The following is a 112859-nucleotide window of genomic DNA, read 5'->3' as shown; positions in this document are numbered from 1 at the left end:
CGCAGGGCAAGCGTCGTCACCGTCCCGATCACCGCGCACACCACGGCGATCAGCACCACGGACGCGACGACGAGCCGCGTCCGCAGCGTGCGCGGCCTGCCTGGCCGCTGCCCGCCTGCCGTGCGCTGCGCACGCGGTCGTCGTCGTCCGCTCATGACGCCGCGGGCTTGATCAGATAACCGGCGCCGCGCCGCGTGTGGATCATCGGCTCGCGCCCGGCGTCGATCTTCCGCCGCAGATAGGAGATGTAGAGCTCGACGACGTTGGCCTGCCCACCGAAGTCGTACGACCACACCCGATCCAGGATCTGCGCCTTGCTGAGCACGCGCCGCGGATTGCGCATCAGGAACCGCAGCAGCTCGAACTCGGTCGCGGTCAGGTGGATGTTCTCGCCGCCCCGGCTGACCTCGTGGCTGTCCTCGTCGAGGGTGAGGTCGCCGACGACCAGCACGGAGTCGGAGCGCCGGTCGGCCGCGCCGGACCGCCGTATCAGCCCCCGCAGCCGCGCGACGACCTCCTCCAGGCTGAACGGCTTGGTGACGTAGTCGTCCCCGCCCGCCGTGAGCCCGGCGATCCGGTCCTCGACGGCGTCCTTGGCGGTCAGGAACAGCACGGGCACGTCCGGCAGCTCGCGGCGCAGCCGCCCGAGCACGGTCAGCCCGTCCATGTCCGGCAGCATCATGTCGAGGACGACGGCGTCGGGCCGGAAGTCACGCGCGGTCTGGATCGCGCCCGTGCCGTCGCCGGCACTCCGGATCTGCCATCCCTCGTAGCGCAGGGCCATGGACAGCAGCTCGGTGATCGACATCTCGTCGTCCACCACAAGCACTCGGACGGGGCTCCCGTCCGGCCTCAGCAGTTCGGTGCGCCCCTGGGGCGAGGTCGTGGTCATGTGAACACGATGTCGAGGCCCTCTGAGAGCGCCCTTTCGGCAACCTGTGATTTGCCTGAGAACCGCACAGGCACTTCTCAGGAACCGCCTGGGCGAGCCGCAGGGGCCGGGCGAGACCGCGCGGCTTCAGAACAAGCCGTCCTGCACACCCGCCGCCTCCCGGAACGCCCGGACCGGAACCGTCGGTTCAGCGCTCGTGGCGGGTACCAGACCCCACCCGGTCATCAGCCGGGTGTCCAGCACGACCACACCGCCCCCGGTCGCCAGATGCAGATCGGGCCCGGCGGCAGCGATCAGCTCCCCACTGACCACGCCCCCGGCGACCAGCCCGCTCACCTCCCCGACGGCGGCAGGCACCCCCGCGAGTCCGAACGCCTCGACGTGATCGACTATCTGCAGCGGCGCCCGCGCGAGCGACTCCGGCCAGGCGGGGAGCGCCACGGTCCGCGTGTGCAACGCGGTGATCTCGCTGGCCCGGTCGACGGCCGCCTCCGGCAGCCCGGCCCGCACGGCCCGCTTCTCGGCGTACGGAATCCGGTCGGGCACGCGCAGGGCGGCCCGCAGCAGCTCCTCGGTACGCCGAGCCGCCATGAGAGGACCGACACCCAGCCAGCTGAAGCAGACGGCCCCCTGCTCGAGCAGCCGCGCGGAGCCCCGCTCCACTGCCGTGATCCCGACCTTGACCATGCCGGGACCGAACCAGGCCAGATATACGTGGTACGGCCGCGGATCGTCCGCGAGGGTGTCCGCCGCCACGGAGTGCGCCCGGTCCAGCCGCGCACACTCCTCGCACCGCGCCCCCGTACTCCGCGCCGGCACGGCCGCCCCCGCCGGACACGCATGCCCCCGAGCCCCCACACATGTCCGCACGCCCCCTTCCGCGACCGCGAAGGCCACGCGTTTCCCCCAGGTCAGCGCGGTGCGCCGCCCGCCGTCCCAGAGCAGCACGGGACCGTCCGCCGACCACCGCAGCCCCGAGCACTTCCATGCCTGTGCCATCCCTGTCGAGCGTAGGGGGCACCACTGACAACGGCGGCACCACTGACAACGGGGGCGAGCCTGGGACGTATCTCAGCAGCCGACGAGGACAGACCTCACCGCGCGGAGTCGGCCCCCACGGCAGCGGCGGTCTCCCGCTCCCCGTCCCGCTGGGCAGGCATGGCCAGGTCCGCCGAGCGCCCGGGACCCCGCCGCCCTCGCCCGGCCAGCCGGCACCCCAGGCAGTCCTCGTGCCCACCCGGCGCCGCCGAATCCCGCACGCGCCACCCCCACTCGTCCCGGGGCCGCAGGCCGGGACCCTTCCCCCACCCGGCGAGATGCAACGCCCAGGTGACCAGGAGACTCACGGCCCCGATCGCGATCCCGCCGGCGATCAACAGGCCCGAGACCGTGACGACGCCCAGCCCGGCCACACCGGCGCCCACGCTGGCGATCCCGAATCCGACCCACCCCGCGACCGTGTGCCCGTGGTCATACTGATGTGCGCTCACGTGCTGTCCCCTCGCCCATGAGGCCCCGGGAGGACCAGAGCACCCCCGACCCCTCACCACTAAGCCATTGACGGCCCAAACTTCTCACGAACTAAGGGAATTGGGAATGCAAGCCAAGCCGCGTCCGGCCGCCACACCGGAGCAGGCGCTCTCGGCGATGGACCACCTCATCGCGACCCACCTGGTCGGACAGCACGAGATCGCCCAGCAGGTGGGGCTGAGTGTGACCGACCTCACCTGCTTCGCCTACGTGCTCGAGGCCGGGGAGAACCTCCCCACGGCCGGCGACCTGGCGGCCCGGGTCCACGTCACCACAGGCGCAGTCACCGGCATCCTCGACCGCCTGGAGCGCGCCGGCTACATCACCCGCCGCCCCGACCCGACCGACCGCCGCCGCGTCCGCGTGGCCGCCCGGCCGGAGGCGGTCGCCCGTATCCGCGAGGTCTACGAGCCGTACTACGCCCGCCTGACGCGGCTCTTCGCGGACTACTCCCCCGAGGAGATCGCGGTCCTCAACGACTGGTTCACCCGCGCGAGCGCCCTGGCGGCGGACTACCTGGAGGAACACTGCCGCACCGACTGAACGGCCCCGGTCGCCTGACGGGGGGGAAGACGCGAAGGCGGGAAGGCGGAACATGCCAGAGGCTCTGAGGATCATCGACCCTCAGAGCCTCTGGCCCGAGCGCACTCGTGAAACTAAGCCGCCTTGGATCGCGCCGAACGCCGCGCCGGGGCGGGCTCCCCGGGGTCCTCGGTCAGGAAGGTGTCGTCCTCCCCGAAGTCCGGGGCCTGGAAGGGGTTCATCGCCGGCGGCGGCGATGCTGCGGCGGAACGGCGGGGTTGCCCTTCCGGAGCGGAGAACAGCGAAGTCGGTTCGATGAGAGTCTCTCTTTCGTTGCAGGCCCCTGGAGGGGCCTTGCGTGCCGTGACCGGGCACAGCGGTCCTACAGCTTGGTCATCTTGGCGTACGGGCTCAAGATCCGCATCGGCGCCGACCCGAAGTCGACGAGCGCCGCGATCCCGTCCTCGATGCCGATGACCCTCCCGAGGCCGTACATGTCGTGGGTGACCTGGTCACCCACGGCGAAGTGCTTGGGAGCCGGTGCGACCGGAGCCTTGAAAGGGCTGGTGGGCAAGTGACGCTTCTGTGCAGCAGGCTTTGTCATTGCCCCCAGTATGCGCCTACATGCATCCGATGCGCCCGTGGTCGCCCACGATCAGCTCGCTCAGCACTAGCGCACACCGTACGCACATTGCGTACAGCGCTTCCGCATGCGTACAGTGTTCGCATCGCGGGAACGCCGTACGCATCACAGTCGGGAGCAGGCATGTCGAACAACGTGAGCTGGGACGAGCAGGGCAACTGGGACGCCAGGGGCGAGTGGGGGACCCTGGACTCGGCGGGTCGGAAGCTGGACCTCGCCCACTGGCAGTCCCGGCTCGACGAGCTGCGCGCCAAGCACCACGTCCCGGCCGCCTCGCTGGCGTTACTCGTCGACGGGGTCGTACACGAGCTGGCCAGCGGCGTGCTGCACCGCGGAACGGGCGTGGAGGCGACGACCGACTCGGTCTTCCAGATGGGCTCGATCGCCAAGGTGTACACCGCCACCCTGATCATGCAGCTCGCCGATGCGGGCCGACTGGACCTGGACGCACCGGTCGTGGACGTACTGCCGGAGTTCTCGGTCGCCGACCCCGAGTCGACCAGGGCGATCACCACACGCCGGCTGCTCAGCCACACGAGCGGCCTCACCTGTGACTTCACCTATGACAGCGGGCGCGGCGACGACTGCCTCGCCAAGTACGTCGAGGCCGCGAAGGGCGTGGCGCTCGACTGCCCGCCCGGCGAGGCGCTCTCGTACAGCAGCATCGGGTACAACGTGCTCGGCCGCATCATCGAGGTGCTGACCGGCAAGGTCTGGGACGAGGCACTGAAGGACCTGCTCCTCACCCCGCTGGGCCTCGACCACACGGTGACGCTGCCCGAGGAGGCGCTGCGGTTCCGGGCGGCGATGAGCCACCTGGGCGAGCCGGGCCAGGACCCGGACCCGGCACCGTCCTGGGACCTGATGCCGCGCTCGGCGGGCCCGTACGGCCGGGTCATCGCCACGGCCGGGGACCTCGCGCGGCTCGCGCGGATGCACCTCGCGGGCGGAGTGGCGCAGGACGGCACCCGGCTGCTCTCCCAGGAGACCGTCGCGCTGATGCAGCGCCGGGTCGTGGACTCCCCCGACAAGTGGTCGGTCAGCGCGGACGGCTGGGGCCTGGGCTGGACCCTCTACGACTGGAACGGCGTCCAGGGCTACGGCCACGACGGCGCCTCCATCGGACAGTACGGCTATCTGCGCGTCGTCCCGTCGGCGGGTGTCGCGGTCGCGCTGCTCACCAACGGCGGCGGTGCGCGTGAGCTGTACGCCGCGCTCTACCGGGAACTCCTCGCCGAACTGGCCGGGGTGACGATGCCGGACGCGTTCGCCCCGCCGGCCGAGCCTCCCGTGGTCGACTTCGCGCCGCTCGTCGGCACGTACCGGCGCGAGGGCGTGGTCATCACCGTGACCGAGCGGGACGGTGCGGGGCACATGGCGTACGAGTTCGTCGACGGCATGAAGGACTTCTCCGAAGCCCTAAAGATCGATCTGGTACCCGTGACGGAGACGGTTTTCGCCGGTACGGGGGTGGGCGCGGCGTTCAGCGAGGACTACATGCCCGTCATCTTCTCCACGCTGACGGACGGCACCGGATGCGTGTACATCGGAATGCGCTGCGGCCCCAAGGTCGCGTAGCCCTCCGTTTCGCCGTCAATAATTGAATTCACCGTCGGGATGCAGGGCCGATCGGGTGAGCGTAGCGTTATACGGGGGAATTCGAGGGTGGATTTAATTCTTTTCGCGTCGCGATGATACGCGGAAACAGGCCAGAGAGGCGCGACGATGTCAGAGCGCATTCTTTTCTACAGCGCGTCCAAAGGGCGCGGTGTCATCTCTTCCATCGATGACGACAACAACATGGGAGACGTCCGCGTCTTCCCCGAGGGCAGCTTCGCCAAGGACTGGACGGCGGTCACCGGGCTCAGCGGCGACCGCATGCTGTTCTACAGCGCCTCCAAGGGCCGCGGCGTCGTCACGTCCGTCGATGACGACAACAACATGGCGGACCTCCATGTCATCCCCGAGGGCAGCTTCGCCAGAGACTGGACGGCAGTCACCGCTCTGAGCGGCGATCGCATTCTGTTCTACGGCGCGTCCAAGGGCCGCGGTGTCGTCGCCTCTATCGACGACAACAACAGCATGGGAGACGTCCGCGTCTTCCCCGAAGGCAGCTTCGCCAGAGACTGGACGGCAGTCACGGCCCTGAGCGGCGACCGCATTCTGTTCTACGGCGCGTCCAAGGGCCGCGGTGTCGTCTGCTCCGTCGACGACAACAACACCATCGCGGACGTCCGCGTCTTCCCCGAGGGCAGCTTCGCCAAGGACTGGACATCGGTCACCGGCCTCAGCGACGACCGCATCCTCTTCTACGGCAGGGCGAAAGGCCGCGGCGTCGTCTGCTCCGTCGACGACGGCAACACCATCGCCGATGTCCGCGTCATCCCCGAAGGCAGCTTCGCCAAGGACTGGACCGAGGTCAGCTTCGTGCATCCGCTGGAGAGCCACCTGAGAGTGGGCCGCTCCGCGGAAACCCAGCTCGCGTAGATATGCACACACCAGAGGCCCTGTGGACTGATCCACAGGGCCTCTGGTCTGCTGTGCACTCGGCAGGATTCGAACCTGCAACCTTCTGATCCGTAGTCAGATGCTCTATCCGTTAAGCTACGAGTGCTTGTTCTGTTTTTTCGCCGCTCTCGGGCCTTCCGGCTCGCTCGCGGCGACAGGAAGAACATTACATGACTGCCGCCGCCATGTGAAATCCGTTTGCCACACCCCTTGTGACCTGCGGAAACGGCCGTACGGGGGGTGCTGGAGGCAACGACAGCGAAGCCCCGGTCGGTGGGACCGGGGCTTCGTGATCGGGTGCGGAGGCGGAGGGATTTGAACCCTCGATGGGCTTTAAAACCCAAACCGCATTAGCAGTGCGGCGCCATAGACCGGACTAGGCGACGCCTCCCAGCACATCCCCACGCGCGAGCGCGAGTCGGTGCGTGCCGATGATGACACAGTCGAGCGTGGTGTCACCAATCGACCCCCACGGTACTAGGCGGGAAGGGCGCAGGGCAAAGGCCTTGTCGCGGGCGTGCGCCGTCCCAGGGGACCGGCGCGCGGGACCGGCGCATGGGCGTCCCCGCGCAACGTCCGGGACCCTGTCGCGTTAGGCAGGGCATGTTGCGTGCCACCCCCCGGGCCACTGCCCGCCCCACCCTGCGGCGCCTCCTCGTCGGCGCCGCCGCCTCCGTCGCCGCCGCCGGTTCCCTGACCTCGGTGTCCCCGGCCGCGTATGCCCAGGCCGACGCGCCCGGCCCGCTGTCCCCGAGCCGGCTCGGCGCCGGCCCGGACCGTGATCACCTCACCGTCACCGTGCGGAACGCCGGCGGCGGGGTCGACGGGACGTTCGAGCTGTACTGCGCGCCCGAGGGCGGCAGCCACCCCGACCCGCGCGGAGCCTGCGCCGCCCTCGAGCGGGACACCCGCTGGGGGCAGGACCTCTTCGCGCCCGCGCCGGAAGGCGGCTTCTGCACCATGCAGTACGGCGGTCCCGCCACCGCGCACGTCACCGGCACCTGGGCCGGACGCCGAGTCGACGCCACGTACGACCGTCGCGACGGCTGCCAGATCGCCCGTTGGGACCGGCTCGTGCCGCTCCTGCCGGACATGGGCGGCGACGCGGGGGCCTGAAGACGCGGGCCCCTGAGATCCGACGCGGGGGCCTGAGAACCACCTGAGAGTCAGAGGCGCGTGCATCCGGGGGGGGGCTGTCAGCCAAGGACGGCCCCCCTCCCTGCACCCCCCGGGCCATCCCCCACGCACACCCCGTTTGCGCCACACTCCGCCCCGATCACGCCAGCCCGGCCGAAAGGTACAGAAACACCTCCGTCGTAAAGGTCCCGCGAAGGTCCCGCGACGTCGTCGCAGGAGGGCGGGCGTTTCCTCTTACTCGGTCGTCAGTTCGGGGTCACTTCCTCGTGCGACCTCGCTCTCATCCGGCGTCGCGAGCGCAACCGCAGCCCTTAGACTCCCTCGCGTGACACGGCCCGGGACGGTTGGCAAGATGGCCCGAGCGGTCGGCAAGGTGCGGTAACAGGGAGGAAGCGTCGCGTGAGCAGCAGGCCATCCCGAGGCGCTGCTCGCCTCGCAGCCATACTGGACGCTCTTCCCGACGCGTTGGTGCTGGTCAATGCCAACGGGACGGTCGTCAACGCCAACACCATCGCCCTGGAGGCCTTCGAGACCCCGGGGACCGCACTGGTCGGGCGCGGGCTGCTCGATCTGCTGCCGCACTTCGACTCCAAGCTGATCCCGGGCTCGATGCGACGGCCGGAGCACCTCGACCCGCGGGCCCGGACCAAGCCGACCCGGATGGTCGCGCGCCGGACCGACGGGACCGAGTTCCCCGTCGAGGTCACCAGTGCGAATCTGGAGAACGGGCAGCAGGCCTACGACAGTTACGGCTACAGCGGTGACGAGCTGCTCATGCTCGTCGTGCGGGACCTCACGGGAACCGTCGACACCGAGGCCGAGCTGGCGCGCTCGCAGCGGCAGACCGAGATGATCCTGCGGGCCGCGGCCGAGGGCGTCGTCGGCACCGACACCGACGGGCGGATCGTCCTCGTCAATCCGGCCGCCGCCCAGATACTGGGTTACCGGGCCAGCGATCTCGGCGGGCGGGAGCTGCACACGCTCGTGCTGCACTCGCGCGGCGACGGGTCGCCCTTCCCGTACGACGAGTCGCCGCTCGCCGACACCCTGCGCTCCGGGCGCAAGCACCGGGTGCGCGGGCAGGTGCTGTACGCCAAGGACGGCGGGAAGGTGCCGGTCGACCTGACGACCGCGCCCGTGCGCGACGGCGACCAGCTCGTCGGCGCCGTCATGACCTTCACCGACCGGCGGCCCTACGACGCCGTCGTCGAGGAGAAGGAGGCGGCGGAGAAGCGCCACGCCGAGGAGCTGGAGCGGGTCGCCGAGGAACACGCCTCCGAGCTGACCGCGCTGCGCCAGCAGCACGTCACCGAGCTGGAGGAGCTGCGCGAGCGGCACGCCGAGGAACTCGCCGCCGGCGAGGAGCGGTACGCCGCGCTCGGGGAGCGGGAGAAGGACCGGTACGAGGCGCTCGCCGCCCGGCACGAGCAGCTGCTGACCCTGCTCGGGCGGTCCCTGCGCGGGCCGCTGGAGGAGCTGCGGCGTGAGCTGGCCGCACTCGCCGCGGACGACGCCGGGCAGCTGTGGCCCGAGGCCAACCAGGTGCTCCACCATCTGTCGGCCGGCTACTCGCGCATCACGACACTGATCGACAACGTCCTCGGCTACCAGCGGCTCGACGCGGGCAGCGAGGACATCTCCCGTACGAAGGTGATGCTGGACGCCGTCGTCGCCGCCGGTGTCGACGGGGCCGTCGAGCTCATCGGGCCCGGGCGGGTGCAGTTCGCCGTGCACGCGCCGCCCATCGAGGCCGAGGTCGATCCCCGGCTGCTCGCGACCGCCCTCGCGCACCTCGTCGCCGACGTGGCGGGGGTCGACGCGACCGGCAACACGCCCGTGTCGGCGGGCGGTTACCTGGACAACACCGTCGTCGTGGCGGCGGCGCAGCGCGGCGAGGTCGTCCGCATCGAGGTGCGCGGGCCGTACGCCGGCGGCGACACGGTGCACGAGCCGATCGTCCGCGGGATCGTCCGGGCGCACGGCGGTGTGCTGCAGACGCATGAGGTGCCGGGGATGAGCGGGAGCGCGTACGTCCTCGAAGTGCCGATCGGGGGCGGGGCCGGGGCGGTCACCGCGGAGGCGGTCGACGAGGCCGTTCCCGATGCCTCCGATGCCCCGGATGTCACCGCTGCCACCGCTGCCACCGTTGCCACCGCTGTTCCCGATGAGCAGTCCTCCGGTGGAGGGCGGCGTCGGGCGCGGCGGTCGTCCACCGATGCCTTCCTGGACGCGGATGCTGCGGGTGCCGAGGGTGACGTGGCCGGTGGTGCGGGGGCCGGTGATTCCGGCTCCGGTGCCGGTGCTGGTTCCGGTGCCGATGGGGTCGTGCCCACCGGGCGGCGGCGGAGGCGGGCCGCCGGGGAACCGGCCGCCCTTCCGGCGCAGGCCTCCGGCGAGGGCGGGGCCGTGTCGGGCGGTACCGGGCGGCGGCGCGGTCGGCCCGCCGAGGACGCCGGTGCGGCTGCCCTCGGGAGTGCCGTCCAGGGTGTCGCCGAGGGGGCCGTCGTCACGGCCGCCGAGCACGCGGCCGGGACCGCCGCCTCGGGTACGGGGCTGGGCGGGACCGTTCCGCCGCAGGGCGTGCCCGCGCCGTCCGGACGGCGGGCCCGGCGCGAACCGGGTGAGCAACACGCGTTGCCGCCGGCGCTGCCCGCGTCGCCGTCCGGTGAGGCCGCTGGTGCCGCCGGCGCGGCTCAGGGGCAGGCCCCGCAGCCGACGGGGCGTCGACGGCGTGCGCTGGCCGCCGCCAACGAGCGGGCGGCACAGCAGGAGGCAGCCGGGCCGCGTCAGGTGTTCGCGCTGCCGCCGGCCGAAGCCGACCAGGCGGTGCCGGGGCACCAGGAGGTTCCGGTCGGGCAGGCCGGCCAGGTGCCGGGTCAGGGCCAAGACCAGGGCCAGGGGCAGGGTCAGGGGGCCGTCGCGGTTCCCGGGCCGGGGGGCTCCGGGGGCGGGGGCGTCGAGGAGGGGCGGCACGACGCCGTCCCGCACGACCAGTCCGCCGATCACACCCCGCCGCAGCCGCATCCCACCAGCGCGCCGACGGGTCGTCGGCGACGGGCCGTGGCGCCACAGCCGGCCGCCGAGGGGGCCGGAGCGGCCCAGGCCCAGGCACCGGGCAGCGTCCCCGTCCCCGGTTCGCCCGGGCAGGGGGCCGGACATCCGGTTCCTGCGGCGGGGGCTGGACATCCGCTTCCCGCGGCGGGGGGTGCCGACCAGGCCGGACCGGCAGCGGCGGGTTCCGTGCCCGGCGGTTCCGTGCCCGCCGGTGCTGCGGCTGCCGGTGTTGTGCCTGCCGGCGCTGCGCCCGCCGGGGCCGAGCAGATGGTTCCCGCGCAGCAGGACGCCGACGGCCGGGTTCCGCAGGGGCAGGGCGTTCCCGGGCAGGCCGTCCCCGCGCAGGGCGCTCCCGCGCAGGTCGGGGTGGCCGCCGGTCAGGTCGCGCCGGGTACGGCCGTGCCGCCGCAGGGCGTGCCCGTTCCGGCGCAGGGCAACGCCGTCCAGCCGCAAGGCGGCGCCCCGGGAGGTGCCCCTGGCGGGAATGCTCCGCAGGGGAACGTCCCCCACGTCCCCCACGTCCCCCACGTCCCCCAACCGCAGGGGGCCGTGGCCGGACCGCAGGGCGCTGCCGTCCCGCCCCAGGGCGTCGCGGCCCCTCCCCAGGGCGGCTCCGTACCCCCCCAGGGCGTCGTACCCCCGCAGGGCGTCGCGGCCCCTCCCCAGGGCGGCTCCGTACCCCCCCAGGGCGTCGTGCCCCCGCAGGGCGTCGCCGTGCCCGCGTCGCAGGGCGTCGTACCCCCGCAAGGCGTCGCCGTACCGCCGCCCGGTGGGCTCGGGCACAGTGTGCAGGCGGCGCTGCCGGGGCAGGCGGTTCAGGCTCCGGCCCAGATGCAGCCCCAGGTCGCGCAGCCCCTGCCGCAGCAGGGTGTCGCCGCGCCGGGGCAGCAGACCTCCGCCGGTCAGCCGCTGCCCGCCGAGGCCGCCCCGGGCCAGGGGACTCCGCCCCGCGGCACCCCCGCCGCCCAGACCTGGCCCGCCGCCGACGACACCTCGGGAGCCGGTGTCGCCGTACCGCCGAACGGCGCCCGGCAGGCCCCGCAGCCGCACACCCCGGGCCCGGGCACCCCGCTGCCCGCGGAGGGCGCTCCGCGGTCGGCCCAGCCGTTGCCCGCCGAGGCCGCCGCGGGTGTCGATCCGAACTCCACGCAGGGGCGGGCCATCAGCGTGCGGACGCTGGGGCAGGGCGTGCCCTTCAACCGGCAGGCGGCACAGGTCCAGCAGCCGGCCGCGCCCCCGGCTCCGGGCGGGACGCCTCCCCCGCACCAGCCCGGTGGGTCCGGACGGCGCCGCAAGCTCGGCACGCCGCCCGACCCGGCCACGCGTACGGAGCCGGGGGCGCGTCCGGAGCAGGCCGCGCGGCCGCATCCGGCGGGCGAGGCGACGCCCGCGCCGGGCCCCGGCCAGGTGCAGGCCCCGGCTCAGGCACAGGTTCAGGCGCCGGTGTCCGCGCCGGTTCCCGCGCAGCCCTCCCTCGCCGGGCAGTCCCGGCTCGCGCAGCTGACCGAGGGCGGCGGGCGGTCGTACGCCATAGGCGCTCCGGACGAGAACGCCGCCGAGGGGCCGGAGCCGCTGGACGGGCCGGGCGGTGCCGTCGAGGTGGCCGATCCGCCGCGGCCGCAGCCGATGGACGACGAGCTGCCGCCGGAGCCGCTGGACAACCCGCGGCGGCTGCTGGTGTGGCCGGCGCCGGACGTCAGCACGCAGCAGGCGCTGAGCGACCGCGGCTACCGGCCGGTGATCGTGCACTCGCGCGAGGAGGTCGACGCGCAGATCGCGGCCTTCCCCGCCGCGCTGTTCGTCGACCCGCTGACCGGGCCGATCACCCGGACGGCACTGCAGTCGCTGCGGCAGGCCGCCGTGGCCGCCGAGGTGCCGGTGCTGGTCACGGCCGGGCTCGGGCAGGCCTCGCGGGACGCGGCGTACGGCGCCGACCCGGCGGTGCTGCTGAAGGCGCTGGCGCCGCGCGACAGTGAGCAGCATCCGCCGCGCGTCCTGCTCATCGAGGAGCACGCGGAGATCGCGCTGGCGCTGACGGCGACGCTGGAGCGGCGCGGGATGCAGGTCGCGCGGGCCGCGAGCGAAGCGGACGCGGTGGCGCTGGCGGGGCAGTTCCGGCCGAACCTGGTCGTGATGGACCTGCTCCAGGTGCATCGGCGGCAGGCCGGGATCGTGGACTGGCTGCGGGCGAACGGGCAGCTCAACCGCACCCCGCTCGTCGTCTACACGGCCGCCGTCGACCAGGCCGACCTGCCGCGGCTGGCCTCCGGAGAAACGGTGCTCTTCCTCGCGGAGCGGTCCACCAGCGGCGAGGTGCAGACGCGGATCGTCGAGCTGCTGGCCCGGATCGGGACCAACTAGGGGCCTCTGCGGCAGTTCGCCGGGGAGGCTGGGAACCTACGGCCGGTGTACGGAGACGACCTCGTACGGTACGAGGTCGAGCGTCGCGATCTTCAGTACCTGCTCCATGCACGCCCGTACCTCGGGGTCTTCGCGCGCGGCCGCAAGATCCGCTTGCGAGCGCCACTGGTTGTAATTGGCCACTCGCGTGCCCTCAAGACCCCGGTGGATATTGGCCTGCACATAGCCGGGCTGCTTCGGCATGACCTCGCGCGCCATGTGCTGGAGCAGCTCGATGAGGCGTTGCTGATGCTCGGGAGCGACGGTGAAGACATTGATGTACGTGACCACGTCGCCGCCCGTGCTGATCTCGGTCATGTTCCGTATCTCCTCGCAGGCCCTGTGACACACGGTGTCCGTCGCAGGAGGCAACACGGATCGGCGCCGGGTTTCTTCCAGACCGTGGCGCTGCGCCACGCGCTCTAACGCGCCGTCAGCCGGCGGGCCGCCTCCTTGACCGAGGCGCGCAGGCGCTGCTGGTCGGTGTCGTCGTCGCCGACCAGGATGCGCCGCATCTGCGGGACGACGGCGGTCCAGTTGGCCAGGGCGGTCAGCAGGAAGAGCAGGTCGGCCGCCGGGATCGCGGCGGTGACGACGCCCCGGTCCTGGCCGTCCTGGAGGGCGGCGACCTTGCGGCGGTAGTGCTCCTGGCGGTCGGACTCGTGGGGCAGTTCGGTGCTGCCGTACTCCAGGCCCTCCCAGAAGAGCAGGCGCAGCAGCTCCGGGTGGGCGGCGTGGTAGTCCATGAGGCGGTCGATCCAGCTCTCCAGGTCGTCCGGGTCGACGGGGACGGCCTCGGCGAGGTGGAGCATCTTGCGTTCGAGGACGATCGCGAACAGCTCGGCCTTGTTGCCGAAGTAGGCGTAGATCAGCTGTTTGTTGGCCTTGGCCTCGGCGGCGATGCGGTCGATGCGGGCGCCGGCGATGCCGTGCCGGGCGAATTCGGCGACCGCCGCATCGAAGATCCGGGCCTTGGTGGCCTCGGGGTCCCTTGCTGCCATGGGGGAGAGGGTAGCGCGCCTGGTAACCAACTGTTTGGTTGACGGGGAATGGCGGAGGCACCCACACTGTTGCCTCATCATCCAACCAACTAGTTAGTTGCTAGAGCCGACTCCAAGGAGTCCTCCCCTCATGCCGTCAGCGACCACGACCACGTCCCGCCGGGCCTCCGCCGCCCCCGTGCGGCAGGGGCGCACGCCCGCGCCCGGTCTCTTCCTCACCCTGCTCGCCGTCTGCAGCGCGGTGACCGCCGCCAACATCTACCTCGCCGCGCCGCTGCTCTCCCTCATGGCCCGCGACTTCGGCTCGGCGCCCTCGGCCCTCGCCTGGATCGCCTCGGTCGCGCAGCTCGGCTACGCGGTCGGCCTGCTGTTCTTCGCCCCGCTCGGCGACAGCGCGAACCGCCGTCGGCTGGTCGCGGGGCTCACCGTCGTCACCGCCCTGTCGCTGGCCGCCAGTGCGGCCGCGCCGGGCGCCGCCGCCCTCGCCGTCGCGATGTTCGTCGCCTCGGCCGCGACCGTCATCCCGCAGCTGCTCGTCCCGCTGGTCGCCGAGCGCGCCCCCGCGGACCGGCGGGCCCGGCATGTCGCGGCCGTCATAGCCGGCCTGTTCACCGGGATCGTCGCGGCCCGGGTGCTGGGCGGAATCGCCGGGCAGGCCTTCGGCTGGCGCTGGGTGTTTGCCGGGGCGGCCCTGCTGACCCTCGTCCTGGGCCTCGCGACCGCCGTCGTCCTGCCGTCGCAGCGGCGGCGGGAAGGGCCGCTGTTCGCGGGTCTGGCCGCGCTGCCGTCGGTGCTGCGGCGCTCGCCGGACCTGTGGCGGGCGTGCGTGCGGCAGGCCGGGATGTTCGGGGCGTGGAGCGCGCTGTGGACCTCGCTCGCGCTGCTGCTGACCGGGCCGGTGTACGGGCTGTCCACCGCGACCGCCGGGCTGTTCGGGCTCTTCGGGCTGACGGCGAGCGCGGTGGCGCCGCTGGCCGGCGGGTTCGTGGACCGGTTCGGCGCGGCGCGCGTCGTGCGGTCCGCGTATCTGCTCGCCGCCGTGTCGGTGCCGCTGTTCTGGCTGGGCGGGCACATGCTGGGGGCGCTGTTCGCCGCCGCGGTCCTGATCCACGCGGCGCTGGTCGCGTCCCACGTCGCCAACCAGACGCTCGCCCTCACCGCGACCTCCACGCCCGCCACCGCCAACACCGCCTACGTCGTCGCCGGCTTCGCGGGCGGCGCGGCCGCCTCGGCCCTCGCGGGCGCCGCCTTCAGCCACTTCGGCTGGGGCGGGGTGTGCGCAGTCGCCGGGCTGTGGCTGGTGCTGGGGTGGGGGGTGACCTGGTCGCGGCGGTGATCTCGCTCGGTCGACGTGACAGCCCCTGGCCGTGGCCAGGGGCTGTCGGACGGGGCCGGTGGGGTCAGGCGAGGCTCGTGACGTCCAGCTCGCCCTGTGCGTACTGCCTGCGCAGGACCTTCTTGTCGAACTTGCCGACGCTCGTCTTCGGGACCGACTCGATGACCGTCCAGCGCTCCGGGAGCTGCCACTTGGCGATCTTTCCCTCGTCGGCGAGGAAGGCGCGCAGGGTCTCGAACGTGGCGGTGGCGCCCTCCTTGAGGACGACCGTGGCCAGGGGGCGCTCGCCCCACTTGTCGTCGGGGACGGCGACGACCGCCGCCTCGGCGACGTCCGGGTGGGACATCAGCGCGTTCTCCAGCTCCACCGAGGAGATCCACTCGCCGCCGGACTTGATGACGTCCTTGGCGCGGTCGGTGAGGGTGAGGTAGCCGTCGGGCGAGATCGTGCCGACGTCGCCGGTCTTGAGCCAGCCGTCCTCGCTGAACTTGTCGGCGGGGCGGAGGGGGTCGGCGTCCGGGCCGTTGTAGTACGCCCCGGCGATCCACGGGCCGCGCACCTCCAGCTCACCCGCCGACTCGCCGTCCCAGGGGAGGCGTTCGCCGCCCGGGCCGGTCAGCCGGGCCTCGACACCGGCCGGGAAGCGGCCCTGGGTGAGGCGGTAGGAGAACTCCTCGTCCGTGCCGACCACGTGGGCCGGCGGACGGGCGACCGTGCCGAGCGGGGACGTCTCCGTCATGCCCCAGGCGTGGCAGACCCGCATGCCCAGCTTGTCGAAGGCCTCCATCAGCGACGGCGGGCAGGCCGAGCCGCCGATGGTGACCTGGGTGAGGGAGGTGACGTCCCGGGGGTGCGCGGTCAGCTCCGCGAGCAGGCCCTGCCAGATGGTGGGGACGGCGGCCGCGTGGGTCGGCTTCTCGCGCTCGATCATCGCGGCGAGGGGGGCCGGCTGGAGGAAGCGGTCCGGCATCAGCAGGTTCACGCCGGTCATGAAGGTGGCGTGCGGCAGGCCCCAGGCGTTCACGTGGAACTGGGGGACCACGACCAGCGAGGTGTCCTGGTCCGTGAGGCCCATCGACTGGGCCATGTTGACCTGCATGGAGTGCAGGTAGATGGAGCGGTGGCTGTAGACCACGCCCTTGGGGTCGCCGGTGGTGCCGGAGGTGTAGCACATGGCGGCGGCCTGGCGTTCGTCCAGCTCGGGCCAGTCGTAGGAGGTGGGCTTCCCGGCGATCAGGTCCTCGTACTCGTGCACCTGCGCGGTCGCCTCCGCGAGCAGCGAGCGGTCCCCGGGGCCGGTGACCACCACGTGTTCGACGGTCTTCAGGTGCGGCAGCAGCGGGGCGAGCAGGGGGAGCAGCGAACCGTTGGCGATGATCACGCGGTCGGCGGCGTGGTGGACGATCCAGGCCAGCTGCTCGGGCGGGAGGCGGAGGTTCAGGGTGTGCAGGACCGCGCCCATGGACGGGATCGCGAAGTACGCCTCGACGTGCTCGGCGTTGTTCCAGGCCAGGGTCGCGACGCGCTCGTCGGCGGTGACGCCGAGGTCCTCGCGCAGCGCGTGGGCCAGCTGGGCCGCGCGGGCGCCGATCTCCGCGAAGGAGCGGCGGTGCGGTTCGTCCTCACCGGTCCACGTGGTCACCTGCGATGTCCCGTGGATCGTCGACCCGTGGGTCAGGATCCTGGAGATCAACAGCGGTACGTCCTGCATGGTGCTCAGCACGGCGTCCTCCCGGGGCGACATTGCCTGCGCGGTGGTAAGGGTTGCGCTGATTCTGCGCACATACCACGCGGTATGTCACTAGGAGGCGGTGATCGATCAGGTGACGTCGGCCGACACTTCGGCTCAGGACCGAACAAGTCCCAGCTCGGCGTCCTCCCGGAGCTTGCCCAGGGCCCGCGACACGGCCGACTTCACCGTGCCCACCGACACACCGAGCACCTCCGCCGTCTGGACCTCGCTGAGGTCCTCGTAGTACCTGAGGACCACCATCGCCCGCTGCCGCGCGGGCAGCCGCATGATCGCCCGCCACATCGCGTCGCGCAGCGCCTGCTGCTCGGCCGGGTCGTCGCCGCCGGGCACCGGCTCCGGCTCGGGCAGCTCGTCGCAGGCGAACTCGTCGACCTTGCGCTTGCGCCACTGCGACGTCCGCGTGTTCAGCAGCGCCCGGCGCACATAGCCGTCGAGGGCGCGGTGGTCCTCGATGCGCTCCCAGGCGACGTACGTCTTGGCGAGGGCGGTCTGCAGCAGGTCCTCCGCGTCGCTCGGGTTGCCGGTGAGCGAGCGGGCGGTGCGCAGGAGCACCGGCTGGCGGGCCTTGACGTACGACGAGAACGACGGGTAGGGAAGGGTCCGCTCCGCTGGTGCGGCCGCCTTCGAAGCGCTCGTGCAGACGAGTGTGGTCATGGCTCAACGCTATGAGCGGGCCGGTACCGAGCGGATCGGCCGCAGGTCCCGAAGCGGGATCCCCCTCAGGTTGTAGGGGTAGGGGTGGCTGCACCTCCTGTAGGTGGAGCGGCGGGCCCCGGGTACTGCGGGTTCACCCCTGGGGGTCGGCGGTCAGGACGAGTCCCGACGTGGGCACGCCCGTCCCGGCCGTCACCAGGACCCGTTCCGCGCCCGGCACCTGGTTCACCGCCGTGCCCCTGATCTGCCGGACGGCCTCCGCGATGCCGTTCATGCCGTGCAGGTACGCCTCCCCCAGCTGGCCGCCGTGGGTGTTGAGCGGCAGCCGGGTCTCGGCCACGAAGTCCGCCGCCTCGCCGGGGCCGCAGAAGCCGAACTCCTCCAGCTGCATCAGCACGAACGGCGTGAAGTGGTCGTAGAGGATCCCCACGTCGACGGCGTCCGGCGTGAGCCCCGAGCCGCGCCACAGCTGCCGCGCCACGACCGCCGTCTCGGGCAGGCCGGTGAGGTCGCCGCGGTAGAAGCCGGTCATCTGCTCCTGCGCGCGTCCGGCGCCCTGGGCGGCGGCGGCGATCACGGCGGGCGGGTGGGACAGGTCGCGGGCCCGTTCGACGGAGGTGACGACGAGCGCCTGTCCGCCGTCCGTCTCCTGGCAGCAGTCCAGCAGCCGCAGCGGCTCGACGATCCACCGGGACGCGGCGTGGTCGGCGAGGGTGATGGGACGGCCGTGGAAGTAGGCGGCCGGGTTGGTCGCCGCGTACCTGCGGTCGGTGACGGCCACGTGCCCGAAGGCCTCCGGGGTCAGCCCGTAGGTGTGGAGGTACCGCCGGGCCGCCATCGCCACCCAGGAGGCCGGGGTGAGCAGGCCGAACGGCAGCGTCCAGCCGAGCACCGCGCCCTCCGCCGTGGGCTCCCGGTGCCGTACGCCGGAGCCGAAGCGGCGGCCGGAGCGCTCGTTGAACGCCCGGTAGCAGACGACCACGTCGGCCACGCCGGCGGCGATCGCGAGGGCCGCCTGCTGGACGGTGGCGCAGGCCGCTCCGCCGCCGTAGTGGATCCGGGAGAAGAAGGACAGCTCGCCGATGCCGGCCGCCTGGGCGACGGTGATCTCGGGGCTGGTGTCCATGGTGAAGGTGACCATCCCGTCGACGTCGGCCGGTGTCAGGCCCGCGTCCGCCAGGGCCGCGCGCACCGCCTCGACGGCCAGGCGCAGTTCGCTGCGGCCCGAGTCCTTGGAGAACTCCGTGGCCCCCACACCGACGACGGCCGCGCGCCCGCCGAGTCCGTCCCGGCTCCTCGGGCTCATGCCGGGACCCGTACCGTGACCGTGCCGGTGACGTGCGTGCCGAGGCCGTTCGCGCCGACGACCCGGACCGTCGCGGTGTCGCCGTCGACCTCCTCGACCGTGCCGGTCAGCACCATGGTGTCGCCGGGGTGGTTGGGCGCGCCGAGCCGGATGGCGACCCGGCGCAGGACGGCCCCGGGGCCGAAGTGGTCCGTGATGTAGCGGCCGACCAGGCCGTTGGTGGTCAGGATGTTCATGAAGATGTCGGGGGAGCCCTTCCCCCGGGCCGCGTCCGGGTCGTGGTGCACGTCCTGGTAGTCGCGGGAGGCGATCGCCCCGGCGACGATCAGCGTGCGGGTGATCGGGATCTCCAGCGGCGGGAGGCGGTCGCCGGGGTTCACGGCGTCACCCCCTGGAACACCGGCAGCACCAGCTCGTCGTCGTAGCGCCGGAACTCCAGCCGGACCGGCATGCCGATGCGGACCTCGTCGTACGGCACCCCGACCACGTTGCTGACGATCCGCACGCCCTCGGCGAGCTCGATCAGGCCGACCGCGTAAGGAGGCTCGAAGGCCGGGAAGGGCGGGTGGTGCATGACGACGTAGGAGTAGACCGTGCCCTCGCCGCTCGCCGCGACGGTGTCCCAGTCCGGGGAGCCGCAGCCGTGGCAGCCCGGCAGCCAGGGGAAACGGAGGGCGCGGCAGGCGGTGCAGCGCTGGATCAGCAGTTCGTGGCGGGCCACGCCCTCCCAGAAGCCGGCGTTGTCGCGGTTGACGACGGGGCGAGGGCGCGTTTCCCGGGGCGTGTTCCGCCGGCGCTCGGGGGCGTACTTGAGGATGCGGAAGCGGTGGGTGCCGGCGAGTGCGCCGTCCGCCCGGATGTCCGTGCGGGTGGTGACGAAGTAGCCCGTCCCGAGCTTCGTGGTCTTGCGGCCGGAGACCGACTCGATCACCGAGTCGAAGGTGATCCGGTCGCCCGGGCGCAGGGGGCGCAGGTACTCCTGCTCGCAGTCGGTGGCGACGACGGCGGTGCAGCCCGCCTCGTCGAGCAGGCCGAGCAGTTCGTCGTAGGCGGCCGCGCGTCCCGGGTGGCCGGACAGGCCGCCCATCGTCCAGACCTGGAGCATGGTGGGCGGGGCCACCGCGTCCGGTCCCGCGTAGGCGGGGTGGGTGTCGCCCATCGCCTCGCACCAGTGCCTGATCATCGGCTCGTTGACGGGGTCCTTCCCCACGCCGGTGACGGCCGCGGGCCGCCCCTCGTAGGCCTTCAGGCGCGCCTCTAACTCCTCGTGGACATCGGGCTCACCGCTCACGGTTTCTGACTGTCCGTCAGATATCGGCACCTGTCAAGGCCGCCCGCCACACCCGGAAAGCGCCTGGGCGGCGGTACCGAAGTACCGCCGCCCAGGCGCTTGTCACCCCACGAAGCACACCCACACACCTTCCGGGCCGGTGCCGGTACACCGGCCCGGTCAGCTCACCACCACAGCGGGGCGAAGCTGACGGCGGTGTTGTCGTTGCCCTGGTTGACGGCCGTGAACGCCGAGCCGTTGACCTGGGCGGTGTTGCTCTGGTTCGAGGCGCCGTCACCCACGGCCTGCTGCTGGGTGGTGGCCGCGTTGCCGAAGTTGTCGCCGCCGACGCCGCTGCCGAGGATGCCCTGCTCGGCCTCGGTGACGGACGCGATCGATCCGTTGTCCGCGAAGGCGCCGTTGTCCGCCGTCGCGACACCGGTGAAGAGCGCGGCTGCGAGCGGCAGGGCGGAGACGGCTGCGATGACGCGGGCGGTACGGATGCTTGCCATGTCGTTGTCCCTCCAGGACGTACGTGAAGTACTGCTGCCACCAGGGAAGTTGGCCGGCCGCCCTGGCTTTCTGCTCGACGTCGCGAGTCCAGAGTTGCCCACCGAATCCCCGGCGAACCACCCTGGAAGCCGCGATTCGCACGCAAGCGTGAGGACAAGTCGATAAACCCCTTTGCGTCACTTCCGTCCCGGACGGGGGCACAAAGGGTCGTTCGAACCCAGGTACCGCAAGGGACGAAGCGTTCCAGCACTTTTCCCCGACGCCGCTCCGCCCCGGCGCGTCGCACCCGCTCCCCCTTTCCTTTTTCGAACGTACGTACGAAACTAGGAGCATGGCCACCACCGACCGGCAGGCCACGACGCTGGCCCTCGCACACGCCCTGTCAGCCGCCGAGCGCGGACTGGCCGTCCTCCCCCTGTCCCGCACCAAGCTGCCCGCGCTGCGCTCCCCCCACCGCGACGACCCCGCCCCCTCCCCCTGCCACGGCGAGTGCGGCCGCCTCGGCCACGGGGTCTACGACGCCTCCAGCGACCCGGCCCGCATCCGCGAACTGTTCGCCGCGGCACCCTGGGCGACCGGCTACGGCATCGCCTGCGGCCTGCCCCCGCACCACCTGATCGGCATCGACCTGGACGTGAAGACCGGCACGGACTCCTCGGCCGCCCTGCGCGAGCTGGCCCTGCGGCACCTGTTCACCATCCCCCCGACGGTGGTGGTCCTGACCCCCTCCGGCGGACGTCACCTCTGGCTGAGCGGCCCGCCCGACGTGGTCGTCCCCAACTCGGCGGGCCGCCTCGCCCCCGGCATCGACATCCGGGGCGCCGGCGGCTACCTCGTCGGCCCCGGCTCCCGCACGGACCGGGGCGTGTACGCCGCCGCCCCGGGCACCGCGCACCTGCCCCCGGCCCGCTGCCCGCGCTCCCTGCTGCGCCTGCTGCTCCCGCCGCCCCGCGCCCAGCACCCCACGCCCCCGTCGGCCGGCGGACACGGCCAGGGCCTGGTCCAGTTCGTGCTCGCCGCCCACGAGGGACAGCGCAACACCCGCCTGTTCTGGGCGGCCTGCCGCGCCTACGAGGACGGCATCGGCCCCGCGCTCGTGGACCCCCTGGTCGACGCGGCCCTGAACACCGGACTGTCCGAGCGGGAGGCCCGGGCGACGATCGCGTCGGCGGCACGGCTGACGGGGCACCGGCCCTGAGCGGGGCCCCCTCCACGAGCACCGAAAGACCCCCATGCACCAGCACGTCAGAACGCCGGCCCTGGCGCTCGCCCGTCTCGTCCTGGCCTCCGGCCGCTCGGTGGACCTGGCCGAGCTGCGGTTCACCTCGACGTACGGCGACCTGCTGGAGGGCTATCCCTGCAAGCCGGTGAACGACCTGCGGATCCGCGGCCTGCTGCGCGCCGCCGAGCAGGCCCACCCGGGCACGCCGGTCCATCTGGTCCCGCCCCCGCGCGAGTACCCCGACCAGTACGCGGGCGGCCTCGGACCCGTCGAGGTGCTGCCCGCCGTGGCGTGCCTCGGCACGTTCCACTCCACCGCCCTCGACCCGGCCCACGACCCGGTCGCGTACCGCTCCCGGCTGACCGTCCTCTGGTTCCAGTCCACGCCGCGGCTGCCCTCGGCGTGCGGCCCGGAGCCGGCGCTGCGGGACATCGACTGGCCGGGACTCGCCCGGGACACACGGGCGCTTGCGTAGGGTCGTCCGATGAGCGTTTCCCGTACGGAACTACTGCGCGCGCAGTTCGAGTTGGTCTGGTCGCTGTTCGAGTACCACCTGGAGCGGCTGGAGCCGGAAGACTTCCTGTGGGAGCCCGGGCCGTACACCTGGACCGTGCGCCGCTCCGCCGACGGCACCTGGGTGCCGGACTGGGCGGACACCGAGCCCGACCCCGTGCCCGTGCCCACGATCGCCTGGGTGAGCTGGCACATCGGATGGTGGTGGGGCGTCACCCTCGACCACGCGCGGGGCCTCCCGCCCCGCGACCGCACCGAGGTCGCATGGCCCGGCGAGGGCACCCCGACCGTCGAGTGGCTGCGCGACCTGCGCACCCAGTGGCTGGCGGTCCTGGACGGCCTCACCGACACCGCCCTGGACGCCCCGGCCCGGTTCCCCGTGCCCGACGACCCCGGCTACACCGTCGCGCACATGGCCGCCTGGGTGAACACGGAACTGACCAAGAACGTCAGCGAGATCGGCCAGCTGCGCATGCTGCGGGCGGCCGCCGCGGTACGTCAAAATCACTAACCGCACGCCTGTGACCAGCGACAAAGCAGTTCGTTGGAGTGGGCATGCGTTCTCGTCTGCTCTCCCGTGCCGCCGCGCTGCTCGTCGCTCTCGTCGTCCTCCAGGGCGGTTCGTCCGCCCTGGCCGCCGAGGGCGGCGGGGGCAGCCGGTCGGGCTCGATCGATCCGCTCACCCCGTTCGCGCAGGGAGCCTCGGCGCTCGCCGGCATGGCCCAGCCGTTCTACAGCGCGTTCAGCCAGGCCGTCTCCCCGCCGCCGAGGGCCTGATCCGGCGGCGCGGCCGCGCGCCACGTGACATCGTGAAGGCATGACCATCGACGTGCGCCCGGCCACGGACTTCGAGGACGTCCGTGCCGTGCTCGGGCCGAAGTCACCCGGCGCGAACGTCTGCTGGTGCCTGAGCTACCGGATCCCCTCCAAGCTCAACAACGAGCTGCGCGGCCCGGCCCGCGGCGCGTACGTCGCCGAGCTGTGCCGCGCGGAGGTGCCCCCGGGCGTGCTCGCCTACGACGGTGACGAACCGGTCGGCTGGGCCGCCGTCGCCCCCCGTGCGGACACCTCGTTCGCCCGCAACCGCAAGATCCCGCACGTCGACGACCTGCCCGTCTGGTCGCTGTGGTGCGTCCGGGTCCGCCCCGGCCACCGCAAGCAGGGCATCTCCCACGCCCTGATCGCCGGCGCCGTCGACTTCGCCCGCGCCCACGGCGCACCGGCGATCGAGGCGTACCCCCTCGACAACGGCGACGCCAAGGTCGACCTGACGATGGCCTACGCCGGCCTGAGGAAGAACTTCGAACGCGCCGGCTTCACCCACGCGGCGGACACCACCTCGGTCCTGGCCGGTCATCCCCGGATCCTGATGCGGCTGGACCTGCGCTGAAAAAAGGCCCGACCGCTGGCGACGGGGGATGCACCAGCGGTCGAGCTATGGCCAAGGGTAACAAGCGCTTGCCCAGCGAGAGCCGACATGCCGTCAGGAAGGCGGCGTTGTGACTCGTATCACTCAACTCCCGTGACCGTACGGCCTGTTGTGCACATGCCTCTTCGTCAGCCGCCGCACGGCGGGTCGTAGGAGAGCCGGGGCAGGTACTCGCTCCAGGTGTCCGGCGTCAGCACGCCCCGGGTCAGCGAGCAGATGCGGCGCACGGCCGGGTCGACGTCCAGGTTCCAGATCCGGATGGTGTCGGCGCCGCTCGACACCGCGATCGCGCGGCCGGCCGGGCTGAACGACAGATAGGTGCCGGTCTTGGTGTTGGGGCTCATCGACTGGCCGATCGCGGTGGCCCCGGAGGGGTCGGAGACGTCCCAGAGCCGGACGGTGCTGTCGTTGCCGCCGCTCGCCAGGATGCGGCCGTCACGGCTGAACGTCAGGGACACGACCGCTTCGGTGTGACCGGTGAGGTGTGCCAGCTCGGAGGCATCGGCCGGGTCCGCGACGTCCCAGAGGCGGACGGAGCTGTCGTCGCCGGCGCTGGCCAGCGTACGGCCGTCGCGGCTGTAGGCGAGGGCGTTGACGGCTCCGAGATGACCCCTGAGCGGTGCGCCGATCAAGGTGACCCGGCCGGGGGCGGCCGCGTTCCACAGCCGGATGGTGCCGTCCGCGCTGCCGCTGGCGAGCGTCCGGCCGTCCCGGCTGAAGACGAGGGAGTTGACGTAGCCCTTGTGACCGGTGAGGGGTGCGCCGAGCGGCCGGGGGCGGGACGGGTCGGCGATGTCCCACAGCTGGATGGTGCGGTCGTCGTCGGCGGTGGCCAGGGTCCGGCCGTCCGGGCTGAAGGCCAGCGGGTCGGCGTACCGGATGCGCAGAGGGAGCGGGGACCCGTACGGAACAGGGTGTTCCGGATCGCGGAGGTTCCACAGCTGCACGGCCCGGTCGCCCGTCACCGCCGCGAGCGTGCGGCCGTCCGGGGAGAACTCCAGGGAGCGTACGTCGCCCTTCCCCGGCCGGAACGGCTCGCCCATCGGCACCGGCCTGCCGGGCCTGCGCACATCCCACAGCCGGACCCGGCCGTCCCGCCCCGCCGTCGCGAGCACCCGCCCGTCCGGGCGGAACGTGCCGGTCCGGCCGGTCATGTCCGAGGTCGGCAGCGCCCACAGGCGGACCTTGTTGTCGCCCGTCCCGGTGGCGAGGGTGCGCCCGTCGGGGCTGAAGCCGAGCGCGTACATCTCGCCGCTGCTGCCCGTCAGGGGCTCGCCGACCTGCGACGGGTACTCCGGATCGCTGACCTTCCACAGACTCGCCGTGCTGTCCGCGCTGGCGGCGGCGAGCATGTTCCCGTCGGGGCTGAAGGCCACCGACCAGACCGGCCCGGTGTGGCCGGTCAGCGGCGCTCCGATCTGTTCCGGGTCGTGTGGATCGGCCACGTTCCACAGCCGGACGGTGTTGTCCTCGCCGCCGCTGGCGAGCGTCCGGCCGTCGGGGCTGAAGGCCACGGAGTGCACGAGGGCGCTGTGCCCGGTCAGCGGCCTGCCGACCGGTGCCGGACGCCCGGGCTCGGTCACGTCCCACAGCCGGATCGTGCCGTCGTCGCCGCCCGCCGCCAGTGTCCGGCCGTCCGGGCTGAACGCCACCGAGCGCACCGCGGCCGTGTGCCCGGTCAGGGGCTTGCCGAGCCGCTTCGGGTGGCGCGGGTCGGCCACGTCCCAGAGCCGGACGGTGCGGTCCTCGGCGGCGGAGGCCAGCGTGCGCCCGTCCGGGCTGAAGGCGATCAGGTAGATCGTGCCGTCGTGGCCGGTCAGGGGCTCGCCGAGCCGCTTCGGATGACGGAGGTCGGTCACGTCCCACAGCCGGATCGTGCCGTCGTCGGAGGCGCTCGCGAGCGTACGGCCGTCCGGGCTGAAGATCGCGCTGCTCACCCAGCTCGTGTGGCCGGTGAGCGGCTTGCCCAGGGCACTCGGACGCCCGGGGTCGGCCACGTCCCACAGCCGGACCGTCCGGTCGTAGCTGGCGGTGGCCAGGGTCTTGCCGTCCGGGCTGAACGTCGTGAGGTAGACGGCGCCCGTGTGCCCGAGCAGGGGCGTGGCCAGCGGGGCGTTCACGACGGAGATCAGGCGGCTCCTCGCGCCCTCGTCGTCCGGCCGCAGGCGGTGCGCCACCAGGTCGAGCTGCGCGGACAGCGACGGATCCGTGTCCCGGACGCGGTCGGCCTGGGCGAGCACCTGCTCGAACACCGCGTCGTCCCGCTGCTTCCAGGCGACGACGGCCGACCCGGCGGCCAGCACCGCCAGCACCACCAGCGCCGCCACCGCTCCCCGGCTGATCCAGATGACGCGCCGGCGCAGCCGGACCGAGGCGGCCAGGAACTCCACCGCGCTGCGCGTCAGGAACGTGTCCCCGGCGGACTTCGCCCAGCCGTGGGCCTGTTCCAGCCGGGAGCCCCGGTAGAGCAGTGACGTGTCGCGGTCCGACTCCTCCCAGGCCCGGCCGTCCTCCTCCAGGCGCTGGCGCAGCAGGTTGCCCTGCCGGTCCTCGTCGATCCAGTCGCGCAGGCGCGGCCAGGCGTGCAGCAGCGCCTCGTGGGTGATCTCCACGGTCTCGGCGTCCAGGGTCACCAGCCGGGCGCGGACCAGCGCCTCCAGGGACTCCTCGGTCTTGCCCGGGTCGTTCGACTCGTCCGCGAGCTGCCGCCGGGTGCCTCGCCGACGGGTGGCCTGGGTGTCCTCGCCCAGCCGGACCAGGCGGAGCAGGAGCAGCCGGGCCGCCGTGCGGGCCGCCGGGTCGAGGCCGGTCCAGGCGCGTTCGGCGGTCGCCGCGACCGCGCCCTGGATGCCGCCGGCCGCGCGGTAGCCGGCGAGCGTGAGCCGGCCGCCCTTCCTGCGCTGCCAGGTGGCGAGCAGGGCGTGCGACAGCAGCGGCAGCACTCCTGCGTCGTGCGCCCCGCGCGGGCCGTCGGCGCTGACCTCCCGGACGATCAGCTCCGCCAGGCCCGGTTCCAGCTCCAGTCCGACGGCCTTGGCCGGGCCGGTCACCGCCTCGCGCAGCTCCGCGGTGGTGAGCGGCCCGAGCACCATGTGCCGGTGCTGGAGCGCGTCGGCCAGCTCGGGGTAGCCGAGGCACTGCTCGTAGAAGTCGGCGCGTATGCCCAGGACCACCACCGCCGGGGCCGTTTCACCGGGGGCGGCGGGGGTGCAGGCGGCGTGCAGGACCTCGACGAAGGCGCGCCGGTCGGCCTCGTCGGGGCAGAGGGTGAACGTCTCCTCGAACTGGTCCACGATGACGACCGGGCGGGCGCCGGCGGGATCGACGCGCCGGGCCCAGGCGGTGACGGCCGCGCGGACGGCGTCGGCAGGGCGGACGCCCGAGCGGACGGCGTCGGCCGGGCGGACGGCGTCGGTGCGGACGGCGTCGGCGCGGGGCGGTGTGCCGGGCTCAACCGCGGGCGGACCGGCGACGGGCGCTTCCAGGGGCGGTGCGGCCGCGGGCGGGACACCGGCCCCCTCCGCGGCAGGTGTCTCCACTGCCGCAGGTCCGGCCTGTGCCGAGACGACAGGCGCCAGCTCCGGGATGCACCGGGCCAGCTCCGCCAGCGGGTCGGCGCCCGGTACGAGCTGGACCACCTCCCGCGCCCGGCCGTTCCCGTCGCCCTCATCACCGTCGTCGCCGCCCAGGGCACCGTCCCGCAGCGCGCCGTCGCGCAACGCGGGCACCAGACCGGCGTTCAGCAGCGAGGACTTCCCCGCCCCCGACGCGCCCACGAGCATGACCAGGCCGCCCGCCCCCGCCACGGCCCGGAGCTGGGCGACGAGCGCGTCCGTGCTCCGCTCGCGGCCGAAGAACCACCGGGCGTCCTCCCGGCGGTAGGAGGCCAGCCCCCGGTACGGGCACACCCCGCCGGGCGCGGGCGGGGCGTCGGCCGACGCCTGCTCCTGCCCCGGGGACCCGGCCGGGCGCTCGGCGACCGGGTCGGCCACCGCGCGCTCCCACAGCCGTTGCCACTGCCCCAGGTCGTACAGGCCCGGCGACACCGGCGTGGGCCGCTCGCGCCGCGCCTCGGGGATCAGCACGTGCAGCACCGCCGCGAGGGCGGGGAACTGGGCGGGTACGTTCCGGGCCCGCCGCCAGTCGCTGATGCGCTGGGCGGACACCCGCACGGGCCGCCCGCGTTCGTCGACCCGCTGGAGCCGCACCACCGCTTCGGACACACGTTTGAGTGGGGGGTTGCCGGCTTCCTTGTACAGCAGCGCGAGGCGTTCCGCGAAGGCGGTGCGTGCCCCCGAGTCGGAACCCAAGGTCTCCACTCCTCACTTCCACGCCTGGACGTCCGGTCCGGAAAACTCACTCTATATGGCTGACCTGCGGTAATACCCTCCGCAAGCCCCCGGAACCTCCTCGTCCGCGACCGGAAATGGCAGGATCCGGTTCCAGCAGCGCACCCATCCGGTCGACTTCCATCCGGGTTCCATCCGAGTCGGACGACGGTAGCCCCACCGTTCGGCACCGGTCCCCACGAGGGGAGGGACCGGTGCCGGACGACGTGGTGATCCTCCCCGGTGGAGTGCGCCCTCCAACCCCGCGAGCGCCGATCTGCGGCCCTGGATAACTGACGACCCGTCAGCTATGGTCGCCCTGCCGTACCGCTTCCGAGCGACGTACAGGGGTGAGCGCAGTGGAGTCACGTCCCGACAGCCCACGACCGCAGGGTGCTCCGCGCTGGGTGGCGATGGTCCACCGCCCGGCCGAGGGCTCGTGGCGGACGGCGGCGGAGTCGCCCCACCGCTCGCCGGTGCTGTACGCGCTCGGGGAGATGACCCAGACCCTGCGGGCGCGCGGCGACGAGGTGACCGTCGCCCTGTGGGGGCCGAAGGACGGCGAGTGGCACCTCTTCGACGCCCCCCTGAAACAGGCGCCCACGCCCCCGCCCGCCCCCAAGACCTCCCCCGGCGACACGAGCACCCTGGCGGAACGGATGACCGGCCGCCGCCACCAGGTCCTCCTGGCCGGCCTGGGCAAGGCGGGCCTCTACGACCTCTCCCCCGAGGACGACACGACCGTCAAGGCCCTGGTCGAACGGCTCGACGAGGCCGCCGTACGCCGGGTCGCGCACTGGCTGGCGACGGCGGGCGGCACACGCTGAGGCCGGCCGGCGGCAGATGCTGAGGTCAGCGTGCGCCGGCAGACGCCGACCGGGCCGGTTCAGCCGGTGGCGTGCTGGGCAGTGACCTCCTGGCGGCGGGGCCTCCGCTGCCGTCAGGAGGGGGAGGAAGCGGCATGAAGGTCTCCGTGGACCGCGAGCTCTGCTACGGCTCCGCCGAGTGCGTCCACCGGGCGCCGGCGGTCTTCGCGTTCGTCGACGGATTCGGCGTCGTCCGCCCGGGCCGCGAGGAGACGGGCGACGACCCCGAGATCCTGGAGGCGGCGGAGAAGTGCCCGAGCCAGGCCATCAGGATCACCACGCCGACGGACGGCCCTGGCGAGGAGTGATGCCGGTACCGAGCCTGCTCGCGGTCTTCGCCCACCCCGACGACGAGTCCCTGTCGGCGGGCGGCGTCCTCGCCCGGCACGCGTCCGCGGGCGCGCGCACGGCGGTCGTCACGGCGACCTGGGCGGCGGACAGCCCGCGCGCCGCGGAGCTGGCCGAGGCCCTCCGCGTCCTCGGCGCCGGCGCACCACGGATGCTGGGTCACGCCGACTCCCGCGTCCCGCACTCGGCGCCGGGCAGACCGCGTCTCTGCGACGCGCCGCTGGACCGGACGGTAGGGGAGCTGGTCACCCACCTGCGGTCCTTCCGCCCGGAGATCGTGGTCACCCACGACGCCTACGGCGGCCTGACCGGCCACGAGGACCACGTGCACACCCACCGCGTGACCCTGCTCGCGGTCCACGCCGCCGGCCTCGAACGCCTCTACCCGGACGCCGGTGAACCCTGGCGCCCGAGCGCCCTCTACCTGGCCACGCACCCCCACTCGGCCGTCCGGGACTGGGGCGGGCACTGGGCACCCACGGGCAAGGCGCTGCGCACGGTCCCGGACGACCTGATCACCGCGGCCGTCGACGTCACGCCCTGGCTGGAGCGCAAGGTCGCCGCGATCCTGGCCCATCGCTCCGAGGTGGCGCGGGGAGCGGCCCCGGGCCTGATCGCGGCGCTCCCGGCAGCCGAGCGGGAGCGGCTGCTCGGCACCGAGTACTACATCCGCCACGACACGGTCACCGCGGTGCGGCGGCGGCAGACGGAACTGCTGCCATAAGAACCGCTGTCACCACCTGGCCACTCTCACAGAGCGGCCGGAAAACCCCACGGCAGCCGCGACAGGGCCCTGGCCCTGGCCTCCACGACCGCCATCCGGGCCTGCCGCTCGGCCCGGTCGGCATGGGCCGCCTGCCCCGTCACCTGCCCCTCCCACTTCCGGTACAGCAGCCCCACCTCCCCCGAGAACCACCCGCGGCTCACGGCGTTCAGCGCGAGCAGCAGCCCGGTGTCCTCCGAGGCGGGCAGGGCCATCCACCCGCCGAGGGCGAGCAGCAACTCCCGCCGCACGAACAGCGAGGCCGGATGCACCTGGGCGAGGAACCCGTTGGCCTTCCAGTGCTCCAGCACGGCCCCCCGCTCGATCACCCCCTCGTCGGGGTCACCCGGGAACCCGACGGTCGTCCCGTCGGGCATCAGATCCAGCACCCGCGACGTCACCCACCCGAGCCCACGGTCCCGCTCCAGCACCGCCAGATTCCGCCCGAGCACCCCCGGAGCCAGCTGGTCGTCGGCGTCCAGCACCGTCACGTACTCGCCCTCGGCATGGGCCAACGCGACGGTACGGGCCACCCCGGGCCCCCCGGGCCGCCCCTGCCGGAACGTCACGCGCGGATCATCAGGCACATACGGCCGGACGTCCTCGCCCTCCCCGTCCTCCTGGACCACCCAGTGCCACTCCCACCCCTCCGGCAGCCCCTGCCCGCACAGCGAGGCGTAGGCCTCCGGCAGGAACCGGGCATGGGGGCCGTGCACAGCGGTCACGACGACGATGCGCCGCATCACGAGGCGCGCTCACCACCTTCCAGGACACCCGGTGAACGGCCCGCATGCTATCCACCGGCGGCAAGGGAAGAGACCAGCACCGCCCCGCCCATGAGAACGACCACCTGCACGACCCCCGGGATGCGCCACCCCAAGGCGAGGAGCCCCCCGCCGGTAAGCACCGCGCCGCCCATCAAAATCAACGAGGCCTGCGACGCCACACTCGACGCCCCCGACGCACTGGCACTGGCACTGGCGCTGTCACTCTCGTAACTGTCGGCCCACCCCTCCATCCCGACAGCGAACACCATCCAGGCGATGACCATGAGGTCGATGACGAGCAGGGCCACGGCGACCCCGACCTGCTGCCCGGCCGACGGCCCCCGCGCCTGACGCTCTCGTAAGTACATACGGCCAGCATGCTGACGCGGCACGCCCTGCGCATGAGCACAGGTACTCACCTGCACCCAGCAGCTACAACAGCCTGGATCAGGCCCGGAAACCTGCGCTCCAGGTCCTCCTTGCGGAGGCGCATGTACAGCCCGTTTCCGGCATTGCGCTGATAGACGAGGCCCGCCTCACGCAGCACTCGCCAATGTCGCGTGCGACTGGATTTGCTCAGGGGCAGGTCGAACGAAGCGCAGAGCCGCTCATCGTCAGGTCGCGCGAACAGTTCAGCTACAACCCGACGGCGGTTCTCGTCCGCGAGCGCCAGAAGGATGGGGCCCACCTCCAGCTCCTCGACGCCAGGGTGCACCAACTCACCAGCGTCCATTACTCCACCTCTGACTGCGGGCCAGGCCGCCGACAGCCCGCAGTTCGTCCCCCTGCTGCAGAAGGTGCGGGTCCGTGGATCAACGATCGTGCGGCAAGCGACCCCGAAGCAGTACGAGCCGGTCGTCGGTTACGAGACGAGGGGACGGACGTCCTCGGCCACGAAGCGGACGAAGCCCTCGGGGTCCGGTTCATCGCCGGTGGGCTCGAGGATGACGGTGTCGGCACCAGCGGCGATCAGGCTTTGAACGGCCTCGGCCACCGTACCGGCGTCGCCGGCGACTCCCAGTTCGGGGATCTTGTCCGTGCCGGCGGCGGTGAGCTCGGCTTTGAGGCGGGCGACGGCGTTCGGCCCAGTGGTGGTAAGGAGATAGACGACCACCCGGTGGGAGTCGGTGCGACCGGCCGCCGCGCGGCCCTCGTCAATGAGCCGACGGGCTTTTCGTACGCCGTCCGGCGGGGTGGCCTCGCTGAGCAGCGTGCCGTCGGCGGCCTCGCCGGCCAGGCGCAGCGAACGGGGGCCGGTGACGCCAGCGAGCACCTCGGGGGCGGTGAGCGGAGGCCAGCCGAGGCCGACGTCGTCCAGTTTCACATACCGCCCGTCGGCGGTGACGCGCTCGCCGCGCAGCAGCGCCCGGAGCGCGTCGAGGTACTCACGCAACAGCGTGACCGGCGACTCGGCCCGCGCGCCGACCTGCCCCATCCAGTCCTGCACACCGTGCCCGACGGTCAGCGTGAAGCGCCCCGGAAAGAGCCGGTCCAGGGTGGCGGTCTCCATCGCGGTGAGGGCGACGTTCCGCAAGGGCACGGGCATCAGCCCGACGCCGACTCGCAGCCGCTCCGTCCAGGCGAGCGCGGCGGACGCGGTGGCGACCCCGCCCTCCAGGAAACAGTCCTCCCACAACCACAGCTCCTCGAGCCCCGCCGCCTCGGCAGTACGGGCTACGTCACGCACTTTCTCGGGCGGCAGCTGAGGTCGTAACACAGCACCAAGAACAGTCATAGGTCCTTACCCAACTCCAGTGTTCCAGGATGGACAACTGCTTTTCCGAGTTGCATGAAGTTGGCGAGTTCCGCTTCTTGCGTGAGGACCACAGCAGTTCCACCGGGTTCAGCTCGGGAGCGTAGGCGGGTAACCGTTCCGGGATGAGCAGTCCTGTTCGGCGACCCAGGCCCGGATCGCCCGGCTCCAGTGGGCGGACAGGCCGTCCCGGACCAGGACCACTCGCCCGCCGCGGTAGAACACCTTCATCCGCTCCAGGACCTCGATGAGCCCGGCGGTGTCGTAGCGCCGGGCTTGAGGTGGAAGCACAGGCGGGCCCCGCGATCGGGGTCGGTGGAGTGGTAGCTCAAGGACCCGGCCATCGACGCACGCTTCCAGTTCAGGCGGTGCCTCAGATCCGCCGCGCCTACTCGCCCCGAGGGCGGACTCCGCCCCTGCCAGCGGGCGATCTCCGATTCGTCCCGCTCGACCGCGCGCCGCTCGGGCCGTTGCAGGCTCCATCCGAGCCGGCCGGTCAGCAGCCGCCATACCGATGCCCTCGACAACACCACCCCCGTTGTCCGGGTGACGAGGGCGCCGACTCGTTCCAGGCTCCACAGGCCGGCCTCGAAACCATGAGCCTGGGCACCTTGCTCCAACGCGGTCCGGACCATCTCGACCTGGGTGTCGTCCAGCTTGGGTGGGCGTCCGGTGGCTGCCCGTCGCCGCAGGGCCGAAGCCCCGCCTTGCTCCCACACCCGCCGCCAACGCCGCACACTCTCGGCACACACCCACACCGCCCTCGCGATCTCCGCATGCGAGACGCTGCCCTCGAACAACTCGACTGCCCGAACACGACGCGCCTCCGCCAACTGAGGCCGCGACAAAGGAGGACGGGAGGAGCCGGTAACCGAAGGGGAAGGTCGGCCCATGGCGCTCTTCAGAGGGATCTACCACCCGCACAGAACCGGCCTGTCGGCCTGTCGTCAGCTCCGGCTCAACCGCCGCACGATGGCCTCCAGCAGCTCATCCAGCGCCGCATCACGTGTCCGGCCCTTGGGTCGGGCCAGCCCTACCCGGCTCGGTGAGACCCCGCGGACTGGACGGAACACCACGTCCGGGTGGGAGTAGAAACGGGCCGTCGACGCCGGGGCCAGCGTTACGCAGCCGGCAGCCACCGCTCCGAGCCACTCGTCGGGCCGACTGGTGACGGCGCCGACCCGGACTGGGTGCCCTTCCCGCTCCTCCGCCGCCAGCCAGTGCTCCCTCCAGGCTCCGGTCTCGGCTCCGGCCGCGACGAACGGCTCGTCCCACAGCTCCCGGAACTCCACCGTCCCGCTGTTCGCCAGCGGATGCCGGGTCGGCAGCAGCACCCCGCGCTCCTCAACGAACAACTCCCGCACGTTCAACCCCTCCTGCCCCGGAAACGGCAAACGCACCACTGCCGCATCCACCTCACCTCGGGCCAGGCCGGCACTCGGGTCCGACCAGTCGAACTGACGTAGTTCCACCCGCCACTCCGGCTGCGCCTGGCGGAACTCGGCGATGACCTCGTGGACGGCGCCCACGGCGCCCGCGTCCAGGAAACCCAGGCGCAGCATCCGCGCCGCCCGGCCGGTTGCCTGTACCGCCTCGTCCCAGCCGTCCAGCAGTGCGGGCACCCGCGCGGCGAGCTCTCGACCAGCCTCGGTCAGCGCCATCCCGGACCGCGAACGCGCGAAGAGCGGTACCCCGAGATCGTCCTCCAAGCGCCGGATCTGCTTGGTCAGCGCGGGCTGCGAGACGAACAGTTTTTTCGCCGCCCCGGTCAGGCTGCCCTCCTCCGCCACCGCGGCGAAGTACCGAAGCAGGCGCGTGTCCACGTCCATTCCACCAGGTTATAGAAGCAGGTATTGGACGGTGCCGAAGCGTCTGCGGAACCTGAAGGCATGACCGGTACCCAGCTTGCATTCCTCGTCGTCACCCTGTTCACCGCCGCTGTCAACGTCGGTATCGCCGCAGCCGACCTCGCCGGGGCCCGCTTCGTGCTGGCCAACTCGGCACAGGTGGGTGTGCCTCGGTCCTGGCTGCCCTGGCTAGCCGCCCTCAAGCTGGCTGGTGCGGCGGGCCTTCTCCTCGGCCTCTTCGACGCGGCACTGCGCCCCCTCGGTGCCGCCGCGGCCTGCGGCCTCGTCCTGCTCTACCTGGGCGCGCTCGCCTTCCATCTGCGCACCCGCGTGCTCTACAACCTCGCGTTTCCCGGTTTCTACTTCGCCACCGCCGTCGCCTCGTTGGCGTTGACCGTGTCCTCCTGATGGCGGCACCGCTCAACCTTCGCTGCGGCAGGCCAGCGGGCTGTTGGGGGCGCGACTGCTACAGGGCGAACTCGAGGTGCTCGATGTCCGTGAACCGGACCTCTTCCAGGCTGCCGGCGCGGCGGCCGCCATCCCGGCCTCGGTGGCCCGTATGAACCCGCAGGAACGAAACCCAGCGGGCAGGGACCCGGCTGGGCGCGAGCTCAGCGAGGGTGCCCCTCAGTGAGAGGCACCCTCGCTGACGTGCACATCTATGACCTGCGCGGAGGCGGTGGGATTTGAACCCACGGTGACATCGCTGCCACGACGGTTTTCAAGACCGTTCCCTTAGGCCGCTCGGGCACACCTCCCCGCGCCGGCCGTGATCGGCGGGCGCGGGGACAAGGGTAACGGGTCGGTGCCCGCGGGTGTGGGTCAGTTGTCGCCGACGCGGGAGCCGAGGGTGACGTCGACCGTGTGCTGCTTGCCGGCGCGCTCGTAGGTGATCGTGACCTTGTCGCCGGGCTTGTGGGTCCAGATCTCGCCGATCAGGGTGGGGCCGGAGTCGATCACCCGGTCGTCGAGCTTGGTGATGACGTCGCCGGGCTTGAGGCCCGCCTTGGCGGCCGGACCGCCGGGCTCCACCGGGGTGGCGGCACCGCCCGCGCCCTCCTTGGAGATCTGCGCGCCGCCCGAGCCATCGTCCAGCGAGACGGACGCGCCGATCTTCGCGTACACCGGCTTGCCGGTCTTGATCAGCTCCTGGGCGACGTACTCGGCCTGGTTGATCGGGATCGCGAAGCCCAGGCCGATCGAGCCGGACTGGCCGGTGCCGAAGCCGCCGTTGCCGGTGGACTGGATCGCGGAGTTGATGCCGATGACGTTGCCCTGCGCGTCCAGCAGCGGACCGCCGGAGTTGCCCGGGTTGATCGAGGCGTCGGTCTGCAGGGCGCTCATGTACGACGCCTGGCTGCCGCTGCCGTCGCTGGAGGCCACCGGGCGGTTCTTGGCGCTGATGATGCCCGTCGTCACCGTGTCGGACAGGCCGAAGGGGGCGCCGATCGCGATGGTCGCGTCGCCGACGGCCACCTTGTCCGAGTCGCCGAGGGTGAGCGGCTTGAGGTCGCCGGGGGCGTTCTTCAGCTTGATGACCGCCACGTCGTAGCCCTGGGCGTTGCCGATCACCTCGGCGTCGTACTTCTTGCCGTTCGGGAAGGTGGCGGTGAGCTTGCCGCCGTCCACGGCGTCCGCCACCACGTGGTTGTTGGTGATGATGTGGCCCTGCTTGTCGAAGACGAAGCCCGTGCCCGTGCCGCCCTCGCCGCTGGTGCCCTCGGCCTCGATCGTGACCGTGCTCGGCAGCGCCTTGGCGGCCACGCCCGCGACGGTGCCCGGGTCGCGCTTGACGTCGCCGCCGCTGGTGGAGGCGGAGACCGTCGTCGAGCCGGTGCTGTCGTCGTTGTTCTTCGCCAGCGTGTAGCCGAGGCCGCCGCCCAGGCCGCCCGCGACCAGCGCGGCCACCAGGACCCCGGCGATCAGACCACCGCGCCCGCGGCCGGACTTCGGCGCCGGCTGCTGGTACGACGAACCCCAGCCGCCCGCGCCGTAACCGGAACCGCCGTCGCCGTGCGAGGGCGCGGTGGGCGGCGGGGGCGGGGGCCAGGACGGGTCGGGGGCGGAGGAGGAGACGCCGGGACGGCCGGCGTCACCGGGAGCGCCCTGCCCGTGGCCGGGCTGTTCCTGGGGGTCCTGCCCGTACGGCCCCTGCGGGGCCTGGCCCTGGGGCGCCGGAGCAGCGGGAGCGTCCACCGGCACGGGGGGTGCGGACGGGGCGGGGGGTACCGCGGTGCCCTCGTTCTCGGTGCTCACAGCTTCTCTCCTCGATCCACGGCTGTTTCCTGGGTCGCACTGGGTACCGCTGCTCGCGCCGGTCGACGGGTCCGGCGCGACACTGCTGTGCTTGTCCCTTTGTATGCCGTCAGCTTTTCCCACGGGCCGTCAGAGCACCATAAGCGGTGGCTGTGGGTCCGGGGCCATTCTTTATATAGGTCATTACTGGCGAAAAGGATGCAATCCCAATGCCTCCGTCCGGACCTGCGAAGCCGTCGGGCCCGTCCGACCGGACGCGTACCCGCACACGGTGGCACCATGACGCGGTGACCCACGCACGGCAGCATGTGATTCAAGTCGTCGCCCACCGCGGGGCCTCCGAGGACGCCCCGGAGCACACCCTGGCCGCGTACACCAAGGCGATCGAGGACGGCGCGGACGCCCTCGAATGCGATGTGCGCCTGACCGCCGACGGCCACCTGGTGTGCGTGCACGACCGCCGGATCAACCGTACGTCCAACGGCCGCGGCGCGGTCTCCGCGCTGGAGCTCGCCGACCTCGCCGCCCTGGACTTCGGCTCCTGGAAGACCCGCGAGGCATGGAAGGGGCGCGACGAGGAGCCCGACTGGGAGCACCGCCCGGAGGACCGCGAGGCGACCTCCGTCCTCACCCTGGAGCGGCTGCTGGAGCTGGTCGCCGACGCCGGGCGCCGGGTGGAACTGGCCATCGAGACCAAGCACCCCACCCGCTGGGCGGGGCAGGTCGAGGAGCGGCTGCTGGTCCTGCTGAAGCGGTTCGGCCTCGACGCGCCGGCCTCGGCCGAGGAGTCGCCGGTGCGGGTCATGAGCTTCTCGGCGCGTTCGCTGCACCGCGTGCGGGCCGCCTCGCCCACGCTGCCGACGGTCTATCTGACGCAGTTCGTCACGCCCCGCCTGCGGGACGGACGGCTGCCCGTGGGGGTGCCGATCGCGGGTCCCTCCCTCCGCATCGTGCGCAATCATCCGGCCTGCGTCACGCGCCTGAAGCGGGCCGGCCACCAGGTGCACGTGTGGACGGTGAACGAGCCCGAAGACGTGGAGCTGTGCGTCGGCCTGGGCGTCGACGCCATCATCACCAACCGCCCGCGCGCGGTGCTCGACCAGCTCGGCCGCTGATCCTCCACGCCGGATCGGCACCACACAAGTCCCACCAGACCCATGCACACCCCTTGACCCGCGTCCCCGCCAGACGGGATCCTCCGATCTCGGCCACACCGATGAAATCCAGCCACACGATCACAGGGAGTGCTCCGGCGCGTTCGGTCCGTGTCCGGTCGCGGTGAATGCGTCACCGGAGACGGATCGGCCGGTTTCCGGTACAGGCCAATGGGGCATCCACACCGTGGCGTGGGGCGAAGGAGGTCTCGGGGGTGGCGTTGGTGGTGGCACAGGAGGTGCCCACGTCGTCGAGCATGGCCGTACCCCATGGCCCTGCGGGCGTGGGGGAAGCGAGACACCGTATGCGTGCACAGTTGCGCAGGGGTGGCGTAGCGGAATCGGTCATCGACGACGCCGTACTGATCCTTTCCGAACTCTTGAGCAACGCGTGCAAACACGGCCGGCCCCTGGGCGACGCCCTGTCCGGCGACGGCGACGTCCGTGCCGCGTGGCGCGTGGACCCGACCGGCCGGCTCATCGTCGAGGTCACGGACGGCGGCGGCCCGACCCGCCCCGCCCCGGCGACCCCGTCGGTGACGGCACACGGCGGCCGCGGACTGAACATCATCACGGCGCTCGCCGACGACTGGGGCGTCCGGGACGACATCCGCGGCGAGGTCACGGTCTGGGTCGTCGTCCACGACGACGTGTACGACCCGGACGCCGGCCACCGCCGTGACGACTTCGCGACGCGCGTCGCCGCCCCGGCGGTCTCCCAGATACCCGGACTCGACTTCGCGGACGCCTTCGACGACATGGACTGAGGCGCGGTACGCCGCGACGGGCCCGAGGTTGTCCACAGGACGGGGGACCCGGGGTTGTCCACAGGACGACGGACGACGGACCCGGGGTTGTCCACAGGATCCCGTCGCCCGGGGCACGAACGGCTAGGCTCGCGACCGTACGAGACGAGCCGCAACCGGGAGACCCACCGATGGCCAAGAAGCGACCCCAGACGAAGGCCAAGCGCCCGCAGACCACGGCCGGGGCCCGCGCCGCAGGCGCTGACGGAGCCGTTCCGGTCGTCGGTGCCCGCGAGCCCTGCCCCTGCGGCAGCGGCCGCCGCTACAAGGCCTGTCACGGCCGGGCCGCCTCCCACGCCGCGACCGAGCTGGTGCACCGCCCCTTCGAGGGCCTGCCCGGCGAGTGCGACTGGGTGGCCCTGCGCGAGCTGGTGCCCGCGGCCACGGTCGAGCTGACCCTCAAGGACGGCCTGCCGGACGGCGTCCCCGCGGTCACGCTGGCCACGGTCCTGCCGATGGCCTGGCCCGCCCTGCGCCGCGACGACGGCTCGGTCCTGCTCGGCCTGCAGAACGACACCGCGTCGGGCGACATCAGCCGCGACCTCGCCGACACCCTCCAGCGCGCCCTCGAAGCCCAGCCGGGCACGCCCGTGCAGGGCCGCCGCGCCCCGGCCGAGAGCCCGCGGCTGCAGGACCTGCTCGACCCGGAGGGCGCCTTCGAGCCAGAAGTGCACAGCGGCTTCGAGTTCTGGGTCCCGGATGCGGAGAACGCCACGCCGGAGGTGACCGCCTCCCTGGAGCGCGCCAACGCCGCGGCCATCCCGACGGTCAAGCTCCAGGGCGTGGACGCCGCGTACTGGTGCGAGACGCCGGAGAAGAACCACCTGCGGTGGGTCATGCCGCACCCCGAGGAGCAGCTTCTGGACGCTCTCGCGCGGCTGCACGCCGCGGGCCGCTCCAGCCTCGGCGAGGGCACGCGCCTGGTCGGCTCCTTCCGCGCTCACGGACTCACGGTGCCGGTGTGGGACCTGCCCAGCGGCGTCTCGGCCGAGGACGTGGAGAAGCCGGCGGCGGAGTTCGCCGAGCGCCTCGCCGCCGCCCTGGCGACGGACGCGCCGCTCACGGCGGAGGAGCGCCGGGCGCGCGGCGGCCTCACCAACCGGCAGGTCACCCTCAGCTGACGGCTCGCCGCGGGATCCGGTCCGGCCGATCCACCGGCCGGACCGGATTCCTGTGCCTGGTGGTTCACAACTCCCGGCAGGGACAAGCCAGTCGGTGACTGGAAAGGCGAGATCGAATTTGCGAACCGCCGATCTCTTGTTACCGTTCCTGTAGCCCGGTTGCTGGTGCATCCCCCGTCGCCAGCAACCGGGTCTTTCCATGCGCGCTCGGTCTCACCCAGCGCAGCCGCTCGTCAACTGACCGTCCAGACGGGCGAGTTGCTCCCCGAGCGCAGCAGCAGCGGCCCTCGTCCGCCCCGCCGGGCGAACTCCGCGACCGCCGTGTAGGCCGCCAGGTCCCCCCGCGTGGGCTCCCGGGGCGTCTCGCACGCGCCCGGCTCGTCCCCGGCCCCCACCGCGCACGTCGTCCGCACGGTCCGGTCCTCGGGCCCCATCAGGCTCAGTACGGCGTCCAGCGCCTCGCCGGTCGCGTTGCGGTAGTAGGTCCGCGCCCAGGTGACCGCGCCCTGCGTCACCACACAGGTCTGCGCCTCGATGCCCTCGGGGGAGGAGAGTTCGGGCCCGCAGCGCACCTCGGCGGCCACGACGGAGGGTTCCTCGCCGTCAGCGGCCGGAGGGTGACGACGTACGGCGCCGGAGGGGGAGGTGGTACGTGCCTCGGCGCCGCCCACGGAACTCACGGATCCCGCGGATCCCGTGGATTTCTTCGACCCCTCCGATGGCACGGACCCCGCCGACGCCACCGCCAGCGGCAGTGCGACCGCGCACGCCGCCACGACGCCCGTGAGGGCGAGGAGTCGGGCCTTTCGGGGGTCCCGGGCGCGCCCCCGGGCATGACGCGGCATGGCCCCGGAACATAACGCGCCGGGGCGGGCGCGGGGCTCGGCGCGCCCGAGGGTCCTAGAACTCGGGCGCGCTCACACCCGTACGAGTGAGGGCCTCGACCACGGCGTCCACCACGGCCTCGACGTCGGGCACCCACGGCGAGGCGGAGCCGGGCAGCGGCGCCCGCTCCCAGCGGATCTCGCCCTGGCCCGTCCCGGACGGCGGCAGCGCCAGGTAGCCGCCCTCGCCGTGGAAGCGGAGGGAGCCGGGGACGAAGTCCTTGGCGTAGAGCAGCTCGCCGAGCTGCTCCATGGAGTACGGCTTCACGAGGATCGCCCAGCGCGTGGGCGAGGCGACGACCGGGCCGAGCCGCATGCCCGAGCGGTCGAGCGCTTCGAGGGCGCGGGCGGCCGGCAGGGCCGGCAGGGAGACCGCGCAGGGGGCCTTGCCGCCGGTGGCCAGGATGATCGGCGCCGTCGGCCGGTTGCTCCACCACCAGCGGACCATGCGCTCGTCGGTGGTGGCCGCGAGGAGGCCGGGGTCGAAGGGGTGCGCGCCGGGCACCGTGCAGTCGGGGTCGGGGCAGCTGCAGCGGGAGCGCCCCTGCGGGTCCGCCGCCACGCCCGGGAGTACGGGCCACTGCCATTCCGTCGCGTAGGTCAGGGCCGCGCCGACCGGCTCAGGCCTCCCGTCACTGCGCTGGAACAGGAGCCTGCGTCGCCTTCCAGGGATCTCGCGCATGAGCGCTCGTCCTTTCCGTTGCACGCCTGGCAACACCGTGGTCCACATCACAACATGTGTCGATCACTTCACTGTGCGTACCTGTTGGCGCATCACACCCCTGCCGTGAGCAAGGGGAACCCCTATGGGTCGAGCAAGGGCTGCCTCCGCGGCCGTCCCGCCCATACTGCGTGTATCAAAAGCACGGGCGTGGCGTAGGGGTGGCGAAGTATGGCGTTTGCCGTCGCGCGTATTTCTCTCCGCCTCCGCCACGGGAGGATGGGGCACGGTCGTCGGTGGATAGGACGCCCGGTTCCGTCACCAGGTTCCGGGTGGTTCCCAACCACCCCTGGCCTTCACCGAGTACGTACCCATCACGACCGCTGTGACGCTCCGTCGAGCAAGCCCAGTCGACCGCAATAAGCCGTCACCTGCGGCAGTTTTAAGCCAACTTTGCATTTCCGTAAGAAGAAGGAGAGTTGTCCCCTCGGGCCTCACGGACACCAGGAATCCCAGCAGGACAATGCTGGACATCTCCTCACGAGTGCGTGTACATGTGGAGACACTGCTAGCGGCGCAGAATGACATGGGGGTTTGCGATGCTTTGGAGCAGTACGCGCCGGTCGGAAGGCCGGACGCCATGAACGCCCCGCACCCTCCGAAAGTGGCTGGAATCGATTCAACGGTTCCGGCTCCCGCACACACTGTCGCGCCCGTCGCGGGTACCGCCCCGGCCGCCCCCGCAAACCCACCGGCCCCGCCCGGCGCGGTTCTCCAGGACCGTCTCGCCGGCTGGGTCTCCGACCTCACCACCCTTCACGAGCTGACCGAACGCCTGGCCCGCACGGCCGCGCTCGACGAGGCACTCCAGGAACTGCTGCGGGCCGGCGCCGCGCTGGTCGGCGCCCGGCGCGGTCTCGTCGTCCTCGAACCGGGCGACGGCCTCGGCCCGGACACCACCATCGGCCTGGGCCTGGCCCGCGCCGACCTCGGCCACATCGAGACGGTGCCGCGCAGCGCCCTCTCCTACGGCCGGATCCTCGAAGGCCTCCCGGGCGGCGAGGGCGGGATCGCCGACCCCGACCTGTTCGCCGAGGAGGGGCTCGACCCCCGCCACCGCGAGGTCGCGGCCCGGCTCGGCTACGCCGCCAGCTACACCCTCCCCCTGTCCACCGACACCGCCGGCCGCCTCGGCGCCGCCGTCTGGCTCTACGACGAACCCGCCGAACCCGGCGAGCGGCCGCGCCACCTCGCCGGCCTGTACGCCCGGTACGCCGCCGAGCACCTGGCCCGGCTCCTGGAGCTGGAGCGCACGCGCACGTCCATGGCGACCATGTCGGACGAGCTGCTGCCCTCCCGGCTGCCGCGGGTGGCCGGTGTGCAGCTCGCCGCCCTGCACCGCACCGGCCCGCGCGGCGGCGGCGACTGGTACGACGCGCTGCCGCTGCCCGACGCCGCCCTCGGCCTCGCCGTCGGATCGGTCACCGGGGCGGGGCCCAGCGCGGTCGCCGCGATGGGACGGCTGCGGGCGTCCCTGCGCGCGTACGCCGTGATGGAGGGGGAGGACCCGGTGGCGGTCCTGTCCGACCTGGAGCTGCTGCTGCGGCTGACCGAGCCGGCCCGCTCGGCCACCGCCCTGTTCGGCTACTGCGAACCGGCCGCCCGCAAGATCACGCTGGCCGGTGCCGGGCACAGCCCGCCCCTGCTGATCGGAGAACGCCGCACGGAGTTCGTGGAGACGTCGGTCTCCGCCCCGCTGGGCATGCTCGCCTGCTGGGAGGCGCCCAGCGTGGAGATCCTCGCCGAGCCCGGGGAGACGGTCCTGCTGTACACCGACGGGCTGCTGCACCGCACCGGCGAGGCCACCGACCGGGCCTTCGCGCGGCTGCACGCGGCGGCGGCCGGAGTGCCCCGGGCGCTGCGCCGCGACCCCGGCGCGATCGCCGACCACGTCCTGCGCAGCGTGCTGCCGGACGGGCTGGACGCGGCGGACGGCGCGGAGGACGTCGTGCTGCTGGCGGCCCGCTTCGAGTAACGGTCCTCGTCATCGGCCCGGGCCCCCTTCCACGCCGCCGTAGAGTGGACGGTGGTCCAGTGCCGTATCGAGGAGGATGACCGTGGCGGAGGAGCTCACACCGGCGACCCCGGACGAGAGCGAAGAGCCGATCAAGCAGCGGAAGAACGGACTGTACCCCGGCGTGTCCGACGAACTGGCCGAGAACATGAAGAGCGGCTGGGCCGACACCGAGCTGCGCGACCTCCAGCCCATCCCCCAGGCCGCCGAGACCGCCGCCCGCCGGGCCGCGCTGTCCGCGCGCTTCCCGGGCGAGCGCCTGGTGATCCCCGCGGGCAACCTCAAGACCCGCTCGAACGACACCGAGTACCCCTTCCGGGCCTCCGTCGAGTACGCCTACCTCACCGGCAACCAGACCGAGGACGGCGTCCTCGTCCTGGAGCCCAAGGACGACGGCCACGAGGCCACGATCTACCTCCTGCCGCGCTCCGACCGCGAGAACGGCGAGTTCTGGCTGGACGGCCAGGGCGAGCTGTGGGTCGGCCGCCGGCACTCCCTCACCGAGGCCGAGCAGCTGTACGGCATCCCCGCCTCCGACGTGCGCGAGCTGCCCGGGGCGCTGCGCGAGGCCACCGGGCCGGTGCGCGTCGTGCGCGGCTACGACGCCGGCATCGAGGCCGCGCTGACCGACAAGGTCACCGCCGAGCGCGACGAGGAGCTGCGGGTCTTCCTCTCCGAGGCGCGGCTGGTCAAGGACGACTTCGAGATCGGCGAGCTGCAGAAGGCGGTCGACTCGACCGTGCGCGGCTTCGAGGACGTCGTGAAGGTCCTCGACAAGGCTCAAGCGACCTCCGAGCGGTACATCGAGGGCACGTTCTTCCTCCGCGCGCGCGTGGAGGGCAACGACGTCGGCTACGGCACGATCGCCGCGGCCGGACCGCACGCCTGCACGCTGCACTGGGTGCGCAACGACGGGCCCGTGCGGCCGGGCGACCTGCTGCTGCTCGACGCGGGTGTGGAGACGCACACGTACTACACGGCCGATGTGACGCGCACGCTGCCGATCAGCGGCCGCTTCAGCGAGATCCAGAGGAAGATCTACGACGCCGTGTACGAGGCCCAGGAGGCCGGCATCGCGGCGGTGCAGCCCGGGGCCAAGTACCGGGACTTCCACGACGCCGCGCAGCGGGTGCTCGCCGAGAGGCTCGTGGAGTGGGGGCTCGTCGAGGGCCCGGTCGAGCGGGTGCTGGAGCTGGGGCTGCAGCGGCGGTGGACGCTGCACGGCACGGGTCACATGCTGGGCATGGACGTCCACGACTGCGCCGCCGCGCGGACCGAGACGTACGTGGACGGCGTGCTGGAGCCGGGGATGTGCCTGACCGTGGAGCCGGGCCTGTACTTCCAGGCCGACGACCTGACGGTCCCGGAGGAGTACCGCGGCATCGGTGTGCGGATCGAGGACGACATCCTGGTCACCGAGGACGGCAACCGGAACCTGAGTGCTGCGCTGCCGCGGCGTTCGGACGAGGTCGAGGCCTGGATGGCGTCCGTCCAGGGCTGAGTTTCGGGGGCGGGGGCGCGCCCTCCGGTCGGGCCGGTCAAGAAACAGCAGGTCAGCCGTAGTTGACGTGTGAGATCATGACCGACCTTGCCGGGCCGACTCGGGGAACAGGCGCGATCACCATGAAGAACGCTCAGACGGCACTGACCATGCAGGACGCCATCCTCACCCTGCAGAGGTACTGGAGCGACAACGGCTGCATGATCACGCAGCCGTTGAACACCGAGGTCGGAGCCGGTACGGCCAACCCGGCCACGGCGCTGCGGGTGCTCGGCCCCGAGCCGTGGAGCGTCGCCTACGTCGAACCGAGCGTGCGGCCGGACGACTCGCGCTACGGCGAGAACCCCAACCGGCTCCAGACCCACACCCAGTTCCAGGTCATCCTCAAGCCGGACCCGGGCAACCCGCAGGAGCTGTACCTCGGCAGCCTGCGGGCGCTCGGCGTCGACCTGAACGCGCACGACGTGCGGTTCGTCGAGGACAACTGGGCCTCACCCGCGCTCGGCGCCTGGGGGCTGGGCTGGGAGGTCTGGCTGGACGGCATGGAGATCACCCAGTTCACCTACTTCCAGCAGGTCGGCGGCGTCGCCCTGGACCCGGTGTCGGTGGAGATCACCTACGGTCTCGAACGCATCCTGATGAACCTCCAGGGCGTGTCGCACTTCAAGGACATCCTGTACGCGCCGGGCATCACCTACGGCGAGGTGTTCGGGCAGAACGAGTACGAGATGAGCCGCTACTACCTCGACGACGCCGACATCGACACCAACCACCGGCTGTTCGAGTCGTACGCGGCCGAGGCGCGGCGCCTGCTCGACCTGGAGCTGCCGGTCCCGGCGTACACGTACGTCCTCAAGTGCAGCCACACCTTCAACGTGCTCGACGCGCGCGGCGCGATCAGCACCACCGAGCGGGCCAAGGCGTTCTCGCTGATGCGCGGGCTGACGCACGAGTCGGCGAAGCTGTGGGAGCGGCGGCGGGCCGCGCTGGAGCACCCGCTCGGGGTCGCGGCCGCCCCGGCCCCGGCCGAGCGGGCCGCGCTGCCCAAGGTGCCCGGCGTCGAGACGCTGCTGTTCGAGATCGGCGTGGAGGAACTGCCGTACGCCGACGTCCCCGCCACCACCGAGGCCGTGCGCGAGTCGGTCACCGCCAAGCTGGCCGCGACCCGGCTGGGGCACGGCGCGATCACCGTGATGGCCACCCCGCGCCGGATCGTCATCACGGTCGAGGGGGTGCAGCCGCGTGAGCGGGACACCGTGCGGACCGTGCGCGGCCCCAAGGTCGCCGCCGCCTTCAAGGACGGCGCGCCCACGCCCGCGCTGCTGGGCTTCGCCCGCAGTCAAGGCGCCGAACCGGCCGACGTGCGGATCGTCGAGGTCAACGGGACCGAGTACGTGGCGCTCACCCGGCACGAGTCGGGGCGGCCGGCCGTCGAGGTGCTCAGCGAGCTGCTGGCCGAGGTGGTGTCCGGGCTGCGGGCCGGGCGGAACATGCGGTGGAGCGATCCGGGGCTGTCGTTCTCGCGCCCCGTGCGCTGGCTGCTCGCGCTGCTGGGCCGTACTCCCCTGCCCGTGGTGGTCTCCTCGCTCTCCGCCGGCGACACCACCCGGGTCCAGCGCCAGGCGCCCTACCCGGAGGTCCGGGTCACCTCCGCCGAGGGCTACCCGCACTTCCTGCACATGCACGGCATCCTGCTCGACCGGGAGGCCCGGCGCGGGGCGGTGGTCCGCGGGGCCCTGGAGGCGGCGGCCGAGGTCGGCGGGCGGATCGACGTGGAGGACCAGGCCGGGCTGATCGACGAGATCACCGACATCCTGGAGTTCCCCTACGCCGTGCGCGGGTCGTTCGACGAGCGCTACCTCGAACTGCCCGCGAGCGTCCTGACCACCGTGATGCGCAAGCACCAGCGCTATCTGCCCGTGCTCGACGGCGAGCGCCTCATGCCGCACTTCGTCACGTTCGCCAACGCCCTGTGCGACGACGACGTGGTGCGGGCGGGCAACGAGGCCGTGCTGCGGGCCCGTTACGAGGACGCCGCGTTCTTCTGGCGGGCGGACCTGAAGGTGGCGCCGGAGGAGTTCCGGCGGCGGCTGGACAAGCTGACCTTCGAGGACCGGCTCGGCACGGTCGCCGACCGCGCCGACCGCATCGCCGCCCTCGCCCTGAACCTGGCCGGGCGGGCCGGGCTGCCCGAGGAGGCGGTGGAGGTCGTGCGCCGCGCCGGTGCGCTGGCGAAGTTCGACCTGGCCTCGCAGATGGTGATCGAGTTCTCCGGACTGGCCGGGGTGATGGCCGAGGAGTACGCCCGCCGGGCCGGCGAGTCCGCCGAAGTCGCCCGGGCCCTGGCCGAGATGGAGCTGCCGCGCTCCGCCGGCGGTGCCCTGCCCGCCGGTGACGCGGGTGCCGTGCTGTCGCTCGCCGACCGGTTCGACCTGGTGACGGGCATGTTCGTGATCGGGGCCGCGCCGACCGGGAGCTCCGATCCGTACGGGGTGCGGCGGGCCGCGATCGGACTGCTCAACGTGTTGCGGAACGTGCCCGCCGTGGCGGACGTCCGGGTGAGCGACGGGCTGCGCGCGGCGGCCGTACGGTACGCCGCGCAGGGCGTCGAGGTGCCCTTCGAGCGGGTCGCCGAGGCCGCCGAGCTGATCACCCGGCGCTACGAGCAGCAGCTCACGGACGCCGGGCACGAGCACCGGCTGGTCCAGGCCGTCCTGGTGCGGGCGGACCGGCCCGCCCAGGGCGATCGCACGCTGGCCGCGTTGGAGCGGCACATCGGCAGCGAGGCGTTCGAGGCGCTCACCGCGGCGCTGCAGAGGGTGGTGCGCATCCTGCCCGAGGAAGAGTCCTCCGGCGATGCCGACCGGTCCCTGCTGACCGCGCCCGCCGAGCTGCGTCTCGCCGAGAGCGCGGAAGCCGTACGCCAGGCCCTGCACGGCCGCGAGGACGACCTCGACGCGCTGGTGGAGGTCTCCGCCCCGCTGGTCGAGGCGATCGGCGCGTTCTTCGACGAGGTCCTGGTGATGGACCCCGACCCCGCGGTCCGTGCGGCGCGGCTGGCGCTGCTGGCGGACGTGGCGGGGCTGGCGCGGACGACCCTGGACTGGGGCGCGCTGTAGGGCGGAGGGGCACGGGCGGTGTTTCACGTGAAACACCGCCCCACCGGTGAAGACCGCCCCACCGGTGAAGACCTGCCGGTGGGCCTCAGGCCCTGGGCGCCGCCAGCGGAACCTCAGACCGCCACCAGCGGGGCGTCCTCGCGCCACTTCAGGACCTTGTCGAAGCTCACCACGGCTCCGCCCCGGCCCGGCTTGTTGCCGATGTGGACATGGTCGGCGAGCTCCTCGATGAGGCACAGCCCTCTGCCGTGCTCCGCGTCGGCGTGCGCGGTGCGGATCTGCGGGCGGGACCGGCCGGCGGAGGCCGCGGGGAACCCCGGACCCGCGTCGGCGACCTCGATCCGGCACTTCTCGCCGTCGAGGTACGCGGTGACCCGGTACGCCTCCGAGCCCGGGCCACGCCCCGTGTCCCCGCCGTGCTCCACGGCGTTCGCGCAGGCCTCGCTGAGGGCGACGGAGAGGTCGTAGGAGATGTCCGGGTCGACGCCCGCGGTCTCCATCGTGCCGATGAGAAGGCGCCGGGCGAGCGGCACGCTCGCAGCTTCGCGCCGCAGATGGAGTGACCACCAGATGCTCATGCTCCAGCCTCCTGGCCGCGGCTCGACATACCGTTACGTATTGCCCTCAGTCCCCGCATGTAAGCGTGAAGTTGACGTGAGGCCGCCCAAACGGCGGATGCGCGCTGGTCCTGATCGGTGTATGTGGGGGCGGACATCGACGCATACGGGGGCGCGGACATCGGCGCATCAGGGGGGCGCCTGGGGCCAGAGGGTGACGTTCCGGTCGTACGGCATCTTGCGGACCTGCCGCACGAGGCCTCGGGGGCCAGTGCGATGATGAGCCCGCCATGACTGCCCCCCACGCGCGCGCGACGCGCTCCGGACACACGCTCCGGATTCTGCGGGCCGCGGTGTTCGCCGCGGTCTGCGTCGTGCTGGCCGGGGCAGGTCACGCGCTCGCCTCCTGCGACGGTATCCCGCTGTGGACGCTGGGCGCCGGGTTCCTCGGAGTGGCCGCGGTGGCGGCCCCGCTCGCCGGGCGCGTGCGCTCGCTGCCGGGGATCGCGGTGCTGCTCACGGTCGGCCAGACGGTGCTGCACACACTGTTCGGCCTGGGCCAGCACGGTTCGGCCGCCGCCACCTCCTCGGTGCAGCCGGGCGTGAGCGACGCCGCGCTGGTGCAGCAGGCCGCGCGGCTCCTGTGCGGCACGACGGCGGCGGCGATCAGCCCGGCGCAGGCCCACCGGATCCTCACCGACGCCCGGCTCCAGCCCGCTCCGGACGCGCACATGACGCATCAGGACGCCGCGTCGGGCTCACTGTGGCCGTCCCTGCCGATGCTGCTCGGTCACGTCCTCGCGGCGATCGCCGCCGGCTGGCTGCTGCGTCACGGCGACCTGGCCCTGCTGCGCCTCACCGAACTGTCGGCGCAGGGCGTCGCCGAGGGGGCGCTCGTACGCTCCCTGCGGGCCGCACTCGCGCTGGCGCGGGCCCTGCGCGCCGGTCTCCCGGGAACGCCGGAGACCCCTCGGCGCACCGCGCACGCCGTGCGGCCCGCGCTCGGCATGCCGCGCACCGACGCGCTCCAGCACACGGTGATCCGGCGCGGTCCGCCCGCCGTCGCGGTTTGCGCACTCGCCCTCGCCGCCTGACGCGACGCGACCACCACTCCGCCGAGGAGGGGCCGCCGTCGCGCGGCACGCGCGCGTGCGCGCATCCCTCCGATCCTTCCCAATCGACTCACAGCGGAGTGCCCCTTCCATGAAGGTTTCCCGTATCGCCGCGGCCGGTGCCGCCGCCGGTGTCACCGTCCTCGCCCTGTCCGCGCCCGCGTTCGCGCACGTCACCGTGCAGCCCGAGGGCACGGCCGCGAAGGGCGGCTACGCGGTCGTGGACTTCAAGGTCCCCAACGAGCGCGACAACGCCTCGACCACGAAGCTCGAGGTCAGCTTCCCGACCGACCACCCGCTCGCCTCCGTCATGCCGGAGCCGATGCCGGGCTGGAAGATCGAGGTCACCAAGTCCAAGCTGGACAAGCCGCTGGAGATGCACGGCGAGAAGATCTCCGAGGCCGTCACCAAGGTCACCTGGACCGCCGACGGCAAGGGCATCGAGCCCGGCTACTTCGAGAAGTTCCCGGTCTCCATCGGCACCCTGCCCGAGGACACCGACCAGCTGGTGTTCAAGGCCCTCCAGACGTACTCCAACAAGGAGGTCGTCCGCTGGATCGAGGTGCCGCAGAAGGGTCAGGAGGAGCCCGACAACCCGGCCCCGGTGCTGGAGCTGTCCGCCGCCTCCGAGGACGGGCACCACGACAGCGCGGCCGGCGACGACTCCGGCACCGGGTCGGCCGACAAGGCCTCCGCCGACACCGCCGCCTCCGACTCCGCCTCGTCCGACAACACCGACACCACCGCCCGCGTCCTGGGCATCGTCGGCATCGTGGTCGGCGCGGCCGGTGTCGCCTACGGCGTGCTCGCCGGGCGTCGGCGCACCAACGCCTGAGCCGCTTCCGTTGCACGGCGCGCGCCGGATCCCCGCCCCCGGCGGGGCGCCCCGGTGCGCGCCGGGTCACCGACATCTGGGACATTTTTCTATGCGCACCAAGACCTTCGCCGCGGCCGCTCTGCTCGCCGCCGCCTCCCTGACCCTGACCGCCTGCGGCAGCGGCGACGACAGCAACAAGCCCGTCGCCGTGGTGTCGGAGGAGGCCGGCTCCGACAAGGCCGCCACCGTCCTCGACAAGCCCTTCGAGAAGCCGGACCTGGTCCTCACCGACACGCAGGGCAAGAAGTACGACCTCCGCAAGGAGACCGAGGGCAAGCCCACGCTGATCTACTTCGGCTACACCCACTGCCCCGACGTCTGCCCGCTGACGATGAACAACATCGCCGTCGCCAAGAAGCAGCTGCCCAAGGCCGAGCAGGACGACCTGCGCGTGGTGTTCGTCACCACCGACCCCCGGCGCGACACGCCGGCCGAGCTCGGCAAGTGGCTCAAGGGCATCGACGCGCAGTTCGTCGGCCTCACCGGCGACTTCGCGACCATCCAGGCCGGTGCCCGCACCCTCGGCATCTCCATCGATCCGCCGCACAAGGACAAGAACGGCAAGATCGTCTCCGAGCACGGCACTCAGGTCATCGCGTTCTCGCCGAAGACCGACGGCGGCTATGTGCTCTACGGCGAGGACGCCACCGTCCAGGACTACACCAAGGACCTCCCCCAGATCGTCAAGGGGGAGAACCCGTGAGGCGGCGACTCGGCCCCGCGGCACTCGTCATAGCCGGGGCGCTGGCCCTGACGGGCTGCGGCGGCTCCGACTCGGGCGAAGACGGCGGCCCGGGCGGCAAGGCGGAACTCTCCGTCGGCGCCGCCTACATGCCGCAGCCGGTCTCCGCCGAGATGGCGGCCGGCTTCCTCACCGTCACCAACAAGGGCGGTGCCGCCGACGAGCTGACCTCGGTCACCAGCGACATCGCCGGGCAGGTCACCGTGCACGAGACCACCGGCGGAGCCATGCAGGAGGTCAAGAGCCTGGAGATCCCCGCCCACGGCCGGCTGGTGCTGAAGAGCGGCGGCGACCACCTGATGTTCGAGCAGCTGAAGCGCAAGCCGAAGGAGGGCCAGACCGTCTCGGTCGAGCTGCGCTTCGCCCGCTCCGCCCCCGTCAAGGTCGAGATGCCGGTGAAGCCGGCGACCTACACCCCGAAGACCGGACACTGAGGGAGGGACCACTGTGACGCAGACCATCGCCCCCCGCGTCCGGACTCTGGTGCTGCTGCTCCTGGCCGCGGCCTGCGCACTCCTCGCCGGAGCCGGCCCGGCCTCCGCGCACGCCGCGGTGACGGGCAGCGACCCCGCGCAGGGGGCGGTGGTCGACAAGGCCCCGGCCCGGATCACGCTCACCTTCTCCGAGCAGGTCGCGATGTCCGACGACTCGCTGCGCGTGCTCGACCCCGAGGGCAAGCGCGTCGACCTGGGCAAGCCGTCCGACGTCAGCGGCACGACGTACGCCGTGCGCCTGCGGTCCGGCCTGTCCGACGGCACCTACACGGTGGCCTACCAGGTCGTGTCGGCGGACAGCCATCCCGTCTCCGGCGCCTACACCTTCTCCATCGGCGCGCCCTCCAAGACGTCCGTGACGGTCTCCGGGCAGGGGACCGACGACGGCGTCGTCGGCTGGCTGTACGGCTTCGGGCGGTACGTGTCCTACGCCGGGTTCATCGTGATGGTCGGCGGCGCCGCCTTCGTGCTCGCCTGCTGGCCCCGCGGTTCCGGGGTGCGGCCGGTGCAGCGGTTCGTCGTCTCCGGGTGGCTCGCGCTGACCGCCGCGACCCTCGCCCTGCTGCTCCTGCGCGGCTCCTTCACCGGCTCCGGGAAGGTCGCCGACGTCTTCGACCTGTCCCTGCTCGGGCAGGTGCTGCAGACCAAGACCGGCGCGGCCCTGGTCTCCCGGCTGCTGCTGCTCGCCGCCGCCGCGCTGTTCATCGCCGTGCTGTTCGGGTCGTACGACAAGCGTGACGACCCCCGCGAGAAGCGGGACCTGACCTTCGGCCTCGCCATCGGCGGCGTCGTCGTGGCCGCCGGGCTCGCCGCGAGCTGGGCTATGTCCGAGCACGCCTCGGTCGGGCTCCAGGCGGGCATCGCCATGCCGGTCGACGTCGTGCACCTGCTGGCCGTCGCCGCGTGGCTCGGCGGGCTCGGCGCGCTGCTGACCGCCCTGTACCGGGCACCCGCCGACGCGCCCGTCGAAGCGTCCGCCGTACGCCGCTTCTCCCGTGTCGCCTTCGGCAGCGTGCTCGCGCTGATCGCGACCGGGGCGTACCAGTCCTGGCGCCAGCTCGGCTCCTGGTCGGCCTTCACCGACACCCGCTACGGCCAGCTCCTCCTGGCCAAGATCGCCCTCGTCGTCGTCCTCGTCGGGGTCGCGTGGATCTCACGCCGGTGGACGGGACGGCTGACGGAGGCGGTGCCGGCGGAGCGGGAAAAGGTGCGGGCCGGGGTGGGTGCCTCCGGTGACACGGACGCCGGGACCGACGCCGCCGAGGAGCACGCTGCCGGCGAGTCCGCCGCCGAGCGCGCCGATGACGGGCCTGCTGCCGGGGAGTCCCCTGCCGCGCCCGCCGCCGAGGAACCCGCTGCCGACAAGCCCCCCGCCGAGCCCGCCGACGCCGAACGCGCCGCCCAGCTCGCCCGGCAGCGGGCCGCTCGGGACGCCGCCCGGCAGAAGCGGCTGCGGGACGCCGACCCCGGCCGCTCCGGCCTGCGCCGCTCCGTGCTGGCCGAGGCCGGCATCGCCGTCGTCCTGCTCGCCGTCACCACGGTGCTGACGCAGACCGAGCCGGGACGTACGGAGCAGGAGGCCAAGGCGGCCACCTCGTCCTCCGCCTCCACCGACGCGGGCGCCTCCGGGGCGCTCACCCTGAACATGCCGTTCGACACCGGCGGCAAGGACGGCAAGGGCATCGTCACGGTCGACCTCGACCCCGCGCGCGTGGGCGGCAACGAGCTGCACGTCTACGTGGAGCGGCCCAACGGACGCGCCTTCGACATCCCCGAGGTGAAGGTCGAGTTCACCCTCAAAGCCAAGGACATCGGGCCCCTGCCCGTCGTCCCCGACCACATCACCACCGGACACTGGTCGGCGAACGGAGTGCAGATCCCCATGGCCGGCGACTGGGAGGTCGACGTGACCGTGCGGACCTCCGACATCGACGAGGTGACCGTTTCCAAGAACGCGCAGATCGGCTGAACGACCATGCCTGACCAGTCCATTCCGCAGGCCCGTACCCCCGACACCGTCCCGGGGGAGAACGAGACGGCCTCCTCCCAGGGCATCTCACGACGGCGGCTGCTCGGCACCGCCGGCGCCACCGGGCTCGTGCTCGGCACCGCCGGCGCGGCCGTGGGATACGCCGCCGCTCCCTCCGAAGCCGCCGCTCCGCTCACCTCGCTCGGCACGGACCGGGCGATGTTTCACGGGAAACATCAGCCCGGCATCACCGAGGGCCTCCAGGCCCGCGGCCACCTCGTCGCCTTCGACCTGGCCCCGGGCGCCGGCCGCAAGGAAGCCGCCGCCCTGCTCCGCCGCTGGTCGGAGACGGCCCGGCGGCTGATGGCGGGCGAGCCGAGCGCCCACGACGACACCGACGTCGCCCGGGACGCGGGGCCCTCGTCGCTGACGATCACCTTCGGCTTCGGCCACAGCTTCTTCTCCCGGACCGGCCTGGAGAAGCAGCGCCCGGTCGCCCTCGACCCGCTGCCCGAGTTCTCCTCCGACCACCTGGACAAGAACCGCAGCAACGGCGACCTGTGGGTGCAGATCGGCGCCAACGACGCCCTGGTCGCCTTCCACGCCCTGCGCGCCGTCCAGAAGGACGCGGGCCGGGCCGCCAAGGTGCGGTGGCAGATGAACGGCTTCAACCGCTCCCCGGGCGCCACCGCCCACCCCATGACGGCCCGCAACCTCATGGGCCAGATCGACGGCACCCGCAACCCGAAGCCGAGCGAGCCCGACTTCGACCAGCGGATCTTCGTGCCGGAGCAGGGCGAACCGGCCTGGATGGCGAACGGCTCCTACGCCGTCGTCCGCCGGATCCGCATGCTCCTCGACGACTGGGAGAAGCTCTCCGTCAAGGCGCAGGAGGACGTCATCGGGCGCCGCAAGTCCGACGGGGCGGCACTGTCCGGCGGCACCGAGACGACCGCGATGGACCTGGAGAAGACGGACGCCAAGGGCAACCTCGTCGTCCCGATCAACGCCCACGCCCGCATCACCCGGCCGGACCAGAACGGCGGCGCCGCGATGCTCCGCCGCCCGTTCTCCTTCCACGACGGCATCGACGCCGACGGGGTGCCCGACGCGGGCCTGCTCTTCATCTGCTGGCAGGCCGATCCGCTGCGCGGCTTCGTGCCGGTGCAGCGCAAGCTCGACCGGGGCGACGCCCTGTCCGCGTTCATCCGCCACGAGTCGAGCGGGCTGTTCGCGGTGCCCGGCGGGGCCGCGGAGGGCGAGTACGTGGGGCAGAAGTTGCTGGAGGGATGAGAGTCCGTCTCTGGGCGGGCTTTGGGGGATAGCGCTTCCGCGGTCCCATTAGGGTGAGGTCATGCCAGCGAGCTATGCGTATCTCGGCCCCGAGGGCACCTTCACCGAAGTCGCCCTGCGCACGCTTCCCGAGGCCGCCACCCGCGAACTCATCCCGTACGTGTCCGTCCAGTCCGCGCTCGACGCGGTACGCGCCGGCGAGGCCGAGGCCGCGTTCGTGCCGATCGAGAACTCCGTCGAGGGCGGCATCACCACCACCCTCGACGAGCTGGTCGCCGGCGCGCCGCTGATGATCTACCGCGAGGTGCTGCTGTCCATCACCTTCGCGCTGCTCGTCCGTCCGGGCACGAAGCTGTCGGACATCAAGACCGTCTCCGCGCACCCGGCCGCCCAGCCGCAGGTCCGCAACTGGCTGAAGAAGCACCTCCCGGACGCGCACTGGGAGTCGGCCGCCTCGAACGCGGACGCCGCCCGGCTGGTCCAGGAGGGCCAGTACGACGCCGCCTTCGCCGGGGAGTTCGCCGCCGCCCGCTACGGGCTGGAGGCCCTGGAGACCGGGATCCACGACGCGGAGAACGCCCAGACGCGGTTCGTGCTGGTCGGCCGGCCCGCCCGGCCCGCCGCCCCGACCGGCGCGGACAAGACCTCGGTCGTGCTGTGGCAGCGCGATGACCACCCCGGCGGCCTGCGCGACCTGCTGGGCGAGTTCGCCACCCGGGGTATCAACCTGATGCTGCTCCAGTCCCGGCCCACCGGCGCGGGCATCGGCAACTACTGCTTCTGCATCGACGCCGAGGGCCACATCTCCGACCGCCGGGTGGCGGAAGCCCTGATGGGCCTGAAGCGGATCTGCCTCCAGGTGCGCTACCTCGGCTCGTATCCCCGTGCCGACTTGCAGCCGGGGGAGGTGCGGGCGCCGCGGCCGGGGACGTCGGACGAGGAGTTCCTCGCGGCCTCGGACTGGGTCGCGCGGTGCCAGGACGGCCGGTTCTAGGCCGGTCGTACCTGCTGATAGTCGTTATCCACAGAAGTTATCCACAGGTCCGCTTCTCGACCTGGGGACAAGTCGACAACGAAGCGTGAGTCAGTCGACAAATCGCCCTACAGCCCCCTGATGCGTCCATCAGCAGGCAGGTCACCCTTCGTCCACCGTTTTCCCTTGCGTAACTCTTTAGGGTGACCCGTTTCCACTCGAAAGTGAGGGTAAAGGTGGTTTGCGGCGGGAATTCTCAGGGATGACCACGCCTTCCGGAGTGATCAATTCCGAAGTCCACAGATCTTCCACACAGCCTGTGGATAACTCTTCGGCGGATGTGGATCCCTGTGGACAACCCAAGCCCAAGTCCCCTTCCCTGCAAGGGATTCGGGTCAATGCCACGCCGCCCGGATGCCTCGTTCCAGGGAAAGGCGCCCTCTTTATTGACACTGAGTGCAATTCCCCCATAACGGTACGTAAGGCACGCTCGGAATAGTGAGTCGTGGGCGGTCATCCCGCACCGGTAGCCTTGAGCGCGTGATTGACCTTCGCCTGCTCCGTGAGGACCCCGACCGTGTGCGCGCGTCGCAGCGCGCCCGTGGAGAGGACGTCGCGCTCGTCGACTCCCTCCTGTCTGCCGACGAGCGGCGCAGGTCGTCCGGCGTCCGCTTCGACGAGCTGCGCGCCGAGCAGAAGGCGCTCGGCAAGCTGATCCCCAAGGCGTCCGGGGACGAGAAGGCCGAGCTGCTGAAGAAGGCGAGCCAGCTCGCCGCCGACGTCAAGGCCGCCGACGCGGAACGCGACGCGGCCGCCGCCGAGACCCAGGAGCTGCTCCAGAAGCTCGGCAACCTCGTCCACCCGGACGTGCCCGTGGGCGGCGAGGAGGACTTCGTCACGCTGGAGACGCACGGCACGATCCGCGACTTCGCCGGCGAGGGCTTCGAGCCCAAGGACCACCTGGAGCTCGGCCAGCTGCTCGGCGCGATCGACGTGGAGCGCGGCGCCAAGGTCTCCGGCTCGCGCTTCTACTTCCTCACGGGGGTGGGCGCCCTGCTGGAGCTCGCCCTGGTGAACGCGGCGATGGCCCAGGCCACGGCGGCCGGCTTCACGCCGATGCTGACCCCGGCCCTGGTCCGCCCCCAGTCCATGGCGGGCACGGGCTTCCTCGGCCAGGCCGCCCAGGACGTCTACCACCTCCCGGCCGACGACCTCTACCTCGTCGGCACCTCCGAGGTCGCGCTCGCGGCGTACCACATGGACGAGATCCTCGACGCCGACCGCCTCCCGCTGCGCTACGCGGGCTTCTCGCCCTGCTTCCGCCGCGAGGCCGGCTCGCACGGCAAGGACACGCGGGGCATCTTCCGCGTGCACCAGTTCGACAAGGTCGAGATGTTCTCCTACGTCACGCCGGAGGACTCGCAGGCCGAGCACCAGCGGCTGCTGGAGTGGGAGAAGCAGTGGCTGACCTCGCTGGAGCTGCCGTTCCGGGTCATCGACGTGGCATCCGCCGACCTCGGCTCCTCGGCCGCCCGCAAGTTCGACTGCGAGGCGTGGATCCCGACCCAGGGCAAGTACCGCGAGCTGACCTCGACCTCGGACTGCACCGAGTTCCAGTCCCGCCGCCTGTCGATCCGCGTCCGTGAGGGCAAGCAGGTCCGCCCGCTGGCCACGCTCAACGGCACGCTGTGCGCCGTCCCGCGCACGATCGTGGCGATCCTGGAGAACCACCAGCAGCCCGACGGCTCGGTGCGCGTGCCCGAGGTGCTGCGTCCGTACCTGGGCGGGCGTGAGGTGCTGGAGCCGGTCGCCAAGTGAGCGCCGGTTTCCCCTACCGACTCGTCGCCACCGACCTCGACGGAACGCTCCTGCGCTCCGACGAGTCGGTCTCGCGGCGCACCCGTGACGCGCTCGCCGCCGCCACGGCGGCGGGCGCCGCGCACATCGTCGTCACAGGCCGCGCCGTCCCCTGGACCCGGCACATCCTCGACGACCTCGGCTACCAGGGGCTGGCCGTCTGCGGCCAGGGCGCGCAGGTGTACGACGTCGGCGCGCGCCGCCTGCTGACGTCGGTCACGCTGGACCGGCAGCTCGCCGGGGTGGCGCTGGCCAAGATCGAGGCGGAGGTCGGTCCGCTGTACCTGGCGGCGAGCCGCGACGGCCTGGACGGCGAGGTGCTGGTGGGCCCGGGCTACGCGGCGCACGGCAACCTGCCCGCGACTCCCTTCACGGACGCGTCGGACCTGTGGGCCGCGCCCCTGAACAAGCTGTACATCCAGCACCCGACGCTGAGCGACGACGAGCTGTGCGAGGTGGCCACGCGCACCGCCGGCGGTTTCGTCACGGTCGTCATGGCGGGCGAGGGCATCGTCGAGCTCCTGCCGCTGGGCCTGTCCAAGGCGACGGGCCTGTCCCTGGCGGCCCGCCGGCTCAAGGTGAAGGCGGCGGACACGATCGCCTTCGGCGACATGCCCAACGACATACCGATGTTCGCCTGGGCCTCCTACGGCGTCGCCATGGCGGACGCCCACGAGGAACTGAAGGCCGTGGCCGACGAGGTGACGTCCTCCAACGAGGAGGACGGGATCGCGGTCGTGCTGGAGCGGTTGCTGGGCTGAGCGTGCGTGTCGCGGGTGTGGCGGAGGATGCACGGATCGAACGTGCGCGGGCTTTTCAGCCCGACCATGACTCGCTTTTGATCAAGCACAGCGCAAGCCAGTGCCTTACCACTCGGCCAATCCTCCGGGTGGGCGGCCTCACGCGAGGTGCGACTCGCGTGCTCGAAGCGGCCGCCCCGGGCAGCTCCCCGTGCGGGGCGGGTTCTACGGAGAGGTAACGGCTACTCCGGAACCCGCCGCGGGCTGCCCTGCGGGGAGCTGGACGTACTGCCGTGCATGGACATCGTCCGGCTCCTCTCCCAGAGCGTGGCGCCGGCTCGAGTGAGCCCGGCGGTGACGAGAACTACTCTGCCTGCCGGGCGAATTGGACGCCACCGAATAAATCGGCGGCGGGGCCGGACCGGTGGCCTACTTGCGCCTGCGCCACCTGCGCCTGCGGGCCTTGCTGAAGAACCAGCCCGCGGGCGGCTCGTCCGAGCGCCAGGGCTGCGGTTCCGGCTCCTCGCGGCGCCAGCGCTCGGCGAGCATCCGGGCCCGGGCGGACGGCTCGGTGGCCTCGGCGGAGCGTATGAAGTCCTCGTCCAGGCCGAGGTCGTCCCAGGCGTCGGCACCGGGCCCGGATCCCGGCTGCCCGCGGTCGTCGTACTGAGCCCTTTCGCCCGCCATGCGTGTCCTCCCCGGCCGTCCAACTCCCGTGCGGTTCCCTACATCCCGTTTGCCCAGTGTGCCCTGACAGAGGTGAAGCCTCTGTCAAGGCCGGGGCACGTCACTCCTCGCCGGCCAGCGTGAGCGAGCGCAGCTTCTGACCGGCGTACCAGGTGGCCAGGACCGTGACCGCGACCAGCAGGACCGTGGCCGTGGTCAGGCCCACGTCCGAGGTCACCAGGTCCCCGCCGGACACCTTCTGGGCCACGGCCAGCGACCACTGCTGGACGCTCAGCGTGCGCGCGCCCGGCACCAGGGAGCCGAACAGGGCCTCCCAGACCAGCGCGTAGACGAGGCCGAACACCACGGCGTGCCGGGAGACCGTGCCGAGCAGCAGGAACAGGGCCGCATACGCGATGGACGCGACGAGGGCAGCCACCGTGTAGGCCACGGCGATCTGCTGGCCGTTGCCGTTGAGGATGAAGCCGGCGATGAGTGTCGGCACCGCGGAGAACACCATGGTCACCGCGATGGCGACGATCAGCTTGGTGAAGATGATGGTCGGCCGCTTGATCGGCTTGGACAGCAGGTACACCACCGAGCCGTCGTCGATCTCCGGGCCGATGGCGCCGGTGCCGGCGATGACGCCGATGATCGGCACCATCGTGGCCAGGGCGAGGCCGCCGAGCAGGTCGGACGCCGTCTGGTCGTCCGCTCCGGCGAGGGCGCGTACGGCCACGGCGATCACGATGAGCAGCAGCGGCAGCGCGCCGAGAATGAGGGCCCGGCGCCGGCCGAGCAGGGCCCGGTAGGTGAGCCGGGCGACTGTGGGGTCGTACATCAGGGCCTCCTACGCCGCGACCAGGTACGAGAAGACGGACTCGAGGGACTCGTCGGACGGCGAGACCGTGAGCAGCCGGATGCCGTGGTCCCTGGCGACCCTGGGCAGCAGCGCGGTGAAGCGGCCGAAGTCGACGGCCTGGATGCGCAGCGCGCCCTCGGCGTGGTCGACCTCGATGCCGGACGTCGACGGGTCGGCGATCAGCGCGGCCGCGAGGGCACGGTCGTCGCTGGAGCGCACCAGGTAGCGGTGCGGCCGGTCGGTCATCAGGCGGCGGATCTTGCGGAAGTCGCCGCTGGCCGCGTGCCGGCCGGCGACGACGACCTCGATGTGCCAGGCGAGTTGCTCGACCTCTTCGAGGATGTGGGACGAGAACAGCACCGTGCGGCCCTCGTCGCCCATGCGGCGCAGCAGGTCCATCAGCTGCATGCGCTGGCGCGGGTCCATGCCGTTGAAGGGCTCGTCGAGCAGCAGCAGCGACGGGTCGTGGACGAGGGCGCTCGCCATCTTCACGCGCTGGCGCATGCCCTTGGAGTACGTCTGGATCTTGCGGTCCTGCGCGTACTCCATCTCGACCGTGGCCAGGGCCTTCTGGGCCGCCTTGGCGCCCAGGCCGTGCAGCTCGGCGTTGGCGAGGACGAACTCCTTGCCGGTGAGGAAGTCGTACATCGCCTCGCGCTCGGGGACGACGCCGATGTGCTGGTAGATCTTCTCGTTGCGCCAGACGGGCTGCCCGTCGAGGGTGACCGTGCCGGTGGAGGGGGCCAGGAAGCCGCCCATCATGTTGATGAGGGTGGACTTCCCGGCGCCGTTGGGGCCGAGCAGGCCCGTGACGCCGGGGCCGATGGTCATGGTGATGTCGTTGACGGCGACCACGTTGCCGAACCAGCGGGAGACGTGGTCGATGGAGAGCGTGGTCACAGTCCCACCTTCTTGTAGCGGCGCATCAGGAGGCCGTAGCTCGCCGCGATCAGGCCGAGGGCGACGAGGACGAAGACGATGCCTTCGGCGGTGCTCGGGCCCACCCCGCCCGGGAAGGCGGAGGTCGCGCCCAGGAACGCCGACTGCACACCGTCGACGATCGTGATGGGCGAGAACAGCCCGATCCACGGCACGGCGTCGGCGCTGCCCTGAGCGTCGGCGATGGCCTGGAGGGTGGAGACGGCGCCGTAGGTGATGGTCAGCACGGCGATGACGGCCGCGATGCCGAAGCCGCGGCGCGGGGTGAAGGACGCGATGACCAGGCCGATGCCGGCGAAGAGCAGTGAGAGCAGTGCCACGGAGACGAGTCCCTGTGCGAATCCCTTGGTCTGGTCGGCGAAGTCGAGCTTGGCCAGCAGGGCGCCGACGTAGAGCACGAGCAGGGGAGCGGCCGTGAGGATGAACAGCGCCGAGGCCAGCGCCGCGAACTTGGCGCGGACGTAGTCGGCGGTCTCGATCGGCCGCGAGAAGTACAGGGGCACGGTCTTGAAGCGCAGGTCGCGCGAGACCGACTGGGGAGCCTGCGAGGCGACGTACAGGCTGATGACCGCCTGCATGACGATCGCGTAGCGCGTGTAGTCCAGGGGCAGTTCCTTGGCCTTGGTGGCGACCGCGACGGCGACCATGATGGCCGCGGGCACGCACATCACCACGAACAGCAGCATCGGCAGCACCTTGGACTTGACCGAGCGGCCGAGGCCGTAGGAGCCGCGCAGGGACTGCGAGTACAGGGAGCGGCGGGCGTAGGCGCGGCCCAGGCGGGGGCCGTCGTAGCTGCGGTAGCCGATGTTGTGGATGCGGGTCTGGTCACCCGACTGTGTCGCCAGGGGCTGCTCAACCGCCATGGCCGACCGCCTCCTTCCGCTGCTCGTGCTGGTCACTGGTCGTGAAGACCTCGGAGATGTGGTGCCGGCGCTGCTCCATGCGCACCAGGCCCAGCCCGAGGTCGGCGATCACGTCCCTGACCAGGTCGTACGTCTCCTCGCCCTGCGCGGTCAGGAGCAGGACGTGGCCCGCGCCGGGCAGGCCGCTGCCGTCCTCGACGCTCACCCCGCGCGCGTGCAGCGCCTCGCGGACCGCGCGGGTGCCGTCCGGGTGTTCGTCGGTGTCGGTGACCTCGATCGCGAGGGTCGTGGTGGTCTGGGTGAAGTCCGTGGTGGAGCTGGAGCGCAGGAGCTTGCCGCCGTCGATGACGACGACGTGGTCGCAGGTGCGCTCCAGTTCGCCCAGGAGGTGCGAGGTGACCAGGACCGAGATGCCGAAGTCGGTGTGGATGCGGCGGATCAGGCCGAGCATCTCGTCGCGGCCGACCGGGTCGAGGCCGTTGGTCGGCTCGTCGAGGAAGACCAGCTGCGGGTCGTGGACGAGGGCCTGCGCGAGCTTCACGCGCTGCTTCATGCCGGTCGAGTAGCCGCCGATGGGGCGGTAGCGCTCCTCGTACAGGCCGACGTGGCGCAGCGTGTCGGCGGTGCGCTCGCGCGCGGCCGTGGGCGGCAGGCCGGACATGCGCGCCATGTGGACGACGAACTCGGTGGCCGAGACGTCCGGCGGCAGGCAGTCGTGCTCGGGCATGTAGCCGACCCGCTCGCGGATGTCGGCGCCCTTGGTGGCGACGTCGAGGCCGAGCACTTCGGCGCGGCCCTCGGTGGCCGGGGACAGACCCAGCAGGATCTTGATCAGTGTGGACTTGCCGGCCCCGTTGGCTCCGACGAGTCCGGTCACACCGGGCCCGACGTCCACGGAGAGCCGGTCAAGCGCGGTCACCCGGGGGAACCGCTTGCTCAGGCTTTCGGTCGCGATCACAGTCACCCCTCGAAGGTAGGGGCCAGGCACGTGGCGGTCGTCACTCCGCAGGTCTGTCTTCGGGTCAACCTGAGGTAGTACGGGCCCTTAGGGGGCCTGGTTCTCGAGGGTTACCACGAGCGGGGAGCTCCTATTGACGAACCCTCTAACAACTGCCAGATTCGCCGGATGACGTTGCTCACGGGCGCGCGGGAGCGCAGGGTGCGGACCGGCGAAGTCGAGCTGTGCGTGGCCGAGCTGGGCGATCCCGGCCGGCCGACGGTCGTGCTGGTGCACGGCTACCCCGACAGCAAGGAGGTCTGGTCGGAGGTCGCCGCGCGGCTCGCCGGCCGGTTCCACGTGGTGGCGTACGACGTCCGCGGCCACGGCCGGTCGACGGCGCCGCGGCCGCTGCGGGGCGGGTTCACGCTGGAGAAGCTGACGGACGACTTCCTGGCCGTCGCGGACGCGGTGAGCCCGGACCGGCCCGTGCACCTGGTGGGGCACGACTGGGGCTCGGTGCAGGGCTGGGAGTTCACCACCGTCGAACGCGCCGAGGGCCGCGTCGCCTCCTTCACGTCGGTGTCCGGGCCGTCCCTCGACCACTTCGGCCACTGGCGCGACCGGCGCCTGAAGCGCCCCACCCCGCGCCGGGTCGCCCAGCTCCTCGGGCAGGGCGCCAAGTCCTGGTACGTCTATCTGCTGCACACGCCCGTGCTGCCCGAGCTGGCCTGGCGCGGCCCGCTCGGCAAGCGGTGGCCGAGGGTCCTGGAGCGCGTCGAGAAGGTACCCCGGGGCGACTACCCCACCTCGTCCCTGCCCTCGGACGCCGCCCACGGTGCCTGGCTGTACCGCGACAACGTACGGCCCCGGCTGCGCGACCCCCGCCCGGACGCGTACGCCCACGCCCCCGTGCAGCTCGTCACGCCTCTGGGCGACCGGTTCCTGTCGGAGCGGCTCCACGACGACCTGGAGCAGTGGGTTCCGGAACTGACCAGGAGGACGGTCCAGGCGGGGCACTGGATTCCCCGTACGCGTCCCGACCAGCTGGCCGCCTGGATCACGGAGTTCGTGACGTCCGTCGAGGACGACCGGCCCCGGCCGGCGGCGAGCGGCAGGCACGCCGAGCGGTTCGGCGGGCAGCTCGTGCTGGTCACCGGGGCGGGCAGCGGCATCGGGCGGGCGACGGCGCTCGCCTTCGCCGAGGCCGGCGCGCGCGTGGTCGCCGTCGACCGGAACGCGGAGGCGGCGGCCCGCACCGCCGAGTCCTCCCGTCTCGCGGGCGCGCCCGCGGCCTGGGCGGAGACGGCCGACGTCTCCGACGAGCAGGCCATGGAGCGCCTCGCCGCGAAGGTCGGCGCCGAGTACGGCGTGGTCGACGTCCTCGTGAACAACGCCGGGATCGGACTGTCCGGCTCCTTCTTCGACACCACCCCGGAGGACTGGAAGAAGGTCCTCGACATCAACCTGTGGGGCGTGATCCACGGCTGCCGGCTCTTCGGCCGGCGGATGGCCGAGCGGGGGCAGGGCGGCCACATCGTCAACGTGGCCTCAGCGGCGGCGTATCAGCCGTCCCGGGCGCTGCCCGCGTACAGCACCTCCAAGGCGGCCGTGCTGATGCTCAGCGAGTGCCTGCGGGCGGAACTCGCCGGACAGGGGATCGGCGTGACGGCGGTCTGCCCCGGCTTCGTCAACACCGCCATCACCTCCACGGCGCACTTCGCCGGGGTCGACGCCGAGGAGGAGAAGCGGCTCCAGCGGCGCGTCGCCCGTATCTACGGGCTGCGCAACTACCCGCCGGAGAAGGTGGCCAGGGCGATCCTGCGGGCCGTGGCACGCAACGAGGCGGTGGTTCCGGTGACGCCGGAGGCCCGGGGCGCCCGGGTACTGTCGCGGTTCGCGCCGGGGCTCCTGCGGCGGATCGCGCGAGTGAAACCGCCGGTCTGACGGCTCAAGGCAGCGGAAACGAAGGCCAGTTGTCCACAGAATCGCCAATTCCCCTGTGGATAACACCACTTGGCTGTGGATCAAACCTGCGGATCGAAACTCGATCGCGTGATTCACGTCTCTCCCGCACCCTGGTCGCATGGACGAGAGACGCACCGTGAGGGTGTCGAAGTACCTTTCCAAGCACCTCCGCCACCAGCCGGAACGGATCGGGCTGGTGCTCGACGAGGGCGGCTGGGTCGAGATCGACGCACTGATCGCCGCAGCCGCCACGCACGGCTTCCGCTTCACCCGCGACGAACTGGACCACGTCGTAGCCGCCAACGACAAGCGGCGCTTCGCCGTCGAGGGCACCCGGATCCGCGCCAGCCAGGGCCACAGCGTGGAGGTCGACCTCGGGCTGCCGCCCGCGACCCCGCCCGCGGACCTCTACCACGGCACCGTCGCCCGCGCTCTGGACGCGATCCGGGCCGAGGGGCTCCGGCCGATGAACCGGCATGCCGTGCACCTCTCACCCGACCGCGAGACGGCGACCCGCGTGGGAGCCCGGCGCGGCAGGCCGGTCGTGCTGGAGGTGGACGCGGCGGCCATGCACCGCGACGGCCACGTCTTCCATGTCAGTGCGAACGGGGTCTGGCTGACCCAGGCCGTACCGCCGGGGTATCTGCGGTTTCCCGAGCCTCGCTGACCTACCGTCCGTGACCGAGGGTGACTGTTTCACGTGAAACAGGGGCGTCCCACAGGGGTCCCTTAGGCTCGACGTCATGAGTCTGCGTCTGAGCACCGTGATCCTCCCCCACCGCCGCTGGCACGAAGGCGGCCGTGCGACCTGGACGCGCGCCGAGCAGCTCGGCTTCCACACCGCGTACACCTACGACCACCTGTCCTGGCGCAGCTTCCGGGACGGCCCGTGGTTCGGCGCCGTGCCGACCCTCACCGCCGCCGCGACCGTCACCGACCGGCTACGGCTGGGCACCCTGGTGACCTCGCCGAACTTCCGGCACCCGGTGACCCTCGCCAAGGAGCTGATCTCCCTGGACGACATCTCCGGCGGGCGCGTCACGCTCGGTATCGGCGCGGGCGGCTCCGGCTTCGACGCCACCGCGCTCGGCCAGGAGCCGTGGACGCCGAGGGAGCGCGCCGACCGCTTCGGTGAGTTCGTCCCGCTGCTCGACCGGCTGCTCAGCGAGAGCGCGGTGTCCTTCGAGGGCGACTTCTACTCGGCCCACGAGGCGCGGAACATCCCCGGCTGTGTGCAGCGTCCCCGGCTGCCGTTCGCGGTGGCCGCGACCGGGCCGCGCGGGATGCGGCTCGCCGCCCGCTACGGACAGGCGTGGGTGACTACCGGCGACCCCAAGCTGTACGAGAACGGCACTCCTGACCAGTCGATTCAGGCCATTCGCGGACAGGCGGAGAAGCTGGCCGACATCTGCGCCGAGATCGGCCGGGACATGACCGACCTCGACAAGGTCCTGCTCACCGGATTCACCCCGGAGCGCGGCGGCCCGCTGCAGTCCCTGGACGCCTTCGTCGACTTCGCCGGCCGGCACGCGGAACTGGGCTTCACCGAGCTGGTGATCCACTGGCCGATCCCCGACTCGGACTTCGCGGCGGACGAGAAGGTCTTCGAGCGGATCGCCATGGAGGCGCCGGCGCAGCTGCGCTGACGCTTCCGTCCGGTGGGGAGCTACTGGTGAGCAGCTCTCGGTGAGCAGCTCTTGGTAAGGGGGCTCCTGGTGAGGGGGCTCCTGGTGAGGGGCTCCTGGTGAGGGCGGTATCCACTCACTTGTGCGGAGTCCCGCACGCCCGTGCAGGCATATGCGGGACAATGGCCGGGTGACCTCAGCGACCCGACAGCCCGAGACCGCCGCCCGGACCCTCCCGCCGCGGCTGATCGCCACCGACCTCGACGGCACCCTGCTGCGCGACGACAAGTCGGTGTCCCCGCGCACGGTCGCCGCCCTGGCCGCCGCCGAGGAGGCGGGGATCGAGGTCTTCTTCGTCACCGGCCGCCCGGCCCGCTGGATGGACGTCGTCAGCGACCACGTGCACGGCCATGGCCTGGCGATCTGCGGCAACGGCGCCGCCGTGGTCGACCTGCACGGCGGCCCCGGCGCCCACCGGTTCGTGAAGGTGCGGGAGCTGGCGCGGGAGAACGCGCTGGACGCCGTACGGCTGCTGCGCGAGGCAGCGCCCGGCACGGTGTACGCGGTGGAGCAGACGTACGGCTTCTACCAGGAGCCGGCGTACCCGAAGCTGCACATGGAGATACCGGACAGCCTCGCCCCGGCCGAGGAGCTGCTGTCTGCGGACCACCCGGCGGCGGCGGAACCGGTGCTGAAGATCCTCGCCTACCACCCCGAGATCGACCCCGACGCCTTCCTCACCCTGGCCCGGCTCGCCATCGGCGACCGCGCCAACGTGACCCGCTCCAGCCCCAGCGCCCTGCTGGAGATCAGCGGCCCCGCGGTGTCCAAGGCCAGCACGCTCGCCCTGTGCTGCGCCGAGCGCGGCATCTCGCACGAGGAGGTCGTCGCCTTCGGCGACATGCCCAACGACGTCGAGATGCTCACCTGGGCGGGCCGGTCGTACGCGATGGGCAACGCCCACCCGGACGTGATCGCCGCCGCGTCCGGGCGTACGGTCGCGAACAACGACGACGGGGTGGCGGTCGTGATCGAGGAGCTGCTGGCCGAGCTGCCCGAGCGGCCTTAGCCGAGGGTCCGCCGGTCCGCCCTGGTCAGAGCGACACCCCTCGCGCCGCCAGCCACGACACCGGGTTCACCGCCGAGCCCATCTCCGGAGTGACCCGGGTCTCGAAGTGCAGGTGGGGTCCCGTGGAGTTGCCCGTGCTGCCCGACTGGCCGATCCACTGGCCGGGGCTGACGTGCTCGCCCTGGTCGACCGCGACCGACGCGAGATGGGCGTACTGCGTGTAGTAGCCGCCCGCGTGCCTGAGCACGATCTCGATGCCGAAGGCGCCGCCGCAGGACACCCTCACGACCTGGCCGGCGCCCACGGCCCGCACTGGCGTGCCGATCGGCACCGCGAAGTCCTGCCCGGTGTGCCGGCTCGCCCACCGCGCACCGCCGCTGCCGTAGGACGCGGACAGCTCGTACGTCTCGACGGGCGCGACCCAGTCGCTGGTGAACCCCGTCTCCGGCTGGTCGAGCCGGACGGCCCCGCGGCAGGCCCCGGCGGCGACCGCGGCGTCCGCCTGCCCCTGGAGCTGGGAACGTGCCGCTTCGAGCTTCTGCTCGATGTCCGACTTCAGAGCGGCGAGTCGGGTGTTCCGCGTCTCCAGCGCCTCCCACTGTGCCGCTGCCTTGGCCTCGTCCGCCGCCAGGCGCGCCTCGGCCCGGCGGTTCTTGGAGATCGCGTTGTTCAGGGCGAGATCCGCCTGCGAGAAGGCGTGCTGACCGCGCATCAGGTCGTCAGGACTGTCGGCCAGGATCATCTGCGCGGCCACCGGCAGGCCACCGCTGGTGCGGTACTGGGCGCGGGCGATCCGCCCCAGGTCCTCGTGCAGATCGGCGATGTGGCGCCGCTGGGCGTCCAGGAGCTCCTCCGCCCGCTGGGCTCTGGCCCGTTGCTCGTCGGCCTCCTTGCGGCCGGCCTCGTACTGCTGGGTCGCCACCGCGGCCTCTTCGTACAGCCGCACCACCTCGGCGCTGAGGCCGCTCGTGCCGCTGCCGCTCCCGGGTTCCTTCTCCACCGCCGTGGGCCGGGCCCCGAGGACCGCCAGCGCGCACAGCAGGACCGGAACCAGCAGCCGCAAGCGGCGATGTGAGCGCATGTCAGTGATCGTCGCTCAGTCCGGCGGTCCCGGTCCTGTTCATGTCGTACGGCTGGGGGACCGGCTGCCCCGAACGGATCAGCGCGGCGCCGGGTCCCGACCGGGACCAGCCGGGACCAGCCGGTGGCCTTGGCGGCGGGCCCCGGCTGTCCCGTACGCGTCAGGGCGCTACCACGAGGGACTCCGCCGCCGCCTCGCGCTCCGCCATGTCCCGCAGCGGCCCGTCCGCGGACACCAGCTCCGCGTACGGGCCGCGCTGCACGACCCGTCCGTGATCCAGCACGAGCACCTCGTCCACCGCTTCCAGGCCCGCCAGCCGGTGCGTGATGAGCAGCGTCGTACGCCCCTTTGTGGCGGCCAGCAGGTCCGCGGTGAGCGCGTCGGCGGTCGGCAGGTCCAGGTGCTCGGCGGGCTCGTCCAGCACCAGGACGGGGAAGTCGGCGAGCAGGGCGCGGGCCAGCGCCAGCCGCTGCCGCTGCCCCCCGGACAGCCGCGCCCCGTGCTCGCCGACCAGCGTGTCGAGCCCGTCGGGCAGGCTGTCGGCCCACTCCAGCAGCCTGGCCCGGCCCAGCGCGGCGCGCAGTTCGTCCTCGGTGGCGTCCTTCCGGGCGAGCAGCAGGTTCTCGCGCAGCGAGCTGTCGAAGAGGTGCGCGTCCTGCGCACACAGCCCGACGAGCCCGCGGACGTCGTCGCCGAGCAGGGCGTACGCGTCCACGCCCGCGAGCGTGTAGGAGCCCGCCTCGGCGTCGAGGAACCGCAGCAGCACCTGCGCCAGCGTCGTCTTGCCGGAGCCGGAGGGTCCGACCACCGCGACCCGGCGGCCCTCCTCCAGGGTCAGATCGAGGCCGGCGAGCGCGTGCCGCTCCTGCCCCGCGTGCCGCGCGGTCAGCCCCCTGACCTGGAGCGGGAACGGCGAGGCGGGCGCCTGCCGGGGCCGCTCCGGCTCCCCCACGGGCTCCGGGGCGTCCAGTACCTCGTACACCCGCTCCGCGCTGCGGCGCACCCGCTGCCGGTACTGCACGGCCAGCGGCAGCCCGAGCACGGCCTCGAAGGCGGCAAGCGGGGTGAGGACGACGACGGCCATGGTCACGCCGTCCAGCCGCCCGCCGACGACCGCCTGCGCGCCGAGCAGGGCGGCAGCCGTGACCGTGAGCCCGGAGATCAGCGCGGTGAGCCCGTCGCCGAGGGCCGTGGCGGTGGCAGCGCGCGAGGCGATCCGGGTGAGCACCCCGTCGGCCTCACGCGCCTGGGCTGTCCGCGCCGGCAGGGCACCGGCGACGGTCAGCTCCGCCGTGCCGGTGAGCAGGTCGGCCACCCGCGTCGCCAGTACCCCGCGCGCGGGGGCCAGCCGGTGCTCGGCCCGCCGGGCGACGGCACCGGTGACCAGCGGCACACCCACACCTGCGGCCAGCAGCCCGGCCGCGAGCACGGCCCCGGCCTCGGGCAGCAGCCACGCCGTGAAGCCGACGGACGCGGCCGACACGACGACGGCCGCCCCGGCCGGCAGCAGCCACCGCAGCCAGTAGTCCTGCAGCGCGTCCACGTCCGCGACCAGCCGGGAGAGCAGATCGCCCCGGCGGGCCTCGCGCAGTCCGGCGGGCGCCAGCCGCTCCAGCCTGCGGAACACCGCGACCCGGGTGTCCGCCAGCATCCGCAGTACGGCGTCGTGCGAGACCAGCCGCTCGGCGTACCGGAACACGGCCCGTCCGATCCCGAACGCCCGCGTCGCCGTCACGGCCACCATCAGGTACAGCACGGGCGGCTGCTGCGAGGCCCGCGAGATCAGCCACCCGGAGGTGGCCATGAGCCCCACGGCGCTCCCGAGCGCAAGGCTCCCCAGCAGCAGCGCGAGTCCCAACCGCCCGCGCCGGGCACCGGACATGGCACGGACGCGCGCGAGGAAACCGCCGGAAGCGGGCCCGCCGCCGGACCCGGCCGACGGAGATGGCACAGCAGGCTCAGAGGGCACAGCAGGGGCGGAGGGCAGGGCAGACGCGGAGGGCACAGCGGACTCGGGCAGCTCAGCGTCGGCGGAACGCGCACCGTGGATCGCGGCAGGCGCCACGGTCACCGCGGGCACCACGTACTCCGCAGGCACCGCAGCGCCCTCGCGCTCCGCCAACCGCACCACCCGGTCCGCCACCCCCAGCAACGCCGGCCGGTGCACCACCAGCAGCACTGTCCGCCCGGCCGCCAGCCGCCGCACGGCCGCCACGACCTCGGCCTCCGTGGCCCCGTCCAGCGCGGCCGTGGGCTCGTCGAGCAGCAGCACGGGCCGGTCCGCGAGGAACGCCCGGGCCAGCGCGAGCCGCTGCCGCTGCCCGGCGGACAGCCCGGTCCCGTCTTCGCCGAGCCGGGTACCGACGCCCTCGGGCAGCGCCTCCACGAACTCCAGCGCCCCGGCGTCCCGCAGCGCCCGCCGGACGGCCTCGTCGTCGGCGTCGGGCCGGGCCAGCCGTACGTTCTCGGCGATCGTCCCGGCGAACAGCTGCGGCCGCTGCGGCACCCACGCGACGCGGGAGCGCCACTGCTCCAGATCGGCCTGGGCGAGGTCGACTCCCCCGACCCGCACCCGCCCCTCGGCCGCGGGCACGAATCCGAGCAGTACGTGCAGCAGCGTCGACTTGCCCGCCCCGCTCGGGCCGACCAGCGCGACCGTTTCCCCGGGCTCGACGGTGAAGGACACCTCCGAGACGGCGTCCGCCGACCGCCCCGGGTACCGGACGGTCACGCCCTCGAAGGCCAGCGCCCCCTCCGGCACGACCTCGGTACCGCGCGCCGGAACGGGCGTCTCCAGGACGGCGAAGATCTCCTCGGCCGCGGCGAGCCCCTCCGCCGCCGCGTGGTACTGCGCCCCGACCTGCCGCAGCGGCAGATACGCCTCAGGCGCCAGGATCAGGATGACCAGGCCGATGTACAGGTCCATCTCGCCGTGCACCAGCCGCATGCCGATCGTCACGGCGACCAGCGCCACCGAGATCGTCGCGAGCAGCTCCAGCGCGAACGAGGAGATGAAGGCGATCCGCAGCGTCCGCATGGTCGCCCGCCGGTACTCGCCGGTGATCCGCCGGATCGACTCGGCCTGAGCCTTGGCACGGCCGAACACCTTCAGCGTCGGCAGCCCCGCGACGACGTCCAGGAAGTGCCCGGACAGCCGCGACAGCAGCCGCCACTGACGGTCCATCCGGGCCTGGGTGGCCCAGCCGATCAGCACCATGAAGACCGGGATCAGGGGCAGGGTGCCCACGATGATGGCCGCGGAGACCCAGTCCTCGGTGACGATCCGCGCCAGCACCGCCACCGGCACCACCACCGCGAGACCCAGCTGTGGCAGGTACCGCGAGAAGTAGTCGTCGAGGGCGTCGACGCCCCGGGTGGCCAGGGCGACCAGCGAACCGGTCCGCTGCCCGCTCAGCCACCCCGGGCCCAGCCGAGCGGACCGCTCCAGCAACCGCCCCCGCAACTCCGACTTCACCGCCGCACTCGCCCGGTGCGCGGCCAGTTCGGTGAGCCAGCCGACCAGCGCCCGCCCGACCGCGACGACGGCCAACAGCAGCAGGGGAGTGACGAGTTCGGACACCCTCATACGGTGCTGGAACGCGCCGACCACGATCTCGGCGATGAGCATCGCCTGCGCGATGACCAGCCCCGCCCCGATCGCTCCCAGGGCGACGACCGCCACCAGGAAGCCTCGGGTGGCACGGGCGTACCGGAGCAGACGCGGATCGATTGGTTTCACGTGAAACACACCTCAGTGCACCGGATCGGCGATGTGCTGCGTACCGATCCGCTTGCGGAACACCCAGTACGTCCAGCCCTGGTAGACCATCACGACCGGTGTGGCGATCGCCGCACACCACGTCATGATCTTCAGCGTGTACGGGCTGGACGAGGCGTTGGTGACGGTCAGGCTCCAGTCGGGATTCAGCGACGACGGCATGACGTTCGGGAACAGCGTCAGGAAGAGCACCGCCACCGTGGCCACGATGGTGAGCCCCGAGAAGGCGAACGCCCAGCCTTCACGACCCACCCGTGCCGCGCCGAGCGCCATGACGAGCGACGCCACGGCCGCGACCGCCGCGACGAGCGACACCCCGTCACCCCGGTCGGACTGCGTCCACCCCAGGAAGGCGAGGGCCAGCAGGGCGGTGACCAGTCCGACGCGCAGCGCCAGCTTCCGCGCCCGCTCCCGGATCTCCCCGACGGTCTTGAGCCCGACGAACACCGTCCCGTGGAAGGTGAAGAGCGCCAGCGTGACCAGGCCGCCCAGGAGGGCGTACGGGTTGAGCAGGTCCAGGACGCCGCCGGCGTAGTTGAAGTCCTGGTCGATCTTCACGCCCCGCACGATGTTGCCGAAGGCCACACCCCACAGGAACGCGGGGATCAGCGAGGTCCAGAAGATCGCTGTCTCCCAGTTGCGCTGCCAGTTCTCCTCGGGCCGCTTGGCCCGGTACTCGAAGGCCACGCCCCGGACGATGAGGCAGACCAGGATGACCAGCAGGGGCAGGTAGAAGCCGGAGAAGAGCGTGGCGTACCACTCGGGGAAGGCGGCGAAGGTCGCGCCGCCCGCCGAGAGCAGCCACACCTCGTTGCCGTCCCAGACGGGTCCGATGGTGTTGATCAGCACCCGCTTCTCGGGCCGGTTCCGGGCCAGCAGCTTCGTGAGCACACCGACCCCGAAGTCGAAGCCCTCCAGGAAGAAGTAGCCGGTCCACAGGACGGCGATCAGGACGAACCAGACGTCGTGCAGTTCCATGACTGTGCAGCTCCCTCGGCCTAGTACGAGAAGGCCATCGGCTTGTCGGCGTCACGGGAGTCGCCGCCGATCTTCGTGGGCGGGTTGAGGTCGGCCTCGGTGAGTTCGGGCGGTCCCGCCTTGACGTACTTGACCAGCAGCTTGACCTCGACGACGGCGAGGATCGCGTACAGCGTGGTGAAGACGATCATCGAGGTGAGGACCTCGGCCTGGGAGACACCGGGGGAGACCGCGTCCCGCGTCTGGAACAGGCCGTAGACGACCCACGGCTGGCGGCCCATCTCGGTGAAGATCCAGCCCCAGGAGTTGGCGATCAGCGGGAAGGCCATCGTCCACACCGCCACCAGCCAGTAGAGGCGCGTGAGCCGCGGCCGGAGCGGGTTCCGGAACAGCACCAGATGCGGCACCTCGTCCTCCCCGGTCCGCCAAGCGGCCGGCAGCAGGAACTTCTTCCGCGTGAGCCACAGCCCCAGCAGGCCGATCGAGAACGACGCCATGCCGAAGCCGATCATCCAGCGGAAGCCCCAGTAGGCGACGGGGACGATGGGCTTGTAGTCGCCGGGACCGAACTTCTCCTGGAGCGCCTTGTTGGTGTCGTTGATGCCCGGCACGTACGACTCGAAGTCGCTGTGGGCCAGGAAGGAGAGCAGGCCGGGGATCTCCAGGGCGACCTTGTTGTGGCCCTTGTCGACGTCCCCGTAGGCGAACACCGAGAAGGGCGCCGGCTTCTCGCCGTCCCACAGCGCCTCGGCAGCGGCCATCTTCATCGGCTGCTGCTCGTACATGACCTTGCCCAGGGTGTCCCCGCTGACCGCGGTGAGCAGGCCGCCGACGGCGACGGTGACCAGGCCGAGCCGGAGCGAGGTGCGCATCACCGGGATGTGCTTCTTGCGCAGCAGGTGGAAGGCGGCGATCCCCACCATGAAGGCGCCGCCCGTCAGGAAGGCCGCGGAGAAGCTGTGGAAGACCTGGTTGAGCGTGGTGTTCTGGGTCAGCACCAGCCAGAAGTCGGTCAGCTCGGCCCGGCCCTTCTCCCCGTTGATCCGGTAGCCGACCGGGTGCTGCATCCACGAGTTCGCGGCGAGGATGAAGTACGCCGACAGCAGCGTGCCGATCGAGACCATCCAGATGCAGGCCAGGTGGATCTTCTTGGGCAGCTTGTCCCAGCCGAAGATCCACAGGCCGATGAAGGTGGACTCGAAGAAGAAGGCGATCAGGGCCTCGAAGGCGAGCGGCGCACCGAACACGTCACCGACGAAGCGCGAGTAGTCGGACCAGTTCATGCCGAACTGGAACTCCTGCACGATGCCGGTGACCACGCCCATCGCGATGTTGATCAGGAAGAGCTTGCCCCAGAACTTCGTCGCCCGGAGGTACTTCTCCTTCTCCGTCCGCACCCAGGCGGTCTGCAGCCCGGCCGTGAGGGCGGCCAGCGAGATCGTCAGGGGGACGAACAGAAAGTGATAGACGGTGGTGATGCCGAACTGCCATCGCGCCAGGGTCTCCGGCGCCAAAGCCAGGTCCACGTCGCCGCTCCTTACATACGCTTGTGAAAGCGTTCACATTCACAAGCCATTATGCAGCACGCACTTTCGAGCCCGGGAGGGGGTCCCCCTGTGACGTCAACCCCTTGGCGCAGACTTCAACATATTGTTGAATCACCGGCATGCAGACGACACAGACACCCGTACGGATACGGATCTCCTGGCCAGCGGGCCACCTCACCGCGGCCCTCGACGACACCCCCACCACCCGGGCCCTCACCAAGGCCCTGCCTCTCGTCTCCACCGCACACCTCTGGGGTGAGGAGGTCTACTTCGACACAGGAGTGTCGGTTTCACGTGAAACACACGCCCGGGAGGTCGTGGAGCCCGGCACGGTCGCCTTCTGGACGGACGGCGATGCTCTCGCCCTCCCCTACGGCCCCACACCGATCTCACAGGGCGACGAATGCCGGCTCGCCAGCCCGTGCAATGTCCTGGGCCGGGTAGACGGCGACCTCCGCCTGCTCTCGACCGTGCGCGAAGGCGACCCGATACGCGTCGAGCCGGCCGACGACTAGCGCCGACCGGCTCGCACCGCGTTGCCGCTCAGGGTCTAGAGCTCCTTGCGGAACCCTTCCGCCACCTTGAGGAAGATGTCGTTCCCCTCGGCCTCCCCGACCGTCACCCGCACACCCTCACCCGGGAACGGCCGGATCACCACGCCCGCCTGCTCACACGCCTCGGCGAACGCGACCGTGCGCTCCCCCAGCCGCAGCCACACGAAGTTGGCCTGGGTCTCGGGCACCGTCCAGCCCTGGGCCCGCAGCCCGTCGACCACGCGCGTGCGCTCGCACACCAGCGAGCCGACCCGGCCGAACAGTTCGTCCTCGGCCCGCAACGAGGCGATCGCCGCCTCCTGCGCGAGCTGGCTCACCCCGAACGGCACCGCCGTCTTGCGCAGCGCCGCCGCCACGGGCTCGTGGGCGATGGCGAACCCGACCCGCAGCCCGGCCAGCCCGTACGCCTTGGAGAAGGTCCGCAGGACACAGACGTTGGGCCGGTCACGGTAGAGCTCGACGCCGTCCGGCACCTCGGGATCGCGGATGAACTCGCGGTACGCCTCGTCGAGCACCACCAGAACATCACCCGGCACCCGGTCGAGGAAGCGCTCCAGTTCCGCCCGGCGCACCACCGTTCCGGTCGGGTTGTTGGGGTTGCAGACGAAGATCAGCCGGGTCCGGTCGGTGATCGCCTCGGCCATCGCGTCCAAGTCGTGCACGTCCCCGGAGGTCAGCGGCACCTGCACCGACGTGGCCCCGCTGATCTGCGTGATGATCGGGTAGGCCTCGAAGGACCGCCAGGCGTAGATCACCTCGTCGCCGGGACCGGCGGTGGCCTGGATGAGCTGCTGGGCGACACCGACCGACCCGGTGCCGGTGGCCAGGTGGGACAGCGGAACGCCGAACCGCTCGGACAGCTCGTTCATCAGCGCCGTGCAGGCCATGTCCGGGTAGCGGTTGAAGTTGCACGCCGCCGCCGTCACGGTCTCCATCACACCCGGCAGGGGCGGGTAGGGGTTCTCGTTGGAGGACAGCTTGTAGGCCACCGGCCCACCGGCCGCGGCCGGCTTGCCCGGCTTGTAGGTGGGGATACCCTCCAGCTCGGCGCGCAGCTTGGGGCTCGTCTCGCTCACCGCAGTCCTCCTCGCGAAGACCGGCGGCCCATGACCGCCGCCGACATCCAATACTCCTCACCTTATGAGGATTCGGCGCCGCTGCGTATAGCCACGACAGCGCGGCACCCACCGGCCTCCTGCGCCCCGGCAACATCACGGGCATCGCCGTACGAAGGCGTACGAATCCGGGGGCGCGCCGCACATATATCTACGCGCCGGTGGTGCACGCCGTGGCGCGCATCCCCCGTGCAGGTGAGTTGAGACCTCTTCGCAACCTCGGCCACTTGGCAGGCCCGCACGGGCCGCCACACCACGTACTGCCATGGGAGCGCTCAACCCCCTTGGTTTCCACGGCAATTGAGGCTTAATGATCATGCAGAAACGTGCCTGTCAACGCGCGCATATGCGTCCGCCCTACCCCGCCGTATGAGCCCTACTATCGGCTCGCCATGACAGCAGCAGGGAAGCACCAGGTGAGCCGCGCGGAAACCTCACGTCGAGGCAGTCGGCCGGGTCGGGCGGGTATCAGAGACGTGGCCGCCGCCGCCGGAGTGTCCATCACGACCGTCTCCGATGCCCTCAACGGCAAGGGCAGGCTCCCGGACGCCACCCGGCGCCACGTCCGCGAGGTCGCCGACCGACTGGGCTACCGACCCTCGGCCGCCGCCCGGACCCTCCGTACCGGCAAGTCGGGACTCATCGGCCTGACCGTGACGACGTACGGGGATGAACCTTTCACCTTCACCGAGTTCGCGTACTTCGCCGAGATGGCGCGCGCCGCCACCTCCGCCGCGCTCGCCCGCGGCTACGCCCTCGTCATCCTGCCCGCGACCTCCCGCCACGACGTGTGGTCGAACGTCGCCCTGGACGGCACGGTCGTCATCGACCCCTCCGACCAGGACCCGGTCGTCAGCGAGCTCGTCCGGCAGGGCCTCCCCGTCGTCTCCGACGGCCGCCCGGCCGGCTCGCTGCCGGTCACGGCCTGGGTCGACAACGACCACGAGGCCGCCGTCCTCGGCATCCTCGACCACCTGGCCGACGCGGGCGCCCGCCGCATCGGCCTGCTGACCGGCACGACCACGGACACGTACACCCACCTGTCGACCACCGCGTACCTGCGCTGGTGCGAGCGGGTCGGCCAGGACCCGGTGTACGAGGCCTACCCGGCGCACGATCCGTGCGCGGGCGCCGTCGCCGCCGACCGCCTCCTCGCCCGGCCCGACCGCCCCGACGCGGTCTACGGCCTGTTCGACCCGAACGGCACCGACCTGCTCGCCGCCGCCCGCCGCTACGGGCTGCGCGTACCGGACGACCTGCTGCTGGTCTGCTGCAGCGAGTCCACCGTGTACGCCAACACCGAGCCGCCGATCACCACGCTCTCGCTGAAGCCGCGCCGCATCGGCACGGCGGTGGTGCAGCTCCTCATCGACGCCATCGAGGGCGTGGAATCCGACCATCCGGTCGAGCAGGTGATACCGACGGAGCTGATCGTGCGCACGTCCTCGCAGCGACGCCCGCCGCGCACGACGGTCAGCCCGCCGCGGTCCCCCGAAGGGGCATAGTTCCGGCCCGGGTACGCCCGCCGCCCGGTAAGGGGAAGATCGCGCTCCTGAGGAGAAACGGGGCCGGTCCCCCGGAGAGAAGGGATCGTTCTCGCGAAGAGAAGGAAAGCGAGGACGGTCACACGGTGGTCAAAGCCCGGCTCAATCGGGGCGAAAGCCGCGGTGAACTGGACTCTTGCTCTGATTCACCACCCCTGGGTCATCACATGGCGCGATCCGCATTCCTATGATGGGCCCACGACACCGGCGGGCCGCTACGACCAGGCAGTCCGATGCGGTGCAGATGCGGCGCGATGGTGGAGGGGTCGATGACTCAGGGGGCCGGTCAGGGACCCGAGGTGGAGCGCACGGCGACGTTGCGCGACTTCCGGGTGCCCGCGTACGTCCACGAGGCCGGTCCGTACGTCCACAGCGTCCACCCCGGCGAGATCGCCCCGCCGCCCGAGGAGACCTACCCCGAGGGCTACACGCCGACCCAGCGCGACCTTCCCGTCGTCAACCGGGGCGACACTGTCCAGGTGACCGTCGACCCCGAGACCGCCGCCGTCCCGCAGACCACCGGGCAGGGTCCGCTGTACGTCGTGGGCGACGTGCACGGCTACCTCGACGAACTGGTGGCCGCCCTGCAGGAGAAGGGCCTGCTCGACGCCGCGGGCAACTGGTGCGCGGGAACCGCCCGGCTGTGGTTCCTCGGCGACTTCACCGACCGCGGCCCGGACGGCATCGGCGTCATCGACCTGGTGATGCGGCTGTCCGCCGAGGCCGCCGCGGCCGGCGGCTACTGCAAAGCGCTCATGGGCAACCACGAGCTGCTGCTGCTCGGCGCCAAGCGGTTCGGCGACACCCCCGTCAACTCCGGCGCCGGCACAGCCACCTTCCAGGCGGCCTGGCTGCTCAACGGCGGCCAGAAGACCGACATGGACCGCCTCCAGGACCACCACCTGCAGTGGATGTCCCGCCTGGACGCCGTCGAGGAGGTCGACGGCCATCTGCTCGTGCACTCCGACACCACCGCCTACCTCGACTACGGCCGCTCCATCGAAGAGGTCAACGACACCGTCCGCGAGACGCTCACGCGCAACGACGCGGACGAGGTCTGGGACCTGTTCCGCAAGTTCACCAAGCGGTTCTCCTTCCGCGACGAGGGCGGCGCGGACGCCGTGCGCTCCCTGCTCGATACGTACGGGGGCACCCGTATCGTTCACGGCCACAGCCCGATTCCGTATCTGGTGGGCGAGGTGGGCTCCGAGGACGACGAGGACAGCGGCGCCCCCGTGATCGAGGGACCGCACGTCTACGCCGACGGTCTCGCCATCGCGATGGACGGCGGCGTGACCATGGCCGGAAAGCTGCTGGTCCAGCAACTGCCCCTGGGTACGTGAACGTTCACCGGGCAGGCGTTCCCTGTCACAGGACCGGACCGGTGAGGGGCCAATTTCGGTAAACCCCCTGTCACCGCCCACCTCCACCGCTCTACCATCGGCTTATCCGTAGCAGGCTCCCCTCCGTTTCTGCCCGACGGCTCGTCAGCATGCCGAGCCCCAAGCCCTACGGAGCATCGGGGGATGCACATGAACAGCGTTCCGCAGCACCTGCTGAGCGAGGACCGCCAGGAATACGAGCGGATCCTCGATGAGGCGCTGCGCTCCGCACCACACCGTCCGGAACTGGCCGCTGTCGGACAGCGGCTCAACCCCGAGCAACTGCGCACCATGGCACTCAACGCCACCGCGCTCATCACGGCGGCCGCGTCGACCGAATACCAGCACTACGTCAAGGTCCGCGAGGAGCTGCGCCACCCGGCGCCCTCCGCCTCGCCGTCCGTCCGCGAGTCCGGCTCCTCCGAGCCGGGCACGGGCGCGACGGGGCTCGCCGCCACGATGGGCGAGGTCGCCGAGACCGCCGGCGCGGGCGCCGTCGCCGTCGTCGCCGTCCTCGCTCCTGTCCTGGCCGGCACCGCGGCGGCGATCTTCCTGCTCGTCGGCTACATCCTGCGGATGCTCGACCCCGGGCAGGCGTTCGCCCAGACCCTGCTCACCACGGGCTGGGTGTTCGGCGCCGTCACCGCGGTCGCGATCCTCGTCGCCGCGGTGGGACTCCTGCTCACCGCCCTGCGCAACAAGCCGACGGCCGAGAGCGGTCCGTACGGCGAACTGCAACAGGAGGTGGACCGAGCCAGGGAGGACTGGCGTGAGGCCCTGTTGGAGCGGGGCATCCTGCCCTTCCTGCGGGAGGCCCTCACCGGCCCGGATGCGGCCGCAGCGCTGCACCGCCCGTCCCCGTCCACACCGGTCAGCCGCATGCCGCACCTCGGCTACGACCGTCCGGGTTTCACCAGCCCGGACGACGGCGGCCGCGGCTCGCGGCCGAGCTTCACCAGCCCGGACTACACCAGCCCGGACTTCGGAGGACCGGAACACCAGCCGGAGTAGCCGTCGGCGCCCTTTCGCGGCGCCCGTCGGCTTGCGCTCCCCCGCGGGGAGCAGCACAGGGAGCGCAAGCCGGACACCCGGCCCTGCTGCACCGGATCCAACCTCCGGCACCGGCCACACCCTTCGGCGCCATATCCAACCTCCGGCACCGGCCCACCCTGCGGCACCGGACTCACCCTGTGACACCGGCCCCGCCCCACCCTGCGGCGGCACCGGATCCACGCGGTGGGTGGATTCACAGGCGGCGGAGGATCTGTGCCTCGACCCGTTCGACCGTGCGACGGCTGAAGGCGTGCACCAGCGCGAGGTGGTACAGCGCCGGTGCCGTCGGCGCCCACCGGTGGACGCGGTCGTCGCGCAGCAGGTACCTGACCACCGTCGTCGGCCGGAAGGGGACGAAGTCGATGGTCTGGTGCTCCCAACGGTCGGCGACGCCCCTGCTCATCCGCGCCTGCAGATCCGTGCTCTTGAGCTCCCGCAACCTGGCGTAGAAGTGCGCACTCCAGCCCCTCCTCTCCACGTCCAGCACGAAGGCCAGCAGTTCGAGCGTGTACTCCTGGGCCTCCAGGGACAGTTCCTCCCGCATGCCGCGGCGGGCCACGGCGTGCAGGTCCGGTGCGTTCCTCCCCGACGAGTCGATGTGGCGTGACAGGCCCTCGTTGACGGAGGAGTTCCAGACGCCCGGTGCCATCCGGACCCGGTCGCTGCGCTGGGTCACCACGAGCATGTCGTCCGCGGTGACGACCGCGATGTTGACCCCCAGGCTGCACTGCAGGAACGCCGGGGCCTTGAGCGGCTCGTCCGGGTCCAGATAGCGCGATCTGGGCGTCGTACCGTCCGGGAGCCGGCGGTCCAGTTGCTGTGCTGCGAGGAAGGTGTAGTAGTCGGTCGGGCGCAGTCGCAGGTGGACTTCGGGGCGCTCCTCCAGGGCCGTACGGGAGATGTCGAGGGATTCGACCGCGTACCGGGGGCCGTTCCACAGGGGAGTGCGTCCCTCGGCTTGCAGGCGCTCGCTCTCCTCGGCGATCTCGTCCCGCCAGCCGGCCATGTCCGCGGGCAGCGTCACCTCCTCGTCGAGCACCTGCACATGGACAGTTTCAGGCGATATGGGCAACTCTCCGTCGCCCTCGACGATGAGGGCGGACGTCTGGAGCGGGCCGAGGGAGAACGCCCGCCAGGCGGGCGCCGACTCGTCCCGCCGGCCCATGCTGCGGATCGCGCTCGTCGAGCGTCTGCGCAGGCGGTACCACGCGTCCTGCAGCGGCTGCTGGAACAGCACGGCGAACAACATGCCGAGGACAGCGCCCACGACGCCGTTGACCACATCGATCCCATCCATGGCAGAAACCTTAGGGATCTTGGGCCGGGCAGGGTGCGCCGTGCTGTTTCCGTTACGCGGCCGGCAGTCCGGATCAGTCCGCGATCGGCAGGTACACCCGGTTCCCGCTCGCCGCGAACTCCTTCGACTTCTGTGCCATGCCCTCCTCGATCTCACTCCGGCTGCCGCCGTGTTCACGGCGGATGTCCTGCGAGATCTTCATGCTGCAGAACTTCGGACCGCACATCGAGCAGAAGTGGGCCGTCTTGGCGGGTTCCGCCGGCAGGGTCTCGTCGTGGAACTCCCGTGCCGTGTCCGGGTCGAGGGCCAGGTTGAACTGGTCCTCCCACCGGAACTCGAAGCGGGCGTCGGACAGCGCGTCGTCCCACTCCTGCGCGCCCGGATGCCCCTTGGCGAGGTCGGCCGCGTGGGCGGCGATCTTGTAGGTGATGACGCCGGTCTTGACGTCGTCGCGGTTCGGCAGGCCCAGGTGCTCCTTGGGCGTGACGTAGCACAGCATGGCCGTGCCCCACCAGGCGATCATCGCGGCACCGATGCCGGAGGTGATGTGGTCGTACGCCGGGGCGACGTCCGTGGTCAGCGGGCCGAGCGTATAGAACGGAGCTTCATCGCAGATCTCCTGCTGAAGGTCGATGTTCTCCTTGATCTTGTGCATCGGGACGTGGCCCGGGCCTTCGATCATGGTCTGTACGTTGAAACGCTTGGCGATCCGGTTGAGTTCCCCGAGCGTCCTCAACTCCGCGAACTGCGCCTCGTCGTTGGCGTCCGCGATCGAACCGGGCCGCAGACCGTCTCCGAGGGAGTACGTGACGTCGTAGGCGGCGAGGATCTCGCAGAGCTCCTCGAAGTTCTCGTAGAGGAACGACTCCTTGTGGTGCGCGAGGCACCAGGCGGCCATGATCGAGCCACCGCGGGAGACGATGCCGGTCTTGCGGTTCGCCGTCAGCGGCACGTACGCCAGGCGCACGCCCGCGTGGACCGTCATGTAGTCCACGCCCTGCTCGGCCTGCTCGATGACCGTGTCCTTGTAGATCTCCCAGGTCAGTTCCTCGGCGCGGCCGTCGACCTTCTCCAGGGCCTGGTAGAGCGGCACGGTGCCGATGGGGACGGGGGAGTTGCGCAGCACCCACTCACGCGTGGTGTGGATGTTGCGGCCGGTGGACAGGTCCATGACCGTGTCGGCGCCCCAGCGGGTCGCCCAGGTCATCTTCTCGACCTCCTCCTCGATGGAGGACGTCACGGCCGAGTTGCCGATGTTGGCGTTGACCTTCACCAGGAACCGCTTGCCGATGATCATCGGCTCGATCTCCGGGTGGTTGACGTTGGCCGGCAGCACCGCCCGGCCCGCCGCGATCTCGTCGCGCACGACCTCGGGCGAAACGTTCTCCCGGATGGCCACGTACTCCATCTCGGGCGTGATCTCGCCCCGGCGGGCGTACGCGAGCTGCGTGACCGCCTTGCCGTCCCTGCTGCGGCGTGGCTGACGTGGCCGGCCGGGGAAGACGGCGTCGAGGTTGCGCAGGCCGCCGCGGGGCGAGGTGTGCTTGATGCCGTCGTCCTCGGGGCGGACGGGGCGGCCCGCGTACTCCTCGGTGTCGCCGCGGGCGATGATCCAGTTCTCGCGCAGCGGCGGCAGGCCCCTGCGGACGTCGGTCTCGACGTGCGGATCGGTATAGGGGCCGGATGTGTCGTACAGCGTGACCGACTGCCCGTTGGTGAGATGCACCTGACGGACCGGCACCCGCAGGTCGGGGCGGGTGCCCTCGACGTACGCCTTGTGCCAGCCGATGGACTTCCCGGCCTCCTCGGACTGTCCGTCCTGAACGGAGGCAGGCGTGCGTGCGTCCTTGTTGGTCATGAGACCTACTCCCTACGCCGGCATTACCCGGTAACAGGTTCGGCGGTCGACGCAGCGGTATCCGTCCGGCGACGTTTCGTGTGAAACATCACTCGACTCCGGCGATGTTTCATGTGAAACATCGCTGGGACGGAGGTCAGCGCCCTCTCAGCCCGGTGCTCCGAGCTCCCGCGTGTACAAAAGGTGCCTCCACGCTAGCGGCAATCTTGGCGCGGTGAACAGAGGGCCCCCCTCGTTCTTGCGATGATCGGTCGGTGACCACGACGCAGCGTCCCCCTTACCCACCGCCCGAGCCGCCCCGCGGATCCGGCGCCGGAAACGGCAACGGCCCGGGAGACGGCCATGATTTCTCCGCCGGAGCGGGGCATGGCCCTGCCCGGGGGCAGGGGCATGGCCAGGAGCAGGGCCATGGCCAGGGGTATGGACCCGGTGCGGGTTTCGGGGGCGGGGCGTCCAGGGCCGGCGGTGAGCACGGTCCCGGTTCCGCGGGTGGGCGCGGTCCGGGTTCCCCCGGAGGGCATGGTGTCGGTTCTGCCGGTGGGCAGGGCCTCGGCCGCGGCGGTGGGTACGGGCCCGGCTACGGCGGGGGCCAAGGTTCCGGCTCCGGCGGTGGACAGGGCGGCCCCGTTGGCGGGCAGGGCCCCGGTCACTCCGGTGGGCAGGGCCCCGGTCACTCCGGTGGGCACGGACCCGGCCCCTCCGGCGGGCAGGGCCCAGGTCCCTCCGGTGGGCAGGGTCCCGGTTCCGGAGGCGGGCCCGGCGGCGGTGGCGGGCATGGTCACGGGCACGGCTCCGGGTCAGGGCCGGGCGGCGGACACGGGCACGGGCATTCGCACAGCCACAGCCACGGCCCGGCCACGCCCGTCTCCCTGCATCTGCGGAAGGTCATCGCGGCGGTCCTGATCCCGTTCACCGCGGCCGTGCTGGTCGGGCTCGTCGTGCTGTGGCCGGGCGGCGCCCCGCCGCACGAGCGCACCGGCGTCGGCTTCGACCGGCAGACCCAGCAGGCCACGGTCACCAAGGTCGTCGACGTGAGCTGCAAGGAGGCCGGCGCCTCGGGCGTCCCGCCGACCGGCGACACCTCCACCGCCGAGGGCTCCTCCGCGGTGCAGCAGGAGAACGGCACCTGCAAGCGGGCGACGATCCGGGTCGACAGCGGCGACGACAAGGGCCGCACCTTCACCGAGATCGTCCAGCCGGACCAGTCCCGCCAGCTGCACGAGGGCCAGAAGGTCGTGGTCGCCTACGAGCCCTCCGCGCCGAGGGACCTGCAGTACTCGGTCACCGACGTCAACCGCCGACTGCCCATGGGCCTGCTGGCCGGCATCTTCGCCCTCGCCGTCGTGGTCGTCGGGCGGCTGCGGGGTGTCATGGCCCTGGTCGCACTGGCGATCAGCTTCCTGGTCCTGAACTTCTTCATCCTGCCGGCGATCCTGCAGGGCTCGAATCCCCTGGTCGTGGCGGTGGTGGGCGCGAGCGCCATCATGCTCATCGCGCTGTATCTGTGCCATGGCCTGTCCGCGCGAACATCCGTGGCGGTGATCGGCACCCTCATCTCGCTGCTGCTGATCGGTGTCCTCGGCTCGGCGTTCATCGACTGGGCCGCGCTGACCGGCAACACCGACGACAACACCGGTCTGATCCACGGCCTCTACCCGACGATCGACATGAGCGGTCTGCTGCTCGCCGGCGTCATCATCGGTTCGCTCGGTGTGCTCGACGACGTGACGGTCACGCAGACGTCGGCGGTCTGGGAGCTGCACGAGGCCAACCCGTCGATGGGCTGGCGCGGGCTCTACCGGGCGGGCATCCGGATCGGCCGGGACCACATCGCCTCGGTCGTCAACACGCTGGTCCTCGCCTACGCGGGTGCCGCGCTGCCGCTGCTGCTGCTGTTCTCCATCGCGCAGAGCGGTGTGGGGACGGTCGCCAACAGCGAGCTGGTCGCGGAGGAGATCGTGCGGACTCTGGTCGGTTCGATCGGCCTGGTCGCCTCGGTGCCGGTCACCACGGCCCTGGCCGCGCTCGTCGTCTCGGCCGACCGCACGGGAGGGGAACCTGCCGCGGAGGCTTCAGCGGTCCCGGCCCGCGGGGGCAAGGGAGGCCGGCGCCGCAAGCGCTGACACACCGGCAGGTTCTCGCCCCGCCCCGGGGAGAAGCGTTCCTGCACAGCGGGCGGCATCCGGTGAAGCGTTACTCCACCGTGCCGCCGGCTGATGTCTCACCCGGCGCCCTGTTCCGCGAGGATGCGGTCCAGGGCCTCGTCGAGGTGGGCGTCGAAGTCGGCGAGCGAGCCCTCCTGGCCGAGGGGCACCAGCTTGTCGGTGCGGTCGAGGAACGCGACGAGCGGTGCCGTCGAGGACCTGAACAACGCCTGATCGCTGCCCACCTGAAGCCGGATCAACACCTCGCCCAGCGCGTCGGGTTCGACGGGTGTGACCCGCACATCACCCTCCCCGCACGGGCGGCCGACCCCGTCGATCAGCAACTCCCGCCCGAAAGCCCACGTCACCGGGGCGTCACCGGGCAGGTGGAAGGTCAACCGGACGGCATAGGGATCACTGGTCTCATAGCGCAGCTCCACCGGAATGCGGAAGGAGAGCTCCTCGGACACGAGAAAGCTCATCATGACCTCTGCCTGTACGGACTCGCGCATCGCTAACCCCGTCATTCGCCGTGGACTGGCCGGGAACGAACCTCTGACACTTGGTGGAATCTTGCTGAACGTACACAGCAGATCACAAGGAGTGAGTTTTCACATACTGATAGAGAGCGCGAGCGACCCGAGCCGACGCCCGATCTCGCTCTGCAACTGACGGGCCGCGGGCAGCAGCCGGTCCTCCTGGTGAGCAGGCAGGGAGATGGCCATCGTCGCGGCCGTGTTGCCGAGGGTGAGCGGAATCGCCGCGCAGACCGCACCCAGGGCGTACTCCTGACGTTCGGTCACCGGCTCCATCCGCCGCACCCGCTCCAGGCGCCGGAGCAGGCTGTGGTTGTCCCGCACCGTGTACGGAGTGAGGGGCTGCACCGGGTAGCGGTCGAGGTGGTCGCGGCGGGCCTCCTCGTCCAGCTGGGACAGCAGGCACTGGCCGATGGCGTGCGCGTGCCCGGTCTCCCGGAAGTCGGCCCACTCCTCCACCGCCGGGTTGCCCGGGGTGTCGGAGACGCACATGACCTCGATCTCGCCCTCGCGATAGGCCGCGTAGTACACCGGGACGCCGAGCAGGTCCCGCCAGTGCGCGAGTGCGTCGACGACCGTGCTGCGACGTTTCTGCCGTGCCCCGCTGCTGCTGAGCCGCTCGGCCGCCTCACCGAGAAAGAACAGCCCCTTGTCGCGGCGCAGATAGCCCTCGTGCACGAGCGTGCGCAGCAGGTGGTAGGTCGTGGGCAGCGCCAGCCCGGTCTCGCGGGCCAGTTGCTTGGCCGGGGCGCCGTATTCGTGCTCGGCGACGGTCTCCAGCAGGCGCATCGCGCGCTGGACGGATCCGATGAGGGTCGCCGGTGGCGGTGGCGGTGGCGTGACGGGAGACGGTGGCTCGGGGGGTGCCGCCGAGCGGGGTTGGGCGGGGACGGTGTGGAGGTGGACAGGTGCGGTGTCAGCCGGAGCCAAGGGGCACTCCCGAAACGCGAGGGGGGCAGCCCGTGTCGATGAACACGGGTGGGGGTGTACGCCGCTCGCGGGGGATGTCCCCGCGTCGAGTTCCGGACTCTATTCGTCTGCCACCGCGCGCAGACGGCCCCGCAGGGAAACTTCCCCCGGCCGAGGGAACCGTTGATTCCGGGTGTTTCCCGCTACCCCCACCGGTTTCCCACCGGTCTCACCAGTCGCTGCGCGACGAGGAGCTGGAAGTGAACTTCCGTACGACGTAGATCAGTCCGCCGACCAGTGCCACGAAGACCAGCACCTTGAAGAGCAGTCCGATGACGAAGCCCACCACGCTGGCTATCAGCCCGCCGAACACGACGAGGGCGATGACCGGCACCGCGACCCACTTCACCCACCACGGCAGTCCCGCGAAGATCTCTCGCATCGCCCTCGTCCTTACCTCTCCACCCGTTCGAGTGCCGGGTCCTGTCGGTCCTTCTGGATCTCTGGTGTCCTGCACTCGATGCTAGGTCCAGGAGAGGGCCTCACGGGGGCCTCGCACCCCTTGTCCTCCCCTGACCGATCCCCTAGGGAACCCGGAGGCTGCTCGTCAGCTCTCGGGCGGAGAGAAGACCACCAGCACCCTGAGGTCCTCGGTGATGTGGTGGAACTTGTGGGCGACACCCGCCGGCACGTACACCACGCTGCCGCGCGCCACCTGGGTCGTCTCCAGCCCGACGGTGATCGCGGCACGGCCGCTCACAACGAAGTAGACCTCGTCCTGATTGTGCGGCTTCTGTGGATCCTGTTCGCCCGCATCCAGGGCGTACAGACCGACCGACATGTTCTGCTCGCGGAGAAACTGCAGGTAAGCGCCCTCGTTGGCGGCGCGCTCCGCCTCCAGTTCGTCCAGCCGGAATGCCTTCATCGCCTTGTCCGCCCCTGCCTCTTGTGCCCATGTCCGATCAGGTCTGCCACGATCAGACACATGAAGAATTTCGTAGTCAAGACGATCGCCAACGCGGGTGCCCTGGCGGTCGCCGTGTGGCTGCTCGACAAGATCACCCTGACCGGTGACAGCACGGGCAAGAAGGTCGGCACCCTGATCGTGGTCGCGCTGCTCTTCGGCCTGGTGAACTTCCTGGTCAAGCCGGTCGTCAAGCTCCTCAGTCTGCCGCTGCTGATCCTGACGCTCGGCCTGTTCACCCTGGTCGTCAACGCGTTGATGCTGCTCCTCACGTCGTGGCTGGCCGACAAGCTCGACCTGAGCTTCCACGTGGAGGGCTTCTGGACGGCCGTCCTGGGCGGTCTGATCATCTCGGTCGTCTCCTGGGCGCTGCACGTCGTCCTGCCGGACGGGGACTGAGGACGCATGACGTACCGCGTCTGCTTCGTCTGCACGGGCAACATCTGCCGCTCCCCGATGGCCGAGGTCGTCTTCCGCGCGCGGGTGGCGGAGGCCGGTCTCGACGGTCTGGTCGAGGTCGACAGCGCCGGCACGGGCGGCTGGCACGAGGGCGACGGCGCCGACCCGCGCACGGTGGCCGTCCTGGAGGAGAACGGCTACGCCTGCGGCCACACGGCCCGGCAGTTCCAGCCGTCCTGGTTCGCCCGCCTCGACCTGGTCGTGGCCCTCGACTCCAGCCACCTCAGGGCGCTGCGGCGCCTCGCGCCCACGGAACAGGACGCGCAGAAGGTGCGGCTGCTGCGTTCCTACGACCCCGCCGCCGGGGACGACCTCGACGTACCGGACCCCTACTACGGGGGTGCGGACGGTTTCGAGGAGTGCCTTGAGATGGTGGAGGCCGCGAGCACCGGTCTGCTCGCGGCGGTGCGCGAGGACGTGGAGGGACAGGCGGCATGAGTGGACCCGCGACGGGTGACGGGCGCGGATCGCCGGGCGACGCGGGCCGGGTGCCGGGCGGCACGGGCCGCGCGGGCCGGGTGCCGGGCGGCACGGGCCGCGCGCCGGGCGAGGCGGGCCGGGCGGCGGGCGAGGCGGGCCGGGCGGCGGGTGACACGAGCCAGGTGTCCGGCGATGCGGGCCTGGTGACGGGTGACGCAGGTCAGGTGCCTGGTGTGGGCCGGGTTGCCGCTGGCGCCGGTGACGGTACACGTGCGGTGCGGGCCGGGCTGCCGGAGGCGGTCAAGTACGAGCCCACCCTGCCCGGGCCCGTGTTCGCCGCCCACTACCACCTGCCGGGCGACCCGACCGGCCCGTACACCTACGGCCGCGACGAGAACCCGACGTGGACACTGCTGGAGCGCGCCGTCGGCGAGCTGGAGGCGCCCGGCCGGGACGGTGCCGAGACGCTCGTCTTCGCCTCGGGCATGGCCGCGATCTCGGCCGTGCTCTTCTCCCAGCTGCGCACCGGGGACGTCTGCGTCCTGCCCGATGACGGCTACCAGGCGCTGCCCCTGGTCCGCGCCCAGCTGGAGGCGTACGGCATCGAGGTGCGCACCGCGCCGACCGGCGGCGACGCCCAGCTCGACATCCTCGACGGTGCGAAGCTGCTGTGGATCGAGACGCCGTCGAACCCCGGGCTCGACGTGTGCGACATCCGGCGGCTCGCCGAGGCGGCACACGCGCGTGGTGCCGTGGTGGCCGTCGACAACACCCTCGCGACACCGCTCGGCCAGCGCCCTCTGGAACTCGGCGCCGACTTCGCGGTGGCGAGCGGAACCAAGCAGCTGACCGGCCACGGCGACGTCCTCCTGGGCTATGTCGTCGGCCGGGACGCCCAGGCCATGGCCGCCGTACGCCGCTGGCGCAAGATCGTCGGGGCGATTCCCGGGCCCATGGAGGCCTGGCTCGCACACCGTTCGATCGCGACGCTCCAGATGCGGGTCGACCGGCAGAGCGCGACCGCCCTGGCCATCGCCGAGGTGCTGCGCCAGCGGTCCGAGGTGACCGGGCTGCGCTATCCGGGGCTCCCCGACGACCCCGCGCACAAGATCGCCTCGCAGCAGATGCGGCGCTACGGGTCCGTGGTGTCCTTCACGCTGCCCACGCGCGCGCGTGCCGACCGTTTCCTCGAGGCTCTGCGGCTCGTGGATGACGCGACGAGCTTCGGCGGAGTGCGGTCCACGGCCGAACGGCGTGGACGCTGGGGCGGTGACGCGGTGCCGGAGGGCTTCATCCGCCTGTCGGTCGGCGCCGAGGATCCGGAGGACCTGGTGGCGGACGTACTGCGCGCGCTGGACGCGTCGGCGGACTGACGGACTCGCTCGGCTAGAGGGGCGGGCCGGGGGCGCGCTCCTTCCGGAGCGCCACGGAGTTCCACCGCACCGCGTCCCGGCCGAGCAGGTCCGCGCCCTCGTCCACCAGCCGAACCGGTACCAGCCCCGCTTCGGCTCCGTGGCCGACGACCTCCTCCGGCGGGATGTCGAACATGCGCCGGCCCTCGGGCGGCTCACCGCGGCGCAGGGTGATCAGCAGGATGCCGCGCGGCGCCAGCAGCCCGGCCAGGCGCCGCATCGCGACGGGGCGCTCCTCCGGCCGGAGATGCATCCACACCGCGGACAGCAGGACCACGTCGTACGGCCCCTGGACGCCCTGCAACGAGGGGAGCGCGCCCGCCCGCCACGTCACCCCGGTGCCTTGGTGCAACCGCTCGGCCACGCGCCGGAGTTCCGTCACCGGCTCCACCGCGTCGACCGTGAAGCCCCGCCCGGCCAGTGCCGCGGCGTCCCGGCCGGTCCCCGCGCCGACGTCCAGCACCCGCGCGGGCGGCTCCGGCAGCAGGTCCAGCAGCGCCCCGTGCACCGACTCGAACGAAACGCTCTCGTACGCTCTCGCCAGCAGCTCGGCCGACTCGGCGTAGTAGGCCTGGACTCCCGCACCCGACGTTGGTTCCATGCCCCAACCGTACGACGCGGCACTGACAGCGCTTGCGCGGTCGGCTGGATCGGCATACGAAAGACGGACGGTCCGAACCTCCCCCCTCGTGGCTCGGACCGTCCCCCGGTTCCGCGCGCAAGAACCGCGCGACCAAGGCTAGTTGACTCTCTGTCAGTGTCCAATCACAGTAGCGACAGCAACCTATCGACTTATTTATAGTTGGGCGCGGCCGGGGGGCTGGGAGCGGGGGCCGACGAGGGGAGTGTGCGCGGTGGATCTGGCCTTGCTGCGGACCTTCGTGACCGTGCACCGGGCCGGCTCCTTCACCCGCGCCGCCGCCCTGCTCGGTCTGTCCCAGCCGGCCGTGACCTCGCAGATCCGGACGCTGGAACGGCAACTGGGCCGCCCCTTGTTCCTGCGGCAGGCCCGCGGCGTGACCCCGACGAGCATCGGCGACGAACTCGCCCACAAGGCCGCACCGCATCTCGACGCCCTGGTGGAGATCACCGAGACCGGCCTCGACGACGACTCCTCCTTACGGACGCTGCACCTCGCCGGACCTCCGGAGTTCACCGCCGAACGAGCCCTGCCCGCGCTCACGGAGCTGACCGGTGAGGACGGCCAGGGTTTCGCCCTGCGCGTCTCCTTCGGAAACGCCGAGGAAACGCTGGAAGGGCTTTCCGCCGGGCATCACGATCTGGCCATCAGCACGGCCCGGCCGCGCGGCGCCCTGCTCACGGCGACTGCGCTCTGCGACGAGGAGCACGTCCTGGTCGCCGCCCCGCGCTGGGCCGAACAACTCGGCGCCGGACAGCCGGACCGCAAGCCGGAGCCGGCCCTGGAGCAGGTGCCCGTGGTGGAGGTGCACGAGTCACTGCCCTTCGTCTCCCGCTACTGGGCCTCCGTCTTCGACTCCCGCCCGGCCGCCCCGGGCACGGTCGTCGTCCCCGACCTGCGTGCGGTGCTGGCCTGTGCGGCCGCGGGTGCGGGGCTGGCGGTCCTGCCGCGCTATCTGTGCGCGGCGGCGCTGGAGCGGGGTGACGTCGTCGCCCTGCACGAGCCGACGGTGCCACCGCTGCGCACGTACTTCCTGGTGGTCCGCACCGGGACCATGGCCATGCCCCACATCGCGCGGGCCCATGAGTGGCTGCAGCGGGCCTCCGCCGACTGGTGCTGAGGCCGCTCGGAGGCGGGCGCCGGGCTGTACGGACGAGGCCCAGACGGGGGCGTGGGGGCGCCCGGGGCCGTGTCTCACTCTGGGAGTTCGGCCGGTGACAGTTCGCGATGTTTCACGTGGAACCAGCCGGGCCACATTTCACCCATGACCGTCCGACCCGTGGTCAAGCGCACCGCCCGCGCCGTCCTGCTGGACGGTGACGACCTGATCCTGATCAAGCGCACCAAGCCGGGCTTGGACCCCTACTGGCTCACTCCCGGCGGCGGGGTCGAGCCCGGTGACTCGACCGTCGTCGACGCCCTGCACCGCGAGGTGTACGAGGAGCTCGGCGCGAAGATCACCGACGTGGTGCCCTGCTTCGTGGACACCGTGGAGCACATCGGGGAGGACGGCGGCGCGACCGGCGTGAAGGTGCAGCACTTCTTCGTCTGCCGCCTCGAGTCCATGGACCCTTCGCTCCGGCACGGCCCCGAAGTGGACGAGCCCATCGGCGAGTACGAGATCGTACGGGTGCCCTTCACCCGGGTCGGGATCGCCTCCGTCCATCTCGTTCCGCTGTCGCTGCGGCACTACCTGGACGGCAACATCGAGGGTGTACGCGCCATGCACGCCCCCGACCTCGGCTGAGCAGCGGGTCAGGGCCCGGCCGCGACCAGTTCCTCCACCGAGTCGTGCCGTATGCGGTCCGACGGGATGCCGATGTCCCTGAGGGCGTCCACACCGCTGCGGATCATCCCGGGCGGGCCCGAGAGGTAGGCGTCGTACTCGTTCCACGGACCGTAGGCGCGTATCGCGTCCGGCAACTGCTGGTGCGCCTGCTGGTCGATGATCGCGCGGACGGAGAGCCAGGGGTGGCTCTGCTGGAGGCGGAGCATGGTGTCGATGTCGTACAGGTCGTGGTCCGTGCGGGCGCCGTAGAAGACCTCGACCGGCCGGCGTTCGCCGTGCTCGGCGACGTCCTCGACCAGTGCCTTGATGGGCGCTATGCCGGTGCCGCCGCCCAGGCAGAGCAGGCCGCTGTCGGTGGTGTGGTCCACGGTCATGGACCCGGCGGGCGGGCCGAGCCGGATGATGTCACCGGGGCGGGCGCGGTGCACCAGGGCGTTGGAGACCCAGCCGGCCGGCACGGCCTTCACGTGGAACGACAGCAGCCCGTCCGAGCGGGGCGCCGAGGCGAAGGAGTAGTGCCGCCAGATGCGCGGCCACCAGGGTGTCTCCAGGCTCGTGTACTGCCCGGCGAGGAAGGGGTACGGCTGGTCGGGCCGGACGGTGACGACCGCGACGTCCGGGGTGCGGAGGTCGTGCGTGACGACCTCGGCGTACCACCAGGCCGGGGCCCGCAGTTCGTCCGCGGCCGCCGCGTCGATCATGATCTGGGAGATGGTGGTGTAGGTCCGGACCCAGGCCGCCTCCATCTCCTCGTTCCACACGCCGGCGGCGTACTTGCTCAGCGCGCCGATGAGGCATTCGCCGACGGCCGGGTAGTGCTCGGCCCGCGTTCCGTACTTCCGGTGGCCCCGGCCCAAGTTCTGCAGGTAGTCGACGAGGACATCGGTGTTGTCGATGTGCTCGGCAGCGGTGAGCAGCGCTCTGAGCAGCCGGTCCCGCTGGGTGTCCATCGCGGCCGGGAACAGCGGCCGCAGGTCGGGGTGGCGCACGAAGAGCAGGGCGTAGAAGTACGACGTGACCTTGTCGGCCACGGGCGCGACCTCGGCCATGGCACGCCGGACGAGGACGGCGTCCGGGGACGCTTCCTCGGCCGGGCCGGAGGCGGCAGGCCCGGGGGCCGAGGCCGGCGCGGGCCGCTGGGCGGGAACACGAGGCTCGGCCGCGGCATTCGAGGGGGGAGCGGCGGTGGCGGCGAAGGGCTCCGGAGCCGGGACGAACGCCGTGGGCGCGGGGCGCGGCGATGACGCCGCGGCGGCTCTCGAGCCCGCAGGAGAGGGGGCAGGCGGTGCGGCCACGGGGGTCGGCGTGGGTATCGCGTCCGGGGTCTCGCCCTCCTGCTCGGGCCCGGTGCTCGCGCTGCCGGTCGTCGAGTCGGACGGCGCGGCTGTGCCGTCCGCCGGCGCTGCCGGGTCAGGGGCGGGCCTGCCCACCGGGCGTATCGCCGCCGGTCGACGCCCCTCTGCCGCACCGGGCTCGCTGCCCGGCGTCGGCTTCTTGCGGGGCGTGAACCAGCCGCCCCCGCCGCCAGAAGTGCCGTTGTCGGCCGACGTGGTGGTCGGAGCGTCCATGGTGTGCCTCGCCTCGAGCATCTTTCGGTCGGTCTGCGCACTTCCCCGGTCGGAAGGTGCCTGCTTTCCCCCGTGGACGGACTACTGCGTTCCCGTCCTGTGTCGTGGCCAATGCCGCCACATTTAACCCGTATTTCGGCTGCGTACGGACAAGTAGGGGAGAGTGTGACATTGACCGCAGTACTCTCACCGAGCTTCCCACTCGCCCGGACGGCTCAGTCGCATAACCGGAAACGCGGGTCTTCGATCTCTCCGTCCCGTAGGCTGCCTTGCCCTGCACTCGGCCCGCTCGGGCGGGTCACCTCACCCCTGACGCGAACCGGAGTCGACCCTACCGGCCACCGCCGCGCACACAAGTCCCCCCTTCCCTCATCACGAATGCGGGCACGACGCGCATCGTCAGTTCCGTCAACTACTGGACAAGACCCACTGGTTCCTCGTCTCGATCGGACATCGGCTGTTCTTACGTGTTTCACGTGAAACAACCAGCACCTGTCCACGTGCTGTGCGGGCGGCGACAACTGGCCAAAAGCTCGTATGTCTCCGCCGAAACAGGTGGACGGCAGGGGCCCCGGTCGGACAGCCTGACCTGCGTGTCGACTCCTTCCCTTGCCTCTCTGCCCATCCGCCGTCTGACGCTCCGCGATCTCGCCGCCTGCGCCGACTTGTCCGAGGACCGGGGGTGGCCACGGGAGGAGCACAAGTGGGGCTTCCTCCTCACAGCCGGAAAGGGCTACGGCATCGACGACCCTGACGGCGGTCTCGTCAGCGCCTGCATCGTCACCGAGTACGGGCCTCAGGAGCACCCTGCCTTCGCGGCGATCGGCATGGTCCTCGTGGCGGAACGGCACGCTCGGCAGGGGGTCGGGCGCCGGCTGATGCGCCAAGTCGTCTCCGCGATGGGCGCCACACCGCTCACCCTGCACGCGACACCGAACGGCCGCCCCCTCTACGAGGAGCTCGGCTTCAAGGTCGTCGGTCGGGCCGAGATGGTGTCCGGCCGCTTCACTCCCGGCGGTCCGGAGCCGAAGGTCGCCACCCGGGCCGCGACCGCCGAGGACCTCTCCGCGATCCTCCGGCTCGACGAGCAGGCCTTCGGAACCGACCGCACGCACATCATCACCCGGCTGCCCGCCTTCGCCGACCAGTTGCGCGTGGCGGAGGAGCGCGGGCGGATCGTCGGGTACGCGGCCGCCTGGCCCAACATGGAGACCCACGTGGTGGGTCCGCTCATCGCACGTGACACGTCGGTGGCCCAGGCACTCATCGCCTCCCTCGCCGCCCACACCGACCGCCCGCTGCGCACCGACATCGATGTGCGGCACGAGGAGCTGCTCGCGTGGGTGAAGGAGCGTGGCCTGGCGCCCGTCGCCTTCAACTCGGTGATGGCGTACGGGATCACCGAGCTGCCCGGCGACTGGAGCCGGCGGTTCGCACCGGTGACGGTCGCGGCGGGCTGAAGGGCTCCGACACGACGACGCCGGCTCCCCAGAGGATGGGGAACCGGCGTCGTCTCGCTGCAGGGGCCAGTTCAGGCGAGGGCCTCCACGGCAGCCGTGGCGAAGGCGTGGTCCTGCTCCGGGGCACCGCCGCCGACACCGATCGCGCCGATCAGCCGGCCGTCGCGGTGTACCGGCACACCGCCGGCGATGAACAGCAGCGGCCGGTCGAGCGCGGTGGGCAGCGTGTGGAAGAGGCCTCCCGGCTGCACGGCGTCGACGAGGTCAGCGGTGGGCGTGTCCAGCTGGAGCGCCGTGTAGGCCTTGCGGGTGCTGGTCTCGCCGGAGATCAGCACGGCGCGGTCGTCCCGCCGGAAGGCGAGCAGGTGCCCGCCCGCGTCCAGGACCGTGACGCTGACGGTGACTCCTGCGGCCTCTGCTGCCCGACGGGCCGCGGTGACGAGGACATCGGCGTCCTGGCTGGTCAGCGGGGCGACTGCGGTGGTGGTGCTCATGGACATCTCCTGGATGACTTGCGGGGTGGCGTCGGTGCGGACCTGGAGGCTGTGACTCCGGGGGCCCGGTTGGTCAGTGGTGGACGGCGGTGCGCTGCCCGGCGGGCGCGGAGCCCGCGACGACGGTGCTGGGCGCACCGGCGCGGCGCTCCAGAGCGGCGGAGAGGAGGGCCAGGAGCAGGGCTCCCGCGGCCAGGGCGGCACCGACCCAGTTGGGGGCGGTGTAACCGAGTCCCGCCGCGATCACGAGCCCGCCGAGCCAGGCGGACAGGGCGTTGCCGAGGTTGAAGGCGCCGATGTTCACGGCGGAGGCCAGGGTCGGGGCGCCGTGCGCCTGGTCGAGGACCCGCTTCTGGAGCGGCGGCACGCTGGCGAAGCCCAGGGCACCGATGAGCGCGATCGTGACGGCCGACAGGACCTTGTCGTGCGCGGTCAGCGTGAACAGGGCCAGCACAACGGCCAGGGCGCCCAGGGAGACGTACAGCATGGGCATCAGGGCGCGGTCGGCGAACTTGCCGCCGACGAGGTTGCCGCCGACCATGCCGAGGCCGAAGAGGACCAGCAGCCAGGTGACGGATCCGTCGGCGAAACCGGCGACGTGGGTCATCATCGGCGCGATGTAGGTGATGGCCGCGAAGACACCGCCGAAGCCGAGGACGGTCATCGCCATCGCGAGCAGCACCTGCACGTTCTTGAAGGCGGCCAGCTCGTGCCGCAGGCGCACGCCCTCCGGCTTGGGCATGTCGGGGACGAGCCGGGCGATGCCGATCAGGCCGATGACGCCGAGGGCGGCGACGATGCCGAAGGTCACCCGCCAGCCGACGGACTGGCCGACGAGCGTGCCCAGCGGGACGCCGACGACGTTGGCCACGGTCAGCCCGGTGAACATCATCGCGATGGCTCCGGCCTTCTTGTCCGGGGCGACCAGGTCGGCGGCGACGACCGAGCCGATGCCGAAGAAGGCGCCGTGGGCCAGGGAGGCGACGATCCGGCCGATCAGCATCACGGCGAAGGCCGGGGCGAGTGCCGAGAGCAGGTTGCCGGCGATGAACAGGCCCATCAGCAGCATCAGCATCCGCTTGCGGGAGACCTTGGTGCCGAGAACGGTCATCAGCGGGGCACCGAACATGACACCGAGCGCGTAGCCGGTGACCAGGTATCCGGCCGTGGGGATGGAGACCCCGTAGTCGCCCGCGACCTCGGGCAGCAAGCCCATGATCACGAACTCTGTCGTTCCGATCCCGAAGGCCCCGATCGCGAGGGCCAGAAGCGCGAGAGGCATGGAGGGGTTACCTTCCCAGAAGATTGCAGGAGCGCTTTGCGTGCGTTCACAATAGTTGCAAGCGCGGGCTATATGCAACCGCCTACTATTGCAGGGCTGCTCTATCCTGGGTGTCAGCCGCTCCGGGACGGAGGAAACCCCAATGACAGCGACGGACCCCGCGCTCACCGCCCTCGCCCAGGGCTGGTGCGCTCTCTCCCTGCTGCACGGGAGGATCGAGACCCACATCGAGCGCGCCCTGCAGGCGAAGCACGACCTCAGTGCGCGCGAGTACTCCCTGCTGGACGTGCTCAGCCGGCAGCACGACGGCGACGGAGGCCATCTGCAGATGAAGCAGGTCGCCGACGCGGTCGTCCTCAGCCAGAGCGCGACCACGCGCCTGGTGACCCGGCTCGAGGACCGCGGGCTCCTGGAGCGCTATCTGTGTCCCACCGACCGCCGGGGCATCTACACGAACGTCACCGAGGCCGGCCTCGAGCTGCTGGAGGCGGCGCGACCGACCAATGACGCCGCTTTGCGCGAGGCCCTCGACGAGGCAGCGAAGAACCCGGATCTGGCCCCGCTGGTCCGAGTCGTGGAGACGCTGAAGGCCCCGGTGCCCGCCTGACAGGCCCCGGCACGGGCCGGCTCTGCGTAGGGTGCGTCCATGGGAGATCTTGAGATACGCGCCGCTGTCGCCGACGACGTCCCGGCGATCGTGGGCATGCTCGCCGACGACCCCCTGGGCGCGCAGCGCGAGTCACCCGACGACCTCGCCCCCTATCTGACCGCGCTGGAGCGGCTCAGCGCCGACCCGAACCAGCACCTGGTCGTGGCGGTACGCGGGGGCCGCGTGGTCGGCACGCTCCAGCTCACGGTCATCCCCGGGCTGTCCCGACGCGGTGCGACCCGGTCGATCATCGAAGGCGTACGGATCCACGCCGACGAGCGCGGCAGCGGCCTCGGGACACAGCTCATCGAGTGGGCGATCGCGGAATCCCGCGACCAAGGCTGCCAGTTGGTCCAGCTGACCTCCGACAAGACGCGCACCGACGCCCACCGCTTCTACGAACGGCTCGGCTTCACAGCCTCCCACACGGGCTTCAAGCTCTCGTTGTGACCGACTTGAAGGGGCGGCCTGTTTCACGTGAAACAGGCCGCCCCTTCAAGTCACCGCCTAGCCGATCCCACGCCAACCCTCGGGATCGACCCCGCCCGGCACAGGAGCCCCTTCGTCGTACGGCTGACGCGTGAACACGAAGGACCCGAGGTCCAGGTGGCTCACGGCCCCGTCCGGCCGCCGTACGGCCTCCAGGAGCTCGCCGGCGTAGTAGCCCTCCAGTCCGGTCCAGGTGCCGTCGCCGTTCGGACGGAACCGCGAACCACGGCCACTGCCGGACAGCGGCCCCAGCGAGAGGAGTCCGTCGGCCGTGAGGCGCAGCGCGAAAGCATGCGTCCCCCAGTACCACTGGCCCGTCAGCTCCAGCACGGACGGGTCGACAGCGCGCAGCGGTTTCCACGCCGTGGGGATGCGCGGTTCCGCCTCGGCGACGATACGGACCAGGTCGGAGGCGACGGGGAACAACAGCGGGCCGGAGGTGCAGTTGGCCAGGACGATCGCCGCCACGTCGTCCTCGACACTGATCATGAGGCAGGCGAGGAAGCCGGGCAGCGAGCCGGTGTGGCCGACGAGGGACCGTCCGCCCCGCCGCCGGATCTCCATGCCCAGGCAGTAGGCGTAGCCGCTCGCCACGTCCGACGCTTCGTGGGGCGCTGCCGGTGTCCTCATCTCCAGCAGCGACTCCGGGCTCAGCACCCGCTCGTCACCCTTGACCAGGAAGGCAGCGAACCGAGCCAAGTCACCGGTGGTGGACCAGAGTTGACCGGCCGGGGCCATCCGTCCCAGATCCTCGGTGGGCTCGTGCAGCATCACATCGGCCCAGGGATGCACGGCCCAGCCACTCGCATACGGCGCCTGCGGCCGCACGCTCGTGCGGTGCAGCTCCAGGGGTTCGAGCACTTCGCGCCGAAGGATCTCCTCCCATGAGTCGCCGCGCAGCTTCTCGACCAGCGCGCCGAGCAGCGCGTAACCCGGGTTCGAGTAGTGGAACCGACGGCCGGGAGGGGACAGCGAGGGCCGCTCGCCCAGCACGTCGGCGATCTCGGGCCGCAGGGATCCGGGGCTCCGCTCCCACCACGGCCCCGGGGTCTCGGCCGCGAGCCCTCCGGTGTGCGCGAGCAGTTCGGCGACGGTCACCTCCCCCACGCCGGTGTCCGGCAGGTGCTTCTCCAGCGGATCCGCGAGGTCCAGGGCGCCCTCGTCGCGCAGCCGCAGGACGAGAATCGCCGTGAAGGTCTTGGTGATGGAGCCGATCCGGTACTGCACGTTCTCGTCCGGCGCATGACCTTCCACCGAGGTCCGCGCACCTGTCCACACCGCTTTCCCGTCCCGCACGACGGCCGCGACGAGTGAGGGCGCCCGCCCTTCGGCCTGCGCGACGGCGATCCGGTGCAGCAGTGCGCGACGCGTGCCGGGGAGCAGCTCTGCCTGAGATGTCATGGATCCCAGTCCACCCGGCCCGGCGTCTCCGCGTCGAGCACATGTGCTGCTGTCAGGTCTGCGCCATGTCGACGAAACGCGAGTAGTGGCCCTGGAAGGCGACCGTGATCGTCGCCGTCGGGCCGTTTCGGTGCTTGGCCACGATCAGGTCGGCCTCGCCCGCGCGGGGCGACTCCTTCTCGTAGGCGTCCTCACGGTGCAGCAGGATGACCATGTCGGCGTCCTGCTCGATGGAACCGGACTCACGCAGGTCGGAGACCATCGGCTTCTTGTCCGTGCGCTGCTCGGGGCCACGGTTCAGCTGGGAGAGCGCGATGACCGGGATCTCCAGCTCCTTGGCCAGCAGCTTGAGGTTGCGGGACATGTCCGAGACCTCCTGCTGCCGGCTCTCGGCCCGCTTGGAACCGCCCGACTGCATCAGCTGGAGGTAGTCGATGACGACCAGCCTGAGGTCGTTGCGCTGCTTGAGGCGGCGGCACTTGGCGCGGATCTCCATCATCGACAGGTTCGGGGAGTCGTCGATGTAGAGCGGCGCCGCCGAGACGTCGGGCATACGCCGGGCCAGGCGCGTCCAGTCCTCGTCCGTCATCGTGCCGGACCGCATGTGGTGCAGGGCCACCCGGGCTTCGGCGGAGAGCAGACGCATCGCGATCTCGTTGCGCCCCATTTCCAGGGAGAAGATCACGCTCGGCAGGTTGTTCTTGATCGAGGCGGCCCGCGCGAAGTCCAGCGCGAGCGTGGACTTGCCCATGGCGGGACGCGCGGCGATGACGATCATCTGGCCCGGGTGCAGCCCGTTGGTGAGCGAGTCGAAGTCCGTGAACCCCGTGGGCACACCGGTCATCTCGCCGCTGCGTGAGCCGATCGCCTCGATCTCGTCGAGCGCGCCCTCCATGATGTCGCCGAGCGGCAGGTAGTCCTCGCTGGTCCGCTGCTCGGTGACCGCGTAGACCTCTGCCTGGGCGCGGTTGACGATCTCGTCGACGTCGTCGTCGGCCGCGTATCCCATCTGTGTGATGCGCGTACCGGCTTCGACCAGGCGGCGCAGGACGGCCCGCTCGTGGACGATCTCCGCGTAGTAGGCGGCGTTGGCCGCCGTCGGAACCGTCTGGACGAGCGTGTGCAGGTACGAGGCACCGCCGACCTTGTTGATCTCGCCGCGCTTGGTGAGCTCGGCCGCGATCGTGATGGGGTCGGCCGGCTCGCCCTTGGCGTAGACGTCGAGGACGGCCTGGTAGATCGTCTCGTGGGCCGGCTTGTAGAAGTCGTGGCCCTTGAGGATCTCGACGACGTCGGCGATGGCGTCCTTGGACAGGAGCATGCCGCCGAGGACGGACTGCTCGGCCTCGATGTCCTGTGGCGGCACCCGCTCGAACGACGGGCTTGAGCCGCCGTCCCACACTCCGTTGTCAACGCCGCGTTCGTGCTGCTCGTCGCGGCCCCGGGATCCGTCACCACGGCGGCGGGAGGCGGGCAGACGATCACTGGGACCGCTGTCGGCCCACGGGTCGTCCAAGGGCTCGGAAATGCTCACCGAGCCACCTCCTCCCGTCCGCCGCAGCAGACCTCGCCGTGCCTCTTTTCTACGGCACGGCACTGACAAATGAGAGGCCCAACTCCGTTTGACGGACGCCGGTTTTGTGGTGTTTTGAAAACCGGCGGACGGAGCGGGCGCCGGACCACCGTAGGCCTGTCGGCACCGTCAGCCAATCTGGTTATCCACAGGCCATGTGGACGACGGCCCAGATGTTGTGGAGAACTCCGCGAAACCTGTGCACGACCCGGTGGACAGGCCTGTGAACAAGCACCGGCCCGCCTTGAACAGACCCCTCTGACCTGCACCTTTACCGTCCACCGGCTGTGCAGAAGAAAAACTTCCCCAACCGGGCCAAGATCACTTCGAATGGTGCACAGGAGTGCGTGCCGCTGGACGGAAAGTAAGGGTCACAAAAGCCTGGCATCTCTTACCTGTGGACGATTAGATTGGTGCACATGACACAGGCCCCCGCGCGCCGCCGAGCCGGCCGGAGACAGCACGACAGAGAGATCGTCGCACTGGCCGTCCCGGCGTTCGGCGCCCTCGTCGCCGAGCCCCTCTTCCTCATGGCCGACACCGCCATCGTGGGCCATCTGGGCACGGCCCAGCTCGCCGGTCTCGGCGTCGCCTCGGCCTTGCTGATGACCGCCGTCAGCGTCTTCGTCTTCCTCGCCTACGCCACCACGGCAGCGGTCGCCCGCCGGGTCGGCGCGGGTGACCTCCAGGCCGCCATCCGGCAGGGCATGGACGGCATCTGGCTGGCCCTCCTGCTCGGCGCCGCCGTCGTCGCCGTCGCCCTGCCCACGGCGCCCCACCTCGTGAGCCTCTTCGGAGCATCGGAGGCAGCAGCCCCGTATGCCACCACCTACCTGCGCATCTCCGTCCTCGGCATCCCCGCCATGCTCGTCGTCCTCGCCGCGACCGGTGTCCTGCGGGGCCTTCAGGACACCAAGACCCCGCTCTACGTCGCCATCGCCGGTTTCGTCGCGAACGGCGCCCTCAACGCGGGGCTCGTCTACGGCGCCGACCTGGGAATCGCCGGCTCCGCCTGGGGCACGGTCATCGCGCAGTGCGGCATGGCCGCGGTCTATCTCGTCGTGGTCCTCCGGGGCGCCCGCAAGCACGGCGCCTCCCTGCGTCCGGACGCCGCCGGGATCAGGGCCTCGGCTCAGGCGGGTGTGCCCTTGCTGGTGCGGACCCTCTCCCTGAGGGCGATTTTGATGATCGCCACGGCGGTCGCCGCCCGGCTCGGGGACGCCGACATCGCCGCCCACCAGATCATCCTGTCCCTGTGGAGCCTGCTCGCATTCGCTCTCGACGCCATCGCCATCGCCGGCCAGGCCATCATCGGCCGCTACCTCGGAGCCGGTGACGCCCAGGGCGCCCGCGACGCCTGCCGTCGCATGGTCGAGTGGGGCATCGCCGTCGGGGTTGTCCTCGGCGTCCTGGTGGTCATCACCCGCCCGGTGTTCCTGCCCCTGTTCAGCAGCGACCCGGCGGTCAAGGACGTGGCGCTGCCCGCCCTGGTCATCGTCGCCCTCTCCCAGCCGATCTCCGGCATCGTCTTCGTGCTGGACGGCGTCCTGATGGGCGCCGGCGACGGTCCCTATCTGGCCTGGGCGATGCTGGTCACTCTCGCGGTGTTCACTCCGGCAGCTCTGCTGGTGCCGGTACTGGGCGGTGGGCTCACCGCGCTGTGGGCCACCATGACGCTGATGATGACAGTGCGGATGCTGACCCTGTGGCTCCGCACCCGCTCGGGAGGCTGGATCGTGACGGGCGCGACCCGCTGACCGTTTCACGTGAAACATCGATGGTTTCACGTGAAACAGGAGCCCACCGTGAACGAAAACACGAGCCCACCGTGAACGAGCGGAGCCCGTCGGCGCACATGACGATGGGGCCGTCCCCCGAAGGGAACGACCCCACCGCTCACTGCTTCAGCGAGCGCAGCACTCAGGCCGCGACGACCTCGATGTTGACCTTGGCGGCAACCTCGGGGTGCAGACGCACGGACGTCTCGTGAGCGCCCAGCGTCTTGATCGGCGAGCCCAGCTCGATGCGGCGCTTGTCGACCTCGGGGCCACCGGAAGCCTTGATCGCGGAAGCGATGTCGGCGGGGGTGACGGAACCGAAGAGACGACCGGCGTCGCCGGAGCGGACAGCCAGACGGACCTTGACGCCCTCGAGCTGGGCCTTCACCTGGTTGGCCTGCTCGATGGTCTGGATCTCGTGGATCTTGCGAGCACGACGGATCTGCTCGACGTCCTTCTCGCCACCCTTGGTCCAGCGGATCGCGAACTTCCGCGGGATCAGGTAGTTGCGAGCGTAACCGTCCTTGACGTCGACGACGTCGCCCGCGGCGCCGAGGCCGGAGACCTCGTGGGTGAGGATGATCTTCATGAGTCGGTCACCCTTCCCTTATCGCGCGGTGGACGTGTAGGGCAGCAGCGCCATCTCACGGCTGTTCTTGACGGCCGTGGCGACGTCACGCTGGTGCTGCGTGCAGTTGCCGGTCACGCGGCGGGCACGGATCTTGCCGCGGTCGGAAATGAACTTCCGCAGCATGTTCGTGTCCTTGTAGTCCACGTACGTGACCTTGTCCTTGCAGAAAGCGCAGACCTTCTTCTTCGGCTTGCGCACAGGCGGCTTCGCCATGGTGTTTCTCCTGTGTGATCAAGAAGTGTGGGTGCGAACCCGCCCTTAGAAGGGGGGCTCGTCCGAGTAGCCGCCGCCACCGCCGCCGGAGTTTCCACCCCAGCCGCCGCCACCGCCCTGGTTGCCACCGGCGGGAGCGCCGGTCGCCCACGGATCGTCGGCGGGAGCTCCGCCGCCCTGCTGGCCGCCACCGGGGCCGCCGCCCCAGCCACTGCCACCCTGGCCGCCACCGCCACCGCCGCCGTAGCCGCCCTGGCCACCGCGGCCGCTGGTCTTGGTGACCTTGGCCGTGGCGTTGCGCAGGCTGGCGCCGACTTCCTCGACGTCCAGCTCGTAGACCGTGCGCTTGACACCCTCACGGTCCTCGTAGGACCGCTGCTTCAGCCGGCCCTGCACGATGACGCGCATGCCTCGCTGGAGCGACTCGGCGACGTTCTCCGCCGCCTGACGCCAGACCGAGCAGGTCAGGAACAGGCTCTCGCCGTCCTTCCACTCGTTCGTCTGGCGGTCGAAGGTGCGGGGAGTGGACGCGACACGGAACTTCGCGACGGCCGCACCGGAGGGGGTGAAGCGCAGCTCGGGGTCGTCGACAAGATTGCCGACCACCGTGATGACGGTCTCGCCTGCCATGGGGGAACCTCTCGGCGGGTTTGCTCTGGCTGCTTGCTACTCGAATCCCGGGATCAGCTGAGCGTGGAAGCTCAGTGCATCTCGGGACGGAGGACCTTGGTCCGGAGGACCGACTCGTTCAGGTTCATCTGGCGGTCGAGCTCCTTGACGACCGCAGGCTCGGCCTGCAGGTCGATGACCGAGTAGATGCCCTCGGGCTTCTTCTTGATCTCGTACGCGAGACGACGACGGCCCCAGGTGTCGACCTTCTCGACCTTTCCGCCGCCGTCACGGACGACAGAGAGGAAGTTCTCGATCAGCGGGGAGACAGCGCGCTCCTCGACGTCGGGGTCGAGGATGACCATCACCTCGTAGTGACGCATGTGGAACCCACCTCCTTTGGACTCAGCGGCCACGGTCGTTCCGTGGCAGGAGGGTTGTGATGCGTAGGCAACGGTATCGGCCACCACTGACAATCAGGGGTTCTGTGGAGAAGCCCTGCCGTGACATGGGCAGACACCGGTGCGGACGGTACAGAGTACCCGCACAGCGGCTTGCGGTTGAAATCCGGTCGCGAGGGCAGCCAATCTGTACACATCGGGTGTGTATGGCGCTACGATGCGCCGACTTTCGCAGGAGGTGCCCTATGGCACAGGCATTGCGACCCAACACCGCCGGCGGCCTCTTCGCCACGGACGGAAAGCCCCACCCCCTCCAGGACACCCTGCTCGCGGTGACCCTGGTGCTGGGCATCACGTCGTTCATCACGGCACTGGTCGACGACGACCTGCACCTGCTCAGCTCCTGGACCGGTCTGGTGGGCATTCTCACCGGCGCGTACGGCCAGTGGATCTCGGAGACGACCCGTGAGCGGTTCGGCCTGATCCTGGGGCTGGGCGCGGCGGGTGTCGGGTTCTTCCTGGGCATGGCGCACGGCGGCCTCTTCGGCGGGCTCATCGACTGACGCCAGGGACACTCCTTTCCGAACACCGGGTGACGCCACGGCCGCCGAGGCCGTGGCGAAGGTGCCGTACGCCCAACCGGCGCGCTCCCAAGGCGCAGTAGGCTTCGCGCGAGAGCCGGAGCCCCTGAACCCATGGGGACACACCAGCCCGAGGAGCGCCCCGAATGAGCCTGACCCTGAGGACCATCAGTCGAGAGCAGCATCTGGCTTACATCCAGAGCCTGCCGTCGGCGAGCCACATGCAGGTCCCGGCCTGGGCTGACGTCAAGGCGGAGTGGCGCTCCGAGAACCTCGGCTGGTTCGACGACCGCACCGGCGAGCTGGTCGGTGTCGGTCTGGTCCTCTACCGGCAGCTGCCCAAGATCAAGCGCTACCTCGCCTACCTGCCCGAGGGCCCGGTCATCAACTGGTTCGCGCCGAATCTGCAGGAGTGGATCGAGCCGATGCTGGCGCACCTGAAGCAGCAGGGCGCCTTCTCGGTGAAGATGGGCCCGCCGGTGATCATCCGCCGCTGGGAGGCCGCCTCCATCAAGGCGGGCATCCAGAACCCGGACGTGAAGCGCCTGCGCGACATCGAGGCCGACCACATCGAGCCGCGCGCCTTCGAGGTCGCCGACAAGCTGCGCCGCATGGGCTGGCAGCAGGGCGAGGACGGCGGAGCCGGCTTCGGCGACGTCCAGCCCCGCTACGTCTACCAGGTGCCGCTGGCGAACCGTTCCCTGGAAGAGGTCCACAAGAACTTCAACCAGCTGTGGCGCCGCAACATCAAGAAGGCCGAGAAGGCCGGCGTCGAGGTCGTCCAGGGCGGTTACCAGGACCTCGAGGAATGGCAGCGGCTGTACGAGATCACGGCCGTGCGCGACCACTTCCGGCCGCGCCCGCTGTCGTACTTCCAGCGCATGTGGACGGCCCTCAACACCGAGGACCCCAACCGCATGCGGCTGTACTTCGCCCGGCACAACGGCGTGAACCTGTCGGCGGCGACGATGCTGATCGTCGGCGGGCACGTCTGGTACTCCTACGGCGCCTCCGACAACATCGGCCGCGAGGTCCGGCCCTCGAACGCCATGCAGTGGCGGATGCTGCGCGACGCATACGCGCTCGGTGCCACCGTCTACGACCTGCGCGGCATCTCCGACTCGCTGGACGAGACCGACCACCTCTTCGGCCTGATCCAGTTCAAGGTGGGCACCGGTGGTCAGGCGGCCGAATACCTCGGTGAGTGGGACTTCCCGCTGAACAAGCTGCTGCACAAGGCGCTCGACATCTACATGTCGCGTCGCTGATGTCCCGTTCAGTGCTTCTATACCCCTGACACACGGCAGCCGCCGACAGACGGCAACCGCTGATTCACGGCAACCACGAGAAAGGTTCCAGGTCCGGCCATGGCGCTCACGCTCTACGTCGACACCGCGCGCTGGCGGGCGCACCACAAGCACGTGCAGGAGCAGTTCCCGGGCCTCGTGCCGGTCTGCAAGGGCAACGGCTACGGCTTCGGGCACGAGCGGCTGGCGGAGGAGGCCACACGGCTGGGCTCGGACGTCCTCGCCGTCGGCACGACGTACGAGGCCGCCCGGATCAAGGACTGGTTCGGCGGTGACCTGCTGGTGCTGACGCCGTACCGGCGCGGCGAGGAGCCGGTGCCGCTGCCGGACCGGGTGATCCGCTCCGTCTCGTCGATAGACGGTGTCTACGGCCTGGTCGGCGCCCGCGTGGTGATCGAGGTGATGTCCTCGATGAAGCGCCACGGCATCAGCGAGCAGGACCTGCCCCAGCTGCACGCCGCGATCGAGAACGTCCGCCTGGAGGGCTTCGCCATCCACCTGCCGCTGGACCGCACCGACGGCTCGGACGCCGTCGAGGAGGTCATCGGCTGGATGGACCGGCTGCGTGCGGCCCGGCTTCCCCTGCACACCATGTTCGTCAGCCACCTCAAGGCGGAGGATCTCGCCCGGCTCCAGCAGCAGTTCCCGCAGACCCGCTTCCGCGCCCGCATCGGCACGCGGCTGTGGCTGGGGGACCACGAGGCCACCGAATACCGTGGCGCGGTCCTGGACGTCACGCGCGTCGCCAAGGGCGACCGCTTCGGCTACCGGCAGCAGAAGGCCGCCTCGGACGGCTTCCTGGTGGTCGTGGCGGGCGGCACGTCCCACGGGGTGGGCCTGGAGGCCCCCAAGGCGTTGCACGGCGTCATGCCGCGCGCCAAGGGCGTCGCACGCGCCGGCCTCGCGACGGTGAACCGGAACCTTTCTCCGTTCGTCTGGGGCGGCAAGCAGCGCTGGTTCGCCGAGCCGCCGCACATGCAGGTCTCGATCCTGTTCGTGCCCGCGGACGCGCCGGAGCCGAAGGTGGGCGAGGAGCTGGTGGCCCATCTGCGGCACACCACCACGCAGTTCGACCGGATCGTGGACCGCTGACCGAAGCGGTTCAGCGCACAGGCCGAAGGCCGTACACGGGCTTCCGTGTACGGCCTTCTGGCTTCAGTCGGCTTCCGGGCCGTTCGCTCAGAGTGAACCGCCCGGGGCGCCCTGTCTGCCCCACTCGACCGACGGCCCGTCGAACCGGGCGTCCTCGTGCTTCCGGGGCCGGGCCGCGGGGCCGAGGACGAAGACGTCCTCCGCACCGTCGAGCACCCCACCCGAGGGGTCGTCGTCGCCGGCCCTCCGCACCGGGTCCCGCTCCGGCATGAAGATGTCCCGCACGACCATGACGCACAGGTACAGCGTTCCCAGCAGATGCATGCCGATGGCCCAGTGGTAGCCGTCGGTGGGCAGGCCCTTGTGGGCGTCTCCGCTGGTGGTGTACGCGAGGTACATCCAGATCCCCAGGAAGTACGCCACCTCGCACGCCTGCCAGATCAGGTAGTCCCGCCACTTCGGCCGGGCGAGCGCGGCCAGCGGCACCAGCCACAGCACGTACTGCGGCGAGTAGACCTTGTTGGTGAGGATGAACGCCGCGACGATCAGGAAGGCGAGCTGGGCGAACCGCGGCCGGCGCGGTGCGGTCAGTGCGAGGGCCGCCACACCCGCGCAGCACACCAGCATCAGCAGCGTGGCGAGCGTGTTGACGGTCTCGGTGCTGAGCGGGTTGTCGGAGTTCTGGGCCATGATCAGCCAGAAGGAGCCGAAGTCGACGCCCCGTTCCTGGCTGAACGTGTAGAACTTCGACCAGCCCTCGAACGCGAAGAGCATCACCGGCCCGTTCACGACGACCCAGGCGGCGATCCCCCCGCCCAGGGCCTTGGCGAACTCCCGCCACTTGCCCGCGCGCCAGCACAGCACCAGCAACGGCCCGAGGAGCAGGAAGGGATAGAGTTTGGCCGCCGTGGCGAGCCCCAGCAGGACACCGAAGGCCAGGGAACGGCCCCGCGACCACATCAGCATCGCCGCGGCCGTCAGAGCGACCGCCAGCAGGTCCCAGTTGATGGTGGCCGTCAGCGCGGCGGCGGGCGCCAGGGCGACCAGCAGGCCGTCCCAGGGACGCCGGGCATGGGTACGGGTCACGCAGACGGCGATGACCGACGCGCACACCATGAGCATCCCGGCGTTGACCATCCAGTACCACTGCTCCTGGTACTGGATGGTGCCGCTGCCGGGCGTGAGCCAGGAGGCGACCTCCATGAAGACACCGGTCAGCACCGGATACTCCAGGTACTGCATGTCGCCGGGGAGCCGGTCGAAGTACGGCACGAGTCCGTCGGCGAAACCACGCCCCTGGTAGAGGTGCGGGATGTCCGAGTAGCAGGCGTGCGTGTACTGGGAGCTCGCACCGAAGAACCAGGCGCCGTTGTAGCAGGGCGCCTTCTGGACGAGGCCGAGGGCGAACATGCCGATCGCCACCAGCGCGATCACTCGCACCGGAGTCCACCAGGACGACCCGAGCAGGGCACGCCGACCGAGCGGGCCGCCGATCAGCTCGCTGCCGACCGCGGCGACCTCGTCCTCCTTGGTCGGCCGCACCGGCTCCGGCTCATGAACGCTCGCTCGCGTCGATTCTGCACTGGGCATGCCGCACATCCTGCCGTACGTGTCCAGCAATACGCCGAGGGCCGCCGCACCCGAGTGGGTGCGGCGGCCCTCGTTTCACGTGAAACAGCCTGACGTTTCACGTGAAACACCCAAGCCGGGCGATCGATCGGCTATCCGGCAGGGCCTCCGAAGAAGCCTCCGTTGCCATTGCCTCTGGTATTGCCACCGTCCAGATTCGTGTCGGTCGGTGTCGGCTCGGGAGTCACTCCTCCGTCCGTGCCTCCACTGTCCGCGCCGCCGTTCTGGCCGCCGCTGTCGTTCTCGCAGCCGAAGAAGCCACAGGTGTCGCTCGGCGAGGGCGACGGGAGCGTCGGGCTCTCGCTGGGCGTGGCGCTCGGCGACTCGGACGGCGTCTCGCTGGGCTGCTCACTGGGCGTCGGAGTCGGCGACGGGGCACCCACCGCGTCCTGAATCTCGCCGATCTTCTCGGCCTCCGGGAAGCCGAGGTCGGGCTCGCCATCGAGCGCGGCCTTCATGTACTCGGTCCACACCAGCGTCGGGACGTCACCACCGTGGATGGACTCCTCGCCTGCGGTGCCGTTCATGGAGAGCAGCTTGGCGCTCTTGGGGTCCTCGCGGAACATCGCGACCGAGGTCGACAGCTGCTTGGTGTAGCCGACGAACCAGGCCGACTTGTTCTCGTCCGTCGTACCGGTCTTGCCGGCCGCCGTACGGCCCAGGGACAGCGCGTTCTTACCCGTACCGTTCTGGATGACGTTCTCCAGGACGTCCGTGACGTTGTTCGCCACGTTTTCCGGCATCGCCTGGGTGATCCTGGGCTTCTTGAAGCCGGCGACTTCCTCCCCGTTGAACTTGACGCTGGTCACCGAGTACGGGGCTGCCTGCTTGCCAGCGGCGGCGAACGTCGCGTAGGCGTCCGCCATGCGGATCGCGCTGGGGGTCGAGGTACCGAGCGCGAACGACGGGTTGAGCGTGGCGAAGCTGGCGTCCAGGATGCCGGCCTTCTCGGCCACGTCCCGCACGTTCCTCATCCCCACGTCCATGCCGAGCTGCACGAACGGCGTGTTGACGGACTGCTCCATCGCCTTGCGCAGGGTGATGTAGCCCCAGGGGTGGTCGCTCTCGTTCTCCTGGTAGAAGGGCGTGTTGTCCTTCTTCAGGACGTAGGAGCCGTCGTTGTTCCGGACCTTGAGGTGGTCGTTGCCGTTGTACTTGCTCAGCGGCGAGAGGGGCCCGTTGCTCCGATAGGTGCCGTGCTCCATGGCCGCGGCGAGCACGAACGGCTTCCACGTCGAACCGACGGGGACACCCGAGGTGTCCGCGTTGTTGTTGAAGTGGCCCTTCTCGTAGCCCGCACCACCGTAGAGGGCGACGATCGCGCCGTCCTTGGGCTTCACCGACGCCGCGCCGAACTGGACGTGCTTGTCCAGCTCACGCTTCTCCGGGTCGAGCTTCTCCTTCTCGACCTTTTTGACGGCCCTGGCCAGCGCCTCGACCTTGCTCTTCTCGAAGGTCGTCTTGATCTGGTAGCCGCCCTGGTCGAACTGCTGCTCCGTGATGTTGGAGTGGTTCAGGACGTACTTCTTGGCGGTGTCCACCAGGTAGCTGATCTGGCCGCTCATGCCCTTGGTGGCCTTGCGGCCCTGCGGCATGGGGTAGTCCTTGATCGCTTCCTGGTACTGGGCGTCCGTGAGCTTCTTGTCGTTGTGCATCTGCTGGAGGATCCAGCCCCAGCGCTCCTCGGACCGCTTGCGGTTGTCCTTGGCGTTCGCCGACGGGTCGAGGCTCTCGTTGCCCGCGGGGTCGTAGTACGTCGGGCCCTTGAGCAGCGCGGCGAGGAAGGCGCACTCACTCGGCGTGAGGTCGTCCGCGTCCTTGCCGTAGTAAGTCTGGGCGGCGGCCTGGAGGCCGTAGGCACCACGTCCGTAGTACGAGGTGTTCAGGTAGCCCTGGAGGATCTCCTTCTTGGAGAGCTTCGTGCCCACCTTGATGGAGATGAACATCTCCTTGAACTTACGGGTGATCGTCTGTTCCTGGCTCAGGTAGGTGTTCTTGACGAACTGCTGGGTGATCGTCGAGCCACCCTGCGTGTCCCCGCCCCGGGCCATGTTCGCCAGCGCCCGGGCGATGCCCATGGGGTCGACGCCCGAGTCCTGGTAGAAGGTCTTGTTCTCGGCCGAGATGACCGCCCACTGCATGGCCTCGGGGATCCGCTCGATCCCGATGTTCTGCCGGTTCTGGCCGCTGCCCGTCGCCACCATCTGCTGGCCGTTGGACCAGTAGTAGACGTTGTTCTGCGACAGGGCCGCGGCGTTCTCCTCGTTGGGGACGCCCACCATGGCGTATCCGATGCCCGCCACGGCCACCAGGCTGCCGATGAACCCGATGCACAGGCCGGAGACGAGCTTCCAGGAGGGCATCCAGCGCTGCCAGCCGTACTTGCCGGCCCGCGGATAGTCGATCAGCCGTTTCTTGTCGGAGACGGCCGCGCGCCCTCGGCCCCGCCCGGGTCCGGCCGGACCGCCGGGAGCGGCACGACGGCCACCACGAGCCGGCTCGGCGGCTCTGCGACGGCCGCCCCCGCTTCTCTGCGCCGCACGCCGGGCCTCGGCACGGCCGCCGTACGGACGCTCCTCCCCCCCCGAGCCGTAGGAACCCGACCCATAGGAGTCGGACGGAGACTCGGTGGCGCCTCGCGGTGCCGCGCGGCGGCCGGAGGACGAGCCGGGCTGGCCGCGTCGGGCCGCGGCACGTCCGCCTCCCTGCGGCTGCGGCGGTTTGCGACGGTGCTCGCTCATCGAACGACTACTCCTCGGGCAGGC

At 71.4% G+C, this 112859-nt stretch carries 104 protein-coding genes, 4 tRNA genes, 1 pseudogene and 1 riboswitch (1 of these 110 only partly in view); of the genes and pseudogenes, 51 read left to right on the top strand and 58 right to left on the bottom strand.

What is annotated here, in order from left to right; genetic code table 11:
• The 4 genes from ABZ386_RS30330 to ABZ386_RS30315 all read right to left on the bottom strand — a co-directional run.
• Positions 1–155: the 5' portion of a HAMP domain-containing sensor histidine kinase gene (locus tag ABZ386_RS30330; RefSeq protein WP_355715001.1), read on the bottom strand. The gene continues 1447 nt to the left of window position 1, outside the view; only the first 155 of its 1602 coding nucleotides appear in the window; the start codon lies at positions 153–155; the stop codon falls past the left edge of the window.
• A complete protein-coding gene (locus ABZ386_RS30325) occupies positions 152–892 on the bottom strand; it encodes a response regulator transcription factor (protein ID WP_031115301.1) in 741 nt (246 codons plus the stop codon). Before ABZ386_RS30325 ends, ABZ386_RS30330 begins: the two co-directional genes overlap by 4 nt.
• A gap of 126 nt (positions 893–1018) precedes the next feature.
• Positions 1019–1891, bottom strand: a complete 873-nt coding sequence (locus ABZ386_RS30320) for a DUF2797 domain-containing protein (RefSeq protein ID WP_358966741.1) — start codon at positions 1889–1891, stop codon at positions 1019–1021.
• 95 nt (positions 1892–1986) lie between these two features.
• Positions 1987–2382: an HGxxPAAW family protein gene (locus tag ABZ386_RS30315; RefSeq protein WP_358966739.1), complete on the bottom strand. Its 396-nt coding sequence runs from the start codon at positions 2380–2382 to the stop codon at positions 1987–1989.
• A 106-nt stretch (positions 2383–2488) separates the two neighbouring features.
• On the opposite strand from ABZ386_RS30315, the gene ABZ386_RS30310 reads away from it, so the two are divergent.
• Entirely contained in the window at positions 2489–2965 is a 477-nt protein-coding gene (locus ABZ386_RS30310; protein WP_114254022.1) for a MarR family transcriptional regulator, read from the top strand.
• Positions 2966–3326: 361 nt separating this feature from the next.
• On the opposite strand, the gene ABZ386_RS30305 is transcribed toward ABZ386_RS30310, so the two are convergent.
• On the bottom strand, positions 3327–3548 hold the full coding sequence (locus tag ABZ386_RS30305) for a hypothetical protein (protein WP_114254023.1): 222 nt from the start codon (positions 3546–3548) through the stop codon (positions 3327–3329).
• A gap of 162 nt (positions 3549–3710) precedes the next feature.
• Here ABZ386_RS30305 and ABZ386_RS30300 point away from each other — a divergent pair, with 162 nt between their 5' ends.
• Positions 3711–5165, top strand: a complete 1455-nt coding sequence (locus ABZ386_RS30300) for a serine hydrolase domain-containing protein (protein WP_358966736.1) — start codon at positions 3711–3713, stop codon at positions 5163–5165.
• Between the two features lie 147 nt (positions 5166–5312).
• Positions 5313–6074: a hypothetical protein gene (locus ABZ386_RS30295; protein WP_351340753.1), complete on the top strand. Its 762-nt coding sequence runs from the start codon at positions 5313–5315 to the stop codon at positions 6072–6074.
• Between the two features lie 54 nt (positions 6075–6128).
• Here the strand turns inward: ABZ386_RS30295 and ABZ386_RS30290 are convergent.
• Positions 6129–6201 (bottom strand) — tRNA-Arg (locus tag ABZ386_RS30290).
• Positions 6202–6395: 194 nt separating this feature from the next.
• Positions 6396–6486 (bottom strand) — tRNA-Ser (locus ABZ386_RS30285).
• A 212-nt stretch (positions 6487–6698) separates the two neighbouring features.
• Here ABZ386_RS30285 and ABZ386_RS30280 point away from each other — a divergent pair.
• Positions 6699–7211 carry an SSI family serine proteinase inhibitor gene (locus ABZ386_RS30280; RefSeq protein WP_351340733.1) on the top strand — a complete coding sequence of 171 codons (513 nt, stop codon included), beginning with the start codon at positions 6699–6701 and terminating at the stop codon, positions 7209–7211.
• A 420-nt stretch (positions 7212–7631) separates the two neighbouring features.
• Positions 7632–12647 carry a PAS domain-containing protein gene (locus tag ABZ386_RS30275; protein WP_358966734.1) on the top strand — a complete coding sequence of 1672 codons (5016 nt, stop codon included), beginning with the start codon at positions 7632–7634 and terminating at the stop codon, positions 12645–12647.
• Between the two features lie 36 nt (positions 12648–12683).
• On the opposite strand, the gene ABZ386_RS30270 is transcribed toward ABZ386_RS30275, so the two are convergent.
• Both ABZ386_RS30270 and ABZ386_RS30265 read right to left on the bottom strand, forming a co-directional pair.
• On the bottom strand, positions 12684–13004 hold the full coding sequence (locus ABZ386_RS30270) for an antibiotic biosynthesis monooxygenase family protein (RefSeq protein WP_351340728.1): 321 nt from the start codon (positions 13002–13004) through the stop codon (positions 12684–12686).
• Between the two features lie 104 nt (positions 13005–13108).
• Positions 13109–13687 carry a TetR family transcriptional regulator gene (locus ABZ386_RS30265; protein WP_355723104.1) on the bottom strand — a complete coding sequence of 193 codons (579 nt, stop codon included), beginning with the start codon at positions 13685–13687 and terminating at the stop codon, positions 13109–13111.
• A gap of 130 nt (positions 13688–13817) precedes the next feature.
• Between ABZ386_RS30265 and ABZ386_RS30260 the strand changes: the two genes are divergently transcribed.
• The gene (locus ABZ386_RS30260) at positions 13818–15023 is read left to right on the top strand and encodes an MFS transporter (protein WP_358966730.1); all 1206 of its coding nucleotides are present in this window, start codon (positions 13818–13820) and stop codon (positions 15021–15023) included.
• A 64-nt stretch (positions 15024–15087) separates the two neighbouring features.
• On the opposite strand, the gene ABZ386_RS30255 is transcribed toward ABZ386_RS30260, so the two are convergent.
• The 6 genes from ABZ386_RS30255 to ABZ386_RS30230 form a co-directional block, all read right to left on the bottom strand.
• On the bottom strand, positions 15088–16767 hold the full coding sequence (locus ABZ386_RS30255) for a long-chain fatty acid--CoA ligase (RefSeq protein WP_355723110.1): 1680 nt from the start codon (positions 16765–16767) through the stop codon (positions 15088–15090).
• A gap of 102 nt (positions 16768–16869) precedes the next feature.
• The gene (locus tag ABZ386_RS30250; protein WP_351340716.1) at positions 16870–17430 is read right to left on the bottom strand and encodes a SigE family RNA polymerase sigma factor; all 561 of its coding nucleotides are present in this window, start codon (positions 17428–17430) and stop codon (positions 16870–16872) included.
• 133 nt (positions 17431–17563) lie between these two features.
• A complete protein-coding gene (locus ABZ386_RS30245) occupies positions 17564–18736 on the bottom strand; it encodes a lipid-transfer protein (protein WP_358966727.1) in 1173 nt (390 codons plus the stop codon).
• Entirely contained in the window at positions 18733–19116 is a 384-nt protein-coding gene (locus ABZ386_RS30240) for a MaoC family dehydratase (protein ID WP_351340712.1), read from the bottom strand. Before ABZ386_RS30240 ends, ABZ386_RS30245 begins: the two co-directional genes overlap by 4 nt.
• Positions 19113–20027: an OB-fold domain-containing protein gene (locus ABZ386_RS30235; RefSeq protein ID WP_351340710.1), complete on the bottom strand. Its 915-nt coding sequence runs from the start codon at positions 20025–20027 to the stop codon at positions 19113–19115. The genes ABZ386_RS30240 and ABZ386_RS30235 overlap by 4 nt, the downstream gene beginning before the upstream one ends.
• A 164-nt stretch (positions 20028–20191) precedes the next feature.
• Positions 20192–20518 (bottom strand): hypothetical protein, encoded by a 327-nt coding sequence (locus ABZ386_RS30230; RefSeq protein WP_114254036.1) that lies wholly within the window; start codon positions 20516–20518, stop codon positions 20192–20194.
• Positions 20519–20850: 332 nt separating this feature from the next.
• Here ABZ386_RS30230 and ABZ386_RS30225 point away from each other — a divergent pair, with 332 nt between their 5' ends.
• The 5 genes from ABZ386_RS30225 to ABZ386_RS30205 are packed head-to-tail and all read left to right on the top strand — an operon-like array spanning position 20851 to position 23644.
• The gene (locus tag ABZ386_RS30225; RefSeq protein WP_358966724.1) at positions 20851–21717 is read left to right on the top strand and encodes a bifunctional DNA primase/polymerase; all 867 of its coding nucleotides are present in this window, start codon (positions 20851–20853) and stop codon (positions 21715–21717) included.
• A 34-nt stretch (positions 21718–21751) separates the two neighbouring features.
• The gene (locus ABZ386_RS30220) at positions 21752–22216 is read left to right on the top strand and encodes a hypothetical protein (RefSeq protein ID WP_198678217.1); all 465 of its coding nucleotides are present in this window, start codon (positions 21752–21754) and stop codon (positions 22214–22216) included.
• 9 nt (positions 22217–22225) lie between these two features.
• Positions 22226–22765, top strand: a complete 540-nt coding sequence (locus ABZ386_RS30215; RefSeq protein ID WP_356521110.1) for a DinB family protein — start codon at positions 22226–22228, stop codon at positions 22763–22765.
• 44 nt (positions 22766–22809) lie between these two features.
• Positions 22810–23031: a hypothetical protein gene (locus ABZ386_RS30210; protein WP_114254039.1), complete on the top strand. Its 222-nt coding sequence runs from the start codon at positions 22810–22812 to the stop codon at positions 23029–23031.
• A 40-nt stretch (positions 23032–23071) separates the two neighbouring features.
• A complete protein-coding gene (locus tag ABZ386_RS30205; RefSeq protein ID WP_114254040.1) occupies positions 23072–23644 on the top strand; it encodes a GNAT family N-acetyltransferase in 573 nt (190 codons plus the stop codon).
• A 167-nt stretch (positions 23645–23811) separates the two neighbouring features.
• Here the strand turns inward: ABZ386_RS30205 and ABZ386_RS30200 are convergent, their stop codons facing one another.
• Positions 23812–28002: a hypothetical protein gene (locus ABZ386_RS30200; protein ID WP_358966722.1), complete on the bottom strand. Its 4191-nt coding sequence runs from the start codon at positions 28000–28002 to the stop codon at positions 23812–23814.
• Between the two features lie 422 nt (positions 28003–28424).
• On the opposite strand from ABZ386_RS30200, the gene ABZ386_RS30195 reads away from it, so the two are divergent.
• From ABZ386_RS30195 to ABZ386_RS30185, 3 genes are all read left to right on the top strand, one after another.
• A complete protein-coding gene (locus ABZ386_RS30195; protein ID WP_351340839.1) occupies positions 28425–28838 on the top strand; it encodes a hypothetical protein in 414 nt (137 codons plus the stop codon).
• 134 nt (positions 28839–28972) lie between these two features.
• Complete coding sequence (locus tag ABZ386_RS30190; RefSeq protein ID WP_351340696.1) at positions 28973–29185, top strand: ferredoxin; 213 nt, start codon at positions 28973–28975, stop codon at positions 29183–29185.
• Entirely contained in the window at positions 29185–29949 is a 765-nt protein-coding gene (locus ABZ386_RS30185; RefSeq protein WP_358966719.1) for a PIG-L deacetylase family protein, read from the top strand. The genes ABZ386_RS30190 and ABZ386_RS30185 overlap by 1 nt, the downstream gene beginning before the upstream one ends.
• Before the next feature lie 26 nt (positions 29950–29975).
• Here the strand turns inward: ABZ386_RS30185 and ABZ386_RS30180 are convergent, their stop codons facing one another.
• The 7 genes from ABZ386_RS30180 to ABZ386_RS30150 all read right to left on the bottom strand — a co-directional run bounded on the left by ABZ386_RS30180 (position 29976) and on the right by ABZ386_RS30150 (position 34337).
• On the bottom strand, positions 29976–30734 hold the full coding sequence (locus ABZ386_RS30180; RefSeq protein ID WP_355724032.1) for a glycosyltransferase family 2 protein: 759 nt from the start codon (positions 30732–30734) through the stop codon (positions 29976–29978).
• Between the two features lie 47 nt (positions 30735–30781).
• Positions 30782–31063 carry a hypothetical protein gene (locus ABZ386_RS30175; protein WP_358966716.1) on the bottom strand — a complete coding sequence of 94 codons (282 nt, stop codon included), beginning with the start codon at positions 31061–31063 and terminating at the stop codon, positions 30782–30784.
• Positions 31064–31170: 107 nt separating this feature from the next.
• Positions 31171–31488 carry an ArsR family transcriptional regulator gene (locus ABZ386_RS30170; RefSeq protein ID WP_358966713.1) on the bottom strand — a complete coding sequence of 106 codons (318 nt, stop codon included), beginning with the start codon at positions 31486–31488 and terminating at the stop codon, positions 31171–31173.
• Between the two features lie 129 nt (positions 31489–31617).
• Complete coding sequence (locus ABZ386_RS30165) at positions 31618–32490, bottom strand: LLM class flavin-dependent oxidoreductase (RefSeq protein WP_358966710.1); 873 nt, start codon at positions 32488–32490, stop codon at positions 31618–31620.
• 108 nt (positions 32491–32598) lie between these two features.
• Entirely contained in the window at positions 32599–32799 is a 201-nt protein-coding gene (locus tag ABZ386_RS30160) for a hypothetical protein (RefSeq protein WP_358966707.1), read from the bottom strand.
• On the bottom strand, positions 32736–33401 hold the full coding sequence (locus tag ABZ386_RS30155; protein ID WP_358966705.1) for a winged helix-turn-helix domain-containing protein: 666 nt from the start codon (positions 33399–33401) through the stop codon (positions 32736–32738). The genes ABZ386_RS30160 and ABZ386_RS30155 overlap by 64 nt, the downstream gene beginning before the upstream one ends.
• A 54-nt stretch (positions 33402–33455) precedes the next feature.
• Positions 33456–34337, bottom strand: a complete 882-nt coding sequence (locus tag ABZ386_RS30150) for a LysR family transcriptional regulator (RefSeq protein ID WP_358966703.1) — start codon at positions 34335–34337, stop codon at positions 33456–33458.
• Between the two features lie 60 nt (positions 34338–34397).
• On the opposite strand from ABZ386_RS30150, the gene ABZ386_RS30145 reads away from it, so the two are divergent.
• Entirely contained in the window at positions 34398–34763 is a 366-nt protein-coding gene (locus ABZ386_RS30145) for a DoxX family protein (protein WP_358966701.1), read from the top strand.
• Between the two features lie 58 nt (positions 34764–34821).
• Here the strand turns inward: ABZ386_RS30145 and ABZ386_RS30140 are convergent.
• From ABZ386_RS30140 to ABZ386_RS30130, 3 genes and pseudogenes are all read right to left on the bottom strand, one after another.
• Positions 34822–34899, bottom strand: a pseudogene (locus ABZ386_RS30140) (XRE family transcriptional regulator); the annotation flags it as partial.
• A gap of 127 nt (positions 34900–35026) precedes the next feature.
• Positions 35027–35113, bottom strand: a tRNA-Ser gene (locus tag ABZ386_RS30135).
• A 64-nt stretch (positions 35114–35177) separates the two neighbouring features.
• On the bottom strand, positions 35178–36611 hold the full coding sequence (locus tag ABZ386_RS30130) for a trypsin-like peptidase domain-containing protein (protein WP_358966698.1): 1434 nt from the start codon (positions 36609–36611) through the stop codon (positions 35178–35180).
• Positions 36612–36898: 287 nt separating this feature from the next.
• Between ABZ386_RS30130 and ABZ386_RS30125 the strand changes: the two genes are divergently transcribed.
• The 3 genes from ABZ386_RS30125 (at position 36899) to ABZ386_RS30115 (ending at position 39692) form a co-directional block, all read left to right on the top strand.
• Positions 36899–37726, top strand: coding sequence for a glycerophosphodiester phosphodiesterase (locus tag ABZ386_RS30125; RefSeq protein ID WP_351340676.1), 828 nt, complete (start codon positions 36899–36901; stop codon positions 37724–37726).
• A 167-nt stretch (positions 37727–37893) separates the two neighbouring features.
• Positions 37894–38532: an ATP-binding protein gene (locus ABZ386_RS30120; protein ID WP_351340673.1), complete on the top strand. Its 639-nt coding sequence runs from the start codon at positions 37894–37896 to the stop codon at positions 38530–38532.
• 170 nt (positions 38533–38702) lie between these two features.
• Positions 38703–39692, top strand: a complete 990-nt coding sequence (locus ABZ386_RS30115) for a DUF5926 family protein (RefSeq protein WP_351340671.1) — start codon at positions 38703–38705, stop codon at positions 39690–39692.
• Positions 39693–39925: 233 nt separating this feature from the next.
• On the opposite strand, the gene ABZ386_RS30110 is transcribed toward ABZ386_RS30115, so the two are convergent.
• Positions 39926–40372: a hypothetical protein gene (locus ABZ386_RS30110; protein ID WP_356503555.1), complete on the bottom strand. Its 447-nt coding sequence runs from the start codon at positions 40370–40372 to the stop codon at positions 39926–39928.
• Between the two features lie 220 nt (positions 40373–40592).
• Complete coding sequence (locus ABZ386_RS30105; protein WP_356616073.1) at positions 40593–41258, bottom strand: bifunctional DNA primase/polymerase; 666 nt, start codon at positions 41256–41258, stop codon at positions 40593–40595.
• Positions 41259–41760: 502 nt separating this feature from the next.
• Here ABZ386_RS30105 and ABZ386_RS30100 point away from each other — a divergent pair.
• The 3 genes from ABZ386_RS30100 (at position 41761) to ABZ386_RS30090 (ending at position 47931) form a co-directional block, all read left to right on the top strand.
• A complete protein-coding gene (locus ABZ386_RS30100; protein ID WP_114254057.1) occupies positions 41761–43272 on the top strand; it encodes a PP2C family protein-serine/threonine phosphatase in 1512 nt (503 codons plus the stop codon).
• 76 nt (positions 43273–43348) lie between these two features.
• Positions 43349–44812, top strand: a complete 1464-nt coding sequence (locus tag ABZ386_RS30095) for an aminopeptidase P family protein (protein WP_358966696.1) — start codon at positions 43349–43351, stop codon at positions 44810–44812.
• 122 nt (positions 44813–44934) lie between these two features.
• On the top strand, positions 44935–47931 hold the full coding sequence (locus ABZ386_RS30090) for a glycine--tRNA ligase (RefSeq protein ID WP_351340660.1): 2997 nt from the start codon (positions 44935–44937) through the stop codon (positions 47929–47931).
• A 113-nt stretch (positions 47932–48044) separates the two neighbouring features.
• Here the strand turns inward: ABZ386_RS30090 and ABZ386_RS30085 are convergent, their stop codons facing one another.
• On the bottom strand, positions 48045–48509 hold the full coding sequence (locus ABZ386_RS30085; RefSeq protein ID WP_351340657.1) for an ATP-binding protein: 465 nt from the start codon (positions 48507–48509) through the stop codon (positions 48045–48047).
• A gap of 269 nt (positions 48510–48778) precedes the next feature.
• Here ABZ386_RS30085 and ABZ386_RS30080 point away from each other — a divergent pair, with 269 nt between their 5' ends.
• The 9 genes from ABZ386_RS30080 (at position 48779) to ABZ386_RS30040 (ending at position 58566) form a co-directional block, all read left to right on the top strand.
• Complete coding sequence (locus ABZ386_RS30080; protein WP_356616068.1) at positions 48779–49582, top strand: hypothetical protein; 804 nt, start codon at positions 48779–48781, stop codon at positions 49580–49582.
• A gap of 109 nt (positions 49583–49691) precedes the next feature.
• Positions 49692–50435: a YcnI family protein gene (locus tag ABZ386_RS30075; protein ID WP_351340652.1), complete on the top strand. Its 744-nt coding sequence runs from the start codon at positions 49692–49694 to the stop codon at positions 50433–50435.
• 91 nt (positions 50436–50526) lie between these two features.
• Positions 50527–51180 (top strand): SCO family protein, encoded by a 654-nt coding sequence (locus ABZ386_RS30070; protein ID WP_358966693.1) that lies wholly within the window; start codon positions 50527–50529, stop codon positions 51178–51180.
• Positions 51177–51653 carry a copper chaperone PCu(A)C gene (locus tag ABZ386_RS30065; protein WP_351340647.1) on the top strand — a complete coding sequence of 159 codons (477 nt, stop codon included), beginning with the start codon at positions 51177–51179 and terminating at the stop codon, positions 51651–51653. Before ABZ386_RS30070 ends, ABZ386_RS30065 begins: the two co-directional genes overlap by 4 nt.
• 13 nt (positions 51654–51666) lie before the next feature.
• Entirely contained in the window at positions 51667–53682 is a 2016-nt protein-coding gene (locus ABZ386_RS30060) for a copper resistance protein CopC (RefSeq protein WP_358966690.1), read from the top strand.
• A gap of 6 nt (positions 53683–53688) precedes the next feature.
• The gene (efeB, locus tag ABZ386_RS30055; protein ID WP_356503567.1) at positions 53689–54975 is read left to right on the top strand and encodes an iron uptake transporter deferrochelatase/peroxidase subunit; all 1287 of its coding nucleotides are present in this window, start codon (positions 53689–53691) and stop codon (positions 54973–54975) included.
• Positions 54976–55036: 61 nt separating this feature from the next.
• Positions 55037–55969 (top strand): prephenate dehydratase, encoded by a 933-nt coding sequence (gene pheA, locus ABZ386_RS30050; protein WP_351340638.1) that lies wholly within the window; start codon positions 55037–55039, stop codon positions 55967–55969.
• Between the two features lie 519 nt (positions 55970–56488).
• Complete coding sequence (serS, locus tag ABZ386_RS30045; RefSeq protein ID WP_355714274.1) at positions 56489–57766, top strand: serine--tRNA ligase; 1278 nt, start codon at positions 56489–56491, stop codon at positions 57764–57766.
• Complete coding sequence (locus ABZ386_RS30040; protein WP_114254069.1) at positions 57763–58566, top strand: HAD family hydrolase; 804 nt, start codon at positions 57763–57765, stop codon at positions 58564–58566. Before serS ends, ABZ386_RS30040 begins: the two co-directional genes overlap by 4 nt.
• An 18-nt stretch (positions 58567–58584) precedes the next feature.
• Here ABZ386_RS30040 and ABZ386_RS30035 read toward each other — a convergent pair.
• The 6 genes from ABZ386_RS30035 to ABZ386_RS30010 form a co-directional block, all read right to left on the bottom strand.
• Positions 58585–58692: transfer RNA gene (locus ABZ386_RS30035), tRNA-OTHER, on the bottom strand.
• A gap of 282 nt (positions 58693–58974) precedes the next feature.
• Positions 58975–59232: a hypothetical protein gene (locus tag ABZ386_RS30030; RefSeq protein ID WP_351340630.1), complete on the bottom strand. Its 258-nt coding sequence runs from the start codon at positions 59230–59232 to the stop codon at positions 58975–58977.
• Between the two features lie 100 nt (positions 59233–59332).
• Complete coding sequence (locus ABZ386_RS30025) at positions 59333–60052, bottom strand: ABC transporter permease (protein ID WP_031115241.1); 720 nt, start codon at positions 60050–60052, stop codon at positions 59333–59335.
• A 9-nt stretch (positions 60053–60061) separates the two neighbouring features.
• Positions 60062–60973 carry an ABC transporter ATP-binding protein gene (locus ABZ386_RS30020; RefSeq protein WP_351340625.1) on the bottom strand — a complete coding sequence of 304 codons (912 nt, stop codon included), beginning with the start codon at positions 60971–60973 and terminating at the stop codon, positions 60062–60064.
• Positions 60970–61878 (bottom strand): ABC transporter permease, encoded by a 909-nt coding sequence (locus tag ABZ386_RS30015; protein ID WP_351340622.1) that lies wholly within the window; start codon positions 61876–61878, stop codon positions 60970–60972. The genes ABZ386_RS30020 and ABZ386_RS30015 overlap by 4 nt, the downstream gene beginning before the upstream one ends.
• Positions 61868–62836 carry an ABC transporter ATP-binding protein gene (locus tag ABZ386_RS30010; RefSeq protein ID WP_356503602.1) on the bottom strand — a complete coding sequence of 323 codons (969 nt, stop codon included), beginning with the start codon at positions 62834–62836 and terminating at the stop codon, positions 61868–61870. The genes ABZ386_RS30015 and ABZ386_RS30010 overlap by 11 nt, the downstream gene beginning before the upstream one ends.
• 168 nt (positions 62837–63004) lie before the next feature.
• On the opposite strand from ABZ386_RS30010, the gene ABZ386_RS30005 reads away from it, so the two are divergent.
• From ABZ386_RS30005 to ABZ386_RS29990, 4 genes are all read left to right on the top strand, one after another.
• Positions 63005–64762: an SDR family oxidoreductase gene (locus ABZ386_RS30005; RefSeq protein ID WP_358966685.1), complete on the top strand. Its 1758-nt coding sequence runs from the start codon at positions 63005–63007 to the stop codon at positions 64760–64762.
• Positions 64763–64901: 139 nt separating this feature from the next.
• Complete coding sequence (locus ABZ386_RS30000; RefSeq protein WP_358966682.1) at positions 64902–65450, top strand: RNA 2'-phosphotransferase; 549 nt, start codon at positions 64902–64904, stop codon at positions 65448–65450.
• 76 nt (positions 65451–65526) lie between these two features.
• A complete protein-coding gene (locus ABZ386_RS29995) occupies positions 65527–66429 on the top strand; it encodes an LLM class flavin-dependent oxidoreductase (protein WP_356503577.1) in 903 nt (300 codons plus the stop codon).
• A gap of 151 nt (positions 66430–66580) precedes the next feature.
• Entirely contained in the window at positions 66581–67477 is an 897-nt protein-coding gene (locus tag ABZ386_RS29990) for an HAD-IIB family hydrolase (RefSeq protein ID WP_351340611.1), read from the top strand.
• 25 nt (positions 67478–67502) lie between these two features.
• Here ABZ386_RS29990 and ABZ386_RS29985 read toward each other — a convergent pair whose 3' ends face one another.
• The 4 genes from ABZ386_RS29985 to ABZ386_RS29970 all read right to left on the bottom strand — a co-directional run bounded on the left by ABZ386_RS29985 (position 67503) and on the right by ABZ386_RS29970 (position 74840).
• Complete coding sequence (locus ABZ386_RS29985; protein WP_351340608.1) at positions 67503–68558, bottom strand: M23 family metallopeptidase; 1056 nt, start codon at positions 68556–68558, stop codon at positions 67503–67505.
• Between the two features lie 160 nt (positions 68559–68718).
• Positions 68719–72297, bottom strand: coding sequence for a thiol reductant ABC exporter subunit CydD (gene cydD, locus ABZ386_RS29980; protein WP_358966680.1), 3579 nt, complete (start codon positions 72295–72297; stop codon positions 68719–68721).
• Positions 72298–72309: 12 nt separating this feature from the next.
• On the bottom strand, positions 72310–73314 hold the full coding sequence (gene cydB / locus ABZ386_RS29975; RefSeq protein ID WP_355714292.1) for a cytochrome d ubiquinol oxidase subunit II: 1005 nt from the start codon (positions 73312–73314) through the stop codon (positions 72310–72312).
• A 20-nt stretch (positions 73315–73334) separates the two neighbouring features.
• Positions 73335–74840, bottom strand: a complete 1506-nt coding sequence (locus ABZ386_RS29970; RefSeq protein ID WP_114254081.1) for a cytochrome ubiquinol oxidase subunit I — start codon at positions 74838–74840, stop codon at positions 73335–73337.
• Positions 74841–74980: 140 nt separating this feature from the next.
• Between ABZ386_RS29970 and ABZ386_RS29965 the strand changes: the two genes are divergently transcribed.
• Positions 74981–75376 carry a cyclophilin-like fold protein gene (locus ABZ386_RS29965; RefSeq protein ID WP_358966671.1) on the top strand — a complete coding sequence of 132 codons (396 nt, stop codon included), beginning with the start codon at positions 74981–74983 and terminating at the stop codon, positions 75374–75376.
• Between the two features lie 35 nt (positions 75377–75411).
• Here the strand turns inward: ABZ386_RS29965 and hisC are convergent, their stop codons facing one another.
• Positions 75412–76491: a histidinol-phosphate transaminase gene (gene hisC, locus ABZ386_RS29960; protein WP_351340595.1), complete on the bottom strand. Its 1080-nt coding sequence runs from the start codon at positions 76489–76491 to the stop codon at positions 75412–75414.
• 431 nt (positions 76492–76922) lie between these two features.
• Between hisC and ABZ386_RS29955 the strand changes: the two genes are divergently transcribed.
• The 3 genes from ABZ386_RS29955 to ABZ386_RS29945 all read left to right on the top strand — a co-directional run bounded on the left by ABZ386_RS29955 (position 76923) and on the right by ABZ386_RS29945 (position 80467).
• Positions 76923–78035, top strand: coding sequence for a LacI family DNA-binding transcriptional regulator (locus ABZ386_RS29955; RefSeq protein WP_078650726.1), 1113 nt, complete (start codon positions 76923–76925; stop codon positions 78033–78035).
• 293 nt (positions 78036–78328) lie between these two features.
• Positions 78329–79417, top strand: a complete 1089-nt coding sequence (locus ABZ386_RS29950) for a metallophosphoesterase family protein (RefSeq protein WP_355714304.1) — start codon at positions 78329–78331, stop codon at positions 79415–79417.
• 183 nt (positions 79418–79600) lie between these two features.
• The gene (locus tag ABZ386_RS29945; RefSeq protein ID WP_358966668.1) at positions 79601–80467 is read left to right on the top strand and encodes a hypothetical protein; all 867 of its coding nucleotides are present in this window, start codon (positions 79601–79603) and stop codon (positions 80465–80467) included.
• Positions 80468–80702: 235 nt separating this feature from the next.
• Here ABZ386_RS29945 and ABZ386_RS29940 read toward each other — a convergent pair whose 3' ends face one another.
• Both ABZ386_RS29940 and thiC read right to left on the bottom strand, forming a co-directional pair.
• A complete protein-coding gene (locus tag ABZ386_RS29940) occupies positions 80703–81806 on the bottom strand; it encodes a hypothetical protein (protein ID WP_355714308.1) in 1104 nt (367 codons plus the stop codon).
• A gap of 73 nt (positions 81807–81879) precedes the next feature.
• The gene (gene thiC / locus ABZ386_RS29935) at positions 81880–83664 is read right to left on the bottom strand and encodes a phosphomethylpyrimidine synthase ThiC (RefSeq protein WP_351340580.1); all 1785 of its coding nucleotides are present in this window, start codon (positions 83662–83664) and stop codon (positions 81880–81882) included.
• Positions 83657–83846: riboswitch (TPP riboswitch) on the bottom strand. It overlaps the preceding gene by 8 nt.
• A gap of 738 nt (positions 83847–84584) precedes the next feature.
• Between thiC and ABZ386_RS29930 the strand changes: the two genes are divergently transcribed.
• Positions 84585–85787 carry a YibE/F family protein gene (locus ABZ386_RS29930; protein WP_356672312.1) on the top strand — a complete coding sequence of 401 codons (1203 nt, stop codon included), beginning with the start codon at positions 84585–84587 and terminating at the stop codon, positions 85785–85787.
• Positions 85788–85885: 98 nt separating this feature from the next.
• Here the strand turns inward: ABZ386_RS29930 and ABZ386_RS29925 are convergent, their stop codons facing one another.
• From ABZ386_RS29925 to ABZ386_RS29910, 4 genes are all read right to left on the bottom strand, one after another.
• The gene (locus ABZ386_RS29925; protein ID WP_031115219.1) at positions 85886–86320 is read right to left on the bottom strand and encodes an SsgA family sporulation/cell division regulator; all 435 of its coding nucleotides are present in this window, start codon (positions 86318–86320) and stop codon (positions 85886–85888) included.
• 99 nt (positions 86321–86419) lie between these two features.
• Entirely contained in the window at positions 86420–87154 is a 735-nt protein-coding gene (locus ABZ386_RS29920; RefSeq protein WP_351340834.1) for an IclR family transcriptional regulator C-terminal domain-containing protein, read from the bottom strand.
• Between the two features lie 328 nt (positions 87155–87482).
• Entirely contained in the window at positions 87483–87695 is a 213-nt protein-coding gene (locus ABZ386_RS29915; protein WP_003991465.1) for a DUF5326 family protein, read from the bottom strand.
• A 165-nt stretch (positions 87696–87860) separates the two neighbouring features.
• Entirely contained in the window at positions 87861–88178 is a 318-nt protein-coding gene (locus tag ABZ386_RS29910; RefSeq protein ID WP_031115217.1) for a cupin domain-containing protein, read from the bottom strand.
• A gap of 60 nt (positions 88179–88238) precedes the next feature.
• On the opposite strand from ABZ386_RS29910, the gene ABZ386_RS29905 reads away from it, so the two are divergent.
• Genes ABZ386_RS29905 through ABZ386_RS29895 form a run of 3 tightly spaced genes read left to right on the top strand, consistent with a single transcriptional unit; the run spans position 88239 to position 90469 of the window.
• Entirely contained in the window at positions 88239–88616 is a 378-nt protein-coding gene (locus ABZ386_RS29905) for a phage holin family protein (RefSeq protein ID WP_114254091.1), read from the top strand.
• 6 nt (positions 88617–88622) lie between these two features.
• Positions 88623–89114, top strand: a complete 492-nt coding sequence (locus ABZ386_RS29900) for a low molecular weight protein-tyrosine-phosphatase (RefSeq protein WP_356503590.1) — start codon at positions 88623–88625, stop codon at positions 89112–89114.
• Positions 89111–90469 (top strand): cystathionine gamma-lyase, encoded by a 1359-nt coding sequence (locus ABZ386_RS29895; protein WP_358966663.1) that lies wholly within the window; start codon positions 89111–89113, stop codon positions 90467–90469. Before ABZ386_RS29900 ends, ABZ386_RS29895 begins: the two co-directional genes overlap by 4 nt.
• 13 nt (positions 90470–90482) lie before the next feature.
• On the opposite strand, the gene ABZ386_RS29890 is transcribed toward ABZ386_RS29895, so the two are convergent.
• Positions 90483–91109 (bottom strand): class I SAM-dependent methyltransferase, encoded by a 627-nt coding sequence (locus tag ABZ386_RS29890; protein ID WP_351340565.1) that lies wholly within the window; start codon positions 91107–91109, stop codon positions 90483–90485.
• 253 nt (positions 91110–91362) lie between these two features.
• Between ABZ386_RS29890 and ABZ386_RS29885 the strand changes: the two genes are divergently transcribed.
• Positions 91363–92268 (top strand): LysR family transcriptional regulator, encoded by a 906-nt coding sequence (locus ABZ386_RS29885; RefSeq protein WP_358966661.1) that lies wholly within the window; start codon positions 91363–91365, stop codon positions 92266–92268.
• A 144-nt stretch (positions 92269–92412) separates the two neighbouring features.
• Complete coding sequence (locus ABZ386_RS29880) at positions 92413–92895, top strand: NUDIX hydrolase (protein WP_351340559.1); 483 nt, start codon at positions 92413–92415, stop codon at positions 92893–92895.
• A gap of 8 nt (positions 92896–92903) precedes the next feature.
• On the opposite strand, the gene ABZ386_RS29875 is transcribed toward ABZ386_RS29880, so the two are convergent.
• Positions 92904–94505, bottom strand: coding sequence for a globin domain-containing protein (locus ABZ386_RS29875; RefSeq protein WP_356506472.1), 1602 nt, complete (start codon positions 94503–94505; stop codon positions 92904–92906).
• 593 nt (positions 94506–95098) lie between these two features.
• Here ABZ386_RS29875 and ABZ386_RS29870 point away from each other — a divergent pair.
• Positions 95099–95965: a GNAT family N-acetyltransferase gene (locus tag ABZ386_RS29870; RefSeq protein ID WP_351340554.1), complete on the top strand. Its 867-nt coding sequence runs from the start codon at positions 95099–95101 to the stop codon at positions 95963–95965.
• A 71-nt stretch (positions 95966–96036) separates the two neighbouring features.
• Here the strand turns inward: ABZ386_RS29870 and ABZ386_RS29865 are convergent, their stop codons facing one another.
• Positions 96037–96459 (bottom strand): heme-binding protein, encoded by a 423-nt coding sequence (locus ABZ386_RS29865; protein ID WP_351340551.1) that lies wholly within the window; start codon positions 96457–96459, stop codon positions 96037–96039.
• 73 nt (positions 96460–96532) lie between these two features.
• Entirely contained in the window at positions 96533–97741 is a 1209-nt protein-coding gene (locus tag ABZ386_RS29860; protein WP_351340548.1) for an MFS transporter, read from the bottom strand.
• A 142-nt stretch (positions 97742–97883) separates the two neighbouring features.
• Here ABZ386_RS29860 and ABZ386_RS29855 point away from each other — a divergent pair, with 142 nt between their 5' ends.
• Positions 97884–98348, top strand: a complete 465-nt coding sequence (locus ABZ386_RS29855) for a MarR family transcriptional regulator (RefSeq protein WP_114254100.1) — start codon at positions 97884–97886, stop codon at positions 98346–98348.
• A gap of 39 nt (positions 98349–98387) precedes the next feature.
• Complete coding sequence (locus ABZ386_RS29850) at positions 98388–98840, top strand: GNAT family N-acetyltransferase (protein ID WP_351340545.1); 453 nt, start codon at positions 98388–98390, stop codon at positions 98838–98840.
• A 57-nt stretch (positions 98841–98897) separates the two neighbouring features.
• Here the strand turns inward: ABZ386_RS29850 and ABZ386_RS29845 are convergent, their stop codons facing one another.
• Both ABZ386_RS29845 and dnaB read right to left on the bottom strand, forming a co-directional pair.
• Positions 98898–100280: a serine hydrolase domain-containing protein gene (locus ABZ386_RS29845; protein ID WP_358966658.1), complete on the bottom strand. Its 1383-nt coding sequence runs from the start codon at positions 100278–100280 to the stop codon at positions 98898–98900.
• Between the two features lie 52 nt (positions 100281–100332).
• Positions 100333–101814: a replicative DNA helicase gene (gene dnaB, locus ABZ386_RS29840; protein WP_351340539.1), complete on the bottom strand. Its 1482-nt coding sequence runs from the start codon at positions 101812–101814 to the stop codon at positions 100333–100335.
• Positions 101815–102272: 458 nt separating this feature from the next.
• Between dnaB and ABZ386_RS29835 the strand changes: the two genes are divergently transcribed.
• Positions 102273–103610 (top strand): MATE family efflux transporter, encoded by a 1338-nt coding sequence (locus ABZ386_RS29835; protein WP_358966655.1) that lies wholly within the window; start codon positions 102273–102275, stop codon positions 103608–103610.
• Positions 103611–103773: 163 nt separating this feature from the next.
• Here the strand turns inward: ABZ386_RS29835 and rplI are convergent, their stop codons facing one another.
• The 4 genes from rplI to rpsF all read right to left on the bottom strand — a co-directional run bounded on the left by rplI (position 103774) and on the right by rpsF (position 105467).
• Positions 103774–104220 carry a 50S ribosomal protein L9 gene (rplI, locus tag ABZ386_RS29830; protein ID WP_010032778.1) on the bottom strand — a complete coding sequence of 149 codons (447 nt, stop codon included), beginning with the start codon at positions 104218–104220 and terminating at the stop codon, positions 103774–103776.
• Between the two features lie 18 nt (positions 104221–104238).
• Positions 104239–104475, bottom strand: coding sequence for a 30S ribosomal protein S18 (gene rpsR / locus ABZ386_RS29825; protein WP_003949403.1), 237 nt, complete (start codon positions 104473–104475; stop codon positions 104239–104241).
• Positions 104476–104520: 45 nt separating this feature from the next.
• A complete protein-coding gene (locus ABZ386_RS29820) occupies positions 104521–105105 on the bottom strand; it encodes a single-stranded DNA-binding protein (protein ID WP_356506470.1) in 585 nt (194 codons plus the stop codon).
• A gap of 71 nt (positions 105106–105176) precedes the next feature.
• Positions 105177–105467, bottom strand: coding sequence for a 30S ribosomal protein S6 (gene rpsF, locus ABZ386_RS29815; RefSeq protein ID WP_030237450.1), 291 nt, complete (start codon positions 105465–105467; stop codon positions 105177–105179).
• A gap of 263 nt (positions 105468–105730) precedes the next feature.
• Between rpsF and ABZ386_RS29810 the strand changes: the two genes are divergently transcribed.
• From ABZ386_RS29810 to ABZ386_RS29800, 3 genes are all read left to right on the top strand, one after another.
• Positions 105731–106048, top strand: coding sequence for a hypothetical protein (locus ABZ386_RS29810; RefSeq protein ID WP_114254106.1), 318 nt, complete (start codon positions 105731–105733; stop codon positions 106046–106048).
• Between the two features lie 164 nt (positions 106049–106212).
• The gene (femX, locus tag ABZ386_RS29805; protein ID WP_114254107.1) at positions 106213–107334 is read left to right on the top strand and encodes a peptidoglycan bridge formation glycyltransferase FemX; all 1122 of its coding nucleotides are present in this window, start codon (positions 106213–106215) and stop codon (positions 107332–107334) included.
• Positions 107335–107433: 99 nt separating this feature from the next.
• Positions 107434–108465, top strand: coding sequence for an alanine racemase (locus ABZ386_RS29800; RefSeq protein WP_351340528.1), 1032 nt, complete (start codon positions 107434–107436; stop codon positions 108463–108465).
• Positions 108466–108552: 87 nt separating this feature from the next.
• On the opposite strand, the gene ABZ386_RS29795 is transcribed toward ABZ386_RS29800, so the two are convergent.
• Complete coding sequence (locus tag ABZ386_RS29795; RefSeq protein ID WP_358966834.1) at positions 108553–110064, bottom strand: glycosyltransferase 87 family protein; 1512 nt, start codon at positions 110062–110064, stop codon at positions 108553–108555.
• A gap of 122 nt (positions 110065–110186) precedes the next feature.
• Positions 110187–112835, bottom strand: a complete 2649-nt coding sequence (locus ABZ386_RS29790) for a transglycosylase domain-containing protein (RefSeq protein ID WP_351340525.1) — start codon at positions 112833–112835, stop codon at positions 110187–110189.
• Positions 112836–112859: the final 24 nt, after the last annotated feature.

This window comes from Streptomyces sp. NPDC006140 (genome assembly GCF_040628815.1).
GTDB lineage: Bacteria > Actinomycetota > Actinomycetes > Streptomycetales > Streptomycetaceae > Streptomyces.
This window is presented reverse-complemented; position numbering and strand designations above follow the sequence as displayed.

Coding starts and splice junctions, on each gene's coding strand:
- ABZ386_RS30325 (WP_031115301.1), bottom strand. CDS start 892: ATGACCACGACCTCGCCCCAGGGGCGCACCGAACTGCTGAGGCCGGAC.
- ABZ386_RS30320 (WP_358966741.1), bottom strand. CDS start 1,891: ATGGCACAGGCATGGAAGTGCTCGGGGCTGCGGTGGTCGGCGGACGGT.
- ABZ386_RS30310 (WP_114254022.1), top strand. CDS start 2,489: ATGCAAGCCAAGCCGCGTCCGGCCGCCACACCGGAGCAGGCGCTCTCG.
- ABZ386_RS30305 (WP_114254023.1), bottom strand. CDS start 3,548: ATGACAAAGCCTGCTGCACAGAAGCGTCACTTGCCCACCAGCCCTTTC.
- ABZ386_RS30300 (WP_358966736.1), top strand. CDS start 3,711: ATGTCGAACAACGTGAGCTGGGACGAGCAGGGCAACTGGGACGCCAGG.
- ABZ386_RS30295 (WP_351340753.1), top strand. CDS start 5,313: ATGTCAGAGCGCATTCTTTTCTACAGCGCGTCCAAAGGGCGCGGTGTC.
- ABZ386_RS30280 (WP_351340733.1), top strand. CDS start 6,699: ATGTTGCGTGCCACCCCCCGGGCCACTGCCCGCCCCACCCTGCGGCGC.
- ABZ386_RS30270 (WP_351340728.1), bottom strand. CDS start 13,004: ATGACCGAGATCAGCACGGGCGGCGACGTGGTCACGTACATCAATGTC.
- ABZ386_RS30265 (WP_355723104.1), bottom strand. CDS start 13,687: ATGGCAGCAAGGGACCCCGAGGCCACCAAGGCCCGGATCTTCGATGCG.
- ABZ386_RS30260 (WP_358966730.1), top strand. CDS start 13,818: ATGCCGTCAGCGACCACGACCACGTCCCGCCGGGCCTCCGCCGCCCCC.
- ABZ386_RS30255 (WP_355723110.1), bottom strand. CDS start 16,767: ATGTCGCCCCGGGAGGACGCCGTGCTGAGCACCATGCAGGACGTACCG.
- ABZ386_RS30250 (WP_351340716.1), bottom strand. CDS start 17,430: ATGACCACACTCGTCTGCACGAGCGCTTCGAAGGCGGCCGCACCAGCG.
- ABZ386_RS30245 (WP_358966727.1), bottom strand. CDS start 18,736: ATGAGCCCGAGGAGCCGGGACGGACTCGGCGGGCGCGCGGCCGTCGTC.
- ABZ386_RS30230 (WP_114254036.1), bottom strand. CDS start 20,518: ATGGCAAGCATCCGTACCGCCCGCGTCATCGCAGCCGTCTCCGCCCTG.
- ABZ386_RS30225 (WP_358966724.1), top strand. CDS start 20,851: ATGGCCACCACCGACCGGCAGGCCACGACGCTGGCCCTCGCACACGCC.
- ABZ386_RS30220 (WP_198678217.1), top strand. CDS start 21,752: ATGCACCAGCACGTCAGAACGCCGGCCCTGGCGCTCGCCCGTCTCGTC.
- ABZ386_RS30215 (WP_356521110.1), top strand. CDS start 22,226: ATGAGCGTTTCCCGTACGGAACTACTGCGCGCGCAGTTCGAGTTGGTC.
- ABZ386_RS30210 (WP_114254039.1), top strand. CDS start 22,810: ATGCGTTCTCGTCTGCTCTCCCGTGCCGCCGCGCTGCTCGTCGCTCTC.
- ABZ386_RS30205 (WP_114254040.1), top strand. CDS start 23,072: ATGACCATCGACGTGCGCCCGGCCACGGACTTCGAGGACGTCCGTGCC.
- ABZ386_RS30195 (WP_351340839.1), top strand. CDS start 28,425: ATGGTCCACCGCCCGGCCGAGGGCTCGTGGCGGACGGCGGCGGAGTCG.
- ABZ386_RS30190 (WP_351340696.1), top strand. CDS start 28,973: ATGAAGGTCTCCGTGGACCGCGAGCTCTGCTACGGCTCCGCCGAGTGC.
- ABZ386_RS30185 (WP_358966719.1), top strand. CDS start 29,185: ATGCCGGTACCGAGCCTGCTCGCGGTCTTCGCCCACCCCGACGACGAG.
- ABZ386_RS30170 (WP_358966713.1), bottom strand. CDS start 31,488: ATGGACGCTGGTGAGTTGGTGCACCCTGGCGTCGAGGAGCTGGAGGTG.
- ABZ386_RS30165 (WP_358966710.1), bottom strand. CDS start 32,490: ATGACTGTTCTTGGTGCTGTGTTACGACCTCAGCTGCCGCCCGAGAAA.
- ABZ386_RS30155 (WP_358966705.1), bottom strand. CDS start 33,401: ATGGGCCGACCTTCCCCTTCGGTTACCGGCTCCTCCCGTCCTCCTTTG.
- ABZ386_RS30150 (WP_358966703.1), bottom strand. CDS start 34,337: ATGGACGTGGACACGCGCCTGCTTCGGTACTTCGCCGCGGTGGCGGAG.
- ABZ386_RS30145 (WP_358966701.1), top strand. CDS start 34,398: ATGACCGGTACCCAGCTTGCATTCCTCGTCGTCACCCTGTTCACCGCC.
- ABZ386_RS30120 (WP_351340673.1), top strand. CDS start 37,894: ATGCGTCACCGGAGACGGATCGGCCGGTTTCCGGTACAGGCCAATGGG.
- ABZ386_RS30115 (WP_351340671.1), top strand. CDS start 38,703: ATGGCCAAGAAGCGACCCCAGACGAAGGCCAAGCGCCCGCAGACCACG.
- ABZ386_RS30105 (WP_356616073.1), bottom strand. CDS start 41,258: ATGCGCGAGATCCCTGGAAGGCGACGCAGGCTCCTGTTCCAGCGCAGT.
- ABZ386_RS30100 (WP_114254057.1), top strand. CDS start 41,761: ATGCTGGACATCTCCTCACGAGTGCGTGTACATGTGGAGACACTGCTA.
- ABZ386_RS30095 (WP_358966696.1), top strand. CDS start 43,349: ATGACCGTGGCGGAGGAGCTCACACCGGCGACCCCGGACGAGAGCGAA.
- ABZ386_RS30090 (WP_351340660.1), top strand. CDS start 44,935: ATGAAGAACGCTCAGACGGCACTGACCATGCAGGACGCCATCCTCACC.
- ABZ386_RS30085 (WP_351340657.1), bottom strand. CDS start 48,509: ATGAGCATCTGGTGGTCACTCCATCTGCGGCGCGAAGCTGCGAGCGTG.
- ABZ386_RS30080 (WP_356616068.1), top strand. CDS start 48,779: ATGACTGCCCCCCACGCGCGCGCGACGCGCTCCGGACACACGCTCCGG.
- ABZ386_RS30075 (WP_351340652.1), top strand. CDS start 49,692: ATGAAGGTTTCCCGTATCGCCGCGGCCGGTGCCGCCGCCGGTGTCACC.
- ABZ386_RS30070 (WP_358966693.1), top strand. CDS start 50,527: ATGCGCACCAAGACCTTCGCCGCGGCCGCTCTGCTCGCCGCCGCCTCC.
- efeB (WP_356503567.1), top strand. CDS start 53,689: ATGCCTGACCAGTCCATTCCGCAGGCCCGTACCCCCGACACCGTCCCG.
- pheA (WP_351340638.1), top strand. CDS start 55,037: ATGCCAGCGAGCTATGCGTATCTCGGCCCCGAGGGCACCTTCACCGAA.
- ABZ386_RS30030 (WP_351340630.1), bottom strand. CDS start 59,232: ATGGCGGGCGAAAGGGCTCAGTACGACGACCGCGGGCAGCCGGGATCC.
- ABZ386_RS30025 (WP_031115241.1), bottom strand. CDS start 60,052: ATGTACGACCCCACAGTCGCCCGGCTCACCTACCGGGCCCTGCTCGGC.
- ABZ386_RS30015 (WP_351340622.1), bottom strand. CDS start 61,878: ATGGCGGTTGAGCAGCCCCTGGCGACACAGTCGGGTGACCAGACCCGC.
- ABZ386_RS30005 (WP_358966685.1), top strand. CDS start 63,005: ATGACGTTGCTCACGGGCGCGCGGGAGCGCAGGGTGCGGACCGGCGAA.
- ABZ386_RS30000 (WP_358966682.1), top strand. CDS start 64,902: ATGGACGAGAGACGCACCGTGAGGGTGTCGAAGTACCTTTCCAAGCAC.
- ABZ386_RS29995 (WP_356503577.1), top strand. CDS start 65,527: ATGAGTCTGCGTCTGAGCACCGTGATCCTCCCCCACCGCCGCTGGCAC.
- ABZ386_RS29990 (WP_351340611.1), top strand. CDS start 66,581: ATGCGGGACAATGGCCGGGTGACCTCAGCGACCCGACAGCCCGAGACC.
- ABZ386_RS29985 (WP_351340608.1), bottom strand. CDS start 68,558: ATGCGCTCACATCGCCGCTTGCGGCTGCTGGTTCCGGTCCTGCTGTGC.
- cydB (WP_355714292.1), bottom strand. CDS start 73,314: ATGGAACTGCACGACGTCTGGTTCGTCCTGATCGCCGTCCTGTGGACC.
- ABZ386_RS29965 (WP_358966671.1), top strand. CDS start 74,981: ATGCAGACGACACAGACACCCGTACGGATACGGATCTCCTGGCCAGCG.
- ABZ386_RS29955 (WP_078650726.1), top strand. CDS start 76,923: ATGACAGCAGCAGGGAAGCACCAGGTGAGCCGCGCGGAAACCTCACGT.
- ABZ386_RS29950 (WP_355714304.1), top strand. CDS start 78,329: ATGGTGGAGGGGTCGATGACTCAGGGGGCCGGTCAGGGACCCGAGGTG.
- ABZ386_RS29945 (WP_358966668.1), top strand. CDS start 79,601: ATGCACATGAACAGCGTTCCGCAGCACCTGCTGAGCGAGGACCGCCAG.
- ABZ386_RS29940 (WP_355714308.1), bottom strand. CDS start 81,806: ATGGATGGGATCGATGTGGTCAACGGCGTCGTGGGCGCTGTCCTCGGC.
- thiC (WP_351340580.1), bottom strand. CDS start 83,664: ATGACCAACAAGGACGCACGCACGCCTGCCTCCGTTCAGGACGGACAG.
- ABZ386_RS29925 (WP_031115219.1), bottom strand. CDS start 86,320: ATGCGCGAGTCCGTACAGGCAGAGGTCATGATGAGCTTTCTCGTGTCC.
- ABZ386_RS29915 (WP_003991465.1), bottom strand. CDS start 87,695: ATGCGAGAGATCTTCGCGGGACTGCCGTGGTGGGTGAAGTGGGTCGCG.
- ABZ386_RS29910 (WP_031115217.1), bottom strand. CDS start 88,178: ATGAAGGCATTCCGGCTGGACGAACTGGAGGCGGAGCGCGCCGCCAAC.
- ABZ386_RS29905 (WP_114254091.1), top strand. CDS start 88,239: ATGAAGAATTTCGTAGTCAAGACGATCGCCAACGCGGGTGCCCTGGCG.
- ABZ386_RS29900 (WP_356503590.1), top strand. CDS start 88,623: ATGACGTACCGCGTCTGCTTCGTCTGCACGGGCAACATCTGCCGCTCC.
- ABZ386_RS29895 (WP_358966663.1), top strand. CDS start 89,111: ATGAGTGGACCCGCGACGGGTGACGGGCGCGGATCGCCGGGCGACGCG.
- ABZ386_RS29890 (WP_351340565.1), bottom strand. CDS start 91,109: ATGGAACCAACGTCGGGTGCGGGAGTCCAGGCCTACTACGCCGAGTCG.
- ABZ386_RS29880 (WP_351340559.1), top strand. CDS start 92,413: ATGACCGTCCGACCCGTGGTCAAGCGCACCGCCCGCGCCGTCCTGCTG.
- ABZ386_RS29875 (WP_356506472.1), bottom strand. CDS start 94,505: ATGGACGCTCCGACCACCACGTCGGCCGACAACGGCACTTCTGGCGGC.
- ABZ386_RS29865 (WP_351340551.1), bottom strand. CDS start 96,459: ATGAGCACCACCACCGCAGTCGCCCCGCTGACCAGCCAGGACGCCGAT.
- ABZ386_RS29860 (WP_351340548.1), bottom strand. CDS start 97,741: ATGCCTCTCGCGCTTCTGGCCCTCGCGATCGGGGCCTTCGGGATCGGA.
- ABZ386_RS29855 (WP_114254100.1), top strand. CDS start 97,884: ATGACAGCGACGGACCCCGCGCTCACCGCCCTCGCCCAGGGCTGGTGC.
- ABZ386_RS29850 (WP_351340545.1), top strand. CDS start 98,388: ATGGGAGATCTTGAGATACGCGCCGCTGTCGCCGACGACGTCCCGGCG.
- ABZ386_RS29845 (WP_358966658.1), bottom strand. CDS start 100,280: ATGACATCTCAGGCAGAGCTGCTCCCCGGCACGCGTCGCGCACTGCTG.
- ABZ386_RS29835 (WP_358966655.1), top strand. CDS start 102,273: ATGACACAGGCCCCCGCGCGCCGCCGAGCCGGCCGGAGACAGCACGAC.
- rplI (WP_010032778.1), bottom strand. CDS start 104,220: ATGAAGATCATCCTCACCCACGAGGTCTCCGGCCTCGGCGCCGCGGGC.
- rpsR (WP_003949403.1), bottom strand. CDS start 104,475: ATGGCGAAGCCGCCTGTGCGCAAGCCGAAGAAGAAGGTCTGCGCTTTC.
- ABZ386_RS29820 (WP_356506470.1), bottom strand. CDS start 105,105: ATGGCAGGCGAGACCGTCATCACGGTGGTCGGCAATCTTGTCGACGAC.
- rpsF (WP_030237450.1), bottom strand. CDS start 105,467: ATGCGTCACTACGAGGTGATGGTCATCCTCGACCCCGACGTCGAGGAG.
- ABZ386_RS29810 (WP_114254106.1), top strand. CDS start 105,731: ATGGCACAGGCATTGCGACCCAACACCGCCGGCGGCCTCTTCGCCACG.
- femX (WP_114254107.1), top strand. CDS start 106,213: ATGAGCCTGACCCTGAGGACCATCAGTCGAGAGCAGCATCTGGCTTAC.
- ABZ386_RS29800 (WP_351340528.1), top strand. CDS start 107,434: ATGGCGCTCACGCTCTACGTCGACACCGCGCGCTGGCGGGCGCACCAC.
- ABZ386_RS29795 (WP_358966834.1), bottom strand. CDS start 110,064: ATGTGCGGCATGCCCAGTGCAGAATCGACGCGAGCGAGCGTTCATGAG.
- ABZ386_RS29790 (WP_351340525.1), bottom strand. CDS start 112,835: ATGAGCGAGCACCGTCGCAAACCGCCGCAGCCGCAGGGAGGCGGACGT.